Here is an 81,068-nt window from a genome sequence, read left to right on the forward strand (position 1 = left end):
CAATTAAGGGCGGGGAAACCCCAATTAAGGGCGGGGAAACCCCGCCCCTACAGGTTTTACAATATTAAAGTGAAACGGTATATTCTTTAATAATATGAACCTGTTTTTCGGTGGTTAATAGCAGTCATAGCATCTGGTTTGAGTAATTTACCATTGTCTACGGTTGCGTATATTACCCAATGATCACCGCATTCTAAACGCTGCTGCACTAGACATTCTAGATATGCACAGGCTTCTGTTAAAATGGTACAACCATTATCGGCTTCCGCTGTGGGGAAGTTAGCAAATCTATCTTCTCCAGGTTTAAAACTTTTGCGGAAATGTTTCACGTATTCCAGATGAACACCTTCAGGAAGGATATTCAAGACAAATTTACCACCGGGATATAATAGTGATTCGACTGCTCGCTCTTTGGCGATCGCTACAGTAATTCCCGGTGGATTAAAAGTAGCTTGAGATACCCAAGCTCCCATCATCCCTGTCGAAAATTCTCCTTGTTTGGCGGCGATGACACAGACAGAACCAATAATCCTACCTACAGCTTGTTCTGTGGGGGTTGCAGATTGTTGGGGAACGCGCACTTTCTTAGCTTTTCGCAAACTTTGAGCAAAGTCTGTACCGACTTCTTCGCAATATTTGAGAGTGACTTCATCTGGTTTAAATTTGACTTTCAAGGTATCAAAACCGAAACGATAGCCAGCGTCTCGGAGTTTGCATTCTACCAAGTCTAAAGCTTCACCACTCCAACCGTAAGAACCAAATACTCCCGCTGGTTTGGTGTTGTCTCCTGTGGAAAGGACGATACCCAAAGCGGTGTGAATAGGCGTAGGTGCGTGTCCACCGATGGTAGGAGTACCAATGATAAAACCATCTGCTTGTTCTAAGCTGGTGCGGATTTCGTCAGCGGAAGCAAATTCACAGTTGACAGATTTCACTGCAACGCCACCTTTGGTTAATCCTAACGCCATTGCTTGTGCTAAGGTGGCAGTGTTACCATAAGCGGAAGCGTAGAGAAGTGCTACGGATATTTCTCGATCTTTTTGAGCGCGACTCCATTCACCGTAGGATTTGGTTAGTTCGATTAAACTGGTGCGTACCAATGGTCCATGACCGACAGCATACATTCTTACCTGTAAATCGGAGATTTTCTCCAAAGCTGACTCAACATGGGTTGCATGGGGAGCCATCAGGCAATTAAAGTAATAACGTTGGTCTTCTTTGAAAGTTTCCCAATGATCATCAAATACTTCTTCTCCACAGATGTGAGCGCCAAATAGCTTATCTGTAAAGAGAATTTGGGTTTGTTGGTCATAAGTACAAAGTGCTTCTGGCCAGCGGGGACTGGGAGTAGGTAAGAATTTCAAGACATGACCTTTACCTAAATCTAGGGTTTCTTTTCCCCGCATGACGAGAACTTTGATATCTTGGTCGGTAAAAGCAGCACGTAAATTATTCGCAGCGGGAAGAGAACAAACAAAGGTAATTTGGGGTGCGATCGCTAAAATTGCTTTTAAAGTAGGAATACGATTGGGGTTAAAATGTCCCAAAATTACATAATCCAACTTTTGCACATTCATAGTTTTCTGTAATGCTTCCAGATAAATTTCTGTAAATCCTTCTGCGGGAGCGTCTGTTAATGCAGTTTTATCGGCTTCTATTAAATAGCTATTAGAAGTAGTTCCCCGTTCTAGAGCATATTCAATTTCAAACCGTAACCGGGACTTACTACGCGATCGCATGACTTTTGTATTAGTAGCAATTGGTAGTATTTGTACGTCCCTGGGTCGGGAATCGCTCATGGATACTTGTTGGGTCGAAAAAACTTGAGAAACCCAATTTTTAGCTGATGCAACTGCATTAGAAAATGAATCTGGAAGTGTCATAGTTATTATGAAAGATGGGTAAATAAGAGGAGTCAGGAGTCAGCAGTCAGGAGAAAGAAAGAAGAAGGAAAACAGGAAGAAGAAAGAAGAAAGAAGAAAGAAGAAGGAAATTTTGCTCTTACTTCCACTGACCACTGACCACTGACAAATGGCTAATTAATAGTAATTTCCGACTTTGCGATGACGAACTGCGGTAATTCCATCAGGTTTGGAAACTTTGCCATCTTCAACTGTGCAGTATAAAATCCAGTGATCACTACATTCCATACTATTAACAACTTCACATTCCATATATGCGAGTGCGTCGGTAAGAATGGGTGAACCGTTTTTAGCAGTTTGGGTTTTTACGTCTGCAAATCTATCAGCACCGGGAAGTAAACGTTTGAGAAAATGCTTTTTCAGGTCTTGATAGTTGCCTTCTTCCAGAACATTAAGAACAAAGCGATCGCCTACGTGCAATAAATTATCTAAAGCGCGATCTTTAGCTACAGCAATGGTGAAACCCAAAGGCTGTAAACTGGCTTGTGTCACCCAAGAAGCGATCATTGCACCGCTAACATCACCTTTTTTGGCAGTGACAATATACAAACCATTACTAATTCTTCCCAACGCTTTTTCCATATTCACGTCGAGAGATTTGATTTGTTTAATATTGCGTTCCCGGACTAACAATTGTCCCAAACCATTGCCGGCTTCTGTAAATTGTTTATAGGTGGAATCTGTGGGAGTTTGTTTAATACGAATAGCGGGAAAAGCTTCCTTAATACCTAAATCAATAAATTTGCGTCTGAGAGTATCAATGGGTTCATCATCGCCACCATAGGACTCAAATAAACCCACAACTTGCTTATTTTTAGCAACTGCTAATAAAGAACTAATTGCGGCTTGTGCTTTAATTGCACTAGTAGAAGGCATCCCGACAATTAAACCAGATGCTCGACCGGCTAATTCTTGAATTTCTTGAATTTCTGCGGTGTTTAAATCCAATACTTCTACACCGACACCGGCTTTTTGCAAACCATCACCAATTGCGTGTGCTATGCGATCGCTATATCCATAACCAGAGACATAAAACAAACCCACAGTAGTTTCTGTTTTCGCTTGTTTTTGACTCCAATTGTGATAATATTCTCTGAGAATATCGAGGTTATGATGTAATAATGGTCCGTGTCCATTGGCAATAATTTTGATTTCCCCAAGCTCACCCATTCTTTTCATTGCATTCAGCAAAGAACGAGCATTTGGACCCATTAAGCAATCATAATAAAAGCGAAAATCAGCTTCAATTGCTTCTAAATCTTCATCGAAAGTGCGATCATCACAGTAGTGCATTCCGAACGCATCACAAGTGTAAAGAACTTGGGTTTGGCGATCAAAGCTAAAAATAGTATCTGGCCAGTGTAAATTCGGCGCACTGACAAATTCTATTTCATGATCTTGACCAATTTTGATGCGATCGCCACTTTTGACAATTCGCTTAGAAAAAGGTTCATGTACCAAACCTTCCAAAAATTGCAAAGCCACTTTAGAAGCTAAAACAGTCGCTCTAGGTGCTAACTGTAAAATATCTTCTACTAAGCCACTATGATCAGGTTCAGTATGGCTAACAATTATATAATCAATCGTTTTAGGATTAACTAAACCCTTGAGAGTCTCTAAATATAGTTCACGAAACTTCTGGTGAGAAGTATCAATTAAAACTGTTTGTTCACCTCTAATCAAATATGAATTATAGGTTGTACCATTTTGTAAACCAAATTCAATATCAAAACGATCCCGATCCCAGTCAAGAGAACGAATCGCAGTAGTGTTAGGGGCAATTTCTACAGTTTGTATAGTTAATCGGTTCTGAACGTTCTCTGAGATAGCTACCATTATTTCACAAGAGCAAATAAATAAACAATCATTTCTTCTGCCCCCCATTGTCGCTATTATTTTTTTTTAAAGCTGTAATGAAAAATATATTTCGGAAAATTAAAGTTGTCATCACAGATACAGTTTTTACAAAAGAAGGGAACAGGGAACAGATCAGAAACTAAATCTTTATAATTTATGTTTAAACTTTATTATTACTTGATATTTATTTTGTAACTTTCTTTTAGGATATGAAAAGGACATTATTGATGTCACAATAAAAGCGTTTTATACAAAGAGTGCATAAGTAAAATTTATTGACATACTATGATGACAACAGCAGTATATTCTAAAAATTAGCTGTAAGGAAACCGTTATAGTAATCAGGGAAGTATTTATTAGTTCCAAATATGAAAAAGTATTTGCTGTGATTTTCCAACAAATACATACAGCGGATTGCCAAATTTAGTTACAAATCAATACAGCATCTTTTGTATGGTAATTTACAACAATTAAATAACTCCTATTCAAGAGTCCTTTTGAGAACTTTATAATTAAACAGAAAATCTCTAAGACCCTCTTTTTTAGTGTTATTTATTGTCTGGATTATTCATATTTATTGACTTTTGTATAAGTCCTCAACTTGTTGTGAGTTTCGCAAATGCTTAGAAAACTTTATATTATATTTCTTCTTGATAATTTGCAACTCCAAAATGCAAATAGAGAAGAAACATCCACACAAAAATAGCATAAGTAGGTGAACACAATAAAACCAAACCGTGTAAAGAAACGTAAAATCGCGGAAAACTTCTTTACTCTTGCCTCTTGCCTTCCTATAACGACAATTTTCAACGCCAACCTACTTAGGAGATTAGTTGCATGATTCAAATGATTGAAAAATCCGTCGAAAAGAGACTTCATCTGCCTTATTTAGATGGATTAAGGGGATTAGCATCTCTATATGTTGTCCTTGTACATATTGAACCATCAATTGGGGGAAAATTGCCTATCCTGTGGTCATTATTTGCAGAAACCATGAAATATGGTGCATTTAGTGTTGTTATTTTCATTGTTCTTTCTGGTTATGTTTTGATGCTGCCAGTAGCGCGTTCTCAAAATGGTCAGTTATCAGGAAGTTTCATGAATTATATTAAGAAGCGATCGCGGCGAATTTTACCACCATACTATATAACACTGTTGATCTGTTTGCTATTAACAGCAATTATCTTGGGTTTAGAAAAATTTACCGATTTTCAATGGAATCCAGAAGCAGGACTAGGAGCATTTTCTCCCAGATTTTCTTGGATGGATGTCTTGCTTAAACTACTCCTAGTTCATAATCTTGACAGCAACTCATATCTAACTATTAACCCACCCATGTGGACTGTGGCTACAGAATGGCAAATATACTTTTTATTTCCGCTATTTTTATTACCTATATGGCGACAGTTGGGATTATTTGGAGTTGTGATTATTACCTTTTTAATTGGGTTAACTCCTCTATATTTGTTGAATGGATTATTTGAATCAGCCAATCCTTGGTTTTTATGTATATTCTGTTTAGGAATGGCAGCGGCAGATATTGGATTTTCCCAAAAACCCCAGTTAGTAGCTATCAGAAATTCCTTACCTTGGGGTTGGTTAGCTATTATCTTTACCTGTCTTGCTGTCATCACTGAATGGCGACGGCTAGGACTGCATATATGGATTAATCAAACTTTCGCCGGTTTAGCATTTGCTTGCCTATTTATTTCCTTAACCAAGTCAATAATAGAAGACAAACAACCATCTTTAATCCTACGGATTTTACAACATCCTTTAGCGATCGCTCTGGGAACATTTTCCTATAGTCTCTATCTCACTCATGGACCAGTGTTAGTTTTTGTGCGTTACTTCCTGTTTTACCTACCAATCTCACCAGATATGTTTGCCGCCGGATGTTATTTACTGGGTACGGTAATGTCACTGATTATCGCCTACTGTTTCTACTTATTTTTTGAGCGGCCATTTATGTCAAATTTCTTGAAAAAGAGAAAAATCAAAGATGCCGTAATCTCATAAAAGTCTCAGAAAAATAAAACCCTTTTGGTGCATCTAAAATATCTAATCCCAAATATTTTTACTTTCAGGCTGACTTATTTCCTATTAATACTTATAAATCAAACATCCTCCAGCCGAAGAATTAATCATCACCAATTAGCAAACCAGTCCACTTTAACGGTAAACTCATATATTGCAGATCCCCGACTTCTTCGAGAAGTCGGGGATCTAAATCAATCTCAATCCAAAATGTTTACCCTCATGACTGGAGAATTAAGACTTTGGGCATAGAACTACGCAGTTTCGTATTTCTAGACAATCTGCAACCTCAACACGCCGCATACATGGGAACAGTAGCCCAGGGTTTCTTACCATTACCGGGGGATACATCCCTATGGATTGAAATTTCCCCTGGTATCGAAATCAACAAGATTACGGACGTAGCCCTGAAATCCGCTTCCGTTCGTCCTGGAGTGCAAGTAGTAGAACGGCTATATGGACTATTAGAAGTCCATTCTGGCTCTCAAGGGGAAACACGAGCCGCTGGAGATGCGATTTTGGCGTTCCTGGGGGTCAAAAAAGAGGAATGTATTAAACCTCGCGTAGTCTCTAGCCAAATTATCCGCAATATTGACGCTTACCAAACCCAACTTATTAACCGTACCCGACGAGGACAACTCCTACTAGCAGGACAAACCCTCTATGTATTGGAAGTTGAACCAGCCGCTTATGCAGCATTAGCAGCCAATGAAGCAGAAAAAGCAGCGCAAATTAACATCCTCGAAGTTCAAGCTGTCGGTAGTTTTGGCAGACTTTATTTAGGTGGCTCAGAACAAGATATTTTAGCAGGAGCAGCGGGCGCTTTAGCCGCAATTGACAACTCACCTGGAAGGGAAAATTCCCAAGGTAAGCGTAACGAATAAGGAACAAGATTGACGCAACTAACATATTAGTAGGGTGCGTCAAATGTTAAAAATCTGTTTATTCTTACCCCATAATCGAGTCTGACGCACCCTACAAGAAATATTAAATGTGAAACTTGCATAAGTCCTAAAGGAGCAAAAAATGGCAAATCAACAACATCTCAATATATTACGATCAGGAGCAGTTACTTGGATAGAATGGAGAAACAAAAATTCCCAAATTGAAATTGATCTTAGCGGTGCAAATCTCCTAGGAGAAAACCTCCGCGGAGCAAATCTCCAAGGAGTAAACTTGAATAAAGTAAATTTAGCTCATGCTTTATTAGTACGAACTAATTTTAGTCATGCTAATCTCAGTAATGCTATTTTTTATCAAGCCAAATTAATTGAAGCTAACTTGAGTCAAGCTAATTTGAGTATTGCTAATTTGAGTGGGGCAATTTTAACCCAGGCTAATTTAAGTTTTGGCAACTTTATTGGTGCTGATTTTAGTGGCGCAAATCTGGAAAATACTCTGATTACAGATGCTAATTTAATTGGTACAGATTTCCAAAATGCTAATTTTAAAAACGCCGATTTATCATCGTCACAACTTATTCGCAGTAATTTAAGTTTTGCAACTTTAATGGCAGCTAATTTAATTACTGCTAATTTAAGTGAAGCAAATTTATATGAAGCCGAATTAATGACTGCTCAACTTTATCAAGCTAATTTACATAAAGCAAATTTAACAAAATCTCATTTAGGAAACGCATTTTTATCTAAAGCAAATTTGAGTGAAGCAAATTTAACGGAAGCTGATTTAAGTTGGGCAAATTTAAAAGGTGCGAACTTAGCAGGAGCAAATTTAAAAGGTGCAAATATTCGCGGCACAAATTTTCAGGGAGCAAATCTAAAAGGGACGATTTTAGAAAAAGATTAAGGAGGGAAAATAAATCCATGCACATTCAATAAAGTTATTATCAATAACTTCCGCTGCTTCGAGCATAAAAATTAAAGGTATGTGAAGAAGAGCAACGCAAACTCATTTTTAACGCCCACCTACTTATGTGTTAAGTCCTTGGTAGATTACGGATATGACTGCGCTAAAACAAAACTTAACGCACTATTTCAGGTTAAATCAGAATTACAGGTTATTAAATGTTTAAGGATCAAAACTTTGAGAAAATGTAGCAATTCATCTGATAATCTAAAAGGTAATATTCCAGTTAAAAGCTCAACTGCTTTTGCACATCTACACCAGATACCTAACAACGGTGTCAATTATTAGTACCATGCCCGATTTTAACGCTAATTCCACCCAACTACGAACACAACTCGCTAAAAAATACTTCGATTTATCCCCTGCTATCCAAAAGATTATCCAATTGTTTTCGATAATTTATGGACCGATAGACAAAAGTTCATTCCTCAGTTGTCTTTCGCAAACTGCTGCCTTAGACGAAAAGAATAGACCTTGGACTACTACAACCCTCAATTACCAAATTGAAAAATTGGTAATAGCACTTTTGCTAGTTAAGGAAAACAAGTTAGGTCCTGAATGCAATCCGTTACTCACAGAAATTGCTACTCGTCATGCAATAGAAACAGGGACTTTCGATATATTAGTTAAAGCCGTAGAGGAAAAACTACCTGTAAGTAATCACTGGAACAAGAAATCACGGATGTTCCGCAGTCTGGGCCAGTGTATCAGAGAAATCCGCATTGGTCTTTACCGCCAAGACCTTAATTTTATTAATAAGCAAATTGAAGATTACCAAAATTACAGTAATCATACAGAAAAAATAGTCATAGAAAATATTTTTGAACAGATATGCAATAACCCATTTGACGAAAATTGGTTTAAGACCTTACCACAAGAATTATATGAACGTGGTATATCTAGCATCCTCTTCAATTCAGCATTAAAATTGTCTGACTGCGAAGATGCGTTTATGATGCTAGACGAAGAATGTTGTGAATCTGAAAAATATGCTTCGGATTATCTAAATCTGGTTTTGACAGAACAATTCTTGTTACGGGGTGATACTGAAGAAGCACAGGATAGTTTAGAACGGATATCAGATGAATATCAAAATAACACAGCTACTTATTGGGGTTGGTTGAATTTTCTTCGAGGTGAAAATGAACAAGCCATTAAATATTATACAGATGCCCTCAAAGCTATAAAAAAAGCCACAGGCAAACGCTCAATATATTTTAATACAATGGGCGGCTTATTTTTTATCCTAGCATTGTTAAAAGATGGTTCAGCAGAACGCCTCAAAGAAGCAGAAGAGTATGCCACATTAATGTCTCGTGAATCATATCATTGGCTCACGTTTATTTATGCCAGACTGAAAATGGTATTGCAAGTCCAGCGAGGTGATATTACTCAAAAAGAACTTGTAGTAAGTGCCTATATTGCTTCGGTGGAAGAAGAAAATAGCTTACAAACATTATTTTGTTCTCTGTGCCTTTATTGGATGGATGCTGAGAGTGCTAAGAAAAAATTACCTGATTTATTAGAACCATTATATCGGCGATCGCTTGCATCCGGTTATTACTGGTTAGCAATGGAAAGCGCGGAACTCTTATCTCGACTCAAACCCAGTAGTAACTATAAACAACAAGCAGCAGCACTAAGAGAAGATAGTGGCATCCAAACCATAGTAGATGTAATCCAACCCCAAGCAGCTTGGGAAATGTGTCTTAATGCCCTCGCAAATCTTCAGAAACAACCACAAAAACCTGGCAAACCAGAGTCAGAACTGCGGTTAGCATGGTTCATTACCTTCCATTCCGTTCAATGTAGTTTACAGCCCAAAGAACAAAAAGTTAATGCCAAAGGAGAATGGAGTAAAGGTCGTCCCATAGCCCTTAAACGTCTTAGCAGTGGATTAGCTGAGTTTGATTACGTCACACCCCAGGATATGCGGGTCTGTGGTTGTATTGAGGCATATAGTGAGGGCTATTATGGCAAAGTTGACTATATGTTTAACGAAAAAGCCATCTTAGCTTTAATTGGACACCCCACAGTTTTTTGGGAAGATACGCCTAATATCCGGGTAGAAATTGTCAAAGGAGAACCAGAACTACTGGTGAAAAAAGAAAAACAAGGTCGTCTCACCTTGGAATTTTCGCCCAAATTACCAGAATCACAGAATATTCTGCATATTAAAGAAACCCCAACTCGCATCAAAGTTATTGAAATTAAAGCTGAACACAGACGCATTGCCGAGATTATTGGTAAAGATAACAAATTAAATGTTCCTGCGATCGCCGAAAAGCAAGTTTTAGCAGCTATTAATGCCGTCTCTGGTATCGTTACCGTCCATTCTGACATCGGTGGAGGCGCAGAAGGTGCAGAAGAAGTCCCTGCCCAAACACTACCCCACATTCACCTCTTACCTGCCAATTCCGGCTTGAAAATCACCCTGTTATCCCGTCCTTTTACCCAAGGTGGTCCCTACTTCCGTCCGGGTGCAGGTGGTGAAACAGTCATTGCCGAAATTGATGGTAAACGTCTGCAAACCAAACGCAATTTAGCAGAAGAAAAACAACTTGCTAAAAACGCTATAGCCGCCTGTCCCACCTTAACTCGCATTGAAGAACAAGATAGCGAATGGTTAATACAAGACCCAGAGGACTGTTTAGAACTGTTGCTAGAATTGCAAACACTGGGAGACAGTGTAGTTATGGCTTGGCCAGAAGGGGAAAAACTGCGTGTTAGTCACAATGCAGGTTTAAAAGACTTTAATTTATCAATTCAACGTCAACAAGATTGGTTTGCAGCCACCGGTGAATTGAAATTAAATGACGACCTGGTGCTAGATATGCAGCAACTCCTAGCACTTCTAGAGAAAACCCCCAGCCGATTTATCCCCTTGGGTGACGGTCAATTTCTGGCTTTAACCCAGGAATTTCGCAAGCGCCTCGACGAATTACGGATGTTTTCCGAAAAACATGGAAAAGGTATGCGTTTTCACCCCTTAGCCACATTGGGGTTAGAGGATTTTGTAGATGAAGTAGGTAAACTAAAAGCAGATAAACATTGGCAGGAACATATTCAGAAACTCAAAGAGGTAAAAGACCTGCAACCAGAACTCCCGTCTACCTTTCAAGCCGAATTACGGGACTATCAAATGGAAGGGTTTTGTTGGTTGGCGCGTTTAGCACATTGGGGTGTAGGTGCTTGTTTAGCTGACCAAATGGGATTGGGTAAGACTGTACAAGCTTTAGCTGTTATCCTCAGAAATGCCCATGCAGGCCCAACTTTAATTATTGCCCCCACTTCCGTCTGTATGAATTGGGTGAGTGAAGCGCAGAAATTCGCCCCAACTCTGAATATTATGCAATTTTATGGTGCGAACCGCCAAAAATTATTGGATGGGTTACAACCATTGGATATGTTGGTATGTAGTTATGGTTTATTACAACAAGAAGAAGTAGCTCAAATGCTTGCTCAAGTGCAGTGGCAAACGATTGTATTGGATGAAGCCCAATCAATTAAAAATATGGCTACTAAACGTTCCCAAGCAGCTATGAACTTAAAAGCTAATTTTAAAGTGTTGACAACAGGAACTCCCATTGAAAATCATCTGGGTGAGTTGTGGAATTTGTTCCGCTTTATTAATCCTGGTTTATTGGGTTCTTTTGAAAGCTTTAATCAACGCTTTGCAAATCCCATTGAGAGATATCAAGATAAACAAGCACGTAATAAACTGAAAAAACTGATTCAACCATTCCTATTACGACGCACAAAAAATCAGGTGTTGGAGGAATTACCTTCTCGGACGGAAATTCTGCTTCATGTCGAGTTAAGTAAAGAGGAAAAGGCATTTTATGAAGCGTTGCGTCGTCAAGCTATATCTAAACTGAGTGAAAGTAATGCAGATGCAGGACAAAAACATTTACAAGTGTTAGCAGAGATTATGAAATTGCGTCGCGCTTGCTGTAATCCTAGTTTGGTGATACCTGATACTGAGTTATCTAGTTCTAAGTTACAGCTTTTTGGTGAGGTGTTGGGTGAATTGCTAGAAAATCGCCATAAGGCGTTGGTGTTTAGTCAGTTTGTTGATCATTTGCATATCATCCGCGATTATCTAGATAAACAAAGTATTAAATATCAATATTTAGATGGTAGTACCCCAATGGCAGAACGGAAAAGAAGCGTGGATGCCTTTCAAGCGGGGGATGGGGATGTTTTTCTCATTAGTTTGAAAGCGGGGGGTACAGGACTCAACCTCACCGCTGCTGATTACGTTATCCATACAGACCCTTGGTGGAATCCGGCTGTGGAAGATCAAGCTTCTGACCGCGCCCACCGGATTGGCCAACAACGCCCGGTAACAATTTATCGCTTGGTGGCTAAGGATACTATTGAAGACAAGATTGTGGAGTTGCATCATCATAAGCGGGATTTGGCGGATAGTCTATTGGAAGGTACGGATATGATTGGCAAGATATCAACGGAAGCTTTGCTGCAATTGATTCATGAAGGTTAATATTGTTATATATCGTTCCTTTGACGATCAATATAATCATTGATTAAAGCCTGGAACGCAATACTGTTCGGGCGATTCTTCTTCTTTGCGTGGTCTCGTTTGGTACTCAGGATAAACCTTACAGCCAGATATGCAAATCCGCCCCTTAGAACGGAGAAATGCGGTGTGAAAAATTGCTGAAATCCCCAGAACCAGAGGAACTTAAAAACTTTTGATTAAACAAAATAAAATCTGCCCTTTCATCTATCTAAAGAAATAGATTTTAGTTTGTAATTAATCTAAAATTAACCTATTGATAAAAAGGCTCTTTTTTTTAAATAAAGCTGCAATTTTGGGAAAAAGTCTGATAGATTATCGGTATTGAGTTTTTCATTGTCCGTTCCATCTGCGAGAATCTTATCAACTCGATTCCCTCTTATTAATTTAGTTCGTGCATATTATGGATATCTTATTTGTTCAGGGTGAAGAAAGTAAAAATATCATCGGATGTTATGGAAATACAGAAGGAATTGCGGCTGTGGTTGTCACAGTATTTCCAGACAATAGTAAATATGAAATTATTGATTCCGTTTTCCGTCGTCGTCTAGGACTGAAGCCAACTGCTGATGATTTACTAGGACTGGCTAACACCCATAAAGTTAAATATATTATCGGTAATAAACTCATGGAAAACGTTTACAGTGGGGGAACATTAGAAAAAAATTATGAGTTCCCTGTGGAAATTCAATGGGAAACCAGTGAAATTAATGTTGAGAAATTGCTATTTCTCACCGAATGTTATCTCAATGAAGGTAGATTAAATCTAGCTGCTAATGTCGAAAACGTCATCGAAAAAGAATTACGGTCTTTCGACCTGCAAAAATGCCGAGATTATGGTCAAGCCAGCCACAGGATATTTGCATTCTTTCATGCGATCGCTGCTGCGCGTTCATTCATCCCCTCCTGGGCAAAAGCTTAAAAAAACCTCAGGGTTAATTGTACAAAATAATCAAACTTTAAAAAGCTTATATTTTCTTTCTCCACACTTTTTCAGAGTCTCGCTATATTAGCAAGTAATAGGAAAAGTTGAAAAGGAGTTGAGAAAAGATGGAAACTAAGCCCATGAACCCATCTCTAGGACTCGCGGACATTCCCCCCGGTTATTTGAACATTATGGGTTATGTTGACCAATCAGAAGTTAATGGACCCGGTTGTCGGGCTGTTGTCTGGGTACAAGGTTGTAACCGGGAGTGTTCTGGTTGCTTTAATCCCGACTCCTGGGCATTTGAGATTAATGATTTAGTTGCTATTGATACCCTCGCTGAAAGTATTCTCAAAAATCCCCAGAATACGGGTGTAACTTTTTCCGGTGGTGAACCATTTTGGCAAGCACCTGCATTAACAATTTTAGCCAAAAAGTTAAAAGCAGCGGGTTTAAATGTTATGTCTTTTACTGGCTTCACTCTTCAACAATTACAATCTGATTCCGCACCTCCCGGTGCAAAAGAATTATTGGCAGAATTAGATATTTTGATTGATGGTCCTTTTGTCAAATCTCTAGCAATTAATTCTCCTGATTCTCCCGTTTCTTCTAGTAATCAAAAAGTCAATATCTTTAATCCAGAATTTGCCGATAAAATTACTTGGGCTAGTGATCAAATTGAAGTCCACATTCTTAAAGATGGCAATCGCATTGTTACAGGTTATCAAGGTTTATTGGAATTAAGCTAATTTTAGGGAGGCTGAAAAAATCAAGGTACGTTCGTTTTTCAGTCTCTCCAGTTTGGAAATGCTAAAATTCTTCATATAACCAGCCGTAACGATTATAAATCAAGCGCAATATCCGGCTTCCACAATGGTTTATACAGGCTTTGACTTATACCAACTTTGATACCATTGCTGCATTTGCTTAATTTCTGCCATTTGAGTTTTAATGATAGACCTAGCTAAATTACGGATTTCTGGTTTGGCAGTTTTTTTAACAATTATCTGTGACATTTTGACAGCCATACGATGATGAGGAATCATTTGACGAATAAATTCTTTATCAAAATCTGGTGCATTTTTTAATGTTTCTAAATCCATATTCATGCAGTGCATTTTACCATTCATCGGCATTTTCATCGTGTCTGGTGGATTCATTTGTTGGCACATATTCCCATGACCTGCCATCATTTCTTGATCAGTCATAGTCATTATAGGTACTTCTTTACCGTACCATGTCTTATACCAGGTTCTCATCTGTTCGATTTCGCGGGTTTGGTCTTTTTTAATAGCAACTGCTAGGTTCTTAATTTCTGGATGTTGTCCGCGAGTTGATGCGATATCAGCCATTTCTACTGCTTGCTGATGGTGCGGAATCATCATTTCGATGAAATGCTGATCTGTTTGCATCATCATTCCTTTTTTTGGGGGATTAGCTTGTTTAGATAAATGATGAGAATTGTGTTCAGAATTGGGACTCTGTGCTTGTGTGTTACTGATAATTAATAATCCACTCATAGCACCACTGCTTACTAACCCAATCAAACCATAAATCAAATTTTTGCCGTTCATAACTTGTTTTTCCTTGAAAATATGAAGATTTAATAGTAAAAGTCATTAAACCTAACTGTTGCAAATATTTGGAACCAGTTATGTGTTTAACTATAATTGTAGCTTTTCATGGGAATATGAAATCCAGATGAAATGTTTTGTGATATTAATCTTTATTAACAAAATAACTGTCTATCAACTTTCAACGTTTAAAAATTATCATTTTATTACCCACAACTGGACTACGGGCGATGATTTTCCCTTGAAAATCAACAAGTTCTAAATGGACAAAATTAAGTTCTTGAGAACGTCGTAATATATCCGCAGCTAGTTTATCCTGCTGAGATTTTTCCAGATTATACCAAATATCACTAATTTTTACAGTTAAATCACTAGTACGGAAATTAGCTTGCAGAGGTTTTATGAGTTGAGAAATAATATTTTTATCCTTCATATTTTTAACAGCAATGGTAATATCCGAAAACTGATTTTCAATTGCTGCTAGTAAAGCTTGTTCAGGTGTTAATTCAACAACTGGAGTCGGGGTAGTTTCAGTTTCTATAACCGGAGTTGGTATGACTTCCGGTTCAACAACTGGGGTGGGGGTTGGTATGACTTCCGGTTCTATAACTGGGGTTGGAGGTGGTTCTGGTTCTATAACTGATTTTGGTGGGATAACCCCTTCTACCGGGGGAACAGTTGCGACTTCCACAGATTTAGGAATAAACATAAATGTAGTTATTCCTATTGTCACCACAAAAATTACTGCAAAAATCCCTGTCAGCACCGTATCTGATACATTGTTAGATATATTTGATGGTAAAAATAAGCGGAATGTCCTTAAAAATCCATCCCAACGCGATAAAAAATTAGTTTTTTTCTGAGTATCAGCGGGTGTTTCTGTCTCCAGTTTAACTACTGTAGTTTCTAAAACACCAATCGTTCCCCGCAAAACTTGGATAATTGCCGTTTTCCAAATTGGTTGATTTTTTTGATAGAGTGTAGGTGCGGGTTCATTTCTTGGTTTTCTGCGTTGGTCTCCTGACATGGAACTTTTACCCAAATTAGCGAATCAAGAATATAGAAAACGTATTTTGACTATCATCATCTATTGTGCCATTTTCATAAAATATGAATATTAATCGCCGTCAATTTTTGTTTTTAGGTGGAATCAGCACCATAGCATCTGGACTTTTGGGTGGGAAATTGTCAGATTCAAATTCTCTCATAGAATCAGCAACAGCAGCGAAACCAGTCAAAAAAGATTTATTATTGCGCTTTGTCTCCGTTGCTGATACAGGAACTGGTGCAAAAGGACAATATGCTGTCGCTAATGCTATGAATTTTTATCATCAGCAAAATCCTTATAATTTGGTAGTTTTAGCTGGTGATAATATCTATAATAATGGGGAAATTGAGAAAATAAATGCAGTTTTTGAACGTCCCTATCAACCTTTACTAAAAAATGGTGTCAAGTTTCATGCTTGTTTAGGTAATCATGATATTCGCACTGATAATGGTGTTCCCCAAGTTAAATATCCTGGTTTTAATATGCAGGGACGTTATTACACATTTAGTCAAAATAAAGTTCAGTTTTTTGCCTTAGATACTAATGGTAATGCTGATTGGAAAAATCAATTAATTTGGTTAGATAAAGAATTAAGTCTGAGTCAAGCACCTTGGAAAGTTGTCTTTGGTCATCATCCCATTTATTCATCTGGTCATTATGGGAATAATGCCAGTTTTATTAAAACCTTTACTCCCCTATTTAAAAAATACAATGTTCAACTTTATATCAATGGTCATGATCATAATTATGAACGCACTCGCCCTATCAACGGAACTACCTATTTAATCTGTGGTGCCGGTGCTGGTAATCGTCCAGTTGGTCGTTCTCAATGGACAGAATATTCAACCAGTGATTTGAGTTTTGCTGCCTATGATGTGTATGCAGATAAAATGGAAGTGAGGGCTATTGGTACTAATAATCGCGTTTTTGATCAGGGTATAATTAAATTAAATAGTGTTTAATGAAAGGAGTCAGGAGTCAGAAGGAAGTAGAAAGTAGAATAATCAATATCAAAGGGCTGCCCCCTGCCCCCTGCCCCCTGCCCTCTGCCTCTGACCTGTTCCCTACTATTTAGTAATGGTTGAGGTTGATTCCTGCTTCTTTTGCCATTGCGTCTAAACCTTTAAATTCTAAGGTTTTGATAGCTTTGGTGGAAAGTTTCAATTTTACCCAACGGTTACCAGCAGGCCACCAAACCCGCTTTGTTTGCAGATTAACGTGCTGTAGACGGTTAGTGTGACGGTTGGAGTGGGAAACGGAACAAGCGTTATTGGCTTTTTTACCAGTTAGTTCACAACGACGGGACATAATAAATATCTCCTAGAGTTCTATTTTAAGACAACCTTCCTATTATATCTCAACAAGTTCGGGAAAAAGAATAATTATCTAGTATCTAGGGAATTATGGCAAGCATTACCTACCTTTTGAGAAAATCTTAATCTTTACCATTCGTCACTAATGCTACCATGGTGTATATACAAAATGTGTCTACAAGTTTAATGGAACTTGAATGGGACGAACATAAAAATCAACAAAATCAGAAAAAACATGGACTTAGCTTTGAGGAAGCACAAGAAATTTTTCAGGGAATCGTTTTTACGTCAATTGATGAACGATTTGACTATGATGAAGAAATTAGAGAAATTACTATTGGTGCAATACAAGGAATTATTCTTGTCACCGTAGCCCATACCCAAAGAAACGGCAAAATTCGTCTGATTTCAGCCCGAAAAGCCACCCCTAAAGAAAGAAGACAATACTATGAATATCTCGCCGAAACGCCTTGAAGAAATCCAAAATATCCCAGATTCTGCTATTGATACTTCTGATATTCCCGAATTAGACGATCATTTTTGGGAAACAGCTAGAATGGTGAAACCAATCACTAAAAAAGCTATTTCCATTCGCTTAGATAGTGACGTTTTGGAATGGTTTAAGCACCAGGGAAAAGGCTATCAATCAATGATTAATACTGTGCTTCGTTCTTATATTAACCATCAAGAAAATCTCTAAAAAAATCAAGTGTTATAACCGACTTCTCGGAGAAGTCGGTTATCTGGCCGTTTATTTGCTGGCTTGTTCTGTTAGCTTGGTAAGTACATCATTGGAACGTTCGACAAAGGATTTCATCCCATCTGCATCAAAGCCTTTTTGCGAGATCAGTGCCAGATCATAAACGTGCTGACACATCATGGTTACTAATTGGCTGGATGGTGATTCACCATCACCCTGAATAATACTACCCTGACTGAGATTAACCAGGTTTTGAATTAACGGATGGGCAGTATTTACTAGTAAAATATGTTCTTCGGGGAATTCGACGGTTTGCTGCTGCATCATAGCACTCATTTCGCGCATCCGGCGGAGAAATTCGGGTAATAATACCATTGCCGGTGGTGTTCCTTGAGGGTCATCTGATTTTAAAGACTCGGTGCGGATGTTGAGTTTTGGCTTGTTGAGGGCTTTCTCAAATAGTTCTTTAATGACTTCTCCTTTGGTTTTGTTGGTGGTGGGGTCAACAATTTCGCTGGTTTTGTCATCGAGGAGGGTATTATCGAGGTCAGAGTCTACCCGTGTAAATTTGACATCTCGATATTCTTGTTCGAGGAAGTTAATGAAGTGGGTATCAATGAAGGAGTCCATATAGAGGACTTCTAAGCCTTGATTTTTGTGGAGTTCAATATAAGTGGCTTGACTGGCTGCATCTGTGCTGTAAAATACCTTATTTTCGTGACGTTCTTTGTTCCGTTCTAGGTATTCTTTGAGGGTGGTGTAGGGGATGCTAGTGCCATTTTTGGGGGTGACATCTTGCCACGCATCACCATCGGTAGATTGGACTTCAAAGGCTGCGGTGTCGGCTACAGGGGCTTCTAATTTGGCTGTGCTGCGGAAGATGATGATATCTTCGACTTGTTTTTTGAATTTATCATCGTTGAGAACGCCAAATTTCACGAATGTTCCCAAGTCTTTCCAGGCTGTTACGTATTGTTCACGGTTGTCGCGGTATAATTCTTTGAGTCTATCGCCAACTTTTTTCGCGATATAATCACCAATTCTCTTGATGGTGCGATCGCCTTGCAATGCACTCCGTGATACATTTAAAGGTATATCAGTGCTATCAATTACCCCTCGCATGGGCATTAAAAACTGGGGAATAATTTCCTCACAGTTATCACTCACAAACACCTGATTGCAGAATAACTTAATTTGTCCCTTGGTTACATCCACATCAGGACGCATTTTCGGGAAATACAAAATCCCATTAATCACAAAGGGATAATCTGTATTCAAATGCACCCACAGCAAAGGTTCTTCCTGGAAAGGATACAAGTAGCGGTAAAACTCTAAATAATCTTCTTTGGTGAGACTACTGGGAGATTCACGCCACGCAGCTTTTTGTTTATTTAAAACTTCCCCATCCATTTTAATGGGAACTGGCATGAAATCGCAATAAGTCTTGACAAGATTCTTAATTCGTGCTGGTTCGAGAAACTCCTCCTCTTCCCCTTCCAAGGTGAGGATAATCGTGGTTCCGCGGGTGGTGCGAGCAGATTCATCCAGGACAAATTTAGGTGAACCATCGCAAGTCCAACGCACAGCTTGTGCGCCTTCCTGGTAGGATAGAGTATCAATTTCCACTTGCTTCGCTACCATGAAAGAAGAGTAGAAACCCAAACCGAAATGACCGATAATCGGTTGATCTGCCTTACCTTCATACTTGTCAATAAATTCTTCAGCACTGGAGAAAGCAACTTGGTTAATATATTTTTTGACTTCCTCTGCGGTCATGCCAATGCCATTATCAGTAATGGAGAGGATTTTGTTGTCTTTATCAATGCTAATGGTAATTTCTGGTTCGCCAATTTCCCCATTATATTCACCAGCACGGGACACCATATTTAATTTTTGGATAGCGTCTACCGCGTTGGATACCAGTTCCCGCAAGAAGATTTGATGGTCTGAGTAGAGAGACTTCTTGATAATTGGGAAAATATTATCGGTATGAATACTGATGTTACCTTGTTCTAGCATAGTTATCCGTCGGTTGTGGTTGCTTGCTGATAATTTATGAAAATCAATTTTCGGTGATTTTATCTTTTTTGGGGTCAGGAATACCTCTTATTTATGATTCGGATTACACTACCAAGGGATTATTAATGGTTTTAGATATTTATAATAAAAGTTAAGTATATTCAACTATCTTGAGGAAAATTCTATGGACCCCATAACTTTAGCTACTGCCATTACTACCATATTTCTCACAGCAGTGTTACAGAAACAAGGTGAAAATTTTAGTGATATCTTAATGCAAAAGGTGGGAAAAGCACTTGATTTTATTCGCAAACATTCCCCAAACACAGCAGCAGCTTTAACAGCAGGTAATCCAGAAGTATTACCTCTCAATTCAGAAGTTTTACAACAAATTCCCTCAAATCCGATTTTTGCGGAATTAGTTGCTACTGCTGACATAGAGGAAAATACCACATTTCAGGAAAAGTATCAAGCAGTGAAAGCTGGTGGCACAATTAATATTATTGGTAAACAGATTAATATTTCCCAAGCTGGTACAGGCAATACTCAGCATAATACCTTTAGTAACTTCTGAACTTATGATGAAAATACGAGAAGTTATTAATTTGCTTGAATCAGATGGTTGGTATTTGGTAACAACAGAAGGTAGTCATCGTCAGTTTAAACATCCCATCAAATTAGGTAAGGTAACAGTATCAGGGAAAATGGGTGATGATGTCAAGAAAGGAACGTTAGGAAGCATTCTCAGACAAGCAGGACTCAAATAATGGATAAGTATCTGATCGTTTTAGAAAGAACTGAAACAGGATTTTCCGCATACTCTCCTGATGTATGGGGTTGTATTGCTACAGGGAAAACACTGGAAACAACTTTAGAGAATATGCGTTCAGCTTTAGTTTTCCATCTTCAAGATAGTACATCAATTCCCCAACCTCGTGGTATTGATGCTTATTTGGATGCGTTGCGGGAGTCAGAGGGTGAGGAATTTTATCTCACACATATTGGGGTAGAAGTTTTGAAGTGAGAAATTGAATTCAGGAGGTTTGAGTTATGGAAGAATTACTAGAACTTCAACAATTACTGATTAATGGCAATATTCCCGGTGCATTGCTGCTAGTTGAAGAGATGACGGAAATGAGCAAAGATGATAAATTGAATAAGATTTTTAGTTTTGGCAAAATCATTCTTCTGCATTTAATTCAGCAATCTGCGGAAAAACGAACAACTAGATCATGGAATTTGTCTATTGCTAATGCAGTGAAAGAAATTCAACGCACAAACAAGCGTCGTAAAGCTGGGGGAATGTACTTTACAAGTGAAGAGTTGCGAGAAACTCTAGAAGATGCCTATGAGTTGTCATTAAATGGTGCAGCCAAAGAAGCATTTGAAGGTAGATATGAAACGGAAGAATTAGCAGCAATGGTAGATAGAGAAATGATATTACAACAGGCTATTGCTTTAATCTTAGAAAATGTCATATAGACAACAATAATTTTCTCGTTCCCATACTCTAATTCTAGAAGTCTCTGACTTCAATAATAGCAGAGGCAGAGCCTCGATGATAGCATTCCCAGTCGGAGACTGGGAACGAGATAAATTACTTTTTAATTACAATTTTCCTATGAACTTTAACCACATTGACAAACACATAGAAATTACACAATCCGGCGATAACAATGTTCAAACTAACATCTTTTCCTCCCAACCTACACAACTAGAAGGAAACCCCTTCACAATTAACTTACCAAAAACTATTGAAAACAACTACAAAAACCATAGATAGAAAACTGCCTAGATAGAAAATGAGGCAATAATTAAAGTAAATCCCATAAATCATCCACAATAATGACTCTTATACATATCATCCTGTAAATCCTCAGCAATTCTCATTTTGAAAAAAATAAAATAGGGTCTGAATCACGGATTAGACGGATTGCACTGATTTCACGGATTTTAGTGACTCTTATCATAGCAAACAACCTAATCCGCGCTATCAGACAATTATTCCCAAAGCATCAGATAACAATTCAAAAAAATATTTTCATCATCCATTCATAACTCATCGCCGAAAAAAGGTAATAAACCTATTGACATCTCATTTTAAATATGTTATCCTGAGCTTGATAAGGAAGAACTATCTTAAATAATTTTTAAAATGAAGTAGTATAAAAATCATTAAGATTCCAAAATTTCCACTAAAATTCTCAATAAATCCTCCAAATCAGCCGGAACACGATATAAATCAAGGTCTTGAGTTACTGTCCGAGACTGACGATCAAATTGCCCAAACTGCCAAATATTGCCTGTAGAAACTGCACCGTGTAAAATATTATTGTCTGATTCAATCCATTGATCAAGAGCAATTAGTTCAATTGCTAATTGCAAAAAACCTTTTTCTAAGTCCTCATTTTTAGCTTCAACAACTAGAAAAACTTGGGAATTTTGCATTAAATAATCTAAAGAACCTTTTAATTGATGATTAACAACAATCGGATATTCAATATTAAGCGTAGCTTGAGTATAGTGCAGCACGTCCGTTAAAACTGGAGCAATCAGAAATTCCCTTCGGGCCATTTCACTAGTTAGACTAAGACGAGGTAAAACTTCTTCAATACGTGCTTTTAGATCAGTTAAACGATCAAGAGTATGAGTAGATTGAGGCAATTTTAAAGCGTGACGTTGAAGAGAAACATTAAAATAAGCTAAAATATCTTGCGGAGCAAAGTTAAGTTTAAAATAATCAGCAAAAGTATAAGACTGATCTGGATTAATAATGTTTGTTCTTGGCATTTTATTTTTAATACCTGTTTATTGTTTAGTAATTTAAGGATTTTCTCGTTCCCATACTCTGTATAGGATTCTAGGAGTCTCTGATTTAACGTGGAATGGTGCGTTACGCTGTCGCTCTAAGCGAAGCCATGCCCGCAAGGGCTTTACACACCCTACTTTTGCACTTTATTTAATTCACATTCCTTACGCCACGCCGCGCTATCAATAATAGCGGAGGCAGAACCTTGATGATAGCATTCCAAGTCTGAAACTGGGAACGAGATAATTGTCAGAATCAGGATGTCCAGGATTATAGGATTTACAGGATTATCAGTGTTAAATTACTTATTTCCATGACAACTGACAACTGACCAATGACAACTGACTGATATTAACCCTCTCTTGTCATCTATTCCCCAATTGCCTTTACAATTTAAATTCCTAGCAATTACCGGGAGTGAAAAAGTCGTTATGTTGTCTAAAAGAATCTTACCTTGTCTAGATGTCAAGGCGGGCAGGGTTGTGAAGGGAATTAACTTTGTGGATCTTAAGGATGCGGGTGATCCTGTAGAACTGGCCAAGGTTTACAATCAAGCCGGTGCAGATGAGTTAGTGTTTCTGGATATTACGGCTACTCATGAAGACAGGGACACGATTATTGATGTGGTTTACCGGACTGCTGAACAGGTCTTCATTCCCCTGACTGTGGGTGGTGGGATTCAAACATTAGAAAATGTTAAAGGTTTGTTAAGGGCAGGGGCTGATAAGGTTAGTATTAATTCGGCGGCGGTCAGAAACCCAGATTTAATTAATCATGCCAGCGATCGCTTTGGTAATCAGTGTATTGTTGTAGCTATTGATGCTAGACGTAGACTTGATCCCGAAAATCCTGGCTGGGATGTCTACGTTCGCGGTGGCAGAGAAAATACTGGTATTGATGCCCTTCGCTGGGCGGAAGAAGTCACAAAACGAGGCGCTGGAGAATTGTTGGTGACGAGTATGGATGCTGATGGTACTCAAGCTGGTTATGATTTGGAATTGACAAAAGCGATCGCTAATGCTGTGGAAATCCCCGTCATCGCTTCTGGTGGTGCAGGGAATTGTGAACATATTCACACTGCTTTAACGGAAGGTAAAGCCGAAGCTGCACTTTTAGCGTCTTTGTTACATTTTGGGAAACTAAGCGTGGCACAAATTAAAACCTATTTGCAAGAACGCCATGTTCCTGTCCGGCTTCCTACTTGAGATCAAATACGGCGACCAACTGCATCTATTGAAGACAAAACACAGTTATCCAAAACAGTGTTAAGATAAGGGTACTTCTATTAAGAAATATTAAGAAATATGTTGATTCCTATTTTAATCTTTGATGTCGCACTTGTAGCATGGTCGCTACACCTAATGGAAAAAGCTTATCAGCATAAAGAATTTTCGCTCATGCTGGCTGGTACACTAGTGGCATTAGCCGCAGCAGCAATGCTAGTAGTTTACTTTTTAATGGGGAACTGTATGAGCTATTTGTTACAAGTAACTTAGTTTGGTAATTGGTAATTGCCATTGTGGAAATCCAGTTGTTATATTAGACTAAATCAATAGTAGTTAAGGATTTAGCAACTGTGCGAGATGATTTGCAGGGATTGGATATTAGTCATGATCAACTTCAAGATGCGACTAATTTACCTGTTGATAATAAATTAATAATTATTACTGATATTATCCAGCAATTCAGTATCAAGTTGCTGAAAAAAGCTCAAAAAACAGAAATTGCTACTGTGGTTTTCGCTGGATCGGCTATTTCTGTTTGTACTTACCTATTAGTAAAACTATCATCTTTACTGTCATTAATTATTTTTATTTTATGGACAAGTGGGAGTATCCAAATATTATTATATTTATTATGGAAAGGTAAAAGTAAGTTTCTCAAGCAGAATATGACCAATTCTTTGCGGATTTTACTAAATGATGTGGAAAGATATAATTCCGTGATTAAAGCTATAGATATTAATGACCAAATTGAGGATGTCGGTAATTTAGGAGTCAGTATCCAAGAAAGAGAAAAAGTATTATTAGCACTTGAATTAACTAGAAACGATTTAATCCGCGCTTTAAAAACAGAGAGAATATTGCGAGAAAATAAAAGTTTTATTATCACTAATACTGATTTATTTACCAATAATTTAGCCGCTTTGGCATCAATGCAAATTACTGAAGAAGCCACCGAACATGGTAAATTATTAAATGAAGCCTTGCAAATTTCCCTAGATGTACAGCGAGAAATGAAAAATTTACAAAGTCAAAGTTAAGATTTGATATATGTTTAGATGTAAAATATAGCCATAGCAATCCTATTTAAGTTGAGAACTTATCGGTGAGAGAAGGGAACAGGGAACAGGAAACAGAAGTCTTCATAAATCATTTAGGATTGCTATATATAAAATACTTTCTTCTTCTTGTTCTTTCTTATCCTGACTCCTGACAGGGCGCAGGCCCTGCGCCCCTACATCCTATTCTACAAACTTTTTAAATGAACTGGCAAGAAATTAGAGGCAATTGGGTACTTGTTCCCCGTAATCCTATCGGGATTATTCATTTTTTAGGTGGTGCATTTGTCGCCACCTTACCACATTTAACTTATCGTTGGTTACTGGAAAACTTAGCGGATCAAGGATATGTGATTATTGCTACACCTTTTGTGAATACATTAGATCATATAGCGATCGCTAAATCTGTCCTCCGTAAATTTGAATATACTCTCGAAAAGTTACAAGAATCTGGAAAACTCCGCAAACTTTATCTTCCCACCTATGGAATCGGACATAGCATGGGTTGTAAACTGCATTTACTAATTGGTAGCCTGTTTCCCATCCAAAGGGCTGGTAATATTTTAATATCCTTTAATAACTTTGCCGCCAATGAAGCCATACCATTAGTAGAACAGTTCAATTCCCAATTAGATATTGAATTTACACCCACACCCGCACAAACTAACCAAATAGTCCAAGACAGTTACCAGATTCGGCGAAATTTATTAATAAGATTTAATAAAGATAGCCTAGATCAATCAGCAAACTTAACAATAATTTTACAACAACTCTTTCCTGATCTGGTGACAACACAAACTTTATCAGGCACTCATACCACACCTTTAGGACAAGATGTTAAATGGCAACCAGGAACTTCCTTTAGTCCCTTTGATGCTTTAGGACAATGGTTAAAGCAAGAAGTTTATCGAGATTTAAATCAATTAAAACAAGTTATATTGTTTTGGTTAAATCCCCTTTCCTAATAATCTCATGTTTGAAATCCTAATTATTGATGATGACCAATCCATCCAAATTTTCCTGAAAAGAATTTTAGAAAAACAAGGTTATCAAGTTATTACCGCGAGTACGGGAGAAGAAGGGATTCTAAGAACGCTGGATTCACCTCCAGCCTTAATTATATGTGATTGGATTATGCCGGGATTAACTGGGATAGAAGTATGTAATGTCATTAAAAAAGATCCCAAATTATCTACCACATTTTTTATTTTATTAACATCTTTAGATTCCGTCGCAGATCGAGTTAAAGGATTAGATGCTGGTGCTGATGATTTTATCTCCAAACCTATTGAACAAAACGAACTCCAAGCAAGAGTTAGAGCCGGTTTACGTCTACATCAATTAAGTCAGGATTTACAGACCCAAAAACTACTTTTAGAAACAGAATTAGCCGAAGCTACAGAATATGTAAAATCCCTGTTACCCCTACCTGTAAATAACCCCCTGAGTATTCAGTTTAAGTTTTTGCCATCCAGGCAACTTGGTGGAGATTGTTTGGACTATAATTGGCTGGACGCTGATTCTTTAGCTATTTACCTACTAGATGTTGCTGGTCATGGACTAAAAGCGACTCTGCCTTCAATTTCTGTACTAAATCTCCTCCGTTCCCGCGCTCTCAAAGATTTAAATTACTATCAACCTAGCGAGGTATTAGCGGCTTTAAATAATACCTTTCAAATAAATTATCAAAATGATAAGTATTTTACGATTTGGTATGGAGTTTATAATCGAGTTAGCCGGCAGTTAACATACTCTAGTGCTGGACATCCACCAGCTATTATCATTTCTGGTAACTCTCCTACTAACACAGAAGTAAAAAGATTAAAAACTCCAGGAATGCCGGTGGGGATGTTTCCTGAAGCTAAATATGTTGATGCTTATTGTCAGATTGAAAAATCTAGTACCCTGTATATTTTTAGTGATGGTGCTTATGAAATCACTCAATCAAACGGTAATCTTTGGAGTTTGGAAGGTTTTACTCAGATTTTAATTAGCTTACAGTATTCTGTTGATAATCAACTTGATTATATACTGGATTACCTAATTAACTTAAACCCCAAGGAGATATTTGAGGATGATTTATCTATTCTTCAAGTTAAGTTTGATTGATCAAGTAGCAGAAATCAAAAGATTTTCAAAGGCTTCCTTACTAGGAACAATTGTAAATTTGCTATCTATCCCAGTTAATTCAAATAGCATTCTCACTTGCTCATTAATTGAACAGATCACCATCTTGATACCTGATTCTTCTAAAGCTTTGAATGTTAAAACCAGCGTGCCTAATCCAGAACTATCCATAAAGGTAACATTATGACAATCAACTAACACAATGGACGTTCCACTGTCCATTGATTCTGTAATACTTTCTCGAAAACTTTGAGAATTATTGGCATTGAAGCTGCCACTGATAGAAATCACTTTCACCTGTTGATTCATAATATGCTAATTTTGATTTATTTAAGAAGGTTCTGAATTTTGATTTTATTAGTATATCTTAACGTTAAATTGGAGAAAGACATTTTGTACACAAAAATATTGAGCAATTTTTGATCAGGCATTTATTCCAGTTTCTCATAACACAAAATAGCGATCCTTGAGAGCGTGTTTGGTAGATTTAGTCGCCAAAAATAATTATATGGGACTGACTCTAGCTCGGTATAAAAGCTGGTCGTGTTGCATATAACCTGGATAACGTACCTGAATGATTTCTCCTGGTTGTGCTGTCCCCGCCAATAATTGATGAAATTGCGGATTATAGGGAATTTGGTCGCCGACGGAAGCGATCGCTTGCACATTCCAAGTCTGTAATAATCTCTCTAGGGGTTTATCTACTAAAGGTAGTATTTTCACTGCCGATAACTGGTGATCCTCCCTGGCTCTCTGTGCTGCTGTTGGCCATTGTAATAGTAAGGATTCTAATATTTGTAAACTTGATCGCTGAAATTCCTGTTGTAATACTTCCCGTTGTTCTAACATTGATAATGTTAATCTTTCGTACTCAGATTGTAAATCCGTAATTTGCCTTAATAAGTTTATGTTTTGATCAGAGGAATGAGTGTTGTTGACACTTGAAAATAAACCATCAACACCGAAAGTTTCTACCAACTCAACCCAAGATATTTGTAAAATCTCTGACAGTTTTACCAATACTTCTATCCGCATCTTGGCGATTTTCCCCCTCCGCAACTGCAAAATTTGCCATTGGGAAACACCAGCAGCACGACTTAAAGCGTTAAAACTATCACAACCAACTTTTTGCATTAAATTTCGCAAATTATCAGTCAAGTCAACTTGCACCATAAAATATGGGATCTAATATATTGTTAGCTATTATACCTTTTTTTCATTATTCTCTGCTTTGGGAACTCAAAAATCACTGAATAAATCATACTCATGATGAGTTTGATTTGCAAATGTGCCGAAGCAAAGACGTAATGGTATTATAGAAGCGCATAAGTAAAAAATATATACAGCGAATCGCAAATCAATGACGTACAGGATACAACTGCAAAGCCAGATACCAAGCCTGTTTTACTCTTGACTTCTGACTTCTGACTCCTGACTCCTGACTCCTGACTCCTGCTATATTTGTAATTTGTGATTCTTCCTGCCGCCCTGCATCTTCTTATCATGAGTAACTTGAGTTAATTAATTTAAAACCTCTCCGACAGCATAAGGGCAATTAGAATTAGTTTGCATGAAAATATTTATTTGGCGTTCTTCCTACAGATTAATAACAACCTTGTGCTTATTGGGATTGACTGCCGCATCAGAACCCGTAAGCAAAAACCAGGATGTAAAATTGCAAATTGGTATTGTCCAACGATTTGGGGCTAAACCTACAGACAAGTTAGAATTATCTCCCACCAAAGGCGATCGCTTAACATTAAAATTTGCGGTAGGTAATCAGCAACAAACCCTAGTCACAGACAAACCCATCCAGTTAGCAACAGTTATGCAGCCCTTAACCCAAACAGTGGTTCAGGAAGTATTAGTGCTGGGTGACTTCCGCACCTTTGAAACAGCGGAAGATAACGCTAATCGCTGGCGTTCACTGGGGATAGAGGTGGAAATATCCCAACCAGAACGTTGGCAAGTATGGGCCAAACGGGACGTTTACAGCACTCCTTTAATTCGCCGCTTGCTATTAAAAAGTATAGAAACATCTGGTGATCAAAATGCTTACTTAGTAACTAATATTTTATCAAAAGTCCCGAAAATTACTTGGGTAGTAAATGGTAAAAATTATAGTCCCAATTATCTAGAAGTAACTGCGGGTAAGGAATTGGTCAAAGTCAGTACGGACAAAGAACTCGAATCAAGGCGTGTCTACCCCGGAAAATTGACCTTGCAGCCTAACGCCTATGGGCATTACACCTTAGTGAATACCGTCCCCTTGGAAACTTATGTGCGAGGAGTTTTACCCCATGAAATTGGTACAAATGCGCCAATGGCAGCCCTAGAAGCACAAGCGATTATTGCTCGCACCTATGCTTTGCGAAATGTTCGCAGATTTGCAGTAGATAATTATCAGTTATGTGCGGACACCCACTGTCAAGTGTATCAAGGACTGAGCGGAATTGCTAAAAATACAGATCAGGCGATCGCCTCAACCAGAGGTCAGGTTCTCACTTATAATAACGAAATAGTTGATGCTTTGTATTCTTCCACTACAGGTGGCGTTACCGCTAACTTTAGTGATATCTGGAATGGAGAAGATCGTCCTTATTTAAAACCAATCATAGATGCTGCTAATCAAAATCTTTGGAACTTATCACATCAGAATCTAGCAGATGATCGGAACTTCGAGAAATTCATCAATCTTAAAGCCGGATTTAATGAAAGTAAATGGGATGTCTTCCGTTGGCACAGAGAAACGGACATCAATAAAATTACCAAGGACTTGCAAAAGTTCTTAAAAGCAAAAAAAAGCCCCTATAGCAAGTTCAAAACAATTCAAGCCATGTCCGTCGTTCAACGCAGTTCCAGTGGACGGATTTTAAAACTGGCTGTAAAAACAGATATCGGCGTTTTTACCTTACACAAAGATGAAGTTCGCAGCGCCTTTGCTGCCCCCATTAGCACGCTTTTCTACATTCGACCATTGAATAAAGGTCAAACCAGTCTGTGGGGATATGCTTTTATTGGTGGTGGTTTAGGACATGGGGTGGGTTTAAGCCAAACAGGCGCTCAGAACCTAGCCAAATTGGGTTGGTCTAGTGCTAAGATTTTGGAGTTTTATTATCCGGGGACTAAAATTCAAGGGATTAGATAATTAGGGAATTGGTAAAAGTATTACTCAATAGCCAATTCCCAATCCCCTTTTTGGAGTGGTTTTTTCCTAAAACTTAGTAAAGGTCTTCTTCTTTGTGGGTTTCGATGATGACATCAGAAGTAGGATAAGCCACACAAGTCAGAACATATCCTTGGGCGATTTGATCATCATCTAAGAAAGATTGATCAGATTGATCAACAGTACCGGACTTGATTTTACCAGCACAGCTTGAACAAGCACCAGCCCGACAGGAGTAAGGTAAGTCAATTTTCTGATCTTCCGCTGCATCTATAATATACTCATCATCGTCAACGTTAATGGTTACATTAAGACCTTCTGTTTCGTTGATAAGTGTCACTTTGTAAGTAGCCATTTAATTATCCTCTCTTGTGAAATCGGCAGTATTAGTGATGTTTCAGCAAATTATACAGCTATTATGATGGGATTAAGTGCTGGTTTAAATTTACTTGAGTTCTGAATCCCCAGGAAAAGGTGACAAGGGGGGACAGAAAATTAACTTTGTGGAGTTGATCTAGTTCCAAGACTTTAGAGTTCTATGATCCAGGAACTAAAATTAAAGAAAGCAGTTGGGCAATTGGTAAAAGTCTTACTCAGTAGCCAATGCCCAATCCCTTCTTTGGAGTGTTTTTTTACTAAAACTTAGTAAAGTTCTTCTTCTTTGTGGGTTTCGATGGTGACATCAGAAGTAGGATAAGCAACACAAGTCAATACATATCCAGCTTGAACTTGATCGTCATCTAAGAAAGACTGATCTGATTGGTCAACAGTACCAGTAACGAGTTTACCTGCACAGGTTGAACAAGCACCAGCGCGACAGGAGTAGGGTAAGTCAAGTCCAGCTTCTTCTGCTGCATCTAGAATGTAGGTATCGTCGTCAACGTCAATGGTTGTGTTTAAACCTTCGGCTTCGTAGATGAGTGTTACTTTATAAGTAGGCATTTAATTATCCTCTGTTGTGAAATCGGCAGTATAAGTGATGTTTAAGCAAACATTACAGCTATTCTGATGGGATTAGCCGCTGGTTTAAATTTGCTTCAATTCTGATACTAAGGGAAAAGTTAAAAGTTATAACAGAAAATTGACCCCGATTAGTAATGAAATTTAGTTACTTATTACCAATAAGTTTTTGTTATATAAAATCCGTAGGTGGATAGATGTCAAAGTGCATCAGACCTGAGTTCGGAGTTCGGAGTTCGGTGTTTTTCCTTGACTTTTTTCGTGATAGTTACCAAAATTCTGATAATGATATCAATTTGTTGCCTAAGACATTTGACCTTTTCTGGGTTAATAGCTTCTGATTCAACTAAAACTATCAGCCAATATTCCGTTTCGCAGGCTTCTTTAAAGAAATTTCCATTTTATGGAGAAAGTCTTTATGGCTGAAGTGCTGACTGAGCTTCTCTTACATTCGCACCGATGGAAGTACCACTACGAATGAGTTGAGATGAGAGAATTTTTTCTACGCCACCCAAATCATGGAGAAAGCGACAAAGTTTGACAATCCTAACACCGAACTCCTAACACCGAACTCAGGCATCAGGTAGTTCATTTTCTACGCAGCGCAGACGTGGATACAAGTAAGCAGTCAAGGTTGCAGCTAGAGAAAACAGACCCATGATGATCAACATTAAACCTATGCCGCGACCATGACCAACCCCAATAATCTGGCCAATGCTATTGGCTAAAGCCCCATCTTGCGCCATGATTGGTTCAAAAAATTGATCAGCTAATGCTCCACAGGTCAGGTAGGCCAGTGGTAAAAACCCCTGCACAGCAGCACTACGAAAAGCAAAAACCCTTCCCTGGACTTCTGGGGCTACTTTTTTTTGATAGATGACTTGAATTGATCCATTGATGATGGGAATTGTCAGAAATATCAAGAAATTGGCGATCGTAAATATAACTGTGGAAGCCTTCAACCCAGCTAATACATATAAAATGCCCAAAAATGCCATTGATACAAATATAGTATTGATCTGGCGTTCTAGCCCGCCCCAAATGCTCATTACTAGACTACCTACCAATAGTCCAGAACTGGCAATAGAATAGATATTCCCTAGGGATTGAGCGGAAGCAAAGGAAAGCACTAAGGGTGTAGTTAAAGCTTCTGCGCTACCAATGAGAAAGTTGCTAATGGCAATGAACATGACTAATCCGAGTAGTCCAGGACGTGCTACTAAATATTTCCAGCCAAAGGTGATTTCTTGCCAAAATGAATGGGTTTCGGTATCGGGATTTTCTGTGGACGAGATTTCAGGAAATTTAACTACCAGCAAACAGATCAAGGCCAAGGCTAATGTAGATAAATCAATGATGACAATTCCTGATAATTGTACAGTTACTAACAAAGCTGCTGCTAATGCGGGGGAGAGAATTTCAGCGATCGCTAATCTGATCTGTGTCATCGAACTGGCACGACCAAGCTGTGATTTCGGCACAAGTAATGTGGTGGCGGAGGAATAGGCTAGTCCCTGAAAAGCACTGAAAGTGGAACTAATCCCACTGACTAGACACAGACTCCAAACTTCTAAGTGATTACTGATAAATAACCAAGCAATTAGCAAGGTACATAAACCTGCACAAAAATCACTAATAATCATGATCCAGCGCCGAGGAAAGCGATCGACAATCACACCAGCAATCGGAGAGATCAAAATTGTCGGTAGGGTTGTGGAGAGAATCAGTAGTGTAAATTGAGTCGTGGAATTCGTATGTTGATAAACCCAAATACTGAGCGCAAAAGCGGTTGTCCGCGAGCCAACCAGAGACAACACTTGACCAAACCAGATCAAGATAAAAACGCTCATGCTTTGAGTTATCTCTCCTGACTGACTGGAAAAATACTCAGTCCACCTCAATAAAGATGATCCAAATGTGGGTTGTTGTTTCAACTCTGGTGGGCTGTTTTCTAACATGGTAATAGTGATTATTAGTGAATGTGTGGCAAAGCCTCATGGTTTAATGTAACATTTATTTCTCATTTTTCGGTTACATCGCAGTCAGTACAAGTAGGGCTTGCTGAACAATAAGATCCCCGACTTCTTAGAGAAGTCGGGGATCTGACTCTTGCAATGTTCACAAATCAAAAAATTCACAAACTTGACGAGTGGGATCTTCGAGAAGCTGCTGAAGAATTTGCTGGTAATAGCTGAACAAAAACTCGATTGTTTCATTTGTAAATAACTCCGTGCTGTAGAAAACCTTAATTTCCATAGTGGGATTATTTACTGAAGGTGAAGAAACATAAATTTCTAAAGGAATTTCTCCATCCCACAAGTCGAGATCGCGCTTAATTGTGACAAAATCTACATCTAACATCCAGTTATGCCAATTTTGTGGAGGTAGCATAGTTAGGGATGCTGAGATATTCAGTGGTTGTTTACTGGTGATAGTGTTAATGACTGTGTGAGAAGCAATTTCTTTATTATTAATAGCTTCTGTGAGAGTTTCTTGAGCTTGTTCTAAAAGATTAATTCCGGTTTTATCTGAGTGGAGATAGGATCGCAAAATGACATCATTGATGAAGCAACCGAGCATTTTTTCAGTTTCCACCGGACTCCGATTACCAATAGTTGTTATTACTAAAATATCGTTCTTACTACTGTATTTGAACAAAAGTATATTCATAGCAGTGAGAATAATCGCAAAGATGCTGACCCTTTGAGAACGGCAGAGGGCTTCGATTGATGTCACAATACTTGCTGGCAGAACCACAGAATAAATAGCTGCGCTGGTATTTTCGTTACTCAACATTTCTGGATTGCTAGATATCTCATCAGATGCTAGTGAAGTATTAGTTAGTTTTTGTAGCCAGTAAGCCAATTGCTTTTCTATAACCTTTTCATTAAAGTATTGCCGTTGCCAGAGGGTAAAATCTGCGTACTGAACAGGTAATTCGGGTAGGGGTGAAGGTAAACCATTCAAAAAAGCTGTATAGAGGATTCCTATCTCCTCCAACAACAGACCAAATGACCAACCATCTGTGATGATATGGTGCATATTGATTGTCAACCAATGTTCTTCTGGAGTTAGTCGCAGTAAATTTGTTTTGATCAGAGGGACTAAAGCCAGATCAAAATGGTGATTATATTGCAATGCAGCTAGTCTTTCTGCTTCAGACGTTCGCTCTATCCAAGGTAGATTTTGTAAGTCTATAATTTCTAATGGTATAGTCAGAAATGGGGTAATTACTTGTACAGGTTGACCTTCTACTATAGTAAAAGCCGTGCGTAATATTTCATGACGACGAATGATTTCATGGAAACTGGACTCCAACGCAATTGCAGAAAGAGAGCCAGTGAAACGTAAAATAAAAAAGCTGTTGTAGGCGCAACTTTCAGGAGCTAATTGTTGTAAATACCAGATAGACTCTTGGGCAAAAGACAGGGGAATAGAAGTGTCTCGTGCTTGAGGGACAAGGGGTGGTAAGGTATCAACTGCGATCGCATCCAGTTGATGTGCAATTATTACTTGACTCAGTTCAGCTATAGTCGGGGCTGTAAATAGAGAACGCAGGGGCAGAACTATGGAAAAATGTTCTTGAATGCGAGATATTACAGATGTGATCAGGAGAGAGTGTCCCCCCAATTCAAAAAAGTTATCATAAATGCCTACCTGCTCTCGATGTAATACTGTACACCAAATTTCGGCTAATTTTGTTTCTAGGGCAGTCCCAGGGGCAACAAAAGCCGTTTCTAGCTCTGAATTGGTTGTTTCTGGCTTTGGTAAAACCAGCCGATCAACTTTACCATTAGGAGTCAAAGGTAAGGCTTTGAGCATCACAAATGCCGCAGGTATCATATATTCAGGCAGATTTCCTTTCAGAAATTGACGTAATTCGCTACTAGTCAATGTTTCTGTTGCGCTGACAATATAAGCCGCTAAATACTTGTTTCCTGGATGATCTTCTCGAACAATGACTACTACCTGCTGAACTTGAGGATGTTGGGTTAATACTGTCTCAATTTCTCCTAGTTCAATCCGAAAACCCCGAATTTTGACTTGATGATCAATACGTCCCAGAAATTCAATATTTCCGTCTGGTAAATAGCGTCCTAAGTCTCCAGTTTTATAAAGTCGCTCATTTGCCACAAAAGGATTAGCAATAAATCGCTCAGATGTTAAGTCAGGACGATTCAAGTACCCTCTAGCTAAACTTAGTCCACCAATGTAGATTTCTCCATAAATGCCAATTGGCAGGGGTTGAAGATAGGGATCAAGAATGTAAACTTGAGTATTGGCAATAGGACGACCTATAGGTGGAAATTTACTATCTGATGCTGCTGGTAAAATTTGCCCAGAAGTTGTAACCACTGTATTTTCGGTGGGACCATAGTTATTAAAAAACTTAAATGGTAACTTATTTAATGGATAAGAATTAAGTCTATCTCCACCAGTTAACATAGTTCGCAAAGTTGTATTTTCTGACCAAGATAAAAGACAGAATTATTCTGCCAAGGGTGTAGGAATAAAACTAATAGTAATATTATGTGATAGCAACTTCTCTTGAAGTGTTTTTGCTGACAGCAGAAATTCTGATTTAATTAAATATATACTAGCTCCGACTACTAAATAAGGCCATAATTCCCAGACAGCAGCATCAAAGGCTGTTCCGGCTAACTGTGTAGCTCGATCTGATGATTTTACCTCAAAATTATTTAAGTGCCAGAACACTAAATTTAATAGTGCTGAATGTTGAATTAGTACACCTTTAGGTCGCCCTGTAGAACCAGAAGTATAGATGACATAAGCTAAATTTTCAGGTGTGAAATTATGAATAGGATTATGGGAACTCTGACTGGCAATTTCAATTTCAAAATCTTTATCCCAACAAATAATTTTAGTTTGTGATTGCTCTAGGGTTAATGATAAATGTGGGAGTAATGAAGAATGAGTCAAGATGATGGACATTTGTGAATCTGCCACCATATAATTAAGACGTTCTGGGGGATAGTTAGGATCAAGTGGCACATAAGCACCACCAGCTTTTAAAATCCCCAAAAATCCGACTATCATTTCCAAAGAACGTTCTAAATAAACACCTACTAATATTTCTGGTTTTACACCCAAAAACTGCAAATAATGAGCTAGTTTATTAGCTTGTAAATTTAATTGTTGGTAGGTTAATTGCTGATCTTCAAAAACTAATACCACTGCATCAGGTGTTTTTTCTACTTGCTCCTCAAATAATTGATGAATGGATTTTTGGGGATAATCAGTTCCCGTATTATTCCATTCAACTAATAACTGATGTTTTTGGGATGCTGTTAATAAAGGTAATGTCCTAATTTGCGCTTGAGGCTCGGCCACAACTGCCTCAACTAAGGTGTGAAAACTCTCCACCATTCTGGCAATAGTATCAGCATTAAACAAATTAGCATTATATTCAAATGCTCCTATCAGTTCAGTTCCCGATTCTGAATCTTTTTCCTGCATTGATAAAGTTAAATCAAAAGTTGCCCCCGCAGTTGCTTTTGCTAATTCTATTTGGGTAACTTGCAAATCTCCTAATTCCAGTTTGGAAATCGGAGAATTTTGCAATACAAACATAACTTGAAATAAGGGACTATGACTGAGATGGCGCTGAGGTTGGAGGGTTTCTACAAGTTGATCAAAGGGGACATCTTGGTGAGCATAAGCATCAAGTGCCATCTGTCGTATCTGTTGAAGTAATTCTATAAATGTGGGATTTCCTTCGAGACGAGTTCGTAAAACCAAGGTATTTACAAAGAAGCCAATTAATGGCTCTAACGCGACACGATTGCGATCGCTAATGGGAGAACCAATGATAATATCTTCCTGTCCACTGTAGCGAGAAAGTAAAATCACAAAAGCTGTGAGCAGTGTCATAAATAGGGAAGAACCGGATTTTTGACTGAGGTTTTTAAGTTTGTGTGTAAGTTGGGAATCAAATTGAAATTTCTGGAGATCAATGCTAAAGGTTTGCATTGCCGTCCGTGATCGATCAGTAGGTAGTTCAATGACTGCGGGAATATCTGCTAATTGTTGTTTCCAGTAATCAAGCGCGGGTTGATTTTCCAGCCATTGTCGTTGCCAATAAGCGTAGTCCGCATACTGAATTGATAATTCAGTTAAGGGAGAAGGTAAACCCGCTGTTAAGGCTGAATAAATAACCGATAATTCTTGGAGAAAATTTCCTGCTGACCAAGCATCAGAAATGATATGGTGCATGATTATTAATAACTGATGGGATTTTTCCCCTAATTGGATTAATGTCACTCTTAATAGAGATGATTCAGTTAGGGCAAAAGGGTGAAGATATTCATCAGTAATTAATCTTTGTGCCTCAACTGTTTTTTCATCTTCTGCTAATTTCTGTAAATCTATTACAGGTAAGGTAAATGCTAATTTATCAGCAATAATTTGGATGGGTTTACCATCAGCAGTTCCAAAACTTGTCCGCAGGGTTTCATGACGATTAATAATTGTGGCGATCGCCCCTTCAAGTGCTATAAAGTTAAGTGATCCTTGTAGGTTTAAGACTCTGACAATATTGTAAGCAGGATTTGCCCCTTCCATTTGATCAAGAAACCAAAACCGCTGCTGGGTTAATGAAAGTGGTAATTCAATATTTCGAGAAACTGGTTCTAAAGTTGGCAGTATATTCTGGGCAGAAGATCCAATTTGTTCACTAAATGTGGCAATTGTTGGCGCGGCAAATAAATTGGCAATAGATAATTCTATTGATAGTGCTTCACGCAATCTTGATATAACTAAACTTGCTAATAGGGAATGTCCACCCAATTCTAAAAAGTTATCATGAATACCAATTTTCTCAATGCCTAAAACTTCCGCCCAGATTTTAGCAATGATTTCCTGTGTAGGTGTTTGCGGAGGGACAAATCTACTTTGAATTGCCGATAGATCAGGTTCGGGTAAACTGTTACGGTCTAATTTTCCATTGGGTAAAACTGGTAATTTCTCCATGACCATTAAGGTATGGGGAATCATATAATCTGGTAATTTACTGGACAGAAAATTGCGTAATTCTCCCGAATTAAAATCCTGGTTATTGACTACGATATAAGCAACTAGCCGCTGACCACCAGATACATCTTCTCTAGCAGAAACCACAGCTTCTTGAATACTGGGATGAAGTTTAATTACTGCTTCAATTTCTTCTAGTTCAACCCGCATTCCTCGGATATTTACCTGAAAATCAATGCGACCAAGAATTTCTAAATTTTGATTACTTGAATAACGAGCAACATCCCCGGTTTTAAAAAGTCGTTGTTGAGGATTAAAAGGATTGATAATGAATTTTTCCCCATTTGCTGTGGTGCGGTTCAGATAGCCTCGCGCTAAGGTAGAACCCGCAATATGGACTTCTCCAGATTCACCAATTTTTACTGGTTCAAGTTGGGAATTGAGTACATAAACTTGCTGAATATCTGGGAGAGGATAACCAACTGGTACATAGCCATCTTCAAGGTTGCAATCGTCGGGAATGGGATAAAAACCATGGCCAATACTTTCTGTTTGACCAAGAATATTAAAAAACTGGGGTGGTGTTTTAAACAGGTTGCGTAACTTTTTAATTAGTTGATAGGGTAATAATTCGCCACCAAATACTATTAATCTTAATTGTGATTCGCTCAGTGCTTGAGTATATTGTTGGTCTAAACTTTCTAAAGCAATGAGTCCATATCGCCATACAGAGGGTACACCATCAGAAATGGTAACACCACGTTTTTGAATTAATTCAAATAGGCTTAAAGGAGTTCTAGTTTGTTCACGAGTAGCCAGAATACTGGTTGCACCTTGGGATAAAGGTAAAAATAATTGTCTGACTGAAGCAGTAAAAGAAAAAGATGCTGTATGCAGATAAATATCTTGATGATTAACTGGTAATATTTTAGCGATCGCCTGTAAATAAGCCGTTACACTGGAATGGGGCATTTGTACACCTTTCGGCTTACCAGTAGAACCGGAGGTATAGATTAAATAAGCGAGATTTTCGGCTGTAACTCCACTAACTGGATCATGGGAACTTTGACAATCAATTTTTTGCCAATCTGTATCTAAGCAAATTGTTTTGGAGTTTTCCGGTAGAGATACTAGCCATTGTTGTTGTGTCACCACAAATTGCAACTTAGTATCTTCTAGCATGAATGCTATACGTTCTTGGGGATAGGCTGGATCTATGGGTACATAAGCACCTCCAGCTTTAAGAATACCAAGAATACCGATGATCAGATCAAGCGATCGCTCTAAACATAAGCCTACCATCACCTCAGCACCTACACCAATACTTTGTAAATAATGCGCTAACTGATTGGCTTTAGCATTCAATTCTTGGTAAGTAAGTTGCTGATTTTCAAATATTATTGCTACTGAATCTGGTGCTGTTTTTACCTGAATTGTAAATAAATCATGGATACAAACACCATTTTCTGGCAAATCATTGATGATTGTAGTCGTACTTGATAAATCTGAACTCAAATCTAATTTCATGTTATTCATAACTATAATTCCCAATTAATTTTTGATTGAATTTGTATTTAGATTCCTGATATAGCGTTTTCTAATCTAATGAGGTACAAAATTATCTGTGTTTATCTGCGTTTATCTGCGTTTCATAATTACTTCTTGTCCCTCACTTGCATGGGAACTGCTATAAAAAATTATTCCCTACTTATCTTTTGGTTGTAACTTTGCCAAATAAATAGATTTAAATGGCTGTACTAATAAATTAATTGGATTATTAAATAAACTTGATTCCCCATCTGATAGACCAAAATCAAGCTTTTCATAACTTTGCGGTACGTATAAAGTCCCAAATATCCAATCCCAAAAAGACAGAATGTAACCAAAGTTCTTATCATAATGCTTTGGCTCAACACTATGATGAATGTGATGTTGGGCAGGACTCATCAACACATGACTAACCCCATGAGGGTAGTTCAACCAAATATGAGAATGTCGTAAGTTGGCGACAGTTAGATAAAATAGAAATATTTCCCAGTTAACTCCATAAATAGATAAATAGGAGACTTGATTTCCAAATAAATAAACCCAGATCCCTGTAGTAAAACCCAGCATTACCGTCCCTATGCTCATACTTAAAAGCAAATCAAAGGGATGAGAGCGATAAACAGTCATCGGAGTTAATACATCCGCAGAATGATGAACCTTATGAAATTCCCAAAAGAATGAATTTCTATGAGCTAAATAATGGTAACAATAATAGGCAAAATCCCCCGCTAAAGCCACAACAATACTTAATGTGACATAATGATACCACTGAGGATGGTTAATTAAAAAAGGCGTTGTTAAGTGCGTAATTTCTGTTAAATAATCACAAATGATATTGGCTAGATTTGGTAGAGATAATATGATTGGTAATATTACAAATATTTCTAAGAGCGCAGATAAAAAATAATACTTGTATTCAGCGATCGCTGAAGGATGTAAATAAACCTCTTTGGGAAAAAGATACTGACTTAAACTTATCTGTTTGTCTTGTTGAGATAACCCTAATTTATATATAATTAAAGCTAGTAACAAAGCCGAAAGTATGTATAACCAATAAATCGGAGATGAACTTGTCAATGGCACTAGAAATGGATAAAAAATCCGCAAATTTTGTATTTGTGTCATTATCTTAGATATTGGAAAAATAGAAATTTAGTAGATAATCGCAAAAATTATCCGGGAGTTTAGTGTTTTAAGTAAAATATGCCCGCACTCTATACACAAAATGTATAGCTTGTTTTTGGTATTTTCTAATCTATGCACTATATCATGTAAAACTTATAACAGAACCTAATTATTTGCAAACCCTAATTAAGCTTAAAAATCAGGAAAAAACAGATATTAAAATTCAAAATCGTTTAGTTACTTATTTATCCTGAGCTTTATACGGCTTCTTACGCTGTATTATAGTTATGATATTGTTTCCAAAATTACCGAAATCGCCATAAAACTTTCCGGTGTTGCTGAGTAAAAGTATGATTTTATTATGCCTACGGCACGCTGCGCGAACACGCAGAGACGCTCTAGGCGCAGAGAGTAAGAGTTTGAGAGATGGAATTTTCGACTTTCATACCCCAATTCACCAACGCCAACTTTCCATACAATAGCGCTGCTTCATGGACAGATCCCCCACTTCTGACATTAATTTATATGTTTGTGGACACAATAAATAAAAGAAGTGGAGGATCTTATTGCCTTTTGACTTCCGCCCTGCGGTATTAGATGTGTTAAATGTTTCCTAATGTCGGCTTGTTGATAAAATATTAATGGCATTATAAACCGAAACATTGAAAACTGGTGATGAATTCATGTACGATAACCAACTACCTTTATACACACACAGTCTGAGAGTGGGTTTAGTGGGAACAGGCTATGCAGCTAAACTCAGGGCTGAGGCATTGCAACAAGATCCCCGAACTGATTTAATAGCGATAGCTTCGCTCGCTTCCAGCAAAGCTGGTAATCCTGAAAGGACAGCGGTTTTAGCCCAAGAATATGCAACTGTGGCCATGGATTCTTGGCAACAGCTAGTAGAACGAGACGATTTGGATCTGGTGGTCATCAGCACCATTAATCGAGATCATGGTAGAATTGCTCGTGCAGCTTTAGAATCAGGCAAACACACCATTGTTGAATATCCCTTATCTGTGGATGTCCAAGAAGCTGAAGAACTGATTGCTTTGGCAAAAACAGTAAACAAGCTTTTGCACGTCGAACACATTGAATTATTGGGGGGTTGGCATCAAACTTTAAAACAATACTTAGACCAAATTGGTGATTTGTTTTATATTCGCTATAGCACCCTGAATCCCCAGCATCCAGCCCCGCGGAAGTGGACTTATAATCATGATATGTTTGGCTTCCCCCTAATTGGGGCATTATCTCGGTTAAATCGGCTGATTGATTTGTTTGGTGAAGTCTTCACTGTCAACTGTCATCAACGATATTGGCAAACGGAGTCTGATTATTACCAAACCTGTTTATGTTCAGCCCAATTATGCTTTGAAAGTGGACTACTGGCACAGGTAATTTATGGTAAAGGTGAAACTTTGTGGCAATCAGAACGCAAATTAGAAATTCAAGGCGAAAAAGGGGAGATAATTCTCGATGGTGATACGGGAATGCTGGTGTCAGCAGCCGGAACAAAGTTGATTGAAGTGGGTACTCGTCGGGGTTTATTTGCTAAAGATACGACTATGGTATTAGATCATCTATGCGATGGTAGTCCTTTATATATCACCCCAGAACAAAGCTTGTATACTTTAAAGGTGGCAGATGCTGCAAGCAGGGCAGCAACAACTGGATTAACTATATTTTTAAAAGAGTAGATAGAAAATTGATGAAAACCGAAACCATAGTCATTTTATCCCAGCGAGAAATCGAAAAAATGCGTCGTGCTGGCAGTTTAGCGGCTAAGTTGTTACAACATCTAGAACCTTTAGTTAAACCGGGAGTTAGCACTCTGCAATTAAATGACGAAGCGGAAAGATGGACTCAAAAGCATGGAGCAAAAAGCGCGCCTTTAGGTTATAAAGGTTATCCTAAGTCTATTTGTACAAGTGTGAATGAGGTGATTTGTCACGGTATTCCCAATGCTAAACAAATTCTCAAGGATGGGGACATTATTAATATAGATGTTACACCCATTGTTGAGGGTTATCATGGTGATACATCAAAAACATTTCTAGTGGGTAATCCTTCCCCCACAGCCCAAAAGTTAGTAGAGGTGACAGAGGAATGTTTGCGTTTGGGAATTGCAGAGGTGAAACCAGGGGCAAAAATTGGGGATATTGGGGCAGCAATTCAAGAGTATGCGGAGTCTTTCGGCTTTTCTGTGGTGCGGGATTTTGTGGGACATGGAATTAGTAATATTTTCCATACAGCACCGGATATTCCCCATTATGGCATTAGGGGTAGAGGGAAGAAACTGAGAGCCGGGATGGTGTTTACCATTGAACCGATGATTAATGAAGGAACTCATGAAGCCCAAATGCTTGGAGATGGTTGGACTGCGGTAACAAGCGATCGCCTCCTGTCTGCTCAATTTGAGCATACCATTGCGGTCACCGAAGATGGCGTAGAAATTCTGACTTTACCAGAAAATTAATATTGCAGGAGTCAGGAGTCAGGAGTCAGGAGGAAGAAGGAGGGGAAAACGCTGTTTACTGTCAACGAATTTGGACGTTGATTTGATAGGTTTTTAAGGGCGGAATATTTCTTTCCCAGGGACGTAAATAATGAAGTTCTAGCACTGTTGTCCCCGAATTTTTGGCTAAAAACCGGAAAACTTGATTTTCATCCGCTCCTGGGGCTTCTGTCTCCAACGGTTTTAATACTGAATCTCCCAAAGGTTTGAGTTTGTCAGGATCATTTTTAATAATTTGCCAACTATAGCCTGTTCCTGGATTAGTTAACAATTCAACAATCATCATATTACCTTTTTGAATAATAATCTGACTGTGATTGTTAGTATCATTGACAGTAATTTCTGATTTAGACATAGGAGGATTAGCAGCATGACTAACTTGAAAAATAATAGTCAAGGTAGTTAACAGAGAAATAATTAAAAAAACTCGCTTGGTGAAAGTCATAAATAATTTTAACCTATAGTAAGCTCTGGCGAATGGAATTCACGGAACCACACAAACAAAGTCCGCCTGCGCGGACTAATAAAAAATCAAGGATTTGAAACCCACGCAGGTGGGTTTTACCTGTGTAGACGCGGTTTCTAACCGCCCGTTTAACTTTACCCCACCTCAAAGCCAAAAAAATTATCGAGAGATGTTTTTGGAATTAACTTTAATTAATTCTGGATTGATTTTTAAAGGAGTGATTTTTTTCAACAAGTCAGGAGAAAGCTTGTAGAAATTGCTTCTAGCTTGAGTCCAAGCTGCGCCATAACCGATGCTATTGCTGTTATAGCCAATCCACATATAACCATTATCACCCCAACCTGTACCCCAAGAATTCTTGATTAACCAAGCTTGTTTTTGATCATCCCAACCAATGAGGGTGACACCATGATTAATAGGACCATTTGCTTGCTCGTTAAATACGCCGCTAACATAACCTTGGAAAGCCGGAGTAACCCGCACTGCAACTGTTAAGGGCCCATATTTACACATAGCCTGTTTCATTTCTGCAACTGTGGGAATACCGCCGTTGGGTTTAACATATCCCCAAGCTATAGAACGGTAAGGAGTAGCTACACTGGGATTGTAGGGATTATTGGTGGCGGTGTAGGGGACGGTGGCTTCAGTTGCAGTCCCATTGTTAATGAGATAATCAAATGCTTTGGACCACCAACCCCCACCACAACTACCTGCACCACCCCAGTTAATAATTTGCTGTTCGGAAGCATCAGCAGTGGAGTTATTGCGAATGAGGTTGTTACCTTCGTAAGCTCCCAAGGTAGCAAATGCCCAACAACTACCGCAACCTCCTTGGTTACGCACTGGGGTAACTTTATTGAAAGTCCGCCAGTCAAAGGATTTGGCGGCGGCAAAACAGCCACGAGCTTTAATTAATTGTAATTCAGGGATTACGCCGGGATTGATACGTTCAAATTTGTCACGTTCGGCTGAATCAAGATTTAAGATTTGTGCTGCAACGGCGTTTTGGATGTTAGCCTGTATTGGTAAATCATCTGGTGCTTGGGTAGCGGCTAGTTGCTCTAGTTTATAATCTAAGGCTGTGGTGTAACCTACCTGAAAGGTGAGGTTTTTTGATTGGATATCCCGGCGTAATTCTAGTAGTTGATTTTTAATGATTAAGGGAGCTTTTTGTTCGCGCTCAAGATAAAGGGGATTGATTTTTATTGGCGATAAATTTTTATCTACAGTTTGAGATGCGGGGATTCTGATTTGGCTTTTAATTGGTTGAGCAAGAGCTATATTTTGGAATATTCCTAAACTCAATAAAGCCGCAGTAGATATTTGCAAAAGTTTGGAATTTTTCATCAAGTTAAATGCTCCTTAAACTTGTTATTTAAGCTGTCGTTAGGTAATTTTTCAAAAGGGTTTTTATACCCCTTAATTGTATTACAAGTTGACTTATAGATGATAGATTTAGTTCCAATATTTTTTAATATTAAGAATTGTCAATTTTCTGTTAGATCGGGCAAAGAAAAAGCTTGAGGAATTACGCAAATGGTACATTGGTAGGGTGTATCAGACTACACAAATACTGCAAATAGACAGATTTTTGGTGTGGTGCTTGCGTAAATGATAAGTTTATAACTATCCTCGACTGATTGCTACTGACTCCTTCTTCAAAAGGTTGATTTAATATAGCATTTTTGTTGATTTTGAGTCAAAATTCTAGTTATTATGAAGATAAAATCATCAATCAGGAGTTTTAACGATGAAACAAAATACTCTTCCTATTAATTTGTCTCCAGAAGAAATTAATCATTTTTGTCAAAGTCACTCTATTCGTAAGTTGTCTTTATTTGGTTCAGTGTTAAGAGATGATTTTACAAAAGAGAGTGATGTTGATGTTTTAGTAGAATTTGAACCGGGAAAAACTCCTGGTTCAGCTATTATTACGATGGAGGATGAGTTATCAAGGATAATAAATAGGCAGATAGATTTAAGAACATCAGCAGATTTAAGTCGTTATTTTCGTGAGCAAGTCTTAATAGAAGCAATGGTTATTTATGAGCAAAATTGATGATTTAACTCGGCTAAAACACATCAAATATTCGGCAAGGGAAGCGTTATATTTTGTAAAGAGTCGCAGGAGAGAGGATTTAGATGATGATAGAATGCTATCTTTAGCTTTAAGTAGGTAGGCAAAAATAAATAGAACTATGTTAAGTAAGTTAACAGATTCTGAAATTGGCTCGTAGTTAGGGCTTTAGCCCTACTTTCAGGTCTAAAGACCTTACTACAAACCTTATCTTGCCAATCTAAGTATTTAAAAATACCTTGGCGACAAATCATCGGCAGGAGAAACTGTATGGTTCATGCGTATTTTGATGTTGATTTAGATATTGTTTGGCAAGTAATCACTAAAGATTTACCTTTACTTTTAATTGAGGTTGAAAAGGGCAATTAAAGATTTAGAAACTTAAAGAATACTAAATTTTATCTCCCTAATTTATTAGGAATCCCTTCACAACCACCGGGAATTGTTTGTCTGGTTTTTTCTCCACACCAACTACAGCAATAGTAACGGGTGGATTCAGACATTCTTTGGGCGTTGGTGAAGTCGGCATTTTCGATAACTGCGCCGGTGTGTTCTCCTGTTTCGTAGTTGGGTGGTTCGGTGCGACTGCGGGGGGATGCCTGTTCAGGTAAACCATAAAATAGGCGCACTCCATTTAAGTCGGCGTTGCTCAAATTGGCATCATATAAGATTGTACGGGCAAGGTTGGCTTTGACTAAATCGCAATTGCTAAGATTAGCACGAATCAGGTTAGCTTCACTTAAATCTGTCCAGCGCAAATCATTGTCGGCTAAATCTGCACCTGCTAACATGACACCTAAATCAATGACGCGCACTCCTTCTAAACGATCTTCAGCATAACCACCACTACCATCTAGAATAGCTCTTCCTAGTCGGCGATCGCGCTGGAGGGGAGAGAGTAATTTGGAACGGGAGAGAAATCGCAGAATTTTGGCTTTACCACTGCCATCTACACTACTAAATATAGCGGCGGTGCGTCCTTCAGCGATCGCTCTTTCTTGTGGCCAATCTTCTAATAATCCTTCTTCATCTAATACTAGGTCAGAAATTCCTTGAAAGTAGGAATCTATGGTTTGCTGTTGGGTAATAATGTTTTGCTGGACAGTTAGCAGGTTTTGTTGAATGGTGAGGTCTTTGGAAATTACATATTGTCGCCATGCTACATAAACGGCGATAATAGCAATGGCAATTTGTCCCAATGCTCCAAACCATTCTGCTAAGGTCCCAGAAGCATCCCAGTTAATTCTTTTCCCCCAACGCAGTAAACCACTACCCAAATTAGTAAATCGGAATAAACCAATTATTGCTACTATTACGCCTATTAAGCCAATAAATACATTTCTATCTTGGGGTGAAAACCATTCTTGAATGAGATCCTGCAACCAGGGGAACAGGATTAACAGTGATAAAATCAAGGTGGCTAAAGTTCCCACAATCCCCAGAAATGAGTTATTAATGACAATACTAATCATAGTTGTGGCGATCGCCAAACTGGTAAATAATAAAATTCTGGGGGTAATAGCAGTTTGCAAACTGGAGTTACTTTCCACAAGAAACCCAGCCCCTTTGCTCATGTTCGCCTGGAATGCAGATTGTCCAAATATTTGTTTTTTTCCTAATCCTGCTGTTAGTAATGATTGATCACTACCATCAGTTTCTAATTCATCTTTTTGATTTATTTCTGAGTTAGATGAGTCAGGTTCAATACTCATATTTTTTAGTTTCCTCCCATCGTCTCATTATCAATTTAATCCCTGGCAAAACACTTGGATTCACAGTATTATATAATCTTTATCCTCAATCTGTGATCAATTTGGATAATTATGATTCTCTCCGGTCGTAAATCAAATTTTTTGTCTCCACAAGCAACAAGCACGTAATTTTACCACGAGTCATTTAGAATTTTTATGTGGGATGATTCTTTTTTTTGGCAACTCACCAAATGACTCCGCCACAACAGCTATAAATAAGATCCCCGACTTCTCTAAGCAGTCGGGGATCTGACTCTACCTGAGTTCGACATAAGATAATTTGTGGAAAACTGCCCCAATTATGAGTCTCAAACCCTGATGATCTCATTGAAAAAATCATAACTCCGTTCGCGTAGCGTCTCCGAAGGAGAAACTCCTAACACCGAACTCAGGTGACTCTGGCAAATATGGTATAATATTCATACTTTATGAAAACCTTATCCAAATCTTCATCTTGAGTTTACATAAACAAAAAACAATTAATAATGATTAGTTGATTTCGATACGACTTTAAAGTTTCCATGAGTTTTAGGATAATTATATGATTTTTGTAGGTGCAACATGGTAGTTTTGCGACAATTAATTGCCTCTAGTTTAATTAGTTTTTTGGCGATTGGCTGTAGTGATTTGGCAAATTCTTCACCAGATAATACTCAACAAGTTGTCCAGGAAAGTAATGTTAATCAACTAATTACAGAGGTGCAAGATAGTCAAAAAGCCGAAAATTTATTACTACAAGGTAATGGCTTGTTAGATACCCATCGTTATCGAGAGGCTTTAAGTGTATATAATCAGGTCATAGCTATTAAAACCGATAGTGCGGAGACTTGGGTAAATCGTGGTAATGCTTTGATTGCTTTGCAACAGTATCCAGAAGCGGTAGAATCTTATGATAAGGCGATCGCTATTCGCCCTAATCAAGATGAGGCTTGGTATAATCGTGGTAATGCTTTAACGGCTTTACGAAATTATGAAGAAGCTGTTAAATCATACAATGAAGCGATCGCTATTCACTCCAATAAATATGAAGCCTGGATTAACCGAGGCATTGCTCTGACTAAATTACAACGCTACAAAGAAGCTTTGGCATCTTACAATCAAGCAATTACCATTCAGCCTAATTTGCATCAAGCATATTATAACAAGGCTTGTAATTATGCCTTGCAAAATAATCTCGAACTAGCAATTGACAACCTCAGAAAAGCCATTCAACTTGTACCCCAAAAATATCAAGATTTAGCGAAAAATGACCCAGATTTTGCTAGAATTCGCGGTGAACAGCGGTTTCAAGCATTATTACAATAACAGTAAGTAGTCGGATAAATTTTTACCGAACTGACAAGTCAGCGCTTATGCTATCACTTCCCTAGATTTAAGACTATTCTCACTTCCCTCTAATTCTTTCTTCATCCTGACTCCTGACTGGGCGCAGGCCCTGCGCCCCTACCTCCTGACTCCTCCCCTATGCCCCAACTTCAACGCATCACTATTCATCCCCAACAACTTCAAGCTAACCAGCTTGTATTAACACCTCAACAACAACATTATTTGCTGCGGGTATTGCGCTTGCGAGATGGTGATAAATTTATTGTGATGAATGGTATGGGGAAATGGTGGTTAGCGCAGTTACAAGGGGAACAAGGAGAGATTTTAGAACCGCTGGAGGTAAAAACTGAATTACCTGTAGCTATTACCTTGATGATGGCATTACCCAAAGGTAATGGATTTGATGAAATTGTCCGGTGTTGTACTGAGTTAGGGGTAACTTGCATTGCACCTATTTTGAGCGATCGCACCCTATTAAATCCTAGCCCCCAAAAACTAGAACGCTGGCAGCGTATAGCATCAGAAGCCGCTGAACAGTCAGAACGGGCTGTAGTTCCCACCATCCTTCAGCCAGTAGCTTTTAACACTGCCATTAAAGAAAATATTGCCACTCATCGTTATATCTGTGAAGCTCGTGGAGATTATCCTCATTTACAGCAGATAATCAATAAAACCGCCAATGAGATCATTATTGCCATTGGTCCAGAAGGAGGTTGGACAAATCAAGAACTAGAAATAGCCAGAGAATCAGGATTTCAGCCGATTTCCCTGGGTCGTCGGATTCTTCGCGCAGTCACCGCACCCATAGTTGCCATATCTTTAATAGCAGCAAATTTTGAATGATATCTTGGAAACCATCAACACAACACCTGATTATTTTTACCCGCTACCCAGAACCAGGGACAACAAAAACCCGGTTAATACCTGCTTTGGGTGAAGTTGGTGCTGCTAACTTGCACAAACAAATGACCGAACAGACTATTTTTCGGGTCAAAGAACTGCAAAGGACCACCAGAGTATCCGTAGAAGTGCGGTTTACAGGTGGTAATTTGGAAAAAATGCAAAATTGGTTAGGAAATGATTTAAGATATGAATCTCAGGGCGAAGGAGATTTGGGAGCAAGAATGGAGCGATCGCTCATCAATGCGTTTAATCAAAAAGCAGCACGAGTCATCATCATTGGTACAGACTGCCCCGATCTAAACTCGCAAATTTTAACAACCGCCTTCGAGCAATTAAAAGTTTTTAATCTTGTCCTGGGACCTGCCCTAGACGGTGGTTATTATTTAATTGGGTTACAACAACCAATAGCAGAATTATTCACAAATATTTCCTGGGGAACCGCTCAAGTATTTGTAAAAACAGTAGAAATTGCCCAGAAGTTAAACTTATCAATCAGCTATCTGCAAACTTTAGCAGATATTGATCGTCCAGAGGATCTTAACCCCACTTTCTGATGTTATGAGGTACAGTTTTCTATCGCAAAACCCGTAGGAACGGGGTTTCCCGCCCTCACATCTAAACTGTTTTCCTTGACAAATTCTTGTCATTCATTCAGGGAAAAATTTGATACACTAATCTTTATCAAACATTCCCCTAAAGTCTGATTTTAAAAAAACTATGTTTAAATTCCCGCAGGCATTCCCCGTACTAGGCTTACCAGTGCATATAATGAGTAATTATCCAAACTGGTTATTAGATTGTTTAAAAGCAGGTCAAGGGACTCATGTAGTCACCCTCAATGCCGAAATGACTATGCAAGCAGAGCGCAATCTCCCCTTAGCAAAAATCATTAAAAACGCTGAATTAGTGATTCCCGACGGCGCGGGAGTTGTCCTCTATTTACAATATTTATTAGGACAAAAAGTCCAACGGTTTCCCGGAATTGAATTAGCCGAAAAACTTTTACAAACAATCGCTCAAGAGCAAACATCAGCTTCAATATTTTTCTATGGAGGCGCACCAGGAATAGCCGCCAAAGCCGCAGATTTATGGCAAAAACAACTTCCCACTCTCAAAATATCTGGTACACATTCTGGTTATCATTCCCCAGCAGAAGAAGAACAGTTATTGCAAACCCTCACCCAAATCCAGCCACAAGTCATATTTGTCGGTTTGGGAGTACCACGTCAAGAATTATGGATTGCTAAACACCGTCATTTGTGTCCCCACTCAATTTGGATAGGTGTTGGTGGTAGTTTTGATATTTGGTCAGGTGGAAAAACTCGCGCCCCCCGTTGGTTAGCAAATAATAACTTAGAATGGCTATATAGACTATATCAAGAACCTTGGCGGTGGCAACGAATGTTAGCTTTACCAGAGTTCGCCTTTAAGTCTTTAATTTATCGTTGGACGCATAAAGATATCAATGGTTGGGAGTTCTGAGTGCAACGGCAATAGGGAAACTCAAGTTGGGAAAATGATAGAGTTGCATTCTGTTTCCAAAACATGGTGGGTTACGCTGTCGCTAACACACCCTCCTGAAAAATTTTAGCACATTTTGCACAAATGCTAAAGTAGTTTCTAGATGAATATTATGTCCGACTTGAGGAATTATTTGTAATTTAGCAAAATTACATTTTTCAGTCATGGCGATATTAATATCTATAAATTTCTCATCTTTCTCACCGACTAATAATAGTAGAGGAATAGTATTTTCAGGTAGCAATTCCCATAAACTAGGTTGAGAACCTGTTCCCATAAATTGCAGTGATTTAACTAAATTTAGCGGATTATTTGCTAATCTACTGGCTACCATAGATTGGTATTGCGGATGATTTTTAATATCCCCAAAAACTGGCTGTTGATACCAATTATGGAGAAAGTGATCAAAATCATCTTTATTTGTCATTCTCGTTAATTTTTTGGCTATTTGAGCATCACTTTTAATTCTAGCCAACCTTGCGGTTTCTGTTGCTAAACCAGGAGAAGCAGATTCTAGGATAACTTTAATAAATCTTTGGGGAAAATACAGAGTCAGATATAAAGCCAATCTTCCTCCCATTGAGTAACCAATTAAATAACACTGGTCAATTTTTAATTCATCTAATAATTGGATAATCGCTGTGGCTGTAGATGCCATTGTATAGCATTCATCATCTAAAACATGAGTTTGGCCATGTCCCGGTAAATCAATGGTAAGATGGGAAAAATCATCAACTAGTAGTTTTATGGCTTGATCAAATTCATAAATATTCCCCATGAAGCCATGTAAAAACAGAATTATTGGTTTGTTTGGTTGATGATTTAAAAAATAGTAAAATTGATATTTATGGATAATCAAGGCAAAAATCTATCTAAAGCGGCTTTTAATTGTTCAATTTCTAGTTCTATATTACCTGCTTGAGCGGCTCTACCAATACACTCAGTTAAATGTTCGTCTAGGACGATTCGTGCTACTTTATCTAATGCTCCTCGCACGGCGGCAATTTGTAATAACACATCAGGACATGGGGTATTTTGTTGTACCATTGTCTTAATCCCGCGAACGTGACCTTCTATACGTGATAGTCGGTTAACAATTTTGCGTAAGGACTCTTCACTGTGAACATGAGGATGAACAGAATCAATGTGTATATGATCCGTATGGCTGTGATTGTGGATATGTTCTCCTGGTTCTGGTATAAGTAAGGAGTCGTTTGTAATGGGGGTTGCTCCATTCATAAGTTATTCTATGAATATTGGTTTTGGCATTTTGGCTCTAATAAATATCTTAGCCCAGAAAGATAGGAATTTTTTATGTTGTTTAACTGTCGCCACCGAGTTGGTGACAGGTGGGAAATATTGATGTTTGAGCCAATATCTGGCAAAATCTCAGAAACTTAAATTGGAGTGAAAATGTCAATAAACTAGAATGAGATGTAGATAGATTTATCAAGAAACAGCAAAAACTAGACTTGTAGATTAGGTTGTGATTATGCGATTTTTCCCAATGTCCCGGTCTATCCGACAACTCAGTACCCATCTGTTAGCAATTTTTATGGGAGTGACGCTGACTTTTACTTCCCTGCGGGTGTTACCTTCAGCAGCAGAACCGGGTCCGAGTCCTGTCACTGAGTCATTCATAAAAGTTGCTCAAAAGCCTTCTCCCGCTGCGTCCGTGATTGGTAGTCATAGTTTTGTGACAGCAGCGGTAAATCGTGTGGGTTCAGCAGTGGTGAGAATTGATACTGAACGGACGATTACTCGCCGAAGTGATCCGATGCTGGAAGATCCGTTTTTTCGGCGGTTTTTTGGTGATAGCTTTCCTCAACAATCACCGACTGAACAGTTACGAGGTTTAGGTTCTGGTTTTATTCTTGACAAAAGTGGTGTAATTCTCACTAATGCTCACGTAGTTGATAAGGCGGATAAGGTTACTGTCCGTCTGAAAGATGGTCGCACTTTTGAGGGTAAGGTGAAAGGCATTGATGAAGTTACGGATTTGGCTGTAGTTAAGATTAATGCTGGTAAGGATTTACCTGTTGCACCTTTGGGTTCTTCTAGTAATGTTCAGGTGGGAGATTGGGCGATCGCGGTCGGTAATCCGTTAGGATTTGATAATACTGTTACTTTAGGGATTGTCAGCACCCTGAAACGTTCGAGCGCTCAAGTAGGAATCAGTGATAAACGGTTAGATTTCATCCAGACTGACGCAGCTATTAACCCCGGGAACTCTGGTGGACCGTTATTAAATGGTTTAGGAGAGGTGATTGGAATTAATACCGCCATTCGTGCAGATGCGATGGGGATTGGGTTTGCGATTCCTATTGATAAGGCCAAGGCGATCGCTGTACAATTGCAACGAGATGGCAAAGTTGCTCACCCCTACTTAGGTGTGCAAATGGTGACACTAACACCGGAATTAGCAAAACAAAATAACAATGATCCTAACTCCATGTTTGCAATTCCTGAAGTTAAAGGAGTTTTAGTTATGCGAGTTATCCCTAATTCTCCGGCTGCAACTGCGGGTATCCGGCGCGGTGATGTGATTGTACAAATTGACAATAAAGCTATTACAAGTGCTGAACAATTGCAAAATGTTGTAGAAAACAGTACCCTTGGTCAAGTGTTGCAGATAAAAGTGCAAAGAGGGAATCAAACACGGATACTTTCAGTCCGCACTGCTGAATTGAAAGACCTTTCTTAGTTAGTTTTAAACAACAAGATCCTCGACTTATTAAAGAAGTCGGGGATTTGACTCTTTAACTCTTGCAATAGCATTGAGGAAATTAAATAATGTTAAAAGTATTTGCAGACAGAGGTGGTACATTTACAGATATAGTTGCTGTCACTAATAATCAAACAATAATCAACAGACTTTTAAAACATCAAGAACGGTTTTTAATCGTTCCTCTCCCTAATCAAGAATGGATAGTAGTCTATAAATTACTCTCAGAAAATCCCGAACAATATCAAGATGCCGTCATTCAAGGTATTCGGGATATTTTGGGTATTTCCAACCAAGAACCTATTCCGACTGAAGCCATAGAAATCGTCAAAATGGGAACAACAGTAGCCACAAATGCACTGTTAGAAAGAAAAGGAGATCGGGTAGTTCTAGCTATTACGAAAGGCTTTAAAGATGGGTTGAGAATAGGTTATCAAAATCGTCCCAGTATCTTTGCTAGACAGATAATTTTACCCACCATGTTGTATGAGCAGGTAATTGAAATAGAGGAACGTTATGATGCTCATGGACAGGAATTAATAGCCGTCAATATTCAACAAACTAAACATGATTTACAAGCGGCTTATGACACAGGAATTAGCAGTTGTGCCATTGTTTTTATGCACAGCGATCGCTATCCCAAACATGAACAACAAGTAGCACAAATAGCCAAAGAAATCGGCTTTACACAAATCTCCATATCCCATCAAGTTAGTCCATTAATGAAATTAGTTAGCCGAGGAGATACAACCGTAGTAGATGCTTATTTAACTCCGATTTTGCGGCACTACATTAACAAAGTAGCCAGTCAAATCCCTGGAGTTAAATTAATGTTCATGAAATCTGATGGTGGGTTAACAGACGCAGAACAATTTCAAGGAAAAGATAGTATTTTAAGTGGACCCGCTGGCGGTATTGTCGGAGCAATTCAAACTAGTAAAAGAGCAGGTTTTCAATTAGTAATTACCTTTGATATGGGTGGAACAAGTACAGATGTTGCTCACTTCAAAGGAGAATATGAACGCCAATTAGACTCAGAAATTGCAGGTGCGCGGATGCGAGTTCCCGTATTAGCAATTAACACCATTGCAGCCGGAGGCGGTTCAATTTTATATTTTGATGGTTCTAGTTATCGTGTCGGACCCCAATCTGCGGGTGCAAATCCAGGACCAGCTTGTTACCGACGTGGAGGACAATTAACCGTCACAGATGCTAACGTCATGTTAGGAAAAATTCACCCTCAATATTTCCCCTCTGTATTTGGCATTGCAGGCAATTTACCCTTAGATAAAGATATTGTTAAAAAACAATTTATCCAACTCTCCCAGGCGATTGTAGCCGCCACAGGCAACAGTTCTACACCCGAACAAGTAGCAGACGGATTTATAGCGATCGCTGTCGAAAATATGGCAAATGCCATCAAAAAAATCAGTTTACAAAAAGGTTATGATGTCAGCGAATATGTCCTTTGTTGTTTTGGTGGTGCAGGAGGACAAGTTGCTTGTTTAATTGCCGATACTTTAGGCATGAAAAAGATATTTCTTCACCCCTACGCAGGAGTTCTTTCTGCTTATGGCATGGGATTAGCTGATATTCGCTCAATTAAAGAAACAGGCGTAGAAAAACCTTTAAATCAAACATTAATTCCGCAATTACAGCAATTAATGATATCCTTAGAAACCCAAGCGAAAACTACGATTAACTCCGATAAAACAAGTAAAGAAAAAATAGTCCAAAAAATTAACTTAAAATATGATGGGACTAACTCTACATTAAACATTAATTTTGCCGATGATGTGGCATTAATGCGAAAAGAATTTGAAACTGAGCATAAAAATAGATATGGTTTCATTCAAACTGAGAAAACCTTAATTGTCGAATCAGTCTCAGTAGAAGTAGTTCAAAAAATGGACACTCCTGAAGAACCATTAATTACTCGTAATCGTCCTTTCGAGCAAAATCCCACACCTGTGGAAATAGTAAAAATGTTTACGGCTGATAAATGGCATGATACCCCTGTGTATTACCGGGATAATTTACAACCAGAAGATATTATTGTCGGACCTGCTATCATTGTCGAAAAAATTAGCACAATTGTCGTTGAACCTCACTGGGAAGCAACATTAACAAAACAAAATCACTTAATTTTACAACGCCATTTCTCGTAGGTTGGGTTGAGCCTTTGCGAAACCCAACATTTCCAAAGAAAATAAGATTTTCAAAATATTTGAACGCAGATAAACACAGATAAGACCTTGAATGGATTAATTATCAATTGGTAATTAATGTTAGAATAAACAAATAACTACTTAGTATCATATCATGATGATTACTCAAGAAATAGCATCTGAAAAAAGCATCTCTCCAGACGTTATTTTTCCTCCCAGTGACCTATATAGTGATGAACCTCCCGTGGAAACAGAACTACACCTACGACAAATAATCCTACTTTTCAAATGTTTGGAATGGTTATGGAAAGATAGAAGTGATTTCTATGCGGCGGGAAATCTGAGTATTTATTATAGTCCACATCAGAAGAAAACAGAAAATTTTCGTGGACCTGATTTTTTTGTAGTCTTAGGAACTGACAGAAAAACTCGGAAAAGTTGGGTAGTGTGGGAAGAAAACGGTAAATATCCTCATGTAATTGTCGAAATTCTCTCACCAACAACAGCTAAAACTGATAGAGAATCAAAAAAAGAACTTTATCAAGAAACTTTCCGCACACCTGACTATTTTTGGTTTGATCCTTATACATTAGAATTTGCAGGTTTTCATATCACAGACGGAAAATATCAACCGATAAAAGCCACCGAAAAAGGACATTTATGGAGTGAACAATTAGGGTTATATTTGGGAATTCATGAGGGTTTATTACGTTACTTCACATTAGAAGGAAATTTAGTACCTACACCTGAAGAAACCGCAGAGCAGGAAACTCAAAGAGCAGAACGTTTGTCCACAAAACTGCGGGAACTAAATATAGATCCAGATACAATTTAATAAAAAATGTAGGTTGGGTTGACGCAAGGAAACCCAACATATTGTTTATCTTAAAATTAATTAAGAGAAAAAAATGTACACCACATCTCAACCAGATCCCATTCGCCTAGAAATATTCAAAAACCTCTATCAATTCATCGCCGAACAAATGGGAATTGTGCTGCAAAATACCGCAACATCAGTTAATATTAAAGAACGGCTAGATTTTTCCTGTGCTATTTTTGATGCTTCCGGTTCATTAGTTGCAAATGCACCTCATATTCCTGTACATTTAGGCTCAATGAGTGAAAGTGTCCGCAGTTTAATTAATGATCAAGGTGACACTATCAAACCAGGAAATGTTTATTTATCAAATAACCCCTACAACGGGGGAACACATTTACCTGATGTCACAGCCATTACCCCAATTTTTGATGGAGAAAAAACACAAATTATCTTTTATGTTGCTTCTCGTGGACATCAAGCAGATATAGGTGGTATTACTCCTGGTTCTATGCCTCCTCACAGTACCACAGTCGCAGAAGAAGGAATTATATTTGATAATTTTCTCTTAGTTGAACAGGGAGACTTTCAAGAAACAGCCGTGAGAAATTATCTCTTAAATCATCCCTATCCTAGTCGAAATCCTGATCAAAATATTGCCGATTTTAAAGCTCAAATAGCTGCTAATGAAAGGGGAGTCCAAGAACTTGGTAAAATGGTCAATCAATATGGAATCACAACAGTACAAACTTATATGCAGTTTGTCCAAAATAATGCTGAAGAATCCGTCAGAAAAGCGATTGATGTCCTCAAAGATGGTGCATTTATTTATGAAATGGATGGCGGTGCAAAAATTCAGGTTGCGGTGACAATTAACCGAGAAAATCGGAGTGCCAAAATTGATTTTATGGGAACATCTGCACAACTAAATAGTAATTTTAATGCTCCCAAAGCCGTAACACAAGCAGCCATTTTGTATGTGTTTCGGACTCTAGTTGATGATAATATTCCTCTCAATGCTGGATGTCTTAAACCTTTAGAAATTATTATTCCTGAAGGCTGTATGTTAAACCCAATTTATCCCGCAGCAGTGGTAGCAGGAAATGTAGAAACTTCCCAAACAATTGTTGATGCTTTATATGGTGCATTGGGTGTCATGGCTGCTTCCCAGGGAACGATGAATAATTTTACTTTTGGAAATGAAAAATATCAATATTATGAAACCATTTGTGGTGGTTCAGGTGCGGGGATGAATTTTCATGGTACTGATGCAATTCATACACACATGACTAACTCCCGTCTAACTGATCCAGAAGTTTTAGAAACTCGTTATCCTATTCAAGTAGAAAGCTTTAGTTTGCGTTCTGATAGTGGTGGTAAAGGCAAATACACAGGTGGAAATGGCGTAATTCGTCGTCTTAAATTTCTCGAACCAATGACAGCTAATATTCTTTCTAGTCATCGGTTAATTCCTCCCTTTGGTTTGGATGGTGGAGACAGCGGAAAAGTGGGAAGAAACTGGATAAAACGTGAAAATGGAACTGAAGAAAATTTAGGGAATACAGCTACAGTAGAGATGCAACCGGGGGATGTTTTTATCATAGAAACTCCTGGAGGTGGAGGATTTGGTAAGGTTTTGTGAATGTAACATGACTTACGCAACTGGCATATTGGTAGGGTGCTTTACTACTGCATAAATCCTGTAAATAAACAGAATTAATTATCATCTATTCTTTTATCCTGTTAATCTTGTAATCTTGAGTATCCTGATATGGCTTACGCCACGCTACGCTATCAGATACTTTTCTATAAAATTGTATTTTTAGTTAAAATAGCTATAAAACACATTTTCATTGTTTAATCTCAACTCATGCAATTAATTCTCTACAGCAAACCCGGTTGTCATCTTTGTGAAGGATTACAGGAAAAACTGGAACAAATCAAAAATCTCAGTTTTGAGTTAGAAGTACGCGATATTACCACCCGTGATGATTGGTTTGCAGTATATCAATATGAAATTCCGGTACTATATTTACTCACTGGCGACGGTAGAGAAAAACCTATACCCCGTCCTTCTCCTCGTCTGAGTGTGGAACGGTTGGAAAAAATGTTAAGTGATTATGTGAAAAGCTAAAATCGGCCGTTACAAGCCATATTCCGCAATTCATTTTGTCATACACCAAGATTACCAATATCGGGCTAATAATGGTCAGATAGGGAAGGAATTTTCTTCTTTCTTCTTTCTTTCTCCTGAACTCCTGAACTCCGAACTTACCCTGATTTGATAACATTTTTTGAAGCACAAGTATGTGACATTTTGAAGTGCGGAATGCCAGTTAAAAGGTGCGTTACGCTGTTGCTAACGCACCCTACTTTTATTATCTCATGGTAACAAATTCCTCTGCTGCGGAGGGATGAATACCTACAGTGGCATCAAAATCAGCTTTGGTCGCGCCCATTTTTACTGCAATAGCGACACCTTGAATAATTTCTGCGGCACTATCTCCCACCATGTGAGCGCCTAGAATTTTATCAGTGCTAGTATCTACTATTAGCTTCATCATGGTTTTCTCTTGCTTACCTGCCAAAGTGTAGTACATGGGGCGGAAGCTGGTACGATAAATTTTGATGTTGTCATCACCGAATTTGCCCCTAGCGTGGGCTTCTGTTAAACCGACTGTGGCCGCTTCTGGTGTGGTAAATACGGCTGTGGCAACGGTTTCATGACTAAATTCGCGGCGGTTGTTGCCAAATTCACTGTCAGCAAAAGCACGTCCTTCACCAATGGCGACGGGGGTTAAATTTAAGCGGTCTGTGACATCACCAACAGCATAAATATGGGGTTGGCAAGTTTGACTGTATTCATTGACGGAAATTGCCTTTGAGGTGCTATATCCTGGTTCTTCTTCAGAACTGGGAACACAATCAAGTTGGGCATTTTCTAAGGCTAATCCTTCAATATTAGGACTGCGACCGGTTGCTACTAAAAATACATCAGCAATGATGGGTTCTTGGTCTCCAGATAAAGTTAGTTTTAGTCCTGCGTCCACTTTTTCTATTGCTGTCACTTGAGTATTTTGGATAATGCGAATACCATGATTGGTCATTCCTTCTTGGATACTGGTGCGGATATCTTGGTCAAACCCGTTCAAAATTTGCTCTTTGCGGATAATCTGGGTAACTTCTGAACCCAAACCGCGCATAATACAGGCAAATTCACTACCGATATAACCAGCACCAATGATAGCGATATGTTTGGGTTGGGTTTTCAGGTGAAAGATTTCATTGGAAGTAATGGCGTGTTCTATACCGGGGATTTCTGGTTTAACGGGACGACCACCGACAGCAATTAAAATTTTCGCGGCTGTATATTGTTTCCCGTTGACTTCAACTGTGTGGGGGTCTATGAAGGTAGCACGACCGGAAATTAATTCTACTCCAGCTTTTTCTAAAAAGCTGATGTGAAGTTGGGAAAGTCTGTTAACTTCTTTGTCTATGGATGTGATGAAATGTTCCCAGTCAAATTTTACATCTCCCACTGTCCAACCATAACCTGCGGCTTCTTGAAATTGGGCGGGGAAGTGAGAACCGTAAACCATGAGTTTTTTGGGGACACAACCGCGAATTACACAAGTACCACCAACTAAATCATATTCGGCGATCGCCACTTTTGCACCATAACTGGCCGCCCGTTTAGAAGCAGCCAACCCCCCAGAACCAGCGCCAATCACAAATAAGTCGTAATCAAAAGTCATAAATTTCTACTTTTTTCACTAAAAATAGGCTATTGAACTACATATAGTCAAACTGCCTAGATTTAATCTAACGTAACTGACAACTGACAACTAACTAATAACTAATCCAATCACTCCAACTACCAGGGTAAAGTTTAGCGGAGGGAATTCCAGCTATGGCTAAAGAAAGTAAATTTACACAAGCTGTGACACCTGAACCACAATACACTAAAATTTCTTTATTTGTATCTATATTTTGCCACCGTTGAGATTGTTCTAACTGGGGAATTACCCAGCCAGCAGCGTCCGTTACTTCTTGCCAGGGATAATTAACAGCACCAGGAATGTGTCCAGCAATTTTATCAATTGGTTCTTTTTCTCCACGATAACGTTCTCCTTCCCTAGAGTCTATTAAAACCACATTTTCACTATCTTTGTGATTTTTAACATAGGCAAAATCTACAACTTTATCCCCTTGTAATTGGGGAATAAATGTTCCTCTTTCCGCAGTAGGAATGACATCTGTAATGGCATAACCTGCTTTTTGCCAACGGTCAAAACCACCATCTAAAACAGCTACTTGTTCATGTCCTAAATACCGCAATAACCACCATAAACGAGAGGCAAAAGCCAAGCGAGAATCATCATAAGCCACTACTAAAGTTTTTTGGGAATTTACCCCAATTGCTGATAACTTTTCAGCTAATTCTGTGATATTTGGTAAAGGATGTCTGCCCCCATGTTCTTGTACAGGACTAGATAAATCTTGATTTAAGTCTAAATAATAAGAACCTGGGATATGATTAGTTTGATACTGTTGTTTTCCTAATTGGCTATCAGCTAAAGAAAACCGACAATCAACAATCACAACTTGAGAATTCTTGAGGTTTGCAAACAGCCATTCTGGAGAAACAATAAATTGATTATTCATTGGTAATTGGTAATTGGTAATGACTCACCCAGGCTTTCTTCTTCTTTCTTCCTCCTGACTCCTGACTCCTGACTCCTAAAATCCTAAAATGTTTATACCCCAACAAACGCAAGATGGTTCTTTTACCTTTTTTTCCACAGAGTTTAATGAAGCCTTTCATAGTCACTATGGAGCAAAACAGGAAAGTTTGCTAAAATTTGCGATTCCGACTCGATTACCAGTATTAGCCGAAACGGGATTTGTGCGGCTGTTAGATATTTGTTATGGTCTAGGATACAACACAGCGACAGCTTTACAGACAATTTGGCAAGTAAATCCTCGTTGTCGTGTGGAGGTGATTGGCTTAGAACTAAATCCCATTGTCTCCCAAGCAGCAATTAACCATCAGTTATTCAATGGTTGGGAGGACAAATATATAAAAATTTTAACTCAAATAGGGTTTGAACATCAAGTCCACCTAGATTATTTGCAAGCTACTTTACTAATTGGTGATGCTAGAAACTTAATTCTCCAAGTACATGAATCAGGTTTTCAAGCAGATGCAATTTTTCTTGACCCCTTTTCACCTCCCCAATGTCCACAATTATGGACAGTGGAATTTATCCAAAACGTATCAGAATGCTTGGATCAAAATGGGTTACTGGCTACTTATTCCTGTGCGGCGGCGGTACGGACTGCGCTGTTAACTGCGGGTTTGGTTGTTGGTTCGACTCCACCAGTAGGGAGACGGACTCCAGGGACTATTGCTGGATATCCTCAACATGGTCAGGGATCAACTATATCCTCTTTGCCCCCTCTTTCTCAAGCTGAAGCCGAACATTTATTAACTCGTGCTGCTATTCCTTATCGAGATCCTAATTTAAGTGATACTGCTGAAGTGATCCTCAAAAGACGACAAGAGGAAGTGCAAGTTTCTACATTGGAATCAAGTTCACAATGGCGCAAAAGGTGGTTAAGATCGTCAACACCGCAGGAGATTTTACCTGAACAGTCAACAGGTAGCAATGATTAACTGATATGATCTGGCATGGAAGGGAGTTAATCAAAAAAGTATTTATCACCAATTCACTGATATTTAATTATGGTTGTTGTAGCAATTCTCGCGGCTGGAAAAGGTACAAGAATGAAATCTAATCTACCTAAAGTTTTACATTCCTTGGGTGGAATATCTTTAGTTGAACGCGTTATTGAAAGTGCTGAACCTCTTTCACCTTCCCGTAAGTTAGTGATTGTTGGTTATCAGTCCACAGAAGTAAAAACAGCTATGGATTCTATTTATGGTGTGGAATTTGTAGAACAGGCTGTACAATTAGGCACAGGTCATGCTATCCAACAATTACTTCCCCATTTAGAGGGTTATACTGGGGATTTATTGATTTTAAATGGCGATGTGCCTTTGTTACGGACAGCAACTTTAAAAAACCTCTTACAAACTCACCAAGAAAATCAAAATTCCTGTACTATTCTGACTGCACAATTAGCAAATCCCCAAGGTTATGGTAGGGTTTTTCGGAATAGTGAGGGTATTGTCCAAAAAATAGTTGAGGATAAGGATTGTACTCCTAATCAAAGAGAAAATGATCGGGTAAATGCTGGTATTTATTGTTTTAATTGGCCTGATTTAGCGAAGATATTACCAGATTTGCAAGCTAATAATGCTCAAAAAGAATATTACCTAACGGATGCTGTTACTCAAGTTGGTAAGGTAATGGCTGTAGATGTGAAAGATCATCAAGAAATTTTGGGAATTAATGATAGATTGCAATTGGCAACTGCTAATGATATTTTGCAAAAACGGATTAAGGAAAAATGGTTGTTAGCGGGGGTGACGTTAATTGATCCGGCAAGTATTACTATTGATGAAACGGTGGAATTACAGCCGGATGTGATTATTGAACCGCAAACCCATTTGCGAGGAAGGACGGTGATTCAAGCTGGTAGTCGCATTGGTCCGGGAAGTTTAATTGAGAATAGTGAATTGGGTGAAAATGTCACGGTTCTGTATTCTGTAATTACAGATAGTGTGATTCAATCTCAAACTCGAATTGGACCTTACGCACATTTACGTGGTCACGCTGAGGTGGGTGTAGGTTGCAGAATTGGTAATTTTGTGGAGTTGAAAAATACCCAATTAGGCGATCGCACTAATGTAGCACACTTATCATATTTAGGCGATACCACAACCGGAACTCAGGTCAATGTTGGTGCGGGGACAATCACTGCTAATTATGACGGTGTGAAGAAGCATAGGACAATTATAGGCGATCGCAGCAAAACTGGTTCTAATACCGTGTTAGTTGCACCTATTACTGTCGGTAATGATGTCTATATAGCCGCAGGTTCAACGGTGACAGAAGATGTCCCTGATGATTCTTTGGTAATTGCCAGAAGTCGTCAAGTTGTCAAACCAGGTTGGAAAATGAAAACTGACAGTTAATATTTTCCTAGGGTGCGTTTATTAACGCACCTTTTTATGCAGAAAGTTGATTAATTTCTACTTAGGGTTTGCTGAATAAAGCTACTTAATAAATTACCTGTTCTCATCGAGTAATTTTATTTTTGGTGACTACTCCGAATTATCCAATAACTAATGGATAGGGCAAGAATCGCAATCCCCAAACCAATAATTTCTATACCTTCAGTAACTTTCAAATCAAGAATAATAATTTTTCTGGCAATAGCAATTAAAGAAGTGACAATAACTAATTCAACTTGTAAAACGTGCTTTTTGAGGTAGCCAGTAATATTTTCTAGTATTTCTAAAGCAATTAAAACATTGAGAAATAGTCCAAAAATTTTAAACAATGTCTGACTAAAACTACCTTCTTGGGAAGAAAGTATTTCCTTAAAAATAAATATTGCCAGGTCAGCAAGCGTGGCAAAAATTACTATTACCATAAAGAGAGATAGTAATTTAGCAACTATTACCTCAATAATTTCGATCAAATGAATAAAGCTTTTATCACTCGTAAGTTCTAGAAAATTTTTAATAAACCTTCTCATTTGACACTCCTTGATGAAAATTAAATTGGAAATTACGAATATAAAACAAAAATCCTGTAGATAAATCTCAAAGATCAAAAAGCATAAATATATTTTCTACTTTCACAAACTTTGCAGTTTTAGGAAGTGCTTTCAAAAGTAATAATTCGTCCCTTAGATTCAATACCTTGTCTATTTTCTGCTTTGTTGGGTTAAGCGATAGCGCAACCCAACGCTTATCTTGGGTTTGATACTTCAACCCAACGGACAAGTCAATGCTTTTTCCAATTTGGACAAGGTACTGTTAGATTATAAAATTAATCATGATCATTCTTGGATAATTTGGTTATCCAAAGAAACAATCATAACCATTGATAATTAACAATAGCTTGCGTGGCGTAGCCATACAAAACTGGGGCTTCTGCGTCATCCGCCCATAGCTTACCCCAGTGGATATGGACAAAGACAGTACCAGGAGAAATAGCTTTTGTGATTTTAGCTGGAAACTTAGTTGTACCACGACGCGATCGCACCTCTAACTACTGATTATCAATAATACCTAAACTAGTAGCCTCACGGGGATGAATCTCAAGAAATGCTTTCCCCTGCTTAACGCAACCTACGATTTTCTATTCTACATTTACCCAAAAATCTGCGGTTTTCATTTGTCCGTTACGATTAAATTGCATCCACATTTTATATGTTCCTGGCTTGGTAAACTTAGTATGAAATTCAACCTTTCCGTCCGCAGAATCTTTCATTGCGTGTGCATGGATATAATCAAATGCAGTTATTTGTGAATTATCCCCATGATTCATATTTCCCATTGAATGTCCGTCATGATTCGTCATCATACTAGGTGAAACCTGTGTTTCCGTAGACTTAGTATTTGATGAACAACCAGGAGTTAGTAATAAAACTGTCACCACAAAAATACCTGAAAAAAGTCGCTTCATGTTAGGAGAATTATAATTTTAAATTTATCATGGGCGGAACATTTCTGAGAACCAGAATTAACTCCTAACTCCATTTCTGACCACATCTTTTTTTTCTGGATTAGGTAATAAGGCAAGATCAATCAACGGTAATTTAATAATTACTGTTGTTCCTTGATTTAACCCTAAACTCTCTAAAGTGATTTTACCACCCATGAGTTCAATTAAATTCCGAGAAATTGCTAAACCCAATCCAGTTCCTTCAAACTTGCGTGTAGTTGTACCGTCAACCATGACAAAAGGATGAAATAGTTTACCTTGTTCTCCTGGGTCAATACCAATTCCTGTATCTTTTATGGAAACTAAAACATAATGCTGATAAATACTTGTCGTAATTTGAATATTACCTTCATCAGTGAATTTAGTAGCGTTACCAATAATATTAATTAGCACTTGTTTAAGTTTAATGGCATCAGATTTTATGGGAATAGGTTTATCACCTATATCACAAATTAATTGCAGTCCTTTATATTGGACACTAACTGATTGTAAGTTAATTACCTCTAATAATAATTGTCGTAAATCCAGCGGTACTGTAGTTACGGAAAGTTTACCAGCTTCTATTTTAGAAATATCTAGCAAATCATTAATTATCTTTAATAAATGAATCGCTGTATCATCAGCTTTTTTGAGAAATTCTAATTCTTCTTCTCTACTGTCGCATAAATCATCACGGACTAACCGTACACAGTTAATAATAATATTCAAGGGATTTCTTAACTCATGGGAAGTTGTGGCTAAAAATTGGCTTTTTACTTGGTTAGCTGATTTGGCTTCTTTCCAAGCAATTTCTAATTCTTCCGCCCAATCTTTTAGTCTTTCCACCATTTGATCTAATGCTTGTGCTAATTGGTTAAATTCCCGAATTTTGAAGTTGCGGGGAATGGGTTGTGCTGCATGGTGACTATGAAGATTAACAGCATAATCGCGGAGTTCTTCAACAGGACCAGCTAAATAAGGAACTAAATAAAATGATGCCAATAAACTTGCGCCAATTAAACCAACTGTTAAAACAATCAGAATTAGTTTAATTTCTTCTAAACCAAATAGGGCATTTTCTACACTTGTAACGGCTAGGACAATCCATCTTTGTGATGGTCTTGTGGTGATAGGTTTAGTAGTAGCTGTAAAACCTGTAACTAGTTCCTCTCCTTCAACAAAGGATAAATTACTGGAATTATTACTTCCACCTAAAGCATTTTTAACTATGGCTTGTATTCTTTCTACATCGGCATAATCTTTAATATTAGTACCGATTCTTTCTGGCAATGGGTGGGCTAAAACTCTACCATCTTCAGCAATGACTACTAAAAGACCCGTCAATGAGCCTGGATGATTGGGATTTTGTTGATACAATGTAGTTTTAATGCTTAATCGGTAAGCTAAATTACCACGTTGGTTAGCAATAGGAATTGATAAAAATAACTGGAGTTGATTTTGTTTGTCTCTTTTACCAGTTTTTCCAGATTGAGATGGTAATATGAATTGAATATCAACATCATCACTGGTGGGAGATAAACCGGATGGGGTAATTTCTTGCATCCCGCAACTACTGGCAATTATTTCACCTTTTTTAAGGTAGGTAAATTGGAGACAATCTATTTTAGTTGGTAGTTGTTTTTGTAGCTGTTTGAGAAACTGTTCAATTTGGAAAGGTGAACCAGATTTAATTACTTTTGTCTGACTGGCTGTAATTAAATTGGAGCGCAAAGCGGCAATATCATCACTAATTTTTTCTCCTTTGTTAACCGCACTTTCTGTTAGATTTTGTCGAGCAGTATTTAATAGACTAGAACGGGCTTTATTGAGGGCAACCATTTCTCCTACTAATAAAACTGGGACAAATACCAGCAGTATTCTTGTTACTAAAATTTGTCGAAATGACGATTGACGAAATTTAGCCATTGTTTGTCTCACTTCGCATCTTTAAAAGTTCTCAATGTTGTCTGATTGTGATAAATTGTGAGAAAACATATCCCCTAATAAAAAATATCAAAGTAATGCAATGATGCAACATCGTCCTCATACCACAGTAGTTTTAGCCATGAGTGCTGATGGCAAAATAGCAGATTTTAAGCGATCGCCTGCTCGATTTGGCTCAGTGGTTGATAAAATACACCTGGGGAAACAAATTGCTGCAGCTGATGCCGTTTTATTTGGTGCTGGTACTCTTCATGCCTACGGTACAACAATGACCATCACAGAGACAATACTCTTGCAACAAAGAAAAATAGCAAATAAGCACCCCCAGCCAGTTCATATAGTGATTTCCCGTTCAGGCAAACTGAATCCGGATATTAAATTTTTTCAACAACCAGTAAGACGATGGTTACTCACAACCTCTCTGGGAGCTTATTTTTGGCAAGAAAGATCAGAGTTTGAAGAAGTTTTAGTCTTTGAAACTCCTAGCCAAGAAATTGACATTTTGGCTGCTTTAAAATATTTAACAAGTTTACAAATTAGCCGATTAGCTATTTTGGGAGGAGGGCAATTAGTGGCATCTTTCCTAGAATCTAATTTAATTGATGAAATCTGGTTAACTATTTGTCCACTGATTTTAGGTGGTAGTATTGCGCCTTCACCTGTTGAGGGGACAGGATTTTTATCTAATCTTGCTCCTAAGTTACAACTATTAGAAGTATCCACAATCGATCAAGAAGTATTTTTACACTATAGAATAATTTAGGAGTCAGAAAGAAGGAGTCAGGAGTTAAAAGTGAATAAGAAATAAAAAATAAAAGAAGGAATAAAGAAAACTGACACTCTCAGGACTAAAGCCACTGAGCTTTACGCTTACCGCGAACTCCTGTAAAATCGCCCTAAACTTCTTCACTCTTACTTGAGTTCGACATAAGATAATTTTTGGAAAACTGCCCCAAATATGAGTCTCAAACCCTGATGATCTCCTTGAAAAAATCATAACTCTGTTCGCGTAGCGTCTCCGAAGGAGAAACTCCTAACACCGCACTCAGGTTCACTCTTGCCTCTTGCCATACTGACAATTTTTAACACTAACCTACTTACACAATGATCAAAGAACACAAACCCCATTATTCTCTGGTGTGGACGCACACAATCGCTGATGTTCCCCAAGTTGAATGGGATGCTTTAGCGATGCCATTAAAAACGCCTTTTTTAGAATGGAATTGGTTGCACAATTTGGAAATATCTCAAAGTGTTACAGCCAATACTGGTTGGTTGCCAAATCACTTGATTTTGTGGCGAGATAGAACTTTAATTGCGGCTGCTCCATTATATTTAAAAGGACATAGCCAGGGCGAATTTGTTTTTGATCATCAATGGGCGGAATTAGCTTCTCGGTTGGGAATAGATTACTATCCAAAGTTGCTCGGTATGACTCCATTTACCCCGGCGGAAGGCTATCGCTTTTTAATTGCTGCGGGGGAAAATGAGGAAGAAATTACAGCTTTAATGCTCCATGAAATTGATAGTTTTTGTGTGAAAAATCGGATTTCTGGTTGTCATTTTCTCTATGTTGATCCCCAATGGCGACCGATTTTAGAAAGTCAGGGTTTTACAACTTGGCTACATCATAGTTATATTTGGGAAAATGCCAACTTTCAAACTTTTGATGATTATTTAACTGGATTTAATGCTAATCAAAGACGGAATATTAAACGGGAACGTAAAGCTGTAGAAAAGGCAGGTTTAAGATTGCAAGCGTTAACTGGTGAGGAAATTCCTAACTCTATGTTTCCGTTAATGTATGACTTTTATGCTGATACCTGTGATAAATTTGGTTGGTGGGGAAGTAAGTATTTGACAAAGCAGTTTTTTCAACAGTTACAACATAATTATCGGCATCGGGTGGTATTTTTTGCGGCTTATTATCAAGAAGATCCAGGTCAACCAGTGGGTATGTCCTTTTGTTTATTTAAAGAAGATAAACTATATGGACGTTATTGGGGGAGTTTTCAAGACATAGATTGCTTACATTTTGATGCTTGTTATTATACACCAATTGCATGGGCGATCGCTCATGGTATCCAAAATTTTGATCCCGGCGCTGGTGGTAAACATAAAAAACGCCGGGGTTTCCCTGCCACCCCGAATTACAGCCTACATCGCTTTTATAACCACCGTTTAGGGCAGATTATCCTGCCTTGGGTGCGGGAGGTCAATCAACTAGAACAAAAAGAAATGGATGCCATTAATGCAGAGTTACCTTTTAAATAAGGAGATAGATTAAAATAGATCCCCAACTTCTCAAAGAAATCGGGGATCTATATATTGTATATTGATGTAATCTGAAAATACTCTTTCTATAAATTTGCTTTTGACAATGCATAAGAATTTACTACTCGAAGATTTGACAGCAATTGATCATAAACTTTCTCACCGTCATATTGATCTTGACCCCAACGGCTATTTTATTATCTACATAGACCAAAAGGAAAGATTAATTTATGCCAAACATTTCACTAATGTGATTAACGAACGTGGTTTAGCCGTAAATCCCGAAACAGGTGAGGTGATTCCTGTGCGCGGTAAAGTGGAAAGAAGCCATAGAACTGTATTTAGCGGACGTACAGCCAAAGAACTCTGTATCAAGATTTTTGAAGAAACTCCAAATTGTCCTGTGACTTTATTAGATCATGCAGCTTATTTAGGTAGAGAATTTGTTCGCGCTGAAATGGCTTTAGTTTTAGGTAAAGAGTACATTCAAGATTAGATAAGTAGGTTGGCGTTGAAAATTGTCGCTATAGCAAGGCAAGAGGGGGCGGAAGTCAAAAGTCAAAAGTCAAAAGTCAAAACGAAGACAGTATAGGCTTTTTAACGATTTAGAATGGTTGGTTTATTTACGCCGTTTTGTACTAGTGAAAGTGTCAATTAGTGGTAATTGGGAATTGTTTGCTAATTCCCCATTCCCTGCTAAGGAACGCAAATTTAATAACCTGCAATTCTGGCTTAATGTGGAATGGTACGTTACGCTGTCGCTAACACACCCTACTTTTTTACTTTTGCACTTTATTTAATTCACCTGAGTTCGACATAAGATAATTTTTGGAAAACTGCCCCAAATATGAGTCTCAAACCCTGATGATCTCCTTGAAAAAATCATAGCTCTGTTCGCGTAGCGTCTCCGAAGGAGAAACTCCTAACACCGAACTCAGGTTAATTCACATTCCTAACCTACCTACACCTGAAAATGGCTGTAATCTAAATTCCCGCTTTCACGCCGCTAATTTTCAAAATATCAGTCATTGTGGCACAGTAATTTGGTAAATTAAAGCTGCTAGGATTAATGGCATTAGCATAACTAAAATGACGATAATTCATACAGAATCTATCCCAGGCTGCCATTTGAATGCGGAATACAGCAATAATTACATTCGCTAAACCTAAAGATATAGGAATGCGGAAATAAATCTTCTTACGGAAATAAGCACAAACTTCTTCAATGGCTTGATTTGCAGTTAAAGAAGATTGTCCTAACACAAATCGGCGGGGATCTCCCTGTTGTGGTGGATAATCAATTAAATATTGGATAACTGTGGCAATATCCTTACCATGAATAAAGTGAAAACTGCCATCTGCTTGTAAAAAACGAATCAAATTAATATAGTTAGTAACTTCAGGAATACCAGATGTGAGATGAGAATAGGGTTTTTTGTCATCACCACCTAAAACTAAGGTAGGAAAAACTGTCGTAATTTTGGGAAAAATAGCTAACTTTTCGATTTGATGTAAACAATCATATTTAGAGCGGATATAATCTGTACCGATTTCTCCAGCTTCTTTAAGTGGTTTATTTTCCTTATTTAAAACACTCGCAGTGGAAAAATAAATTACCTGTTCACATCTTTCGGGATTTAGCAGATTCATTAATTCTAGAGTTTTGAAGACATTAATATCAAAAATGCCCTCACCACCCCAGGAAGTGGCTGTTAATACGGCGATATCAATGGTTTTGAGTAAATTAGAAAATTTACCAATTTCTCGCATATCACCCTGAAGAATGGTGATACCTGGACGAACTGTAGTATCTACTTGTAGTTTATTGGGGTTTCTAACTAAGAGATACAATTCGTGATTGGTGTTTTGAATTAAGGCTTCGCTGATATAGTGACCGATACAGCCACTTGCACCTGTAACTAAAATACGTTTTTTGGTCATGAAATTGGATGTTGGGGTTTTTGGGGATGGTTGAGGTCAGTGGGTAATTGTAGCATGATTTGAGAAGATAGATCTCCGACTCCTTTAAGAAGTCGGGGATCTGGGTCTTAGTTAACTTAATATATTTTTTGGAAACGAACCGCAGAGACACAGAGGACGCAGAGAAATGAGGTTTTGAGAGATTTTGCGTAAATCTTGATTAATTAGGGTAAAATTACAACGAAGCCTTGGTTGTGAGTCTATGCGTCAATGTCTTAATCCTGACTGTCTTTTTCCTAACCCTGATAATTTTCAATATTGTCAAAAGTGCGGTAATAAGTTACTTTTGCGTGAAAGATACATACTTAAATCAATTTTAGGTATATACCGTGTCCAAGGATAGTCGGAAGATGGTCTGTAGATTTAGATGAGAGGTTCTTCTCTCGCGTCGAGACTTGTGGACTGTAAAATCTAAAGATTACAGAAAAATATTTAGTCAGAATCAGGATTTAAGGATGTACAGGATGTTACTGTTAACCTATTCAAAAATAACAGAAATTTCTCTCTGTGTCCTCTGTGCCTGGAGTGGTTCGTTATTTCCTCATCTGCGGTTAATAAAAATCAGGTGGGCAAAAAACCCACCCGAAAAACTAGACCAAAGCGTTAAGGTTTTTGGCGGTTTCAAAGAAGAAAGCCACATTTTCTTCTGGTGTTTCGGGGAGGACACCATGTCCAAGGTTGAGGATATGTCCCCAGTTACCAGCTTTGCGAACGGTGTCCAAAACGCGATCGCGGATAAATTCCTTAGAACCAAATAATACACCCGGATCAAGATTACCCTGTACTTTGACGTGCTTACCTAATCTAGCTCTAGCATCTGCCATATCTACGGCCCAGTCTACAGTAATGATATCTGCACCGGAGGCAGGCATTCTTTCCAAAAGTCCCGCACTACCTGTCACCAACAAAATTAATGGTGCGTCAGGATGAGTGGCTTTGACCTTTTCAAACACCATTTTTTGATAAGGTAGAGCAAAGGTATCATAATCTTGAGGGCTTAATTGTCCTGCCCAAGAATCGAACATTTGTACTACTTGAGCGCCACAATCAATTTGATAGCGGACATAATCAGCAATAGAATCTGCTAATTTTGTCAGTAGTTGATGGAGAATTGTCGGATCTGAGAAGGCCATGTTTTTGATGATGGAATAGGTTTTAGAACCCTTACCTTCCACCGCATAAGCTGCTAATGTCCAAGGTGCGCCGACAAAGCCTAACACCGTTGATTGATTACCTACTTCCTGCCGTAATGCTTGCAAAATCGTTCTGATAAACGGCAGTGCTGATTCTGGATCTAAGGAATGCAGTTGATCAACTTGTTCTTTAGTGCGTATGGGCGAATAAATAATCGGTCCCTTTCCTTCCGCAATATCCATATCAATCCCCATTCCTGGTAAGGGGGTGACAATATCGGAAAACAAAATTACTCCATCGGGTTGGAACGCTCTCCAGGGTTGGAGGGAAACTTCGATCGCTACTTCGGGAATTTCTGAGCGATCGCGGAATGAAGGATATTTATCCCGTAAATCCCGGTAAGCTTTCATGTAGCGTCCCGCTTGTCGCATCATCCATACAGGAGGACGATCTACTTGTTCACCACGAGCAGCCCGAAGGAGGAGAGGAGCCGTTAAGGAAACACCCATTTAACACTTCGTCCTAAGTCACTTTTATATTTCACCATTTAGCTTACCATCCTCAGATTCCTCTTGATCTACCTATCTATACAGGTCTTAAGGTTGCTTGACTTAACTTAATAAAACGTTATACTTTTCCTGGCGCATGGAGAAAAGGGCGTTGCTGAATAAAACTATGAATTTGTCTCACGCTCCAGACCCAGAAGCGCAAGTTCGGAGTTCGGAGTTCAGGAGTTCAGGAGTTCAGGAGAAAGAAAGAAGAAAGAAAAAAATTCCTTCCCTGTCCCCGTGGCGTAGCACCTGTCACCTCCCCTCACAGACAACTTATTCAGCAAACCCTAAATATAGGGCTGAAACCCGATACAATCGTTACGATATCAATAGGGTTCCAGATTTTTGACAACAGTATTGATCTAAAAAAACTTCAAAGAATCTAATCTTCCCAGGATAGTTATATCTTCAGCATCTAATTCTACAGGCATACCACTGCGAATTAGTTCCGAAAACTCCTCATTGGGAACCATAATTGTTAAGACATAAAGACGATTTTCACCTGTATTTCTAATTAAATGCGTCCCTGTTGGTGGTACTAGTAAACTGTCTCCAGCTTTGATATTTACTGTTTTCCCATCACAAATCGCAGTTCCTTCTCCTTTGAGGATAAAAAACATTTCTACAGCCCGTTGATGCCGATTTGGTGGTGTTTGTCCATCAACATCAAAGATTTCTATACAACAAGTTAAAGAAGTATTTGCACTGGCAGAATCAAAGATAATTGCTAATCGGTTAGAGTCATGGGGACTAATCCGATATGCTTGATAGTCTTTGGGAGATTTGACAACTGGAATGACACAACTAGTAGCGTACATATTGGTAATTGGTGTTTTTACTTCAGTTAAATTAATGATGAATTGCGGCTACAATTGCTGAGGAATCTGTTACAAACCCGAAACATTCTTGGACATTATATAAAGTTGCTAACCAACAATATTCCGGTGAAGTTGTCGCCGTACAATCCTTGACTAAGATACAGTCATATCCTAAAAAGTTGGCATCACACAAAGTTGACAAAACACATTGATCAGCATTTACACCAGCAAAAAAGATTGTAGTTATACCCAAATTTCGCAAAATACTGTCTAAGGGTGTATCCCAAAATCCACTCATACGATACTTGTCAACCCGGATATCTTCTGGTAGCTGTTCTAGTTCGTCTACCACAGCAGCAGCCCAACTGCCCTGTATTAGTACCTGAGAACCGTTGCTGGGCAGGGGATCACCTAGTCCAATACCTGCCCCTGTGGGGTTATATACGTGCAATAAACCAGCGCTGATATTTAGTAAATCTGGACGATTACCCCAATTTAGCCAAATTATAGGTATACCAGCAGCCCGCAGTTGTGGTAATAATTGTTGTAGAGGGACAATCGGTTGACGGGCAGGGGTAACATCTACACCAATGTGTGCTAACCAACCATCAGGATGACAAAAATCATTTTGCATATCAATAACAATAATAGCGACTTTGGATAAGTCGCAACGCAGAGTTTTAGTTTCTGTTGCTAAAATGGCTGGTTGTGGAGTCTTTTGAGGACGAGTAATATCTGCAAATGTCTGATTTACTTGCCAGTTATTTGGTGCAAATCCTAATTTCCGAGTGGGTAGATTCATAAATGCCAATTCTCGATATAGTTTTTATGTTGTAGCTTAAAATTATATTAATGGTCAATTACTTAATTAAGGTTAAAATCATGAACTTTACAATTAAAAATACTTTAATTAGCGTTGCTGATAGTTACGTAACTACAGATGTACAGGTTGTAGATGGTAAAATTACCGCTGTTACCCCTAATTTAGAAATAATTGGTACAGAAATTAATGGAGAGAATAAACTGCTGCTTCCTGGTTTTTTTAATGCCCATACCCATTCTTCGGAAATGTGGCAACGAGGAGCAATTCCCCCTTTACCTCTTGAATTATGGTTAGCACATTTATATGATTTTACTCCTTTAAATACAGAACAAGTTTATCTTAGTGCTTTGGGAACGGCCGTAGAAACTTTACTTTCCGGAGGAACAAGTGTAGTCGATCATTTAGTATTAATTCCTGGACAAGAATTAGAGACAATTTCTACCGCAGTTCGGGCTTATCAAGAAGTAGGTATCCGAGCTTTTATTGCCCCTCTAATTCAAGACGAATCCTTGAGTATGGGCATACCTAATGGAGAATTACAAGCAAATCATGAACCTTATTTTCGCTCTTCGGGAGAAACTTTAGCAATTATGGAAACAGCAGTAAAACAATTTCATCAACCAGAGGTAGGAATTAATATTTTAGTTGCCCCAACGGGAATTCAGCTATGCAGTGATGATTTATTTATAGGATGTATCGCATTAAGTAATAAGTATGATCTTTGTCGTCATACCCATTTATTAGAAACCAAAGCCCAAGAAAAATTGGCTGAAGAAAAATATGGTTGTACTGCGGTTCAACATTTACAACAACTTGGATTTTTAAACAGTTGCACAACTTTAGCACATTGTGTATGGTTAAAGGAATCTGATATTAATATTCTTGCCCAAACAAAGTCTACAGTCGTTCATAATCCTTTAAGCAACCTCCGTTTAGGCAGTGGTATTGCCCCAATTATCAAATGTATTCAAGCGGGGATTAATGTGACTTTTGGCTGTGATGGTGCTTCTAGTAATGACTCCCAAGACCTGTTAGAAGCTATTAAAATTGGTTCGATTCTACATAATCTTACAGAACCAGATTATCAATCCTGGATTCCACCCCGTCAAGCTGTAAAAATGGCATCTTTAGGAGGTGCAAAAGGTTTAAATGTAGAAGATGAGCTTGGTTCTATTACTGTTGGTAAAAAAGCTGATATAGTTTTATATGATCTCAATAATTTATCATTACTTCCCCGCACAGATCCCATTGGTTTATTAGTTTTAGGTCGTCCTGTCAATGTTGTTAATAGTGCTTGGGTAAATGGCAAGCAAATTATTAGTAATGGAAAAATTACTACAATTAATATTGATGAACTGCGACAAGAGTTATTTAACCGAAGTCATTGGGAAACACAGCCTAAATCAGCTAATTTAGATCAATTAGCACCTCGTTATCGGCAAGTTATGGGATTAGATTAAATATCGCTATAGCAATTTCATCACCTACCTGCAAGATAGGTGAGAGGGCTATGAAATCAAATAACTAGTACAACACGGCGTAAATCAACCGACCATTCTCAATTGTTAAAAGCCTATACTGTCTTGGTTTTGAATTTTGACTTTTGAATTTTGACGAACGCCTTGCGGTACTAGGGTTTTTTCTCAGTCTTCGCACTAGCTTCTACCTTGACACCTTTCACGCCGGTTGTGGATTTAGAAGTTGCAGTAGGAGTTGAAGTGGGAGTTGGGGTAGAAATCGTCATAGGAGTTGCAGTGGGAGTTGTGGTAGAATTATCTATAATTCTGTTGGTATCAGAATCGGGTTTGCCTGGAACAACGGGGGTTGTGGTGCTAGTACCAGTAGTTTCTGAACCTGTTTTTGGTGCTTCTTGACAACCAACCATACCAACTGCTAAAACGCCACTAACTAGAAAAGGAATGAGCTTTTTCATGTTGATTTCCAAAGTTGGATAGTTGAAGTGATGGATTTTACTGTGAGTGATACCCAGGAGCAAGTCTTAAAAAAGAATTAAATTTCTACAACCAAAAGTCATGAACCAAAGGTCCAGATAACTGACGAAATGACAACTTTTCAATAACTAAATTAAAACGCTTTTATTGAAAAGAGCCAATTTAATTGTACTCATGGCTATCGAATATTAACGGTTTGATGCTCACAGGTAGCCACTATCTATATATTCTCCATCTTAAAGACTCAGCCGCATCTTTTTTGGGATTGGCAATGGGTGACTGATTTGGTAACAAAGAGAGGATATTGCACCTTAAAGGTTCGGTTATACCACTTTCTATCTTCACCCCAATGACGATAATCTCGTGGATGTAGAGTGCAAATGTCTAATATAACTACCATTAGCTGCTGAAGCAATCAAGAGGTTAAAACCTGTGTACGAATGGATTTTGCCAAGTCTCAAGGAAGTTTTATCTGAAAATCAATCTCCTGTCGTTGAGTGTTCTACGGCTAAGGCGGAGCAGCAATGGCGTGTGAGTTTGGCGGCTACGGAGAACTTGCTGTTGAAAACTTTAGCCACGAGTTCATCTCATGATCCTCAAGGTTTGGTATTAGCTGCACCTGCACCTTTATTTAGTCACCCCCAACTAGCACAACAATTACAAACAATAACTTTTACAGCTAGACCTTTTAATCCTTTGGCGTTGATGCCATTTATGATGCCGTCAGAAGTGACGCAGAATATAAATAATATAGAAACAAATACTCCCCATACTGCTACTTTTCAAGAATCTATTTTACCTTTGTTACCGGCTGATCCTCTGGGTGTGGAACAGTTTTGCTTGATATTTACAGATAAATTTAGATTAGTTTTGGTTTTAGCGGAAAATGAGAATGGTAAGAAGGAATTTTTGTTTTCTTTTGAATCGGCAGTTGTCCAAAAGGCTTGGGAATCTATAGGTGCTAGGGTGGTTTTAACTAACCCTGAATTGTTTGCTGACTTAGATGTTAAGGTACAAAATTATCCTTTTGTTGCTCCAGATTATCAAGTTGTAATTCAATTTAGTCAGTTATTACTGCAAGAGTTAACTATTCCCGCAGAAAGTAATCCAGTTACGCATACTTCATTATCTTGTCATTCACCTACTCCACCGCCGAAATCTCCATCTCGTTCTGATGTGGAATTGCTCCAAGCCTTTGCTCATGAGGTTCGCACTCCGTTAACAACTATTCGGATGCTGACGCGGTTACTATTAAAAAGGAAGGATTTACCTGTTAATGTTATCGGTCGGTTGGAGGTTATTGATCATGAATGTACTGAGCAAATTGACCGGATGGAGTTATTATTCAAGGCGGCAGAGTTAGAGAATTTATCACAACCTTCAAAATTTGCTAATTCCCAATTATCGCCGATGTGTTTGGATGAGATTTTACAACAGAGTATTCCCCGTTGGCAATTGGCGGCAACCCGGCGTAATTTAACTTTAAATGTGGTTTTACCGAAGCAGTTACCGACGGTGGTTAGTAATCCGGCAATGCTGGATAGGGTGCTTACCAGTTTAATCGAGAATTTTACGCGCAGTTTACCTCCTGGTAGTTGTATTCAGGTGCAAGTAATTCCGGCAGGTGATCAGTTAAAGTTGCAATTGTCTCCTCAGTTTGATTGTCAAGATCAAAGCTACAGGACAACGCCACCAATTCGGAAGTCATTGGGTCAATTATTGATGTTTCAGCCGGAAACAGGGGCAATTAGTTTAAATATGGCGGCAACTAAGCATTTATTTCAAGCAATTGGGGGGAAATTAATTGTGCGTCAACGTCCCCAAAATGGGGAAGTTTTGACTATTTTTTTACCTTTGGAAGTTAGAGGTATCTGAATTACCATTCAGGAGTCAGGAAGAGTGGGACAACCCCACTCTGACAGAATTAACGATCTAATTTTGGTTATTTATTCTTTCCTGTAAAGCTTCTCGTGCCTGTTCTCTGTCGTCAAAGTGAATTTTTTCAGTACCGAGAATTTGATAGTCTTCGTGACCTTTACCGGCTAATAATACACCGTCTCCAGGTTGAGCCTGTAAAATAGCCGTCCGAATGGCGGTAGAGCGATCGCTCATCACCATTGCCTGCACTAGATCAGGAATACCTGCCAGCACATCCTCTAATATCTTTTCCGGGTCTTCCGTGCGAGGATTATCTGAAGTCACCACCGCTATATCTGCGAGTTCCGCCGCAATTTTCCCCATTTTCGGACGTTTAGTGCGATCGCGGTCTCCCCCGCAACCAAATACACATATCATTTTACCAGGAATAAACGGCCGAGCCGCCTTCAGCAAATTCTCCAAACTATCAGGAGTATGGGCATAATCCACAATCACACTAATATCCTGTTGTGAACTAATTTGTACCCGTTCCATCCGTCCAGGAACACCGGGAAACCCAGAAATAGCACCTGCTACCAATTGCAAATCTAACCCCAAATGGACAACCGCCCCCACAGCAGCCAAAAGATTTTCTAAATTATATTGACCAACCAAAGGCGAACTAAAAGCCACATTACCTTGAGGAGTATGTAAAATCCCACTCACCCCATGGGGTTGATAACTTAAATCACTCATCCAAAAATCAGCCGTACTATCATTAACGCTATAACTCCAAACCTGTTCCCGATGCAAAGATGCAATTATCCGTTGACCGTAGATATCATCAGCATTGATAATTGCCCGTCCTTGCAGATAATTAGGACTAAATAACAACGCTTTTGCGGCAAAATAATCCTCCATATCCAAATGATAGTCCAAATGATCCTGAGTGAGATTAGTAAACACCCCCACCTCAAAAGCACAAGTCAAAACCCTACCCTGGTGCAAAGCATGAGAACTAACTTCCATCACCCCAGTATCACAACCAGCATTCATCGCTTTAGCCAATTGTTGCTGTAAATCCACCGCAAAAGGAGTAGTATTCACAGCGGTCTCTTCAAAACCAGGCCAGCGCGTATACAGCGTACCTATTAACGCCGTCGCTAAATTACCCTGAGTTAAGAAATATTCAATCAAATGAGTGGTAGTAGTTTTCCCATTTGTCCCCGTCACACCCACCATTTTCAGTTTTTGTCCGGGATAACCATAAAAAGCCGCAGCTATTTGAGCGCAAGCCTGAGTCATATTCTCAGCACTAATTACCACAGAGTTTGCTGTCGGCGGATTTTTCCTCATTGCTTCGGGGGAAACAATCGCCGCTACAGCACCAGCAGCCAAAGCCCCAGACCAAAACTCCCCACCATCTACCCTAGTTCCTGGCATCCCAATAAACAAATCGCCCATACCACAGGCATGGGAATTAGTTTTCAGTCCTTGAATATCAATATCTGGTATATTTACAGACTCAATTCCATCTACAGCCGCTAATAATTCCCGCAATTTCATTTAGTGAACCTCGCCACAAGCTTGTCTTGCGCTTATTTAAACATTATTTTCTGTTTATGGGGAGAGATATAGGCAAAATTTAGGGAACACAAAGTAGGGTAATACCCTCTAAACCATTTATCCTAAGATAAAGTATAGTTAACTAAAAATTCCCAGGTTTTTTCTATGAAAGTTCCAATTTTAGAACAGGAAGAAGAAAAACTGGTAACTGTACCTAGTGTTTCTTGACAACAGTTTAAAACTATTGAGGTGCAGTTACAAGAAAATCATGCTGTAAAATTGGCATATTTAGCAGGGGTGCTGGAAATTACGTCTCCTATTGGGGATAAACATGAATATTAGGACTTACGCATTGACAAAGTAGTAAAATAGTGTATTGATAAAAAGTATCATCTACTTATCAGGTATCGGACAATTAGAAAAATCAGCAAACCTTCCACAGCACAATGCAATCTGGAACATTACA

At 38.4% G+C, this 81,068-nt stretch carries 69 protein-coding genes and 4 pseudogenes; 40 read left to right on the top strand and 33 right to left on the bottom strand.

All coding sequences use genetic code 11. From position 1 onward, the window contains the following. Nucleotides 1-86: 86 nt before the first annotated feature. Together IQ226_RS07470 and IQ226_RS07475 are read right to left on the bottom strand one after the other, a co-directional pair. Entirely contained in the window at nucleotides 87-1,799 is a 1,713-nt protein-coding gene (locus IQ226_RS07470; RefSeq protein ID WP_193894219.1) for a diflavin flavoprotein, read from the bottom strand. Between the two features lie 240 nt (nucleotides 1,800-2,039). Continuing rightward, nucleotides 2,040-3,758, bottom strand: coding sequence for a diflavin flavoprotein (locus IQ226_RS07475; RefSeq protein ID WP_193894051.1), 1,719 nt, complete (start codon nucleotides 3,756-3,758; stop codon nucleotides 2,040-2,042). 858 nt (nucleotides 3,759-4,616) lie between these two features. Between IQ226_RS07475 and IQ226_RS07480 the strand changes: the two genes are divergently transcribed. The 6 genes from IQ226_RS07480 to IQ226_RS07505 all read left to right on the top strand — a co-directional run bounded on the left by IQ226_RS07480 (nucleotide 4,617) and on the right by IQ226_RS07505 (nucleotide 13,896). Further along, nucleotides 4,617-5,798 carry an acyltransferase gene (locus IQ226_RS07480; protein ID WP_193894054.1) on the top strand — a complete coding sequence of 394 codons (1,182 nt, stop codon included), beginning with the start codon at nucleotides 4,617-4,619 and terminating at the stop codon, nucleotides 5,796-5,798. Nucleotides 5,799-6,058: 260 nt separating this feature from the next. Further along, nucleotides 6,059-6,700 carry a hypothetical protein gene (locus tag IQ226_RS07485; protein ID WP_193894057.1) on the top strand — a complete coding sequence of 214 codons (642 nt, stop codon included), beginning with the start codon at nucleotides 6,059-6,061 and terminating at the stop codon, nucleotides 6,698-6,700. Nucleotides 6,701-6,842: 142 nt separating this feature from the next. Beyond that, entirely contained in the window at nucleotides 6,843-7,622 is a 780-nt protein-coding gene (locus tag IQ226_RS07490) for a pentapeptide repeat-containing protein (protein WP_193894060.1), read from the top strand. Between the two features lie 352 nt (nucleotides 7,623-7,974). After that, nucleotides 7,975-12,186, top strand: a complete 4,212-nt coding sequence (locus tag IQ226_RS07495) for a DEAD/DEAH box helicase (RefSeq protein WP_193894063.1) — start codon at nucleotides 7,975-7,977, stop codon at nucleotides 12,184-12,186. Between the two features lie 439 nt (nucleotides 12,187-12,625). Further along, complete coding sequence (locus tag IQ226_RS07500) at nucleotides 12,626-13,144, top strand: hypothetical protein (protein WP_193894065.1); 519 nt, start codon at nucleotides 12,626-12,628, stop codon at nucleotides 13,142-13,144. Nucleotides 13,145-13,272: 128 nt separating this feature from the next. Beyond that, nucleotides 13,273-13,896: a 4Fe-4S single cluster domain-containing protein gene (locus IQ226_RS07505; RefSeq protein ID WP_193894067.1), complete on the top strand. Its 624-nt coding sequence runs from the start codon at nucleotides 13,273-13,275 to the stop codon at nucleotides 13,894-13,896. Between the two features lie 129 nt (nucleotides 13,897-14,025). Here IQ226_RS07505 and IQ226_RS07510 read toward each other — a convergent pair whose 3' ends face one another. Further along, nucleotides 14,026-14,721, bottom strand: coding sequence for a DUF305 domain-containing protein (locus tag IQ226_RS07510; protein WP_193894069.1), 696 nt, complete (start codon nucleotides 14,719-14,721; stop codon nucleotides 14,026-14,028). Between the two features lie 181 nt (nucleotides 14,722-14,902). Beyond that, complete coding sequence (locus IQ226_RS07515) at nucleotides 14,903-15,748, bottom strand: hypothetical protein (RefSeq protein ID WP_193894071.1); 846 nt, start codon at nucleotides 15,746-15,748, stop codon at nucleotides 14,903-14,905. An 83-nt stretch (nucleotides 15,749-15,831) separates the two neighbouring features. Here IQ226_RS07515 and IQ226_RS07520 point away from each other — a divergent pair, with 83 nt between their 5' ends. Beyond that, nucleotides 15,832-16,731, top strand: a complete 900-nt coding sequence (locus IQ226_RS07520) for a metallophosphoesterase (protein ID WP_193894073.1) — start codon at nucleotides 15,832-15,834, stop codon at nucleotides 16,729-16,731. 109 nt (nucleotides 16,732-16,840) lie between these two features. On the opposite strand, the gene rpmB is transcribed toward IQ226_RS07520, so the two are convergent. After that, nucleotides 16,841-17,077 carry a 50S ribosomal protein L28 gene (gene rpmB, locus IQ226_RS07525; RefSeq protein ID WP_193894075.1) on the bottom strand — a complete coding sequence of 79 codons (237 nt, stop codon included), beginning with the start codon at nucleotides 17,075-17,077 and terminating at the stop codon, nucleotides 16,841-16,843. 158 nt (nucleotides 17,078-17,235) lie between these two features. On the opposite strand from rpmB, the gene IQ226_RS07530 reads away from it, so the two are divergent. Together IQ226_RS07530 and IQ226_RS07535 are read left to right on the top strand one after the other, a co-directional pair. After that, entirely contained in the window at nucleotides 17,236-17,556 is a 321-nt protein-coding gene (locus tag IQ226_RS07530) for a BrnT family toxin (RefSeq protein ID WP_228039308.1), read from the top strand. Continuing rightward, nucleotides 17,531-17,782 carry a BrnA antitoxin family protein gene (locus IQ226_RS07535; RefSeq protein ID WP_193894077.1) on the top strand — a complete coding sequence of 84 codons (252 nt, stop codon included), beginning with the start codon at nucleotides 17,531-17,533 and terminating at the stop codon, nucleotides 17,780-17,782. The genes IQ226_RS07530 and IQ226_RS07535 overlap by 26 nt, the downstream gene beginning before the upstream one ends. A 51-nt stretch (nucleotides 17,783-17,833) precedes the next feature. On the opposite strand, the gene htpG is transcribed toward IQ226_RS07535, so the two are convergent. Next, entirely contained in the window at nucleotides 17,834-19,801 is a 1,968-nt protein-coding gene (htpG, locus tag IQ226_RS07540) for a molecular chaperone HtpG (protein ID WP_193894079.1), read from the bottom strand. 184 nt (nucleotides 19,802-19,985) lie between these two features. Here htpG and IQ226_RS07545 point away from each other — a divergent pair, with 184 nt between their 5' ends. From IQ226_RS07545 to IQ226_RS07560, 4 genes are read left to right on the top strand one after another with little or no spacing between them, the layout of a single operon-like run. Next, complete coding sequence (locus IQ226_RS07545; protein ID WP_193894082.1) at nucleotides 19,986-20,375, top strand: hypothetical protein; 390 nt, start codon at nucleotides 19,986-19,988, stop codon at nucleotides 20,373-20,375. 4 nt (nucleotides 20,376-20,379) lie between these two features. Continuing rightward, nucleotides 20,380-20,568 (top strand): type II toxin-antitoxin system HicA family toxin, encoded by a 189-nt coding sequence (locus IQ226_RS07550; RefSeq protein WP_370567101.1) that lies wholly within the window; start codon nucleotides 20,380-20,382, stop codon nucleotides 20,566-20,568. Continuing rightward, nucleotides 20,568-20,825 (top strand): type II toxin-antitoxin system HicB family antitoxin, encoded by a 258-nt coding sequence (locus IQ226_RS07555; RefSeq protein WP_228039309.1) that lies wholly within the window; start codon nucleotides 20,568-20,570, stop codon nucleotides 20,823-20,825. The genes IQ226_RS07550 and IQ226_RS07555 overlap by 1 nt, the downstream gene beginning before the upstream one ends. 26 nt (nucleotides 20,826-20,851) lie before the next feature. After that, a complete protein-coding gene (locus IQ226_RS07560; RefSeq protein ID WP_193894085.1) occupies nucleotides 20,852-21,283 on the top strand; it encodes a DUF29 family protein in 432 nt (143 codons plus the stop codon). Nucleotides 21,284-21,976: 693 nt separating this feature from the next. On the opposite strand, the gene IQ226_RS07565 is transcribed toward IQ226_RS07560, so the two are convergent. After that, nucleotides 21,977-22,591 (bottom strand): hypothetical protein, encoded by a 615-nt coding sequence (locus tag IQ226_RS07565; RefSeq protein WP_193894088.1) that lies wholly within the window; start codon nucleotides 22,589-22,591, stop codon nucleotides 21,977-21,979. Between the two features lie 450 nt (nucleotides 22,592-23,041). Here IQ226_RS07565 and hisF point away from each other — a divergent pair, with 450 nt between their 5' ends. The 5 genes from hisF (at nucleotide 23,042) to IQ226_RS07590 (ending at nucleotide 27,000) form a co-directional block, all read left to right on the top strand. Beyond that, nucleotides 23,042-23,815 carry an imidazole glycerol phosphate synthase subunit HisF gene (hisF, locus tag IQ226_RS07570; protein ID WP_193894091.1) on the top strand — a complete coding sequence of 258 codons (774 nt, stop codon included), beginning with the start codon at nucleotides 23,042-23,044 and terminating at the stop codon, nucleotides 23,813-23,815. A gap of 99 nt (nucleotides 23,816-23,914) precedes the next feature. Further along, on the top strand, nucleotides 23,915-24,106 hold the full coding sequence (locus IQ226_RS07575; RefSeq protein WP_193894094.1) for a hypothetical protein: 192 nt from the start codon (nucleotides 23,915-23,917) through the stop codon (nucleotides 24,104-24,106). A gap of 80 nt (nucleotides 24,107-24,186) precedes the next feature. Then, nucleotides 24,187-24,873 (top strand): hypothetical protein, encoded by a 687-nt coding sequence (locus IQ226_RS07580; RefSeq protein ID WP_193894097.1) that lies wholly within the window; start codon nucleotides 24,187-24,189, stop codon nucleotides 24,871-24,873. 221 nt (nucleotides 24,874-25,094) lie between these two features. Continuing rightward, nucleotides 25,095-25,856, top strand: coding sequence for a DUF1350 family protein (locus IQ226_RS07585; protein WP_193894100.1), 762 nt, complete (start codon nucleotides 25,095-25,097; stop codon nucleotides 25,854-25,856). 7 nt (nucleotides 25,857-25,863) lie between these two features. Then, the gene (locus tag IQ226_RS07590; protein ID WP_193894102.1) at nucleotides 25,864-27,000 is read left to right on the top strand and encodes a PP2C family protein-serine/threonine phosphatase; all 1,137 of its coding nucleotides are present in this window, start codon (nucleotides 25,864-25,866) and stop codon (nucleotides 26,998-27,000) included. Here the strand turns inward: IQ226_RS07590 and IQ226_RS07595 are convergent, their stop codons facing one another. Continuing rightward, nucleotides 27,001-27,327, bottom strand: a complete 327-nt coding sequence (locus IQ226_RS07595; protein WP_193894106.1) for an STAS domain-containing protein — start codon at nucleotides 27,325-27,327, stop codon at nucleotides 27,001-27,003. Between the two features lie 195 nt (nucleotides 27,328-27,522). Then, complete coding sequence (grpE, locus tag IQ226_RS07600) at nucleotides 27,523-28,191, bottom strand: nucleotide exchange factor GrpE (protein WP_193894109.1); 669 nt, start codon at nucleotides 28,189-28,191, stop codon at nucleotides 27,523-27,525. 397 nt (nucleotides 28,192-28,588) lie between these two features. Between grpE and IQ226_RS07605 the strand changes: the two genes are divergently transcribed. Then, complete coding sequence (locus IQ226_RS07605) at nucleotides 28,589-30,166, top strand: SpoIID/LytB domain-containing protein (protein ID WP_193894112.1); 1,578 nt, start codon at nucleotides 28,589-28,591, stop codon at nucleotides 30,164-30,166. Nucleotides 30,167-30,239: 73 nt separating this feature from the next. Here the strand turns inward: IQ226_RS07605 and IQ226_RS07610 are convergent, their stop codons facing one another. The 7 genes and pseudogenes from IQ226_RS07610 to IQ226_RS07635 all read right to left on the bottom strand — a co-directional run bounded on the left by IQ226_RS07610 (nucleotide 30,240) and on the right by IQ226_RS07635 (nucleotide 40,807). After that, nucleotides 30,240-30,539 carry a ferredoxin gene (locus IQ226_RS07610; RefSeq protein WP_193894115.1) on the bottom strand — a complete coding sequence of 100 codons (300 nt, stop codon included), beginning with the start codon at nucleotides 30,537-30,539 and terminating at the stop codon, nucleotides 30,240-30,242. A gap of 287 nt (nucleotides 30,540-30,826) precedes the next feature. Continuing rightward, nucleotides 30,827-31,126, bottom strand: a complete 300-nt coding sequence (locus tag IQ226_RS07615) for a ferredoxin (RefSeq protein WP_193894118.1) — start codon at nucleotides 31,124-31,126, stop codon at nucleotides 30,827-30,829. A 218-nt stretch (nucleotides 31,127-31,344) separates the two neighbouring features. Continuing rightward, nucleotides 31,345-31,689: pseudogene (locus tag IQ226_RS25565) on the bottom strand (four helix bundle protein). 27 nt (nucleotides 31,690-31,716) lie between these two features. After that, nucleotides 31,717-33,102 (bottom strand): MFS transporter, encoded by a 1,386-nt coding sequence (locus IQ226_RS07625; protein WP_228039311.1) that lies wholly within the window; start codon nucleotides 33,100-33,102, stop codon nucleotides 31,717-31,719. Between the two features lie 160 nt (nucleotides 33,103-33,262). After that, entirely contained in the window at nucleotides 33,263-34,966 is a 1,704-nt protein-coding gene (locus IQ226_RS25015; protein WP_255539954.1) for a condensation domain-containing protein, read from the bottom strand. Beyond that, nucleotides 34,943-39,670: pseudogene (locus IQ226_RS07630) on the bottom strand (amino acid adenylation domain-containing protein); the annotation flags it as partial. The gene IQ226_RS25015 and the pseudogene IQ226_RS07630, both read right to left, overlap by 24 nt. Before the next feature lie 168 nt (nucleotides 39,671-39,838). Further along, nucleotides 39,839-40,807 (bottom strand): sterol desaturase family protein, encoded by a 969-nt coding sequence (locus IQ226_RS07635; protein ID WP_193894120.1) that lies wholly within the window; start codon nucleotides 40,805-40,807, stop codon nucleotides 39,839-39,841. A gap of 683 nt (nucleotides 40,808-41,490) precedes the next feature. Here IQ226_RS07635 and IQ226_RS07640 point away from each other — a divergent pair. Both IQ226_RS07640 and map read left to right on the top strand, forming a co-directional pair. Continuing rightward, nucleotides 41,491-42,510 carry a Gfo/Idh/MocA family protein gene (locus IQ226_RS07640; protein WP_193894122.1) on the top strand — a complete coding sequence of 340 codons (1,020 nt, stop codon included), beginning with the start codon at nucleotides 41,491-41,493 and terminating at the stop codon, nucleotides 42,508-42,510. A gap of 11 nt (nucleotides 42,511-42,521) precedes the next feature. Further along, complete coding sequence (gene map, locus IQ226_RS07645; protein WP_193894124.1) at nucleotides 42,522-43,289, top strand: type I methionyl aminopeptidase; 768 nt, start codon at nucleotides 42,522-42,524, stop codon at nucleotides 43,287-43,289. A gap of 61 nt (nucleotides 43,290-43,350) precedes the next feature. Here map and IQ226_RS07650 read toward each other — a convergent pair whose 3' ends face one another. Together IQ226_RS07650 and IQ226_RS07655 are read right to left on the bottom strand one after the other, a co-directional pair. Further along, nucleotides 43,351-43,773 carry a protease inhibitor I42 family protein gene (locus tag IQ226_RS07650; protein ID WP_193894126.1) on the bottom strand — a complete coding sequence of 141 codons (423 nt, stop codon included), beginning with the start codon at nucleotides 43,771-43,773 and terminating at the stop codon, nucleotides 43,351-43,353. A 180-nt stretch (nucleotides 43,774-43,953) separates the two neighbouring features. Beyond that, a complete protein-coding gene (locus IQ226_RS07655) occupies nucleotides 43,954-45,141 on the bottom strand; it encodes a C1 family peptidase (RefSeq protein ID WP_193894128.1) in 1,188 nt (395 codons plus the stop codon). 403 nt (nucleotides 45,142-45,544) lie between these two features. Between IQ226_RS07655 and IQ226_RS07660 the strand changes: the two genes are divergently transcribed. Together IQ226_RS07660 and IQ226_RS25020 are read left to right on the top strand one after the other, a co-directional pair. Further along, nucleotides 45,545-45,853 carry a nucleotidyltransferase family protein gene (locus IQ226_RS07660; protein WP_193894129.1) on the top strand — a complete coding sequence of 103 codons (309 nt, stop codon included), beginning with the start codon at nucleotides 45,545-45,547 and terminating at the stop codon, nucleotides 45,851-45,853. A 225-nt stretch (nucleotides 45,854-46,078) separates the two neighbouring features. Continuing rightward, nucleotides 46,079-46,240 (top strand): annotated as a pseudogene (locus IQ226_RS25020) (DUF86 domain-containing protein); the annotation flags it as partial. Between the two features lie 29 nt (nucleotides 46,241-46,269). On the opposite strand, the gene IQ226_RS07670 reads toward IQ226_RS25020, so the two are convergent. After that, nucleotides 46,270-47,583 (bottom strand): pentapeptide repeat-containing protein, encoded by a 1,314-nt coding sequence (locus tag IQ226_RS07670; RefSeq protein ID WP_193894132.1) that lies wholly within the window; start codon nucleotides 47,581-47,583, stop codon nucleotides 46,270-46,272. Nucleotides 47,584-48,183: 600 nt separating this feature from the next. On the opposite strand from IQ226_RS07670, the gene IQ226_RS07675 reads away from it, so the two are divergent. The 4 genes from IQ226_RS07675 (at nucleotide 48,184) to IQ226_RS07690 (ending at nucleotide 51,333) form a co-directional block, all read left to right on the top strand. Next, nucleotides 48,184-48,927: a tetratricopeptide repeat protein gene (locus IQ226_RS07675; protein WP_193894135.1), complete on the top strand. Its 744-nt coding sequence runs from the start codon at nucleotides 48,184-48,186 to the stop codon at nucleotides 48,925-48,927. A gap of 159 nt (nucleotides 48,928-49,086) precedes the next feature. Further along, nucleotides 49,087-49,791, top strand: coding sequence for a 16S rRNA (uracil(1498)-N(3))-methyltransferase (locus IQ226_RS07680; RefSeq protein WP_193894138.1), 705 nt, complete (start codon nucleotides 49,087-49,089; stop codon nucleotides 49,789-49,791). Then, on the top strand, nucleotides 49,788-50,405 hold the full coding sequence (locus IQ226_RS07685; protein WP_193894141.1) for a TIGR04282 family arsenosugar biosynthesis glycosyltransferase: 618 nt from the start codon (nucleotides 49,788-49,790) through the stop codon (nucleotides 50,403-50,405). Before IQ226_RS07680 ends, IQ226_RS07685 begins: the two co-directional genes overlap by 4 nt. Nucleotides 50,406-50,568: 163 nt before the next feature. Beyond that, nucleotides 50,569-51,333, top strand: a complete 765-nt coding sequence (locus IQ226_RS07690) for a WecB/TagA/CpsF family glycosyltransferase (protein ID WP_193894144.1) — start codon at nucleotides 50,569-50,571, stop codon at nucleotides 51,331-51,333. Nucleotides 51,334-51,415: 82 nt separating this feature from the next. Here IQ226_RS07690 and menH read toward each other — a convergent pair whose 3' ends face one another. Beyond that, entirely contained in the window at nucleotides 51,416-52,231 is an 816-nt protein-coding gene (menH, locus tag IQ226_RS07695) for a 2-succinyl-6-hydroxy-2,4-cyclohexadiene-1-carboxylate synthase (RefSeq protein ID WP_193894146.1), read from the bottom strand. Then, nucleotides 52,228-52,611 carry a metal-sensitive transcriptional regulator gene (locus tag IQ226_RS07700; protein ID WP_193894149.1) on the bottom strand — a complete coding sequence of 128 codons (384 nt, stop codon included), beginning with the start codon at nucleotides 52,609-52,611 and terminating at the stop codon, nucleotides 52,228-52,230. The genes menH and IQ226_RS07700 overlap by 4 nt, the downstream gene beginning before the upstream one ends. Before the next feature lie 253 nt (nucleotides 52,612-52,864). Between IQ226_RS07700 and IQ226_RS07705 the strand changes: the two genes are divergently transcribed. From IQ226_RS07705 to IQ226_RS07725, 5 genes are all read left to right on the top strand, one after another. Beyond that, nucleotides 52,865-54,076 (top strand): HhoA/HhoB/HtrA family serine endopeptidase, encoded by a 1,212-nt coding sequence (locus tag IQ226_RS07705; protein ID WP_193894152.1) that lies wholly within the window; start codon nucleotides 52,865-52,867, stop codon nucleotides 54,074-54,076. 89 nt (nucleotides 54,077-54,165) lie between these two features. Next, nucleotides 54,166-56,265 carry a hydantoinase/oxoprolinase family protein gene (locus IQ226_RS07710; protein WP_193894155.1) on the top strand — a complete coding sequence of 700 codons (2,100 nt, stop codon included), beginning with the start codon at nucleotides 54,166-54,168 and terminating at the stop codon, nucleotides 56,263-56,265. A 154-nt stretch (nucleotides 56,266-56,419) separates the two neighbouring features. Beyond that, a complete protein-coding gene (locus IQ226_RS07715) occupies nucleotides 56,420-57,100 on the top strand; it encodes a Uma2 family endonuclease (protein ID WP_193894158.1) in 681 nt (226 codons plus the stop codon). 73 nt (nucleotides 57,101-57,173) lie between these two features. Next, nucleotides 57,174-58,724, top strand: a complete 1,551-nt coding sequence (locus IQ226_RS07720; protein WP_193894161.1) for a hydantoinase B/oxoprolinase family protein — start codon at nucleotides 57,174-57,176, stop codon at nucleotides 58,722-58,724. A gap of 228 nt (nucleotides 58,725-58,952) precedes the next feature. Continuing rightward, on the top strand, nucleotides 58,953-59,216 hold the full coding sequence (locus IQ226_RS07725) for a glutaredoxin family protein (RefSeq protein ID WP_193894164.1): 264 nt from the start codon (nucleotides 58,953-58,955) through the stop codon (nucleotides 59,214-59,216). A 244-nt stretch (nucleotides 59,217-59,460) separates the two neighbouring features. Here the strand turns inward: IQ226_RS07725 and gor are convergent, their stop codons facing one another. Both gor and IQ226_RS07735 read right to left on the bottom strand, forming a co-directional pair. Then, a complete protein-coding gene (gene gor / locus IQ226_RS07730) occupies nucleotides 59,461-60,837 on the bottom strand; it encodes a glutathione-disulfide reductase (protein ID WP_193894167.1) in 1,377 nt (458 codons plus the stop codon). A 94-nt stretch (nucleotides 60,838-60,931) separates the two neighbouring features. Beyond that, nucleotides 60,932-61,747, bottom strand: a complete 816-nt coding sequence (locus tag IQ226_RS07735; RefSeq protein ID WP_193894170.1) for a sulfurtransferase — start codon at nucleotides 61,745-61,747, stop codon at nucleotides 60,932-60,934. An 88-nt stretch (nucleotides 61,748-61,835) separates the two neighbouring features. Here IQ226_RS07735 and IQ226_RS07740 point away from each other — a divergent pair, with 88 nt between their 5' ends. Together IQ226_RS07740 and glmU are read left to right on the top strand one after the other, a co-directional pair. Beyond that, nucleotides 61,836-62,759, top strand: a complete 924-nt coding sequence (locus IQ226_RS07740; protein ID WP_193894173.1) for a tRNA (5-methylaminomethyl-2-thiouridine)(34)-methyltransferase MnmD — start codon at nucleotides 61,836-61,838, stop codon at nucleotides 62,757-62,759. A 69-nt stretch (nucleotides 62,760-62,828) separates the two neighbouring features. Continuing rightward, the gene (gene glmU / locus IQ226_RS07745) at nucleotides 62,829-64,184 is read left to right on the top strand and encodes a bifunctional UDP-N-acetylglucosamine diphosphorylase/glucosamine-1-phosphate N-acetyltransferase GlmU (RefSeq protein WP_193894176.1); all 1,356 of its coding nucleotides are present in this window, start codon (nucleotides 62,829-62,831) and stop codon (nucleotides 64,182-64,184) included. Between the two features lie 116 nt (nucleotides 64,185-64,300). Here glmU and IQ226_RS07750 read toward each other — a convergent pair whose 3' ends face one another. The 4 genes and pseudogenes from IQ226_RS07750 to IQ226_RS07765 all read right to left on the bottom strand — a co-directional run bounded on the left by IQ226_RS07750 (nucleotide 64,301) and on the right by IQ226_RS07765 (nucleotide 67,629). Next, nucleotides 64,301-64,750: a phosphate-starvation-inducible PsiE family protein gene (locus tag IQ226_RS07750; protein ID WP_193894180.1), complete on the bottom strand. Its 450-nt coding sequence runs from the start codon at nucleotides 64,748-64,750 to the stop codon at nucleotides 64,301-64,303. Nucleotides 64,751-65,136: 386 nt separating this feature from the next. Further along, nucleotides 65,137-65,325, bottom strand: a pseudogene (locus tag IQ226_RS07755) (molybdopterin dinucleotide binding domain-containing protein); the annotation flags it as partial. 33 nt (nucleotides 65,326-65,358) lie between these two features. Continuing rightward, nucleotides 65,359-65,685 (bottom strand): hypothetical protein, encoded by a 327-nt coding sequence (locus IQ226_RS07760; protein WP_193894183.1) that lies wholly within the window; start codon nucleotides 65,683-65,685, stop codon nucleotides 65,359-65,361. Nucleotides 65,686-65,742: 57 nt separating this feature from the next. Further along, nucleotides 65,743-67,629, bottom strand: a complete 1,887-nt coding sequence (locus IQ226_RS07765; protein WP_193894186.1) for an ATP-binding protein — start codon at nucleotides 67,627-67,629, stop codon at nucleotides 65,743-65,745. A gap of 100 nt (nucleotides 67,630-67,729) precedes the next feature. On the opposite strand from IQ226_RS07765, the gene IQ226_RS07770 reads away from it, so the two are divergent. The 3 genes from IQ226_RS07770 to IQ226_RS07780 all read left to right on the top strand — a co-directional run bounded on the left by IQ226_RS07770 (nucleotide 67,730) and on the right by IQ226_RS07780 (nucleotide 70,417). Next, a complete protein-coding gene (locus IQ226_RS07770) occupies nucleotides 67,730-68,410 on the top strand; it encodes a RibD family protein (protein WP_193894189.1) in 681 nt (226 codons plus the stop codon). Nucleotides 68,411-68,751: 341 nt separating this feature from the next. Next, nucleotides 68,752-69,921 carry a GNAT family N-acetyltransferase gene (locus IQ226_RS07775; protein WP_193894192.1) on the top strand — a complete coding sequence of 390 codons (1,170 nt, stop codon included), beginning with the start codon at nucleotides 68,752-68,754 and terminating at the stop codon, nucleotides 69,919-69,921. A gap of 106 nt (nucleotides 69,922-70,027) precedes the next feature. Then, nucleotides 70,028-70,417: a DUF4346 domain-containing protein gene (locus IQ226_RS07780; RefSeq protein WP_193894231.1), complete on the top strand. Its 390-nt coding sequence runs from the start codon at nucleotides 70,028-70,030 to the stop codon at nucleotides 70,415-70,417. Nucleotides 70,418-70,905: 488 nt separating this feature from the next. Here the strand turns inward: IQ226_RS07780 and IQ226_RS07785 are convergent, their stop codons facing one another. Further along, nucleotides 70,906-71,862, bottom strand: a complete 957-nt coding sequence (locus IQ226_RS07785; protein WP_193894195.1) for an NAD(P)-dependent oxidoreductase — start codon at nucleotides 71,860-71,862, stop codon at nucleotides 70,906-70,908. A gap of 241 nt (nucleotides 71,863-72,103) precedes the next feature. Here IQ226_RS07785 and IQ226_RS25880 point away from each other — a divergent pair, with 241 nt between their 5' ends. Next, nucleotides 72,104-72,244, top strand: coding sequence for a 4-Cys prefix domain-containing protein (locus IQ226_RS25880; RefSeq protein ID WP_370567102.1), 141 nt, complete (start codon nucleotides 72,104-72,106; stop codon nucleotides 72,242-72,244). A 247-nt stretch (nucleotides 72,245-72,491) separates the two neighbouring features. On the opposite strand, the gene hemE is transcribed toward IQ226_RS25880, so the two are convergent. The 3 genes from hemE to IQ226_RS07800 all read right to left on the bottom strand — a co-directional run bounded on the left by hemE (nucleotide 72,492) and on the right by IQ226_RS07800 (nucleotide 75,206). After that, the gene (gene hemE, locus IQ226_RS07790; protein ID WP_193894198.1) at nucleotides 72,492-73,544 is read right to left on the bottom strand and encodes a uroporphyrinogen decarboxylase; all 1,053 of its coding nucleotides are present in this window, start codon (nucleotides 73,542-73,544) and stop codon (nucleotides 72,492-72,494) included. A 404-nt stretch (nucleotides 73,545-73,948) separates the two neighbouring features. Continuing rightward, nucleotides 73,949-74,404, bottom strand: coding sequence for a cupin domain-containing protein (locus tag IQ226_RS07795; RefSeq protein WP_193894201.1), 456 nt, complete (start codon nucleotides 74,402-74,404; stop codon nucleotides 73,949-73,951). Nucleotides 74,405-74,435: 31 nt separating this feature from the next. Then, on the bottom strand, nucleotides 74,436-75,206 hold the full coding sequence (locus IQ226_RS07800; RefSeq protein WP_193894204.1) for a cysteine hydrolase family protein: 771 nt from the start codon (nucleotides 75,204-75,206) through the stop codon (nucleotides 74,436-74,438). An 80-nt stretch (nucleotides 75,207-75,286) separates the two neighbouring features. Here IQ226_RS07800 and IQ226_RS07805 point away from each other — a divergent pair, with 80 nt between their 5' ends. Then, the gene (locus IQ226_RS07805; protein WP_193894207.1) at nucleotides 75,287-76,687 is read left to right on the top strand and encodes an amidohydrolase; all 1,401 of its coding nucleotides are present in this window, start codon (nucleotides 75,287-75,289) and stop codon (nucleotides 76,685-76,687) included. A 170-nt stretch (nucleotides 76,688-76,857) separates the two neighbouring features. On the opposite strand, the gene IQ226_RS07810 is transcribed toward IQ226_RS07805, so the two are convergent. Beyond that, a complete protein-coding gene (locus tag IQ226_RS07810; protein WP_193894210.1) occupies nucleotides 76,858-77,160 on the bottom strand; it encodes a hypothetical protein in 303 nt (100 codons plus the stop codon). 451 nt (nucleotides 77,161-77,611) lie between these two features. On the opposite strand from IQ226_RS07810, the gene IQ226_RS07815 reads away from it, so the two are divergent. Continuing rightward, nucleotides 77,612-79,054: a HAMP domain-containing sensor histidine kinase gene (locus IQ226_RS07815; RefSeq protein ID WP_193894213.1), complete on the top strand. Its 1,443-nt coding sequence runs from the start codon at nucleotides 77,612-77,614 to the stop codon at nucleotides 79,052-79,054. Nucleotides 79,055-79,111: 57 nt separating this feature from the next. On the opposite strand, the gene IQ226_RS07820 is transcribed toward IQ226_RS07815, so the two are convergent. Then, on the bottom strand, nucleotides 79,112-80,602 hold the full coding sequence (locus IQ226_RS07820) for a UDP-N-acetylmuramoyl-L-alanyl-D-glutamate--2,6-diaminopimelate ligase (RefSeq protein ID WP_193894216.1): 1,491 nt from the start codon (nucleotides 80,600-80,602) through the stop codon (nucleotides 79,112-79,114). Nucleotides 80,603-81,068: the final 466 nt, after the last annotated feature.

Source organism: Dolichospermum sp. LEGE 00240 (assembly GCF_015207875.1).
GTDB classification, from domain to species: Bacteria; Cyanobacteriota; Cyanobacteriia; order Cyanobacteriales; family Nostocaceae; genus Dolichospermum; species Dolichospermum gracile.

Bases quoted from the DNA above. Each gene is read 5' to 3' on its own strand.
- IQ226_RS07470 (WP_193894219.1), bottom strand. From the start codon at position 1,799: ATGAGCGATTCCCGACCCAGGGACGTACAAATACTACCAATTGCTACT.
- IQ226_RS07475 (WP_193894051.1), bottom strand. From the start codon at position 3,758: ATGGTAGCTATCTCAGAGAACGTTCAGAACCGATTAACTATACAAACT.
- IQ226_RS07480 (WP_193894054.1), top strand. From the start codon at position 4,617: ATGATTCAAATGATTGAAAAATCCGTCGAAAAGAGACTTCATCTGCCT.
- IQ226_RS07490 (WP_193894060.1), top strand. From the start codon at position 6,843: ATGGCAAATCAACAACATCTCAATATATTACGATCAGGAGCAGTTACT.
- IQ226_RS07495 (WP_193894063.1), top strand. From the start codon at position 7,975: ATGCCCGATTTTAACGCTAATTCCACCCAACTACGAACACAACTCGCT.
- IQ226_RS07500 (WP_193894065.1), top strand. From the start codon at position 12,626: ATGGATATCTTATTTGTTCAGGGTGAAGAAAGTAAAAATATCATCGGA.
- IQ226_RS07505 (WP_193894067.1), top strand. From the start codon at position 13,273: ATGGAAACTAAGCCCATGAACCCATCTCTAGGACTCGCGGACATTCCC.
- IQ226_RS07510 (WP_193894069.1), bottom strand. From the start codon at position 14,721: ATGAACGGCAAAAATTTGATTTATGGTTTGATTGGGTTAGTAAGCAGT.
- IQ226_RS07515 (WP_193894071.1), bottom strand. From the start codon at position 15,748: ATGTCAGGAGACCAACGCAGAAAACCAAGAAATGAACCCGCACCTACA.
- IQ226_RS07520 (WP_193894073.1), top strand. From the start codon at position 15,832: ATGAATATTAATCGCCGTCAATTTTTGTTTTTAGGTGGAATCAGCACC.
- rpmB (WP_193894075.1), bottom strand. From the start codon at position 17,077: ATGTCCCGTCGTTGTGAACTAACTGGTAAAAAAGCCAATAACGCTTGT.
- IQ226_RS07530 (WP_228039308.1), top strand. From the start codon at position 17,236: ATGGTGTATATACAAAATGTGTCTACAAGTTTAATGGAACTTGAATGG.
- IQ226_RS07535 (WP_193894077.1), top strand. From the start codon at position 17,531: ATGAATATCTCGCCGAAACGCCTTGAAGAAATCCAAAATATCCCAGAT.
- htpG (WP_193894079.1), bottom strand. From the start codon at position 19,801: ATGCTAGAACAAGGTAACATCAGTATTCATACCGATAATATTTTCCCA.
- IQ226_RS07545 (WP_193894082.1), top strand. From the start codon at position 19,986: ATGGACCCCATAACTTTAGCTACTGCCATTACTACCATATTTCTCACA.
- IQ226_RS07550 (WP_370567101.1), top strand. From the start codon at position 20,380: ATGATGAAAATACGAGAAGTTATTAATTTGCTTGAATCAGATGGTTGG.
- IQ226_RS07555 (WP_228039309.1), top strand. From the start codon at position 20,568: ATGGATAAGTATCTGATCGTTTTAGAAAGAACTGAAACAGGATTTTCC.
- IQ226_RS07560 (WP_193894085.1), top strand. From the start codon at position 20,852: ATGGAAGAATTACTAGAACTTCAACAATTACTGATTAATGGCAATATT.
- IQ226_RS07565 (WP_193894088.1), bottom strand. From the start codon at position 22,591: ATGCCAAGAACAAACATTATTAATCCAGATCAGTCTTATACTTTTGCT.
- hisF (WP_193894091.1), top strand. From the start codon at position 23,042: ATGTTGTCTAAAAGAATCTTACCTTGTCTAGATGTCAAGGCGGGCAGG.
- IQ226_RS07575 (WP_193894094.1), top strand. From the start codon at position 23,915: ATGTTGATTCCTATTTTAATCTTTGATGTCGCACTTGTAGCATGGTCG.
- IQ226_RS07585 (WP_193894100.1), top strand. From the start codon at position 25,095: ATGAACTGGCAAGAAATTAGAGGCAATTGGGTACTTGTTCCCCGTAAT.
- IQ226_RS07590 (WP_193894102.1), top strand. From the start codon at position 25,864: ATGTTTGAAATCCTAATTATTGATGATGACCAATCCATCCAAATTTTC.
- IQ226_RS07595 (WP_193894106.1), bottom strand. From the start codon at position 27,327: ATGAATCAACAGGTGAAAGTGATTTCTATCAGTGGCAGCTTCAATGCC.
- grpE (WP_193894109.1), bottom strand. From the start codon at position 28,191: ATGGTGCAAGTTGACTTGACTGATAATTTGCGAAATTTAATGCAAAAA.
- IQ226_RS07605 (WP_193894112.1), top strand. From the start codon at position 28,589: ATGAAAATATTTATTTGGCGTTCTTCCTACAGATTAATAACAACCTTG.
- IQ226_RS07610 (WP_193894115.1), bottom strand. From the start codon at position 30,539: ATGGCTACTTACAAAGTGACACTTATCAACGAAACAGAAGGTCTTAAT.
- IQ226_RS07615 (WP_193894118.1), bottom strand. From the start codon at position 31,126: ATGCCTACTTATAAAGTAACACTCATCTACGAAGCCGAAGGTTTAAAC.
- IQ226_RS07625 (WP_228039311.1), bottom strand. From the start codon at position 33,102: ATGTTAGAAAACAGCCCACCAGAGTTGAAACAACAACCCACATTTGGA.
- IQ226_RS25015 (WP_255539954.1), bottom strand. From the start codon at position 34,966: ATGCTCAAAGCCTTACCTTTGACTCCTAATGGTAAAGTTGATCGGCTG.
- IQ226_RS07635 (WP_193894120.1), bottom strand. From the start codon at position 40,807: ATGACACAAATACAAAATTTGCGGATTTTTTATCCATTTCTAGTGCCA.
- IQ226_RS07640 (WP_193894122.1), top strand. From the start codon at position 41,491: ATGTACGATAACCAACTACCTTTATACACACACAGTCTGAGAGTGGGT.
- map (WP_193894124.1), top strand. From the start codon at position 42,522: ATGAAAACCGAAACCATAGTCATTTTATCCCAGCGAGAAATCGAAAAA.
- IQ226_RS07650 (WP_193894126.1), bottom strand. From the start codon at position 43,773: ATGACTTTCACCAAGCGAGTTTTTTTAATTATTTCTCTGTTAACTACC.
- IQ226_RS07655 (WP_193894128.1), bottom strand. From the start codon at position 45,141: ATGAAAAATTCCAAACTTTTGCAAATATCTACTGCGGCTTTATTGAGT.
- IQ226_RS07660 (WP_193894129.1), top strand. From the start codon at position 45,545: ATGAAACAAAATACTCTTCCTATTAATTTGTCTCCAGAAGAAATTAAT.
- IQ226_RS07670 (WP_193894132.1), bottom strand. From the start codon at position 47,583: ATGAGTATTGAACCTGACTCATCTAACTCAGAAATAAATCAAAAAGAT.
- IQ226_RS07675 (WP_193894135.1), top strand. From the start codon at position 48,184: ATGGTAGTTTTGCGACAATTAATTGCCTCTAGTTTAATTAGTTTTTTG.
- IQ226_RS07680 (WP_193894138.1), top strand. From the start codon at position 49,087: ATGCCCCAACTTCAACGCATCACTATTCATCCCCAACAACTTCAAGCT.
- IQ226_RS07685 (WP_193894141.1), top strand. From the start codon at position 49,788: ATGATATCTTGGAAACCATCAACACAACACCTGATTATTTTTACCCGC.
- IQ226_RS07690 (WP_193894144.1), top strand. From the start codon at position 50,569: ATGTTTAAATTCCCGCAGGCATTCCCCGTACTAGGCTTACCAGTGCAT.
- IQ226_RS07700 (WP_193894149.1), bottom strand. From the start codon at position 52,611: ATGAATGGAGCAACCCCCATTACAAACGACTCCTTACTTATACCAGAA.
- IQ226_RS07705 (WP_193894152.1), top strand. From the start codon at position 52,865: ATGCGATTTTTCCCAATGTCCCGGTCTATCCGACAACTCAGTACCCAT.
- IQ226_RS07710 (WP_193894155.1), top strand. From the start codon at position 54,166: ATGTTAAAAGTATTTGCAGACAGAGGTGGTACATTTACAGATATAGTT.
- IQ226_RS07715 (WP_193894158.1), top strand. From the start codon at position 56,420: ATGATGATTACTCAAGAAATAGCATCTGAAAAAAGCATCTCTCCAGAC.
- IQ226_RS07720 (WP_193894161.1), top strand. From the start codon at position 57,174: ATGTACACCACATCTCAACCAGATCCCATTCGCCTAGAAATATTCAAA.
- IQ226_RS07725 (WP_193894164.1), top strand. From the start codon at position 58,953: ATGCAATTAATTCTCTACAGCAAACCCGGTTGTCATCTTTGTGAAGGA.
- gor (WP_193894167.1), bottom strand. From the start codon at position 60,837: ATGACTTTTGATTACGACTTATTTGTGATTGGCGCTGGTTCTGGGGGG.
- IQ226_RS07735 (WP_193894170.1), bottom strand. From the start codon at position 61,747: ATGAATAATCAATTTATTGTTTCTCCAGAATGGCTGTTTGCAAACCTC.
- IQ226_RS07740 (WP_193894173.1), top strand. From the start codon at position 61,836: ATGTTTATACCCCAACAAACGCAAGATGGTTCTTTTACCTTTTTTTCC.
- glmU (WP_193894176.1), top strand. From the start codon at position 62,829: ATGGTTGTTGTAGCAATTCTCGCGGCTGGAAAAGGTACAAGAATGAAA.
- IQ226_RS07750 (WP_193894180.1), bottom strand. From the start codon at position 64,750: ATGAGAAGGTTTATTAAAAATTTTCTAGAACTTACGAGTGATAAAAGC.
- IQ226_RS07760 (WP_193894183.1), bottom strand. From the start codon at position 65,685: ATGAAGCGACTTTTTTCAGGTATTTTTGTGGTGACAGTTTTATTACTA.
- IQ226_RS07765 (WP_193894186.1), bottom strand. From the start codon at position 67,629: ATGGCTAAATTTCGTCAATCGTCATTTCGACAAATTTTAGTAACAAGA.
- IQ226_RS07770 (WP_193894189.1), top strand. From the start codon at position 67,730: ATGATGCAACATCGTCCTCATACCACAGTAGTTTTAGCCATGAGTGCT.
- IQ226_RS07775 (WP_193894192.1), top strand. From the start codon at position 68,752: ATGATCAAAGAACACAAACCCCATTATTCTCTGGTGTGGACGCACACA.
- IQ226_RS07780 (WP_193894231.1), top strand. From the start codon at position 70,028: ATGCATAAGAATTTACTACTCGAAGATTTGACAGCAATTGATCATAAA.
- IQ226_RS07785 (WP_193894195.1), bottom strand. From the start codon at position 71,862: ATGACCAAAAAACGTATTTTAGTTACAGGTGCAAGTGGCTGTATCGGT.
- IQ226_RS25880 (WP_370567102.1), top strand. From the start codon at position 72,104: ATGCGTCAATGTCTTAATCCTGACTGTCTTTTTCCTAACCCTGATAAT.
- hemE (WP_193894198.1), bottom strand. From the start codon at position 73,544: ATGGGTGTTTCCTTAACGGCTCCTCTCCTCCTTCGGGCTGCTCGTGGT.
- IQ226_RS07795 (WP_193894201.1), bottom strand. From the start codon at position 74,404: ATGTACGCTACTAGTTGTGTCATTCCAGTTGTCAAATCTCCCAAAGAC.
- IQ226_RS07800 (WP_193894204.1), bottom strand. From the start codon at position 75,206: ATGAATCTACCCACTCGGAAATTAGGATTTGCACCAAATAACTGGCAA.
- IQ226_RS07805 (WP_193894207.1), top strand. From the start codon at position 75,287: ATGAACTTTACAATTAAAAATACTTTAATTAGCGTTGCTGATAGTTAC.
- IQ226_RS07810 (WP_193894210.1), bottom strand. From the start codon at position 77,160: ATGAAAAAGCTCATTCCTTTTCTAGTTAGTGGCGTTTTAGCAGTTGGT.
- IQ226_RS07820 (WP_193894216.1), bottom strand. From the start codon at position 80,602: ATGAAATTGCGGGAATTATTAGCGGCTGTAGATGGAATTGAGTCTGTA.